103 protein-coding genes and 4 pseudogenes (2 of these 107 only partly in view) are annotated in these 113,978 nt (G+C 58.6%); 38 read left to right on the plus strand and 69 right to left on the minus strand.

Going from position 1 to position 113,978, the window contains the following annotated elements; translation table 11 throughout:
* Positions 1–475, plus strand: the 3' portion of a protein-coding gene (locus DFR26_RS02950; RefSeq protein WP_147300258.1) for a hypothetical protein. The gene continues 941 nt to the left of window position 1, outside the view; 475 of the gene's 1,416 nt are visible here — the last part of the coding sequence; its start codon lies off the left edge, out of view; it ends in the stop codon at positions 473–475.
* A gap of 52 nt (positions 476–527) precedes the next feature.
* On the opposite strand, the gene DFR26_RS02955 is transcribed toward DFR26_RS02950, so the two are convergent.
* The 5 genes from DFR26_RS02955 to serA all read right to left on the minus strand — a co-directional run bounded on the left by DFR26_RS02955 (position 528) and on the right by serA (position 5,911).
* Complete coding sequence (locus tag DFR26_RS02955) at positions 528–1,418, minus strand: LysR family transcriptional regulator (RefSeq protein ID WP_116207438.1); 891 nt, start codon at positions 1,416–1,418, stop codon at positions 528–530.
* Between the two features lie 126 nt (positions 1,419–1,544).
* Positions 1,545–2,891: a hypothetical protein gene (locus tag DFR26_RS02960; protein WP_116207439.1), complete on the minus strand. Its 1,347-nt coding sequence runs from the start codon at positions 2,889–2,891 to the stop codon at positions 1,545–1,547.
* Positions 2,892–3,048: 157 nt separating this feature from the next.
* Positions 3,049–3,912 carry an archaetidylserine decarboxylase gene (gene asd, locus DFR26_RS02965; RefSeq protein ID WP_116207641.1) on the minus strand — a complete coding sequence of 288 codons (864 nt, stop codon included), beginning with the start codon at positions 3,910–3,912 and terminating at the stop codon, positions 3,049–3,051.
* Positions 3,913–3,991: 79 nt separating this feature from the next.
* Positions 3,992–4,666, minus strand: a complete 675-nt coding sequence (locus tag DFR26_RS02970; protein ID WP_116207440.1) for a 4'-phosphopantetheinyl transferase family protein — start codon at positions 4,664–4,666, stop codon at positions 3,992–3,994.
* Positions 4,667–4,681: 15 nt separating this feature from the next.
* Entirely contained in the window at positions 4,682–5,911 is a 1,230-nt protein-coding gene (gene serA, locus DFR26_RS02975) for a phosphoglycerate dehydrogenase (protein WP_116207441.1), read from the minus strand.
* Positions 5,912–6,008: 97 nt separating this feature from the next.
* Here serA and DFR26_RS02980 point away from each other — a divergent pair, with 97 nt between their 5' ends.
* Together DFR26_RS02980 and DFR26_RS02985 are read left to right on the plus strand one after the other, a co-directional pair.
* Positions 6,009–7,409 carry an FAD-binding oxidoreductase gene (locus tag DFR26_RS02980; protein ID WP_116207442.1) on the plus strand — a complete coding sequence of 467 codons (1,401 nt, stop codon included), beginning with the start codon at positions 6,009–6,011 and terminating at the stop codon, positions 7,407–7,409.
* 37 nt (positions 7,410–7,446) lie between these two features.
* Positions 7,447–8,127 (plus strand): fumarylacetoacetate hydrolase family protein, encoded by a 681-nt coding sequence (locus DFR26_RS02985; protein WP_116207443.1) that lies wholly within the window; start codon positions 7,447–7,449, stop codon positions 8,125–8,127.
* 49 nt (positions 8,128–8,176) lie between these two features.
* Here DFR26_RS02985 and DFR26_RS02990 read toward each other — a convergent pair whose 3' ends face one another.
* Both DFR26_RS02990 and yrfG read right to left on the minus strand, forming a co-directional pair.
* Positions 8,177–8,584 (minus strand): RNA-binding S4 domain-containing protein, encoded by a 408-nt coding sequence (locus DFR26_RS02990; protein WP_116207444.1) that lies wholly within the window; start codon positions 8,582–8,584, stop codon positions 8,177–8,179.
* Between the two features lie 2 nt (positions 8,585–8,586).
* Positions 8,587–9,321 carry a GMP/IMP nucleotidase gene (gene yrfG / locus DFR26_RS02995; protein ID WP_116207445.1) on the minus strand — a complete coding sequence of 245 codons (735 nt, stop codon included), beginning with the start codon at positions 9,319–9,321 and terminating at the stop codon, positions 8,587–8,589.
* 53 nt (positions 9,322–9,374) lie between these two features.
* Here yrfG and cysQ point away from each other — a divergent pair, with 53 nt between their 5' ends.
* On the plus strand, positions 9,375–10,262 hold the full coding sequence (gene cysQ / locus DFR26_RS03000) for a 3'(2'),5'-bisphosphate nucleotidase CysQ (RefSeq protein WP_220375689.1): 888 nt from the start codon (positions 9,375–9,377) through the stop codon (positions 10,260–10,262).
* On the opposite strand, the gene DFR26_RS03005 is transcribed toward cysQ, so the two are convergent.
* Genes DFR26_RS03005 through DFR26_RS03015 form a run of 3 tightly spaced genes read right to left on the minus strand, consistent with a single transcriptional unit; the run spans position 10,259 to position 12,862 of the window.
* Positions 10,259–11,446 (minus strand): iron-containing alcohol dehydrogenase, encoded by a 1,188-nt coding sequence (locus tag DFR26_RS03005; protein WP_116207446.1) that lies wholly within the window; start codon positions 11,444–11,446, stop codon positions 10,259–10,261. The genes cysQ and DFR26_RS03005 overlap by 4 nt on opposite strands.
* Before the next feature lies 1 nt (position 11,447).
* Positions 11,448–11,972, minus strand: a complete 525-nt coding sequence (locus DFR26_RS03010; protein ID WP_116207447.1) for a hypothetical protein — start codon at positions 11,970–11,972, stop codon at positions 11,448–11,450.
* Positions 11,973–12,016: 44 nt separating this feature from the next.
* Positions 12,017–12,862 (minus strand): 23S rRNA (adenine(2030)-N(6))-methyltransferase RlmJ, encoded by an 846-nt coding sequence (locus tag DFR26_RS03015; RefSeq protein WP_116207448.1) that lies wholly within the window; start codon positions 12,860–12,862, stop codon positions 12,017–12,019.
* A 28-nt stretch (positions 12,863–12,890) separates the two neighbouring features.
* On the opposite strand from DFR26_RS03015, the gene DFR26_RS03020 reads away from it, so the two are divergent.
* The gene (locus tag DFR26_RS03020) at positions 12,891–13,550 is read left to right on the plus strand and encodes a 2OG-Fe(II) oxygenase (protein ID WP_181898967.1); all 660 of its coding nucleotides are present in this window, start codon (positions 12,891–12,893) and stop codon (positions 13,548–13,550) included.
* Here DFR26_RS03020 and DFR26_RS03025 read toward each other — a convergent pair.
* The 19 genes and pseudogenes from DFR26_RS03025 to rpmE form a co-directional block, all read right to left on the minus strand.
* Positions 13,547–13,918 carry a CoA-binding protein gene (locus tag DFR26_RS03025; RefSeq protein WP_116207450.1) on the minus strand — a complete coding sequence of 124 codons (372 nt, stop codon included), beginning with the start codon at positions 13,916–13,918 and terminating at the stop codon, positions 13,547–13,549. The two genes, DFR26_RS03020 and DFR26_RS03025, sit on opposite strands and share 4 nt — an antisense overlap.
* Positions 13,919–13,920: 2 nt before the next feature.
* A complete protein-coding gene (locus tag DFR26_RS03030; RefSeq protein ID WP_116207451.1) occupies positions 13,921–15,258 on the minus strand; it encodes a DsbA family protein in 1,338 nt (445 codons plus the stop codon).
* Positions 15,259–15,304: 46 nt separating this feature from the next.
* Positions 15,305–16,984 carry a dihydroxy-acid dehydratase gene (gene ilvD / locus DFR26_RS03035; RefSeq protein WP_116207452.1) on the minus strand — a complete coding sequence of 560 codons (1,680 nt, stop codon included), beginning with the start codon at positions 16,982–16,984 and terminating at the stop codon, positions 15,305–15,307.
* Between the two features lie 11 nt (positions 16,985–16,995).
* Entirely contained in the window at positions 16,996–18,315 is a 1,320-nt protein-coding gene (gene argA, locus DFR26_RS03040) for an amino-acid N-acetyltransferase (RefSeq protein WP_116207453.1), read from the minus strand.
* Positions 18,316–18,392: 77 nt separating this feature from the next.
* Complete coding sequence (gene argE, locus DFR26_RS03045) at positions 18,393–19,553, minus strand: acetylornithine deacetylase (RefSeq protein ID WP_116207454.1); 1,161 nt, start codon at positions 19,551–19,553, stop codon at positions 18,393–18,395.
* Between the two features lie 80 nt (positions 19,554–19,633).
* Positions 19,634–21,280: a cryptochrome/deoxyribodipyrimidine photo-lyase family protein gene (locus DFR26_RS03050; RefSeq protein WP_116207455.1), complete on the minus strand. Its 1,647-nt coding sequence runs from the start codon at positions 21,278–21,280 to the stop codon at positions 19,634–19,636.
* A 111-nt stretch (positions 21,281–21,391) separates the two neighbouring features.
* Positions 21,392–22,135, minus strand: coding sequence for a twin-arginine translocase subunit TatC (tatC, locus tag DFR26_RS03055; RefSeq protein ID WP_116207456.1), 744 nt, complete (start codon positions 22,133–22,135; stop codon positions 21,392–21,394).
* Entirely contained in the window at positions 22,128–22,454 is a 327-nt protein-coding gene (tatB, locus tag DFR26_RS03060) for a Sec-independent protein translocase protein TatB (RefSeq protein ID WP_116207457.1), read from the minus strand. Before tatB ends, tatC begins: the two co-directional genes overlap by 8 nt.
* 10 nt (positions 22,455–22,464) lie before the next feature.
* On the minus strand, positions 22,465–22,716 hold the full coding sequence (gene tatA, locus DFR26_RS11305) for a twin-arginine translocase TatA/TatE family subunit (protein ID WP_116207458.1): 252 nt from the start codon (positions 22,714–22,716) through the stop codon (positions 22,465–22,467).
* 17 nt (positions 22,717–22,733) lie between these two features.
* A pseudogene (gene hisIE, locus DFR26_RS11310) lies at positions 22,734–23,458 on the minus strand (bifunctional phosphoribosyl-AMP cyclohydrolase/phosphoribosyl-ATP diphosphatase HisIE).
* 51 nt (positions 23,459–23,509) lie between these two features.
* Positions 23,510–25,153, minus strand: coding sequence for an AarF/UbiB family protein (locus DFR26_RS03080; RefSeq protein WP_116207461.1), 1,644 nt, complete (start codon positions 25,151–25,153; stop codon positions 23,510–23,512).
* The gene (locus DFR26_RS03085; RefSeq protein WP_116207462.1) at positions 25,150–25,779 is read right to left on the minus strand and encodes a ubiquinone biosynthesis accessory factor UbiJ; all 630 of its coding nucleotides are present in this window, start codon (positions 25,777–25,779) and stop codon (positions 25,150–25,152) included. Before DFR26_RS03085 ends, DFR26_RS03080 begins: the two co-directional genes overlap by 4 nt.
* Before the next feature lie 20 nt (positions 25,780–25,799).
* A pseudogene (gene ubiE, locus DFR26_RS03090) lies at positions 25,800–26,540 on the minus strand (bifunctional demethylmenaquinone methyltransferase/2-methoxy-6-polyprenyl-1,4-benzoquinol methylase UbiE); the annotation flags it as partial.
* 53 nt (positions 26,541–26,593) lie between these two features.
* On the minus strand, positions 26,594–27,340 hold the full coding sequence (locus DFR26_RS03095) for a DUF8198 family protein (protein ID WP_116207464.1): 747 nt from the start codon (positions 27,338–27,340) through the stop codon (positions 26,594–26,596).
* Between the two features lie 52 nt (positions 27,341–27,392).
* Positions 27,393–28,739 (minus strand): ATP-dependent protease ATPase subunit HslU, encoded by a 1,347-nt coding sequence (hslU, locus tag DFR26_RS03100; protein WP_245952993.1) that lies wholly within the window; start codon positions 28,737–28,739, stop codon positions 27,393–27,395.
* A gap of 2 nt (positions 28,740–28,741) precedes the next feature.
* The gene (gene hslV, locus DFR26_RS03105) at positions 28,742–29,266 is read right to left on the minus strand and encodes an ATP-dependent protease subunit HslV (protein ID WP_116207465.1); all 525 of its coding nucleotides are present in this window, start codon (positions 29,264–29,266) and stop codon (positions 28,742–28,744) included.
* Positions 29,263–29,916, minus strand: a complete 654-nt coding sequence (locus DFR26_RS03110; protein WP_116207466.1) for an SPOR domain-containing protein — start codon at positions 29,914–29,916, stop codon at positions 29,263–29,265. Before DFR26_RS03110 ends, hslV begins: the two co-directional genes overlap by 4 nt.
* A gap of 2 nt (positions 29,917–29,918) precedes the next feature.
* Positions 29,919–31,679 (minus strand): arginine--tRNA ligase, encoded by a 1,761-nt coding sequence (gene argS, locus DFR26_RS03115; protein ID WP_116207467.1) that lies wholly within the window; start codon positions 31,677–31,679, stop codon positions 29,919–29,921.
* A 106-nt stretch (positions 31,680–31,785) separates the two neighbouring features.
* A complete protein-coding gene (gene rpmE / locus DFR26_RS03120; protein WP_116207644.1) occupies positions 31,786–32,004 on the minus strand; it encodes a 50S ribosomal protein L31 in 219 nt (72 codons plus the stop codon).
* Between the two features lie 271 nt (positions 32,005–32,275).
* Between rpmE and DFR26_RS03125 the strand changes: the two genes are divergently transcribed.
* A complete protein-coding gene (locus DFR26_RS03125; RefSeq protein ID WP_116207645.1) occupies positions 32,276–34,483 on the plus strand; it encodes a primosomal protein N' in 2,208 nt (735 codons plus the stop codon).
* Here DFR26_RS03125 and DFR26_RS03130 read toward each other — a convergent pair whose 3' ends face one another.
* A complete protein-coding gene (locus DFR26_RS03130) occupies positions 34,484–36,934 on the minus strand; it encodes a penicillin-binding protein 1A (RefSeq protein WP_116207468.1) in 2,451 nt (816 codons plus the stop codon).
* A 161-nt stretch (positions 36,935–37,095) separates the two neighbouring features.
* Here DFR26_RS03130 and DFR26_RS03135 point away from each other — a divergent pair, with 161 nt between their 5' ends.
* From DFR26_RS03135 to DFR26_RS03160, 6 genes are all read left to right on the plus strand, one after another.
* Complete coding sequence (locus DFR26_RS03135) at positions 37,096–38,415, plus strand: secretin N-terminal domain-containing protein (protein WP_181898968.1); 1,320 nt, start codon at positions 37,096–37,098, stop codon at positions 38,413–38,415.
* Positions 38,360–38,884, plus strand: a complete 525-nt coding sequence (aroK, locus tag DFR26_RS03140; protein WP_116207470.1) for a shikimate kinase AroK — start codon at positions 38,360–38,362, stop codon at positions 38,882–38,884. Before DFR26_RS03135 ends, aroK begins: the two co-directional genes overlap by 56 nt.
* Before the next feature lie 29 nt (positions 38,885–38,913).
* The gene (gene aroB / locus DFR26_RS03145) at positions 38,914–40,005 is read left to right on the plus strand and encodes a 3-dehydroquinate synthase (RefSeq protein ID WP_116207471.1); all 1,092 of its coding nucleotides are present in this window, start codon (positions 38,914–38,916) and stop codon (positions 40,003–40,005) included.
* Entirely contained in the window at positions 40,002–40,706 is a 705-nt protein-coding gene (locus DFR26_RS03150; protein ID WP_116207472.1) for a hypothetical protein, read from the plus strand. Before aroB ends, DFR26_RS03150 begins: the two co-directional genes overlap by 4 nt.
* 164 nt (positions 40,707–40,870) lie before the next feature.
* Complete coding sequence (gene gltB, locus DFR26_RS03155) at positions 40,871–45,337, plus strand: glutamate synthase large subunit (protein WP_116207473.1); 4,467 nt, start codon at positions 40,871–40,873, stop codon at positions 45,335–45,337.
* A gap of 27 nt (positions 45,338–45,364) precedes the next feature.
* Entirely contained in the window at positions 45,365–46,786 is a 1,422-nt protein-coding gene (locus tag DFR26_RS03160) for an FAD-dependent oxidoreductase (protein ID WP_116207474.1), read from the plus strand.
* 61 nt (positions 46,787–46,847) lie between these two features.
* Here DFR26_RS03160 and DFR26_RS03165 read toward each other — a convergent pair whose 3' ends face one another.
* Positions 46,848–47,222: a hypothetical protein gene (locus DFR26_RS03165; protein WP_116207475.1), complete on the minus strand. Its 375-nt coding sequence runs from the start codon at positions 47,220–47,222 to the stop codon at positions 46,848–46,850.
* Between the two features lie 85 nt (positions 47,223–47,307).
* Between DFR26_RS03165 and hemE the strand changes: the two genes are divergently transcribed.
* The gene (hemE, locus tag DFR26_RS03170; RefSeq protein WP_116207476.1) at positions 47,308–48,408 is read left to right on the plus strand and encodes a uroporphyrinogen decarboxylase; all 1,101 of its coding nucleotides are present in this window, start codon (positions 47,308–47,310) and stop codon (positions 48,406–48,408) included.
* Positions 48,409–48,441: 33 nt separating this feature from the next.
* On the opposite strand, the gene DFR26_RS03175 is transcribed toward hemE, so the two are convergent.
* Both DFR26_RS03175 and DFR26_RS03180 read right to left on the minus strand, forming a co-directional pair.
* Positions 48,442–49,125 carry a hypothetical protein gene (locus DFR26_RS03175; RefSeq protein ID WP_116207477.1) on the minus strand — a complete coding sequence of 228 codons (684 nt, stop codon included), beginning with the start codon at positions 49,123–49,125 and terminating at the stop codon, positions 48,442–48,444.
* A 3-nt stretch (positions 49,126–49,128) separates the two neighbouring features.
* Positions 49,129–50,922: an ATP-binding cassette domain-containing protein gene (locus DFR26_RS03180; RefSeq protein WP_116207478.1), complete on the minus strand. Its 1,794-nt coding sequence runs from the start codon at positions 50,920–50,922 to the stop codon at positions 49,129–49,131.
* Positions 50,923–51,025: 103 nt separating this feature from the next.
* Between DFR26_RS03180 and DFR26_RS03185 the strand changes: the two genes are divergently transcribed.
* A complete protein-coding gene (locus DFR26_RS03185; protein ID WP_116207479.1) occupies positions 51,026–51,226 on the plus strand; it encodes a SlyX family protein in 201 nt (66 codons plus the stop codon).
* Positions 51,227–51,269: 43 nt separating this feature from the next.
* On the opposite strand, the gene DFR26_RS03190 is transcribed toward DFR26_RS03185, so the two are convergent.
* Positions 51,270–51,764: a DUF4442 domain-containing protein gene (locus tag DFR26_RS03190; RefSeq protein ID WP_116207480.1), complete on the minus strand. Its 495-nt coding sequence runs from the start codon at positions 51,762–51,764 to the stop codon at positions 51,270–51,272.
* A 5-nt stretch (positions 51,765–51,769) separates the two neighbouring features.
* Positions 51,770–52,258: a YajQ family cyclic di-GMP-binding protein gene (locus DFR26_RS03195; protein WP_116207481.1), complete on the minus strand. Its 489-nt coding sequence runs from the start codon at positions 52,256–52,258 to the stop codon at positions 51,770–51,772.
* Between the two features lie 70 nt (positions 52,259–52,328).
* Between DFR26_RS03195 and DFR26_RS03200 the strand changes: the two genes are divergently transcribed.
* Both DFR26_RS03200 and DFR26_RS03205 read left to right on the plus strand, forming a co-directional pair.
* Positions 52,329–52,826 carry a DUF4442 domain-containing protein gene (locus tag DFR26_RS03200; protein ID WP_116207646.1) on the plus strand — a complete coding sequence of 166 codons (498 nt, stop codon included), beginning with the start codon at positions 52,329–52,331 and terminating at the stop codon, positions 52,824–52,826.
* Positions 52,826–53,473 (plus strand): MBL fold metallo-hydrolase, encoded by a 648-nt coding sequence (locus DFR26_RS03205; RefSeq protein ID WP_116207482.1) that lies wholly within the window; start codon positions 52,826–52,828, stop codon positions 53,471–53,473. Before DFR26_RS03200 ends, DFR26_RS03205 begins: the two co-directional genes overlap by 1 nt.
* Here the strand turns inward: DFR26_RS03205 and DFR26_RS03210 are convergent.
* Both DFR26_RS03210 and lipA read right to left on the minus strand, forming a co-directional pair.
* Positions 53,470–53,961 carry a hypothetical protein gene (locus DFR26_RS03210; RefSeq protein ID WP_116207483.1) on the minus strand — a complete coding sequence of 164 codons (492 nt, stop codon included), beginning with the start codon at positions 53,959–53,961 and terminating at the stop codon, positions 53,470–53,472. The two genes, DFR26_RS03205 and DFR26_RS03210, sit on opposite strands and share 4 nt — an antisense overlap.
* Before the next feature lie 31 nt (positions 53,962–53,992).
* Positions 53,993–54,931, minus strand: coding sequence for a lipoyl synthase (lipA, locus tag DFR26_RS03215; protein WP_425453348.1), 939 nt, complete (start codon positions 54,929–54,931; stop codon positions 53,993–53,995).
* A 268-nt stretch (positions 54,932–55,199) separates the two neighbouring features.
* Here lipA and sthA point away from each other — a divergent pair, with 268 nt between their 5' ends.
* Complete coding sequence (sthA, locus tag DFR26_RS03220) at positions 55,200–56,585, plus strand: Si-specific NAD(P)(+) transhydrogenase (RefSeq protein ID WP_116207485.1); 1,386 nt, start codon at positions 55,200–55,202, stop codon at positions 56,583–56,585.
* A 75-nt stretch (positions 56,586–56,660) separates the two neighbouring features.
* Here sthA and DFR26_RS03225 read toward each other — a convergent pair whose 3' ends face one another.
* From DFR26_RS03225 to DFR26_RS03235, 3 genes are all read right to left on the minus strand, one after another.
* Positions 56,661–57,515, minus strand: a complete 855-nt coding sequence (locus DFR26_RS03225) for a bile acid:sodium symporter family protein (protein ID WP_116207486.1) — start codon at positions 57,513–57,515, stop codon at positions 56,661–56,663.
* A gap of 82 nt (positions 57,516–57,597) precedes the next feature.
* On the minus strand, positions 57,598–58,155 hold the full coding sequence (locus DFR26_RS03230) for a PH domain-containing protein (RefSeq protein WP_181898969.1): 558 nt from the start codon (positions 58,153–58,155) through the stop codon (positions 57,598–57,600).
* Positions 58,156–58,309: 154 nt separating this feature from the next.
* Complete coding sequence (locus DFR26_RS03235) at positions 58,310–59,611, minus strand: DcaP family trimeric outer membrane transporter (RefSeq protein WP_220375690.1); 1,302 nt, start codon at positions 59,609–59,611, stop codon at positions 58,310–58,312.
* Between the two features lie 208 nt (positions 59,612–59,819).
* On the opposite strand from DFR26_RS03235, the gene acs reads away from it, so the two are divergent.
* Positions 59,820–61,772 carry an acetate--CoA ligase gene (gene acs, locus DFR26_RS03240; RefSeq protein ID WP_116207488.1) on the plus strand — a complete coding sequence of 651 codons (1,953 nt, stop codon included), beginning with the start codon at positions 59,820–59,822 and terminating at the stop codon, positions 61,770–61,772.
* Between the two features lie 17 nt (positions 61,773–61,789).
* A complete protein-coding gene (locus DFR26_RS03245) occupies positions 61,790–62,461 on the plus strand; it encodes a response regulator (RefSeq protein WP_116207489.1) in 672 nt (223 codons plus the stop codon).
* A 22-nt stretch (positions 62,462–62,483) separates the two neighbouring features.
* On the opposite strand, the gene DFR26_RS03250 is transcribed toward DFR26_RS03245, so the two are convergent.
* From DFR26_RS03250 to DFR26_RS03275, 6 genes are all read right to left on the minus strand, one after another.
* On the minus strand, positions 62,484–63,263 hold the full coding sequence (locus tag DFR26_RS03250) for a class I SAM-dependent methyltransferase (protein ID WP_181898970.1): 780 nt from the start codon (positions 63,261–63,263) through the stop codon (positions 62,484–62,486).
* A gap of 2 nt (positions 63,264–63,265) precedes the next feature.
* Positions 63,266–64,498, minus strand: coding sequence for an FAD-dependent oxidoreductase (locus DFR26_RS03255; protein WP_116207491.1), 1,233 nt, complete (start codon positions 64,496–64,498; stop codon positions 63,266–63,268).
* A 75-nt stretch (positions 64,499–64,573) separates the two neighbouring features.
* Positions 64,574–68,047 carry a PAS domain-containing hybrid sensor histidine kinase/response regulator gene (locus tag DFR26_RS03260; RefSeq protein ID WP_116207492.1) on the minus strand — a complete coding sequence of 1,158 codons (3,474 nt, stop codon included), beginning with the start codon at positions 68,045–68,047 and terminating at the stop codon, positions 64,574–64,576.
* A 59-nt stretch (positions 68,048–68,106) separates the two neighbouring features.
* Positions 68,107–68,778, minus strand: a complete 672-nt coding sequence (gene lipB, locus DFR26_RS03265) for a lipoyl(octanoyl) transferase LipB (RefSeq protein WP_116207493.1) — start codon at positions 68,776–68,778, stop codon at positions 68,107–68,109.
* 3 nt (positions 68,779–68,781) lie between these two features.
* Complete coding sequence (locus DFR26_RS03270) at positions 68,782–69,066, minus strand: YbeD family protein (RefSeq protein WP_181898971.1); 285 nt, start codon at positions 69,064–69,066, stop codon at positions 68,782–68,784.
* A gap of 29 nt (positions 69,067–69,095) precedes the next feature.
* Positions 69,096–70,244, minus strand: coding sequence for a D-alanyl-D-alanine carboxypeptidase family protein (locus DFR26_RS03275; RefSeq protein ID WP_116207495.1), 1,149 nt, complete (start codon positions 70,242–70,244; stop codon positions 69,096–69,098).
* A gap of 148 nt (positions 70,245–70,392) precedes the next feature.
* Between DFR26_RS03275 and DFR26_RS03280 the strand changes: the two genes are divergently transcribed.
* Entirely contained in the window at positions 70,393–71,193 is an 801-nt protein-coding gene (locus DFR26_RS03280) for a crotonase/enoyl-CoA hydratase family protein (RefSeq protein ID WP_116207496.1), read from the plus strand.
* 46 nt (positions 71,194–71,239) lie between these two features.
* Here DFR26_RS03280 and mltB read toward each other — a convergent pair whose 3' ends face one another.
* Genes mltB through DFR26_RS03315 form a run of 7 tightly spaced genes read right to left on the minus strand, consistent with a single transcriptional unit; the run spans position 71,240 to position 78,134 of the window.
* The gene (gene mltB / locus DFR26_RS03285; protein ID WP_116207497.1) at positions 71,240–72,286 is read right to left on the minus strand and encodes a lytic murein transglycosylase B; all 1,047 of its coding nucleotides are present in this window, start codon (positions 72,284–72,286) and stop codon (positions 71,240–71,242) included.
* A 23-nt stretch (positions 72,287–72,309) separates the two neighbouring features.
* Complete coding sequence (gene rodA / locus DFR26_RS03290) at positions 72,310–73,455, minus strand: rod shape-determining protein RodA (protein ID WP_116207498.1); 1,146 nt, start codon at positions 73,453–73,455, stop codon at positions 72,310–72,312.
* The gene (mrdA, locus tag DFR26_RS03295; RefSeq protein WP_116207499.1) at positions 73,452–75,356 is read right to left on the minus strand and encodes a penicillin-binding protein 2; all 1,905 of its coding nucleotides are present in this window, start codon (positions 75,354–75,356) and stop codon (positions 73,452–73,454) included. Before mrdA ends, rodA begins: the two co-directional genes overlap by 4 nt.
* Positions 75,357–75,374: 18 nt before the next feature.
* Positions 75,375–75,842: a 23S rRNA (pseudouridine(1915)-N(3))-methyltransferase RlmH gene (gene rlmH, locus DFR26_RS03300; RefSeq protein ID WP_116207500.1), complete on the minus strand. Its 468-nt coding sequence runs from the start codon at positions 75,840–75,842 to the stop codon at positions 75,375–75,377.
* Between the two features lie 15 nt (positions 75,843–75,857).
* On the minus strand, positions 75,858–76,217 hold the full coding sequence (gene rsfS / locus DFR26_RS03305; RefSeq protein WP_116207501.1) for a ribosome silencing factor: 360 nt from the start codon (positions 76,215–76,217) through the stop codon (positions 75,858–75,860).
* Entirely contained in the window at positions 76,214–76,903 is a 690-nt protein-coding gene (gene nadD, locus DFR26_RS03310; protein WP_147300260.1) for a nicotinate-nucleotide adenylyltransferase, read from the minus strand. Before nadD ends, rsfS begins: the two co-directional genes overlap by 4 nt.
* Positions 76,878–78,134, minus strand: coding sequence for a glutamate-5-semialdehyde dehydrogenase (locus DFR26_RS03315; protein ID WP_116207503.1), 1,257 nt, complete (start codon positions 78,132–78,134; stop codon positions 76,878–76,880). The genes nadD and DFR26_RS03315 overlap by 26 nt, the downstream gene beginning before the upstream one ends.
* A 99-nt stretch (positions 78,135–78,233) precedes the next feature.
* Between DFR26_RS03315 and DFR26_RS03320 the strand changes: the two genes are divergently transcribed.
* Positions 78,234–79,346 carry an META domain-containing protein gene (locus DFR26_RS03320; protein ID WP_116207504.1) on the plus strand — a complete coding sequence of 371 codons (1,113 nt, stop codon included), beginning with the start codon at positions 78,234–78,236 and terminating at the stop codon, positions 79,344–79,346.
* A 10-nt stretch (positions 79,347–79,356) separates the two neighbouring features.
* On the opposite strand, the gene DFR26_RS03325 is transcribed toward DFR26_RS03320, so the two are convergent.
* The 4 genes from DFR26_RS03325 to leuS are packed head-to-tail and all read right to left on the minus strand — an operon-like array spanning position 79,357 to position 84,375.
* Positions 79,357–80,148, minus strand: a complete 792-nt coding sequence (locus DFR26_RS03325; RefSeq protein ID WP_116207505.1) for an acyl-CoA thioesterase — start codon at positions 80,146–80,148, stop codon at positions 79,357–79,359.
* A 34-nt stretch (positions 80,149–80,182) separates the two neighbouring features.
* Positions 80,183–81,211 (minus strand): DNA polymerase III subunit delta, encoded by a 1,029-nt coding sequence (gene holA / locus DFR26_RS03330; protein WP_116207506.1) that lies wholly within the window; start codon positions 81,209–81,211, stop codon positions 80,183–80,185.
* Positions 81,195–81,764, minus strand: coding sequence for an LPS-assembly lipoprotein LptE (locus DFR26_RS03335; protein ID WP_116207507.1), 570 nt, complete (start codon positions 81,762–81,764; stop codon positions 81,195–81,197). Before DFR26_RS03335 ends, holA begins: the two co-directional genes overlap by 17 nt.
* Before the next feature lie 19 nt (positions 81,765–81,783).
* Entirely contained in the window at positions 81,784–84,375 is a 2,592-nt protein-coding gene (gene leuS, locus DFR26_RS03340; protein WP_116207508.1) for a leucine--tRNA ligase, read from the minus strand.
* Positions 84,376–84,465: 90 nt separating this feature from the next.
* On the opposite strand from leuS, the gene DFR26_RS03345 reads away from it, so the two are divergent.
* Both DFR26_RS03345 and DFR26_RS03350 read left to right on the plus strand, forming a co-directional pair.
* Complete coding sequence (locus DFR26_RS03345; RefSeq protein WP_116207509.1) at positions 84,466–85,236, plus strand: YdcF family protein; 771 nt, start codon at positions 84,466–84,468, stop codon at positions 85,234–85,236.
* Between the two features lie 50 nt (positions 85,237–85,286).
* Complete coding sequence (locus tag DFR26_RS03350) at positions 85,287–85,595, plus strand: hypothetical protein (RefSeq protein WP_220375691.1); 309 nt, start codon at positions 85,287–85,289, stop codon at positions 85,593–85,595.
* Positions 85,596–85,607: 12 nt separating this feature from the next.
* Here DFR26_RS03350 and DFR26_RS03355 read toward each other — a convergent pair whose 3' ends face one another.
* The 5 genes from DFR26_RS03355 to DFR26_RS03375 are packed head-to-tail and all read right to left on the minus strand — an operon-like array spanning position 85,608 to position 91,057.
* Positions 85,608–86,828, minus strand: a complete 1,221-nt coding sequence (locus tag DFR26_RS03355; RefSeq protein WP_116207510.1) for an ABC transporter permease — start codon at positions 86,826–86,828, stop codon at positions 85,608–85,610.
* Complete coding sequence (locus DFR26_RS03360; RefSeq protein WP_116207511.1) at positions 86,816–87,568, minus strand: ABC transporter ATP-binding protein; 753 nt, start codon at positions 87,566–87,568, stop codon at positions 86,816–86,818. Before DFR26_RS03360 ends, DFR26_RS03355 begins: the two co-directional genes overlap by 13 nt.
* A complete protein-coding gene (locus DFR26_RS03365) occupies positions 87,568–88,758 on the minus strand; it encodes an efflux RND transporter periplasmic adaptor subunit (protein ID WP_116207512.1) in 1,191 nt (396 codons plus the stop codon). The genes DFR26_RS03360 and DFR26_RS03365 overlap by 1 nt, the downstream gene beginning before the upstream one ends.
* A complete protein-coding gene (locus tag DFR26_RS03370) occupies positions 88,755–90,116 on the minus strand; it encodes a TolC family protein (protein WP_116207513.1) in 1,362 nt (453 codons plus the stop codon). The genes DFR26_RS03365 and DFR26_RS03370 overlap by 4 nt, the downstream gene beginning before the upstream one ends.
* Positions 90,113–91,057 carry a TIGR01777 family oxidoreductase gene (locus DFR26_RS03375; protein WP_116207648.1) on the minus strand — a complete coding sequence of 315 codons (945 nt, stop codon included), beginning with the start codon at positions 91,055–91,057 and terminating at the stop codon, positions 90,113–90,115. Before DFR26_RS03375 ends, DFR26_RS03370 begins: the two co-directional genes overlap by 4 nt.
* Before the next feature lie 112 nt (positions 91,058–91,169).
* On the opposite strand from DFR26_RS03375, the gene DFR26_RS03380 reads away from it, so the two are divergent.
* Positions 91,170–92,276 carry a CobW family GTP-binding protein gene (locus tag DFR26_RS03380; protein ID WP_181898972.1) on the plus strand — a complete coding sequence of 369 codons (1,107 nt, stop codon included), beginning with the start codon at positions 91,170–91,172 and terminating at the stop codon, positions 92,274–92,276.
* On the opposite strand, the gene lnt is transcribed toward DFR26_RS03380, so the two are convergent.
* From lnt to DFR26_RS03400, 4 genes and pseudogenes are all read right to left on the minus strand, one after another.
* Complete coding sequence (lnt, locus tag DFR26_RS03385) at positions 92,217–93,743, minus strand: apolipoprotein N-acyltransferase (RefSeq protein ID WP_116207515.1); 1,527 nt, start codon at positions 93,741–93,743, stop codon at positions 92,217–92,219. The two genes, DFR26_RS03380 and lnt, sit on opposite strands and share 60 nt — an antisense overlap.
* A 3-nt stretch (positions 93,744–93,746) precedes the next feature.
* A complete protein-coding gene (locus DFR26_RS03390) occupies positions 93,747–94,592 on the minus strand; it encodes a CorC family transporter (protein WP_116207516.1) in 846 nt (281 codons plus the stop codon).
* On the minus strand, positions 94,589–95,095 hold the full coding sequence (gene ybeY / locus DFR26_RS03395; protein ID WP_116207517.1) for an rRNA maturation RNase YbeY: 507 nt from the start codon (positions 95,093–95,095) through the stop codon (positions 94,589–94,591). The genes DFR26_RS03390 and ybeY overlap by 4 nt, the downstream gene beginning before the upstream one ends.
* A gap of 19 nt (positions 95,096–95,114) precedes the next feature.
* A pseudogene (locus DFR26_RS03400) lies at positions 95,115–96,086 on the minus strand (PhoH family protein); the annotation flags it as partial.
* A 251-nt stretch (positions 96,087–96,337) separates the two neighbouring features.
* Between DFR26_RS03400 and DFR26_RS03405 the strand changes: the two are divergent.
* Genes DFR26_RS03405 through DFR26_RS03415 form a run of 3 tightly spaced genes read left to right on the plus strand, consistent with a single transcriptional unit; the run spans position 96,338 to position 99,162 of the window.
* On the plus strand, positions 96,338–97,309 hold the full coding sequence (locus DFR26_RS03405; protein WP_116207518.1) for an alpha/beta hydrolase: 972 nt from the start codon (positions 96,338–96,340) through the stop codon (positions 97,307–97,309).
* Positions 97,310–97,368: 59 nt separating this feature from the next.
* Entirely contained in the window at positions 97,369–98,190 is an 822-nt protein-coding gene (locus tag DFR26_RS03410) for a TrmH family RNA methyltransferase (RefSeq protein ID WP_116207519.1), read from the plus strand.
* A gap of 3 nt (positions 98,191–98,193) precedes the next feature.
* The gene (locus DFR26_RS03415; RefSeq protein ID WP_116207520.1) at positions 98,194–99,162 is read left to right on the plus strand and encodes a calcium/sodium antiporter; all 969 of its coding nucleotides are present in this window, start codon (positions 98,194–98,196) and stop codon (positions 99,160–99,162) included.
* Positions 99,163–99,283: 121 nt separating this feature from the next.
* Here DFR26_RS03415 and miaB read toward each other — a convergent pair.
* Positions 99,284–100,609: pseudogene (gene miaB / locus DFR26_RS03420) on the minus strand (tRNA (N6-isopentenyl adenosine(37)-C2)-methylthiotransferase MiaB); the annotation flags it as partial.
* A gap of 179 nt (positions 100,610–100,788) precedes the next feature.
* Here miaB and DFR26_RS03425 point away from each other — a divergent pair.
* Genes DFR26_RS03425 through DFR26_RS03435 form a run of 3 tightly spaced genes read left to right on the plus strand, consistent with a single transcriptional unit; the run spans position 100,789 to position 102,861 of the window.
* Positions 100,789–101,382 carry an SCO family protein gene (locus tag DFR26_RS03425; RefSeq protein WP_116207522.1) on the plus strand — a complete coding sequence of 198 codons (594 nt, stop codon included), beginning with the start codon at positions 100,789–100,791 and terminating at the stop codon, positions 101,380–101,382.
* Positions 101,379–101,831 carry a copper chaperone PCu(A)C gene (locus DFR26_RS03430; RefSeq protein ID WP_116207523.1) on the plus strand — a complete coding sequence of 151 codons (453 nt, stop codon included), beginning with the start codon at positions 101,379–101,381 and terminating at the stop codon, positions 101,829–101,831. Before DFR26_RS03425 ends, DFR26_RS03430 begins: the two co-directional genes overlap by 4 nt.
* A complete protein-coding gene (locus DFR26_RS03435; RefSeq protein ID WP_116207524.1) occupies positions 101,818–102,861 on the plus strand; it encodes an MBL fold metallo-hydrolase in 1,044 nt (347 codons plus the stop codon). Before DFR26_RS03430 ends, DFR26_RS03435 begins: the two co-directional genes overlap by 14 nt.
* A gap of 4 nt (positions 102,862–102,865) precedes the next feature.
* Here DFR26_RS03435 and corA read toward each other — a convergent pair whose 3' ends face one another.
* Positions 102,866–103,888 carry a magnesium/cobalt transporter CorA gene (corA, locus tag DFR26_RS03440; RefSeq protein WP_220375693.1) on the minus strand — a complete coding sequence of 341 codons (1,023 nt, stop codon included), beginning with the start codon at positions 103,886–103,888 and terminating at the stop codon, positions 102,866–102,868.
* A 16-nt stretch (positions 103,889–103,904) separates the two neighbouring features.
* Positions 103,905–104,690, minus strand: coding sequence for a ComF family protein (locus tag DFR26_RS03445; protein WP_116207525.1), 786 nt, complete (start codon positions 104,688–104,690; stop codon positions 103,905–103,907).
* On the opposite strand from DFR26_RS03445, the gene bioB reads away from it, so the two are divergent.
* The 8 genes from bioB to DFR26_RS03485 form a co-directional block, all read left to right on the plus strand.
* Positions 104,691–105,749: a biotin synthase BioB gene (gene bioB, locus DFR26_RS03450; RefSeq protein ID WP_116207526.1), complete on the plus strand. Its 1,059-nt coding sequence runs from the start codon at positions 104,691–104,693 to the stop codon at positions 105,747–105,749.
* Positions 105,750–105,767: 18 nt separating this feature from the next.
* The gene (locus DFR26_RS03455) at positions 105,768–106,973 is read left to right on the plus strand and encodes an aminotransferase class I/II-fold pyridoxal phosphate-dependent enzyme (protein WP_116207527.1); all 1,206 of its coding nucleotides are present in this window, start codon (positions 105,768–105,770) and stop codon (positions 106,971–106,973) included.
* Between the two features lie 38 nt (positions 106,974–107,011).
* Positions 107,012–107,818: a pimeloyl-ACP methyl ester esterase BioH gene (bioH, locus tag DFR26_RS03460; protein WP_116207528.1), complete on the plus strand. Its 807-nt coding sequence runs from the start codon at positions 107,012–107,014 to the stop codon at positions 107,816–107,818.
* On the plus strand, positions 107,815–108,606 hold the full coding sequence (locus tag DFR26_RS03465) for a methyltransferase domain-containing protein (RefSeq protein ID WP_116207529.1): 792 nt from the start codon (positions 107,815–107,817) through the stop codon (positions 108,604–108,606). The genes bioH and DFR26_RS03465 overlap by 4 nt, the downstream gene beginning before the upstream one ends.
* 16 nt (positions 108,607–108,622) lie before the next feature.
* Entirely contained in the window at positions 108,623–109,336 is a 714-nt protein-coding gene (bioD, locus tag DFR26_RS03470) for a dethiobiotin synthase (RefSeq protein WP_116207530.1), read from the plus strand.
* Between the two features lie 244 nt (positions 109,337–109,580).
* Positions 109,581–111,368, plus strand: a complete 1,788-nt coding sequence (locus tag DFR26_RS03475) for an acyl-CoA dehydrogenase C-terminal domain-containing protein (RefSeq protein ID WP_116207531.1) — start codon at positions 109,581–109,583, stop codon at positions 111,366–111,368.
* Between the two features lie 102 nt (positions 111,369–111,470).
* The gene (locus DFR26_RS03480) at positions 111,471–113,249 is read left to right on the plus strand and encodes an acyl-CoA dehydrogenase C-terminal domain-containing protein (protein WP_116207532.1); all 1,779 of its coding nucleotides are present in this window, start codon (positions 111,471–111,473) and stop codon (positions 113,247–113,249) included.
* Positions 113,250–113,363: 114 nt separating this feature from the next.
* Positions 113,364–113,978, plus strand: partial view of a hypothetical protein gene (locus DFR26_RS03485; protein ID WP_116207533.1) — the 5' portion only. It continues 375 nt past the right edge of the window; only the first 615 of its 990 coding nucleotides appear in the window; its start codon is at positions 113,364–113,366; its stop codon lies beyond the right edge, outside the window.

The following is a 113,978-nucleotide window of genomic DNA, read 5'->3' on the forward strand; positions in this document are numbered from 1 at the left end:
CACAACGCCTCCCGACAATGGCGATATGGGTGGCTTCGATCCAGCGGACTTCTTAAGCCCAACCGTGCTCTGCAATATCCCAGTGTTAGGTGAGATCTTAGTCGAGCAGGTCTTAGCCACATTATTTGGGCCACTGCCGCTACCCATCCCTGGTTTTGATAACTTAGTGTGCCCAGAGGCCGGTGATGGTGGCTTTGAGTTCCCAAGCATTCCTGGTCTGCCGGGTTTACCCGGCATGGGTGATGCCGGCGCTGGCGGCGACTCACCCCTGCCAAGCTTCCCCGGTCTGCCAGCGGGCGATGGTGGGGCATTACTCTCGGTACTGACTGACCCACTGAGCAGTGGTCTGTGCTTGGTGCCAGTGTTGGGTTCGGGACTTCTTGATGCGCTGAGCATGATTCCCAGCAATCCGCTTTTGGCGTTTGTGCCTTGCCCTGAAGCCGAAGGTGGCTTTGAGTTCCCAGGCTTTGGTTGATCGCTAAACTAAGCTCCGTTCACGAAAAACCACTACCTCGGTAGTGGTTTTTTTATTCCGGCAAGTTCACCCCGCAGGCGGCCAGAAAGCGTCGCAGCCCGCGCGTGGTGTATTTATTTTTGTGGCGCAACACAAACAGTGAGCGGCGCAAATCTAAAAAGGGCGTGTCTAAAATCACAATACGCCCGGCATCATGGACCTCTTGTAAGGTCATGCGCGAAGCGCAACCGAGACCAATATTAGCCTCCACTGCGCGACGAATCGCCTCGGTGTGACTGAGCTCCAGCCGCACATTGAGGCCCACGAGCTTGCCCGCCACCGCGTTATCAAAGACCTCGCGGGTGCCAGAGCCGGGCTCGCGCAAAATCCATTGCGCCAGTCCTAAATCCTCTGCCGACAATGATGGCTTCTGTGCCAATGGGTGTTCAGGGCTGGCAAATATCACCAGCTCATCATCGACCCAGGGCAGCACATCGATATCGGGGTCGTGGCAGAAGCCCTCAATAAAGCCAATATCGCAGGTGAACTGCCGCACCGACTCAATGACATGGCGCGTGTTGCCGACATCGAGGCTGATTTCTGCCTCAGGATGCAGCTGTAGGTAGTCGCCAATGCGCTGCGGCATGAGATAGTTGCCGACACTCAAGCTCGCACCAATGCGCAGCCGGCCACTGCCGGGCAAATCGCCTTTGCAAATATCCTCAATTTCACGCACGCGCGCTACGGCCTCGAGCGCTAATGGCAGGAGACGATGACCGAGGTCGTTGATTTGCAAGCGACGGCCCACGCGGTCGAAGACCTTCTCGCCCAGCTGATTTTCGAGGTCTGAGAGTGCCATGCTGGTCGCACTTTGTGTGAGGTTGAGCCATTCGGAGGCTCGGGTCACGCTACCTTCGCGGGCAACAGCGGCAAACACATCGAGTTGTTTTAGGGTAATACGCATGAGCGAGCCACTGCTAAAAAGAGGTCACTAGCTTAGCGTGATCTGTCAGCCAAAAACAAAACACCCCGCACGAAGGCGGGGTGTTTGTTGTTACTTATCGCGCTAAGGCGAATGGGTCACCGAGGCTTATAGGCCGAGTAGACCCAACAGGCCACCAATTGGTGCCAATGGTGTGCCGGCTAGGGCGCCCGAAATGGGGCCAGCGCCGCCAGCGCCACCAGTGGGCAGGCCGGGCAATGATGGCAAGCCACCAGCACCGCCGGTTGGCAGGCCGCCACCGATCAAATCACCTAAGAGCGGGATGCCGGCCAGTGGGTTGTCGCCACCAGTAGGCAGACCAGGCAAGCCTGCATTGGCGCCATCGCAGTTGCCGGTGAGCTGTAAGCCACAGGTTAGCGGGGCGAGCACGTCGGTCAGTGTTGGCACCAAGCCACCGTTGCCAGCGACTGGGTCAAGGATTGCGCCTAATGAGCCAACGAGTTGGTCAATGCCGCCTTGAATTTGTGGGCCAACAGTACCAGCCAATTGACCGGTAGGGTCGAGGCCAATCAGCGTGCCGGTTAAGTTGCTGAGCAGGTTGTTCAGTGTGTTTTGCACTTCTTGCGATGTGCTGGGGTTTTCCACCTGATTGAGCACGCCACCCAAGTCATTGAGGGTGTCGCCGAGCAGTGTTAGCACACCACCAACAATCGGTGCGGTAACAACTTGGTCAGGCAGGTTGCTGGTCAGCGTGGCGCCGAGCATTTGCACGCCCATGCCGAGTTGATCAACGAGCTCACCGCTGTTGTCGCCATTTTGGATGGCCAAGAGTGGGCCAAGAATGACGTCTAACGGAGTACCGGTTGGGCCGTTAGCTGGTGTACCGTCGCCACCTAAGGTGCCGAGTGCTTCTAATGGCGTGCCAGCAAATGGGTTATTGCCGCCGCTAAATAGGCCAAGCAGTGCGTCGAGTGGTGTGCCAGTTGGGCCGCTAGCGCCGCCGTTGCCACCAGCATTAGCTTGCGAGCCACAGTTAGCAGCAGCGGATGGGTCAGCTAATGCCATTAAGGCATTGGGCAGGTTTACAGTGAGTGACTGCAGTGCCGTGGCTAAGCTGTCGCCACTGGCGAGCAGGGCGGCCTGAAGCGCGGCTGGATCTTGTGTGCCGAGCGTGGTGTTGAGGCTGCCGAGCAGATTGGTTAGCAGGGCATCTGGGCCATCAACCAAGTCATTAACTGTGGGGTCTAAGCAAAAAACCAACGCACCCAGTGGGTTATCGGTGCCAATGGCATTACCTAAGCCGGTGAGCGTGCCGCTCAGTTGTGTTTGTGTGTCATCTAGGATGAGGCGTGGAGGTGTTGGGTTGCCACCACCGCCACCGCCACCTGCGCCGCCACCGCCAGTGCTGCCGCTATTGCCGTCGGCGCCACAAGCCGCCAGGCCTAGTGCAAGCGTGCAGCTCGCGGCCAGCCGTGTCAGTTTTGATACATTCATATAAACCTCTGCATTGCTGTGGTTGCTCAACGACACGCTGAACAACAAAAGTGTGTCTGTGTATTAACGGAGCGGATTGTAAACGCAGCTTGCACAGTAATTTGTAGATCTTTTGTAAAAAACCGTACAAGACTGCTCAGTCACATACAAAAAAACACTATTTTTTGTCGTGGAGATGGCCTAAACGCTGGCCCATGCGCGTTGGAGAGCCACTTACAAAACTCGCCTCCCACGCCATCACGTCGGGTCCAAACAGCACAATGGCTGTTGAGCCTAGGCGAAAGCGACCCAGCTCATCACCACTGTTGAGCGTGATGGCTTGGTCGGCGGTAAAGTCGGTGGTGCGAATGCGTGAGCCAATAGCCTCCACGCCGCCCCACACGGTTTCGATGCTGGCAACGATCATGGCGCCCACTAAAATCACCACCATGGGGCCGGCCTCGGTGTCGAAGTGCGCCACGAGACGCTCATTGCGAGCGAATAAATTCGGCACGGTTTGCGCGGTCAGGGTGTTGACCGAAAACAGGTCGCCGGGCACGTATACACTGCGTGTGAGGCGGCCAGAGAGTGGCATGTGTACGCGATGGTAGTCGCGCGGTGACAAATACACGGTGGCGAATTGGCCGCCAACAAAGGCCTTGGCAGCCTGCTCATCGGCCAGTAAGTCGCCGAGGCTGTAGTCATGACCTTTGGCTTGAAATACGCGATCGGCGGTGATCGGACCGAGCTGTGAAATCGCACCATCGGCCGGGCATAAAATGCTGTCAGCTTCAGTGCATAGGCTGCGTGCGCCCGGTTTTAAGGCGCGTGTGAAAAAGTCGTTAAAGCAGGCGTATCGCGATAAATCCGGTTCCAGTGCCTCGCTCATGTCGACTTGGTAGCGCTCAGCAAAGCGTGAAATAAACGTGTCTTTAATCCACGGCGTGGTGCTGGCGGCGAGCTTGCCGACCACGCGCGACAACGCATGTTGTGGCAAGACATATTGAAACGCGGTGCGCAGACGGTCGACGGAAAAAGCCATGTCGATGAATTCCTTAAGTAAGCAATAAGGCGCGATGGTAATGCAGCGCGCGACTGGCATAAAGCTTTTGTGACGGCGATTAGCGTTGGGCCGGCCAGCTGAGGCTAACCACCAGTCCGGTCGCGTCAGGTGGCCCGTGCAGCGCGAAGCTGTGGCAATGCCAGTTGCCAATGACAGGGTGCGTTACCGGCGAGGCGGCACTGTTGAGACTTTTTAAGTCGATGCGCAAGCCGAGGCCATGGGCTTTTACGAGAGACTCTTTGCGCGTCCAGATGCGTAGAAAGCCGTTTTCATCGTCTGCGTGTGCATGTTCGTCGGGGTGAAAGTAGCGCTGCACGAGGGTCGGGCGCGCGCGTTGCCGGCCTAAGCATTCAATATCAATGCCGAGCGAGCCGGCCTCATCTAGGCGGTGTGGTGCAAACAGCGTGCGTGGCGCAATGGCCAGCGCCAGCATATGTTGGCTATGCGACCAATTGAATTGCCAGTGACTGCCTGGCCAGTAGGGCTTGCCGAGCGTCGTGGTCTGTAGGCTCGGTGAGCTCGCCGAATGGGCATCGCTGAGCCGATCATGCGCTTGCAACCACGCCAGGATTTGCTTGCGCTGTGGCACCGATTGCTGCGTCGATTGTGCCAGCGCGGCAACATAAATCGTGATGCCCTGCGGGTCAGCCCCGAGTGCCACCTGGTCATTGGGGCGGAGGCTAAAAACGACTTGGCCGCCAGACGCAGGAGCAGCGACGGCGGCCAAGGGCATCACGGCGAGAGCGGCTTAAAACAGCACGCGGGTGCGTATCGTGCCGTTGATTTGCTGGAGCTTCTCCAGCGCCACTTCGGAATAGGCCGCGTCAACATCCATCACCAAGTAGCCGATACTTTCGTTGGTCATCAGCGATTGCGCGCTAATGTTAATGCCATTTTCCGCAAACACTAAGTTGATGGCCGACAGCACGCCCGGCACATTGGCGTGGATGTGTAATAAGCGGTGCTTGCCGGGTGTCATCGGTAATGACACCTCGGGAAAGTTGACCGAGGTGGTGGTGGCGCCGGTGTCCGAATAACGCGCGAATTTTTCTGCCACTTCAAGACCAATATTGGCCTGCGCCTCAATGGTCGAGCCACCGATGTGCGGCGTTAAAATGACGTTGTGGTGACCACGCAACGGCGAGACAAATTCCTCATCGTTAGATTTTGGCTCTTTCGGGAACACGTCGATGGCCGCGCCGCTTAAGTATTTGCTGCTAATAGCGGCGGCCAGCGCATCGATATCGACACAGGTGCCACGCGCGGCATTAATAAAGATCGCGCCTTTTTTCATTTGCGCAAAATGCTCTGCGCGCATCATATTGCGCGTCGATGGCACATCAGGCACGTGCAGCGACACCACATCGGCGGTGTTTAATAACTCGTCCATGCTGGTGACTTGGCGTGCATTACCCAGCGGCAGTTTGGTGAGCGTGTCGAAATAAATCACGTGCATGCCCAGCGACTCAGCGAGCACCGAGAGTTGTGAGCCAATCGAACCATAGCCCACGATGCCCAGCGTTTTGCCGCGCGCTTCATAGGAGCCTTCAGCCGATTTTGACCAGCCGCCGGCGTGCACCATGGCATTTTTTTCAGGGATGCCGCGCAGCAATAAAATCAACTGACCGAGCACGAGCTCGGCGACTGAGCGGGTGTTGGAAAACGGTGCGTTAAACACCGGAATGCCGCGCTTTAATGCTGCCTGCAGGTCAACTTGGTTGGTGCCGATGCAGAAACAGCCAATGGCCACGAGCTTATCGGCGGCAGCAATGACTTTTTCCGTGAGTTGTGTGCGTGAGCGCAGGCCAACAAAATGCGCATCTTTAATTTTCTCGATCAGCGCGTCTTCGTCGAGTGCGCCGCGAATGTACTCGATGTTGGTGTAGCCATTATTGGCCAGCACATCGAGGGCATTTTTGTGCACGCCTTCTAATAACAAAAAACGGATTTTGGCTTTATCGAGGGAGAGCTGGCTCATGGCGTGGACTCACGGCAGGAAATTTAAGGCGCGCATAGTAGCACAGGCCCTGCATTAGGTAGAATGATCGTCTTCAAATCTGTGATAGGGCGCTGACATGGCACTGGCGGCAGCAACACTTCAATCCTTGATGGACATCGTGGGTGATTCGCGCGTGCGCGTGGACGAGCAAAGTTTGGCCACGTGGGGCGTGGACTGGACGAAAATGTATACGCCAGCACCCTCGGCGATTGTCTTTCCGTCGAGCATTGAGCAGGTGCAAGCGGTGGTGCGTTTGGCCAATGATGCCGGTTTTGCCATCGTGCCATCGGGCGGCCGCACGGGGCTGTCGGCAGGCGCTGTCGCGGCCAATGGCGAGGTGGTGGTGAGCTTTGACTACCTCAATAAAATCACCGAGTTCATTGCTGAAGATCGTGCCGTGCGCATTCAGGCTGGTGTAGTTACCGAGCAGCTGCAAAATTTTGCTGAAGAAAACGGCCTGTATTATCCCGTCGATTTTGCCTCGGCGGGTTCCTCGCAACTCGGCGGCAATATTGGCACCAATGCGGGCGGTATTAAGGTCATCAAATACGGCATGACGCGCAACTGGGTGCTGGGCCTGAAAGTGGTGACGGGCAAGGGCGATATCCTCGAGCTCAACAAAGACATGATCAAAAATGCCACCGGCTACGACCTGCGGCATTTGTTTATTGGCGCCGAAGGCACGCTGGGCTTGGTGGTGGAGGCGACCATGAAGCTCGATCGTGCGCCGCGTAATCTGCAGGTGATGGTCTTGGGCACGCCGGATTTTCCATCGGTTATGCATGTTCTGCGCGAGTTTCAAGCGCGGCTCGATCTCACCGCCTTTGAATTTTTCTCGGAGTTGTCGGTGCAATTGGTCACCGCGCATTCGGGTATCGCGCGGCCATTTGAGTCGGCCACGCCGTTCTATGCGCTGCTCGAGTTTGAGGCCTTGTCGGACGCCATGAGCGATGAGGCGATGGCGATTTTTGAGCAATGCGTGGAGCAGGGCTGGGTGGTCGATGGCGTGCTCGGTCAGTCGGAGACGCAGGCGAAAAATCTCTGGCGTTTGCGCGAAGATATTTCCGAGACCATCGCGCCGTACACGCCCTACAAAAATGATATCTCGGTGATGATCGCGCGCGTGCCGGCGTTTATTGCAGACATCGACGCCATTGTGGGCGCGCAATATCCGGACTTCCGCGTGGTCTGGTTTGGCCATATTGGCGATGGCAATTTGCACTTAAACATTCTCAAGCCCGATGCCATGGAGAAGGCCGATTTCTTCGCCAAATGCAAAGCCGTCAATGTGCAGGTTTTTGAGACCGTGCAGAAATACAATGGCTCGGTATCGGCAGAACATGGCGTTGGCATGACCAAAAAAGCCTATTTGACCTACACGCGCTCAGCCGTTGAGGTGGAGTATTTGCGCGCCATTAAGCAGGTATTTGACCCCAATGGCGTGATGAATCCGGGCAAGATTTTCGACCCGGCTTAAGGGCATTGGCGTTTTGCGCGTTTTTTAGGGAGATGACATGAGCTATCAATGGCAAGCCGGTGGCGCAGTCGATATGCCCGTGGGCAAGCTGGTCTGCGTGGGGCGCAATTACGCCGCGCATGCCCGTGAGCTCGGCAATGACGTGCCGGATGCACCGATTATTTTCCTCAAGCCGAGCACGGCGGCGGTGGCGTTGATGCCTGAGTTTGCGCTGCCAGTCGGGCGTGGCGAGTGCCATTACGAGACGGAAATTACGCTGCTGATGGGCCAGCGGTTATCGGCAACGGATGGTCATGACGCCTCGCCGGTGAGCGCTCTGCAAGCGCGCGAGGCCATTGCCGGCATCGGTTTGGGCTTAGATTTGACCTTGCGCGACCTGCAAAATCAGCTGAAGGCCAAGGGCCAGCCCTGGGAGTTGGCGAAAGCTTTCGATGGCGCCGCGCCGTTGAGTCCGTTTTTGCCTATCGCCGCCGATACCGATTTGGCAGCGCTGACGTTTAGTTTGGATATCAATGGCCAGCGCCGGCAAAGCGGCAACAGCGCCGATATGATCGCCGACATGATCGCGCTGCTGCAGTTCATCACGCGCTATATCACGCTGTTACCGGGTGATGTGGTGATGACCGGTACGCCGGCCGGCGTGGCGGCCTTGCACACAGGCGATGAACTCAACTTACAGCTGAGTGAGCAGGCGAGCTGGCACACGCGGGTACGCTAGCCGGCTTGAACAGATGAGCGCGAGGGAGCGAGTCGCTTCGTGAAGCGACCTATTCGCCAAAACCACGCTGAAATTTGTGAATCTGGCGGCGCTCTTTTTTATTCGGCTTATGCTCCGGATGCGCTAGATTTTGCGCCTTACGCTGCTCGCTAAGGGCGGCGCGTTTGGCCACACTTTCCTCGGTCTCATGATAAAGCTGCTGCGCCACCGGGGCCGGCCCGCGCACGCTGGAAAGCGCATCGACGATGACGGTTTTCTCATCGTTGCCCTGGCGCAAGGTCAGCGTCATATTGACCAAGACTTCACGGCTGACTTTCACACGCTGCCCCTCGCAATGCACATGGCCGCTGTCGATCGCGGCTTTTGCCAGCGAGCGCGTCTTGTAAAAGCGCGCCGCCCACAGCCATTTATCGATGCGGGTGCGTGTGTCCTCAGTGCTGTCTTTTTTCGTGGTCATTGCTAGGAATGCTCTGAATACGCGGCGGTCGCCGATAACATGCGCTGGCCCTGTGTTAAGGCCGGCACCTCGCCGAGTTCGGCAAACTGATCAATGGCCGAGTAGCGCAGGCGTTTACGCATCGGCTTTTCGCTATCGGGCGTGCTCACGCAAATACACGCGGCAATGCCAAACTCGGCGGCGCTGTCGAGCACGGCCTCGCTGTCATCGACAAAGACACTGCGCGCCGGATCAATGCGCTGCTGCGTGCATAGTTGCTGCCAAAATGCTTGCGCCTCTTTGGCATGGCCGTAGTCGTGCGAACTCACCATGGCATCGAAATAGTCGCCAAAGGCTTGCACGGCGAGCTTGAGCTCAAGACTTGAGCGATGCGCATTGGTGGCTAAAATCAGGCGACGACCACTGGCTTTTACCGCCGCCAAAAAGGCAAAGGCATCGGCGCGCTCGCGGATTAAATGCTTCAGCGTGTGCTTATGCGGCACGATGTCGAAGCCGACTTGCTCACTCCAAAAATCGGTGCAATACCAGTTGAGCTGGCCCTGGTGTTTTTGAAAGCGCATGAGCAATTCGCAGAGGCCTTGCTCGCGCGGCAGGCCATTGTGCTCAGCAAACAGCGCGGGCAGGTGTTGCATCCAAAAAATATTGTCGAAATGCAGGTCGAGCACGGTGCCATCCATGTCTAAAATCACGGTGTCGATGTGCGCCCAGTCCAGTGCGGTGTTGGGTGAAGCGGTCATTCGCGTATCCTGTGGCCTTGGCGCGGGGCGCCGTTTTGAATCTGAGGTCAAACATGTCGGGTGAAATGCAAGCGTCTGCCTCGGTGTTGAGCAGTGTAACGCGAGATGCGCTGGCGGCGGTGCTGACAGTGGCCGAACAAGCCGGCCGCGCCATTATGGCAATCTACAACGCGCCTGAGCGCTGGGCGGTGACGGAAAAGTCCGATGCCTCGCCGCTGACAGCGGCGGATGTGGCGGCGCATGAGTGTATCGTGCACGGCTTAAGTGCGCTCGCTGATACCACGCTGGCGCGCTTGCCGGTGCTGTCGGAGGAGTCGAGCGCCTTGGCGGTGCAGGCGCGTCGCGACTGGCCGGCGTATTGGTTGGTCGATCCGCTCGATGGCACCAAGGAGTTCATCGCGCGTAATGGCGAGTTCAGCGTCAATATCGCCTTGGTGGTGGACCAAGAGGCTGTGCTGGGCGTGGTCTATGGGCCGGCCAGCGGCGTTGGCTATGTGGCCGCGCGTGGGCTGGGGAGCTTTCGGGTGGATGACTCGATGCCATCTGACTGGCAGCGCTTACAGGCTGTGGCGCCCGACTGGCAGTTCGCGCCGAGCGCGCTGACATTGACCGTGAGTCGCCGACATGGCTTGGTACGACTAGCAACATTTGAGCAAAATTTAGTCGCGCAGGGTTGGCAGATCGACTCCATCGCGGCCGGTTCGGCATTCAAGATTTGCGCGGTAGCGGAAGGCCGTGCGCAGGCGTATCCGCGTTTTGGCCCGACTAGCGAATGGGACACGGCGGCTGCGCAAATTGTGCTCGAGGAGGCCGGCGGTGAGCTAGTCGACAGCCGTGGCCGCCGCTTTTGCTACAACGCCCGCAACACGCTGCTCAATGGCGATTTTATAGCCGTGGCCGGAACCAGTGCGCCGTGGTTAGCGCACTGGCCAAAGCCTTAGCCCCAAGCTTTCTCCAGCAGCGCCATCACCTGCTTACGATCAACCTCTTTCGGGTTGATGATGATCGCGCCGTCATCGAGCGTGAGGTCAGCAATGTGCTCAAACTGCTCGCGCGTGACCTTGCCGGTCTCTTGCAATGTGCGTGGCAGTTTGCAGCGCGCAAAGATGTCATCGCGCAGACGGCGGACTTCAGCGATGGCACGGTCGGCGCGTTGCGCCACCGGTGTGCTGGCGTAGACATCGGCGCCCGCGAGCGGCAGCAGCAGCTCGGCAATGCGATCGCCGTTGGTGTCTTTGTTGAACTCCAGCACATAGGGCAAAAATAAGTTCATGCACAGGCCATGCGGCAAGTGGCAGACCGCGCCGAGCGAATGGCCAAGCGCGTGTACGAGGCCGACCATGGCATTGGAAAATGCCACGCCCGCCATCGTTGACGCTTGCGCGAGCTCTAGGCGGCCATCACTGTCGCTGGGGTTGTCGAGCACGGCCAGCAGGTTGTCGCTGATCTTGCGGATAGCGGCGGTGGCGTAGGCGTCGCTGATCGGGTTATGCGCCATGCAGGTGTAGGCTTCGAGCGCGTGCGTCATCGCATCCATGCCGGTCATGGCGGTGATGTGTGGCGGCAAGGTTAGCGTCATGCGCGGGTCGAGCACGGCGGCATTGGGCATTAAAAAGTACGACACAAAGGGCATTTTCACGCCGGCTTGGTTGTCGGAAATCACCGCGATGGCGGTAGTCTCGGAGCCGGTGCCGGAGGTCGTGGGCACAACAAATAAGGGCTTTAATGGGCGCTTTAAGACATGTGCGCCGGAGTAGGCGCGCAGATCATCGCCGCCTTCTGAGACCAAGATGTTGACGGCTTTGCAGGTGTCGATGACCGAGCCACCGCCGACCGCGATGATGGCATCGCAGCCATTATCGTTATAGACCTTGGCGGCGGCGTGCACGGTTTCAATCGAGCTGTCGGGTGGCACGTCATCAAACACCGTGCTGATGTCAGCATCGGCGGCGGCAAAGGCGGCCTCGATGTGCTTTAGCAGGCCTACGCCACGCACGCCTTTATCAGTGATGATCATCGGGCGTTTGGCGCCAAGAATATCTAGCTCAAACGGGATGTGCTCGAGCGCGGCATTGCCGGCGATGACTTTAACGGGGCAAAAAAATTCGTAGTAAGACTTGCTCATATCAGTTTCCTGCAATCAGCGATTTGGCGACTAAGCCGTAAATGCGCGCGGCTTTGGTGAGTTTTTCGGTGAGCGGCACGGCGTCGTAGCGCTTCACGGCGCGTTCGGCGACTAAGCGCGGCAAAATCAATGTTTCCATTTTGTTTAAGCAGCGCACCAAACGGATGGCATGACTAACGCTGCCATCGGCAATCATGCGGTCGTTGGCAAAGGCTTGTGCTGTACCTTCTTGGAAAGAAAATACCAAAAACGCATGCGCTAGGTGCTTAAAACGAATGGTCAGTTCGGGCTTGCCGACTGGCGTGTCGATGACTTCGGAGACGCCATTTTTGCCAATGCGTAAAAAGAAGCTGGGACCATTGGGGTGCACGGTCATGCAGACCTGAAAGCCTTCGGGCAATGCCGCAAGCTCTTTTTGTACAGTGTCGTCGACGCGGCTAGCTGCCGCTAAGCCGCCGCCGACCACTTTCATCATGGTGGCGACATAGGCTTTTTGAGCCTGAACGCTTAAGGTTTCCTTGTTCATTCTGAGTCATCCGCGGAATTAGGCAGCCGACGAGTTTAGAGCAATTACTCTATATTGACTAGCCAGCGTACCTTGCTAGCGCGCTGCGGGTGATCCGACAAGCGATCGACCAGCCAGCTCAGCGTTTTCTGCGCCTCTTCGTAAAAGCCCCAGGGCGGATTGATGACGATTAAGCCGCTGCCATTGAGGCCGAGGGCGTTGTCATCGGGCTGCATGAGCAGTTCGCAAGCGAGCATTTTATTGATGCCGCTATTCATCAGTTCGCGATAAAACTTCACAATCGATGCGCGCTGCTTGATCGGGAACCAGATGCCATAGACGCCGGTGGGCCATTTTTTGTGGGCCGCAACAATCAGTTTGACCAGCTGTGGAAAGCTGTCGCGCTCCAACTCATACGGTGGATCAATGAGCACGAGGCCGCGTTTCTCTTTCGGCGGAATCAGCGCAATCAGGCCTTCATAGGCATTGCGCTGATGCACGGCGATCCGCGCATCGGCGTGAAAATAATGCCGTAAGCTGGCGACCTCGGCGTGCTGCACATCGATTAAAATGGCGCTATCTTGCGCGCGCAATTGGCGCTGGCCGAGCCATGGCGAGCCCGGATAATGACTGCGTGCACCGGCCGCTTGGCAAGCCAGCACGCCTTGCAGATAATCAGCCACCCAGACCGGTGCGCCACGATGATCGTCGAGCCGGTCGATGCCTTGTTGATATTCGCCAGTTTTTTGCGCCTGCGTGCCGTGCAAGTCATAGATGCCGGCGCCGGCATGGGTATCAATATAGCAAAATGCGCTGTCTTTCTTTTTCAAATACGCCATCAGGCCCATTTGCAGACTGTGCTTCATGACATCGGCAAAATTGCCGGCGTGAAAGTGGTGACGATAATTCATGGCAACAAGATCTGATGGTGAGCCAACAATGATACCTGCTAATGCGGCGCGGGTGGTGTGGCCCGAGCTGATTCGTGAGGCCTGTGAGCAGCTCTTTGCCAGCGGTTGGGTGTTGTTGCAGGCGGCGATTCCACCGTCATTGCTGGCGGCTTTGCAGCAGGAAATGCAGGCGCGCGATGGTGCCGGTGAGTTTTATCGCGCCGGCATTGGTCGCGGTGTCACGCATCAAATAACTCGGCAAGTGCGCGGCGATCGCATTGCTTGGCTAGAGCCGGATTGGCCAGCAGCGGCGGCGTATTTGGCATGGATGGCGCAGCTGCAAGCGCATCTCAATGAAGCCGGCTTTTTGGGCCTAGCCGACTTCGAGGCGCACTATGCGATCTACGATGCCGGCAGCTTTTATCGCGCGCATACCGATCAGCATATTGAAGTCGGCGTGCCCGGTGCGGGTCGGCGTATCGTTTCCACGGTGACGTATTTGAATGATGCCGATTGGCCCGATCAGGCCGGTGGTGAGCTCGTGTTATACCCGCCCGATCAGCCGGCGGTGCGCATTCGACCCGCCGGCGGCTCAGTGGTGATTTTTTGGAGCGACACCATTGTCCATGAGGTATTGCCGGCGCAGCAGGCGCGTCGCAGCATTGCGGGTTGGATGCGCACGCGCGGCAATGAGCTGCCGATGTCCTAGTCTTGGTCGTATTGGCCGGTGCGCAGCATCACCAATGTGCAGGCGGCCTCCACAGCAATGCCTTGGGCTGCTAATGCCCGCATGGCTTCCGGATGCTCAGCGCCGGGATTGAAAATCACTCGCCGGGGTTGCAGCGTTTTCAGCGCCCCGAGTTGGCTGTCGAGATGGGCAGGTGCGACATACACGGTGACGGTATCGACCGCTTCGCTAATCATCGAAAGGCTGCGCGCCACGGCAATGCCATCGATCATGTCGTGACCGGGGTTGACCGGAATCACACGATGGCCATGTTTTTGCAGCAGCATGATGGCCTGATGGCTATAGCGCTCGCGCTTGGGGCTGGCGCCTAAAACAGCAACGGTTTCCATGCTCAGACTCCGGTTGTGGCGAGCGCGTCATTGAGGGCGTCTTCTAAAACCCAGAGGCGATCTTGGCCCCAGGTGTGACACAGGCGCTGGCCGTTGAGGTGTAACACAAAGCTCGGCACGCCCCACAGATTTTGCGCAAATAAGTCCTCACGATTGGCCTCAATGGCGGCTCGCCAGTGCGCGTTGGCCAGTGCAGCATCGACAACATCGGCGGTGATGCCAGCGCGCAGCGCGCAGGCATAGATCTCGGGCAGCTGACTTAAATCGCGGCCCTCATGCCAAATCGCCGCGCAGGCTGACTCGGCAAAATCCATGGCCTGAGCAGGCGAAGCCAGCGTCTGCGTGACGGCGAGGCAGTGCTCCACGCCCAGCCCCACGGGGTCGCAAATGCGGCCAAAGGGCAGCTCAAGTACGTCGGCCTCGCGCTTGCTATCGAGCAAAATATACAGGCGCTTGATGGTCGGCACGGGCAGGCCGCGCATGACCATGGGCAGCACCGGCTTGAAGCGCAGCGCCAATCCGTAATGCTCGGCGAGCGCGCGCACACGGGCTAAGGCGAGGTAGGAGTAGGGGCTGCGATAGGAAAAATACACATCAAGCGTGGTGTCGAGGGCGCGCAAGTCGGCAAGGCGTTCGGGCTCGCCAACAAGGAAATGGCCATCGAGATGGGTGCTCCACTGCGCGCTGCTGGTGCCCAGCTGTAAGTTGCTCAAGCGCCGCGTGAGATGGTCGAGGCGGTCGAGGCCCCAATACCATTCGCCGGCGTAATGCAGCATGGCGCTGGCGTAGTGGCCGAGCTGGCGTTGCGCGTCGTTGTTGGCTTTGAGCTGTGCGGCATGGGCATCCAGGCTGGGCACGATGGCATTCGGGCTGGGCGCCGCATCGGTGGGCTGCCATAAAGCGCGCAAAATATCTCGCGCGGGCTCCATTACCGAGGTCTCAGTAGCTGCTAAGTCAAGCAGCTGGCGTTGTGCCTGCGCGATGGCTTGCGCGCTCGCTTGCCATTGCGGCGGTGCATCGAGGCCATGCCAACGCGCTAGGCGAGTGGCATCATCACAGGCAAATTGCTGCAGACGCTCGGGCTCAGGCGTGGTGTCGGCACCGCCGTCGCCAAGCACGCGCAGGCCAATGCGCACACCGAAATCGGCCTCGAGCGTGGGCAATGCTTGCAGCAGCAAATAGGCGTAGGGGTCATCGACGCGCAGCCACACGGTGAGCTGATGCGGGTAGCGCCCGAGCCGCCGCCACGCTTCCAGACCTGTGCGCCGCAAATCACGCAGCCGAGTGCTGGTGAGGGCGGCGCTGAGGCGCGGTTGAAGCAGGCGTTGCAATCGGCTCATGGCAGGCTCATCTCTGGCGTGGTCACACGTGCGTTTATCAGTGCTTTTAGGCGTCGGTCACCGCGCCTTCGGAGGCGCTCGACACCAGCTTGGCGTATTTCGCCAACACGCCACGGGTGTAGGCCGACTTCGGTGCGACCCAGCGCGCACGGCGCTCAGCCAGAACCGCATCGGTTACTGCCACGCTGATTTCGCGGGTTTCGGCATCGATGGTAATGGCGTCGCCATCTTCGAGCAGGGCAATCGGGCCGCCATCTTGCGCTTCGGGTGTGATGTGGCCGACCACGAAGCCGTGCGAGCCGCCGGAGAAGCGGCCATCGGTAATCAGCGCGACTTCTTTGCCAAGGCCTTTGCCCATCACGGCGGATGTGGGTGACAGCATTTCGCGCATGCCAGGACCACCTTTCGGGCCTTCGTAGCGAATCACGATGACATCACCGGCGACCACTTCGCCATTGAGAATGCCGGCGAGTGCGGCCTCTTCGCCATGATAAACACGGGCACGGCCCTCAAAGCGCAGGCCTTCTTTGCCGGTGATTTTCGCCACCGCGCCCGTTGGCGATAAGTTGCCGTGTAAAATCACCAAGTGCGAATCTTTTTTGATGGGGTGATCAAAGTCGCGAATGATGTCTTGATCGGCCGGATAGTCGGCGACGTATTCGAGGTTTTCTGCCAGCGTTTTGCCGGTCACGGTGAGCACATCGCCATGCAGCAAGCCGGCGTTGAGCAGGCGCTTCATCAGCGGCTGGATGCCACCGATGGCGACTAATTCGCTCATCATGTATTGGCCCGATGGCCGCAGGTCGGCCAGCACCGGCGTGGTTTTGCCGATCTCGGTGAAGTCATCGAGCGTGAGTGGCACGTTCACGGCGTGCGCCATGGCGAGCAAATGCAGCACGGCGTTGGTGGAGCCAGCGAGCGCGATGACCACGCGGATGGCGTTCTCAAACGCCTTGCGGGTCATGATGTCGGTGGGTTTGATGTCGCGCGCCAAGAGCTCCAGCACTTGCTCGCCGGCGCGGAAGCAGTCCAGCGCTTTGTCGGTGCCGGTGGCATCTTGCGCGCTTGAGCCGGGCAGCGACATACCCAGCGCCTCAATGGCCGAGGCCATGGTGTTGGCGGTGTACATGCCGCCACAGGAGCCCGCGCCGGGAATGGCGGTGTCTTCGATTTGCTTCACTTGAATGAGGTCGATATCGCCTTTGGCGTGCTGACCGACCGCTTCAAATACCGAGATGATGTCGGTATGGCCATAGCCGGGTTTGATGGTCCCGCCATAGACAAAAATCGCGGGGCGATTCAAACGCGCCAAGGCGATCAAGCAGCCAGGCATGTTTTTGTCACAACCACCGACGGCCACGACGCCATCGAAGCCTTCGCAACCGACCACGGTTTCAATGGAGTCGGCGATGACTTCGCGCGACACCAGCGAATATTTCATGCCCTCGGTGCCGTTAGCGATGCCATCGGAAATGGTGATGGTGTTGAAAATCACGCCTTTGCCACCGGCGGCGTTGGCGCCTTTTTCGGCCTCTTCAGCGAGCTTGTCGATGTGCATATTGCAGGGCGTGACATTGGCCCAGGTGGAAGCGATGCCGATCTGTGGTTTCTTGAAGTCTTCGTCGGTGAAGCCTACCGCGCGCAGCATGGCGCGGCCGGGTGCGGCCTCCACGCCATCAACCACTTGCGAGGAATACTTGCGCATATTGTCGGTGATTTTCGTCATGTTCGGCGTCCTTAAAGCGTTTTGCTAAAGACCAGCGAATTGCGCTGGAAGTTATAGAGAGAGAGGCGTTGTTTCGGTAGGGCATCGACCGTGGATGGCTTAAAGCCTTGCTCTTGGAACCACAGCGCGGTGCGCGTGGTGAGCACAAATAATTGCCGCAGGCCTTTGCTCATGGCACGGTTTTCTAAGAATGCCATGAGCTCGGAGCCGCGCGAACTTTTGCGGTAATTCGGGTGGATGGCGACACAGGCGATCTCGCCGGCTGGCACTTCGCCGGGGCTGGTGGGCAGCGGGTAGAGTGCCGCGCAGCCGATGATCATGCCGTCGCGTTCGACCACAGCAAAATGCGAGATTTCATTTTCCAATTTGCGCCGTGAGCGCCGCACCAAAATGCCTTGTTCTTCGAGCGGCTCAAGCATTTCGATGAGGCCGCCAACGTCTTCGATTTCGGCGGTGCGAATTTCTTCGTAGGGGTCGTGGGTGATCAGCGTGCCGGAGCCATCGCGCGTGAACAGCTCTTGCAGCATGGCACCGTCGCGCGCATAAGAAATGATGTGCACACGCTTGACGCCTTCGCGGCAGGCATCGCGCGCCGCATTCATGTGACGTAATAATTCGGAATCGATATCGCGATTGCGCAGGTACTGATCGACTTCATTGGGGATCATTTCGCGCAATAGGCGCTCGTCGTCATCGCCCAAAATGCCTTCGCGCTCGCCGAGGCAGATAAGCTTATTAGCTTGCAGCGCGGTGGCGACATTGACCGCGACATCTTCGGCGCGCAGGTTAAAGACCTCGCCGGTGGTCGAGTAGCCGGTGGGGCCAATAATCACAATATGATGATTGGCCAGGTTTTTATTAATGACATCGGTGTCGACCGAGCGCACCTCGCCGGTCAGCCCGAAGTCCACGCCATCACGCACGCCATAGGGTTTGGCGGTGATGAAGTTGCCGGAGACGGCATCGATTTTGGCGCCAAACATGGGCGAGTTGGCCAAGCCCATGGACAACAACGCTTCGATTTCTAGGCGAATGGCACCGACGGCGTCCATGACGCAGCGCAGGGCTTCGCGCGTGGTCACGCGCAGACCATTGTGATAGGGCGTGCTGAGGCCGTATTCGACGAGATTTTCATCGATTTGCGGACGCGCGCCATGCACCAACACCAGCTTGATGCCGAGCGAATGCAGCAGCGCGATGTCATGCACAATATTGCGGAAATTCTCGTGGTTGACCGCTTCGCCGCCAAACAACAGCACAAAAGTTTTGCCGCGATGGGCATTGATGTAGGGCGCAGAGTTGCGAAACCAATGCACATACTGGTCCGACATGGTGTCTTGAAAGGGCGCTGGGCTGCTCAAAGGATTGCCTATGAAATGTGAGTTTGACGAGTGATTGTATAAGCCGATTAGTCTGCGAGGCAAAAGCGTTTTACTAGCCCACGCAAAATGCTGATCGTTGGGTTCAAATTGGCCAGTTCCACATACTCATTAGGCTGATGCGCAACGTCAATATGGCCGGGGCCAAAGATCAGCGCATCCATGCCCAAGGCTTGCAAATACGGGCCTTCGGTACCAAATCCGGCGGCGCCGGCGGTATGTTCGGTGAGCTGCTCTAGAGCCTGCACTAAGGGCGAGTCGGCGGGCGTGTTGAGCGCGGGCGTGCCTTCAAACAGTGGCTCATTGCGAATACTCACGCGAAAGCGCTCGGCCAGTGGCAGCAAACGTGTGTTGATGTCGGCGCGCAATTCGGCCATCGACATGCCCGGAAGCGGGCGCAAATCGTATTGCAGCTCGCAGCGCGCGCAGATGCGATTGGGGTTATCGCCGCCATGAATGCAGCCTAGGTTGAGCGTCGGCGTGGGCACGGTAAATAGCGCATTGTGGTAGCGGCTGGCGAGCTGCTCGCGGTAGCTGATGAGCTCGCTGATGACCGCGTGCATGGCATCGAGGGCATTGCGGCCGAGGCTGGGGTCGCTCGAGTGCCCGCTTTGACCTTCAATGAAAATACGCTCCATCATCGCGCCCTTGTGCATGCGCAGCGGGCGCATGCTGGTGGGCTCGCCAATCACCGCATAACGCGCTTTCGGCTTGCCGGCATCGACTAAGGCGCGGGCGCCGGCCATGCTGGTTTCTTCATCGCAGGTGGCGAGGATGATCAGTGGCGCTTTCAAGGCTTTGCCGGCGCGCATCTGCGCCACGGCGTCATCGGCGGCGGCGAGGGCGAGCGGGAAAAAGCCTTTCATGTCGGCGCTGCCGAGGCCGTAGAGTCGGCCATCGCGCTCGGTGAGCGTGAACGGGTCGCTGTGCCAGCCAGTTAAGTCGTAAGGCACGGTGTCGGTGTGGCCGGAAAACACCAAGCCGCCGGGGCCTTCGCCGAGGGTCGCGAGCAAGTTGGCCTTACCCGGCGACACCGGCATGATCTCGCAGCGAAAGCCTAAGTCGGTGGCCCATTCGGCAATGTGATCGATCACCGAACGATTGCCTTGGTCTATCGAGGCGTCGGTGGAGCTCACACTAGGCGTGGCAATGAGCGTGTCGAGTTGTGAGCGTAGAGCAGCGGAAATCATAGCGGGCAACGCATTGGCTTAACGAAGCACCACACCATACACCGGAACGCAGCGGCGCTCTACTGGGCAAATGCCGCGCGCTACCAGTCGAAGCTGGCTTGTGCGCTAGGGGCGGAGGTGAGGCCATTGAGCTCGGTCTGCAGAGCGCTGAGCGGTTCGACTTTTTCGCGAGAGGCGCGTGGCGCGTGGACGGCCGTGCGCGTGGCGTTGCTGCGATGGTTTTTGCCGCCGGCACGGCTACCGTGGCGCTCAAAAACCACTTTAGCCGCCGCCCGCGCATCGGGTTGATTGCGCCAGCTGTGCAGACGAACTTTCGCCTCGCGCGCGGCCTGCACGGCATCGACGATGGGCATCGGATAATCCTCACCGAGCACGCAGCCAGCGCGTGCTTGCATAGAGGTCGGCATGCGCCACGGCTCCGCCAGAAAGCTCAACGGCACATCACGCAGTTCCGGTAGCCAGCGCCGCACATATGCACCGGTGGGGTCTTGGTCTTGCTGCTGCTTGATGGGGTTGTAGAGGCGCACGGTATTGATGCCGGTGACCCCGGCTTGCATGTGTAATTGCGGGTAATGAATGCCGGGCTCGTAATCGAGAAACAGTCGCGCCAAATGCAGGCCGGGCTCGCGCCAATGCAGCCACAGGTGGTGCGTGGCGAAACTCACGAGCATGGCGCGCATGCGAAAATTCAGCCAGCCGGTGTGAATAAGCTGGCGCATACAGGCATCGATCAATGGGTAGCCGGTGTGGCCATTGGCCCACGCCTGAAGCCGCTGCTGCTCATCGGGGCTGAGGGCGCCTTCGTTACGCAGGCCATCGAAGGCGGCATTGACATTGCGCCGCTCAATGGCCGGCTCCGACTCCAGCTTCTGAATAAAATGGCAGTGCCAATGCAGCCGCGACAATACAGCCGCCAGTGAGGCACGCCAGCGTGCCTGATGCTCAGGCGCGATGTCATTGAGCTGCTCGCGCCGCGTGCTGATGGCTTGCACGACTTCGCGCATCGACAAGCAGCCCCAGGTTAAATACGGACTCAGGCGCGAGCCTGCCTGCGCTGCGGTGAGCGGGCTGGAAATGCCGCCTCGAAAGCGATACGCCCGATGCAGCAGAAAGTCTTCGAGCACGGCGAGGCCAGCTTGACGACCGCCGCGTTGACGCTCGGGCGCATCATCGCGGGCGTCGAGGGGCCACAGTGCATCGACCTTGCGCATGAGCTCGGGCCAGCTTAAGCCCTGCGGCGCATGGGCTGGATAGCTAAGCGTGGCAGGTGTGTGATGCACACCTAAGGCCATGGTCATCTCCCAGGCACTGGCCCAGCGCCCGCGCTTTTTCAGGCCGCGCAACACGCCAAATTGCCGATGCTCGTGCCAGTGCACACGGTGCGCCAAGGCCCACTGCGCCACCGCTTGGTCGCGGGCAAAACTCAGGCCATTGCCGGTTTCTTCGTGGCTATGAATCTCGGCAAATGGCCAGCGCGCGTGCAGTTCGCTGAGCACATCGGTGACCTCGCCAAACGCCAAATGCAGTCGGCTGCCCTTAGCCCGTAGGGTGCGATCAAGGTCGGCCAGGCTTTCCAAATAAAAGCGCCGATGGCGCGCGCTGGCATCAGCCGCGCCTAACCAGCTCGGCTCAATAATCGCCAGTGGCAGAACATCGCCACGCGCGCTCATGAGCGGCGCGTGGTCGTGCAGGCGAAGATCGCGTTTGAACCAGACGATGGTTTTCATTTGCTAAGAATGAGCGTGGATGGCCCCTCAAGCCAGTCGACAGCATTGGGACGAAAATAGCGGCGGAAGTGGCTTTCAGTTGGCGGAGTTTTTAGGCGCCGCAATGGCGAACTACGTGCGGCGCTGGCGCTCAAGCATGGCGCCGAAAAACAGGCCGGCTTCAAACAGCAGCCACATGGGAATGGCGAGCATGCTCATCGATAGCGCATCGGGTGGGGTCAGAAACATCGACACGGCAAAACAGCCAACGATGATGTAGCGGCGTTTTTCGGCGAGCGAGGCGCTGCTGACCACGCCGGCAGCGATGAGCACGAGCACGGCGATTGGTATTTCAAAGGTCATGCCGAAGACTAAGAACAGCTTCAGGGCGAAGTCTAAATAGAGATTGATGTCGGTCATGATGGCGACGTCGGTGGGGCCGATGCGCGTGAAAAAGCCGAGGATGGCCGGCAGCGTGATGAAGTAGGCAAAGGCGATGCCGGCGTAAAATAGCAAGGCACTGGTAAACACCAGCGGGATGGCGATGCGGCGTTCGCGCTGGTAGAGCGCCGGCGCGATAAAGCCCCAGAGTTGAAACAAAATATAGGGCACGCTGGCAAATAGTGCGACGAAAAACGTCAGCTTAAACGGTGCCATAAACGGCGAGGTCACATCGGTGGCGATCATGGTGCTGCCAGCGGGAAGCAGCGCGCGCAATGGCGCGGAGAGGCCTGCGTAGAGGTCATTGGCAAAATACACGAGGCTGAAAAACACCACCACCAGCACGATCAAGACGCGCACCAAACGTGTGCGCAGTTCAAGCAAATGATTGACCAGTGGCATTTCCGCGGTGGGCGGCAACTCTGGCTCAGTCATGAGGTTTGCTCGCGTTGTGGCCTGCTGCGTTTTCAGCGCGCGGCGCATCGGGCGTGCTTGAGCTCACGCTCTGCATAATGTCAGCGCTCATTTGCTGTTTGGCGGCTTCGGCTTTTGCCATTTCTTTGCGAATGCGCTCGCGCATCTCGGCGCTGGCGACTTCGTTTTCAATGTCGGCTTGCACATTGATTAATGTGCGGCGGATGCGGCCTATCCAAGCCCCGGCCATGCGCGCGGCATGCGGCAGTTTTTCAGGCCCGAGCACCACCAAGGCGATGATGCCCAACACCAATAATTCGCTGAAGCCGACATCAAACATGGGTTAGACCTTAGCTGTCTTTGCGCTCGTGTGTGCTCGGCTCATTTGCTTTTATGTCGCTCGGCGGCACGTGATCCTGCGGTTTGTGCGTGACCTTTTGGGCCGGCGCTTGGCTGTCGTCATCATCGTTCATGGACTGTTTAAATCCCTTGATGGCGCCGCCTAAGTCTTTGCCTAAGTTCTTCAGCTTGCTGGTGCCAAACAACAGCACAATAACAACCAGCAGCAGCAAAATATGCGGTAGCGATAGTCCAGATAACATGGTGTTCTCCTGCTCTGTTAAGGGGTGTCTCGGCTGGCTTTTTCATCGTGGCCGGAGAGGCCAAAACGCCGTGCCAGCTCGGCTAAAATCTGGTCAGGATGGCCGCCTAAATGGCTGAGCATGACGAGTGAGTGAAACCACAAGTCCGCCGTTTCATTGACCACGTCGTTGAGTTCACCGCTGTGCTCGGCATCTTTCGCGGCAATGATGGTCTCAGTGCATTCTTCACCGACTTTTTCGAGGATTTTATTCAGGCCTTTGTGGTGCAAACTCGCCACATAGGAGGTCTCGGGACTGGCGGCTTTGCGTTTCGCCAGCACTACCGCGAGCTCGGCCAGCACCTGATTTTTCGGCAGATCAGTCATGAGTAAATCTCATCGGGTGATTTTAATACGGGGTCGACGGTTTGCCATTGACCATCGACTAGGCGCCGATAAAAGCACGACGCGCGGCCAGTGTGGCAGGCCATGCCGCCGACTTGCTCGACCTGTAGCGTGATGACATCGGCGTCGCAATCGAGGCGCAGTTCAATGAGTTTTTGCACATGGCCAGACTCTTCGCCTTTACGCCAGAGTTTGCCACGCGAGCGTGACCAATACGCCGCGCGCTGCTCGCTGACGGTGAGCGCCAGCGACTCGCGATTCATCCAAGCAACCATGAGAATGCGGCCGCTGAGATGGTCTTGGGCGATGGCAGGAATCAGGCCATCGCGGTCAAATTTGATGTCATCTAGCCAAGACATAATGGCCTCGTAGCAAGTTGGCGATATAGAGCATACGGCATACGCGTCAGTTTAACGCCGCGTGATGCGCCAAAACGCACTCACTGCCGCCAGCGCAATGCCCCAGCCCAGCAGTGCCGGTGGCGCATTCCACGGTAGCGCATGGGTGCTGGCTAGCGCCATCACGCCGCCACTTAGAATACCGAGCCAGGCGATAAAGTCGTGCTGGCGGCCACGGCGCAAATCGGCCTGCAGATGCACGAGGGCATCGAGCTGGCGGCGCTGCCATTGGCCTTGCAAGCGCTGCTGGCTGAGCGCATCGAAAATCAGCTGTGGCAATTCGGGCAGGCCGGCGAGCAAGATCGGTGTGTCTTCTTTGATGCGCTTGAGCAGGGCTTTGGGGCCAATGCGGTCGTTCATCCATTGCGTCAGTAATGGTTTGGCCAGCGACCAGATATCCAGCGCGGGGTAGAGCTCGCGACCCAAACCTTCAATGTGAATCAATGTCTTCAGCAGCAGCACCAATTGCGGCGGAATGTGCAGGCCATGCGTGCGCGACATATCGAGCAGGCCGGCCAAAATGGGCGCGAGCTGCACGTCATCGATGGATTTGCTCAGCACCGGCTCCACTAAACGCCGGACTTCACGGCTGATGACATCGAGCGGCGCGCCGGCGGGAATCCATCCGGCGGTGGCGGCGACGCGCACCAGTTGGCCAAAGTCGCGTTGAATCAAACTCAGCAAAATCTGCGCAATGGTGAGCTGATCTTCGCTCGGCAGCGTGCCAACAATGGCGCAATCAAGGCCAATAAAGCGCGGGTCGCTGGGGTTGCCGGTTTCCACATAAACATTGCCGGGATGCATGTCGGCATGAAAAAAGTTATCGCGAAAAACCTGCGTGAAGAAGATGGTCAGGCCTTTTTCGGCAAGGCGTTCGCGGTCGATGCCGAGTCGGTCAAAGGTGGCGTGATCATTGATTGGCACGCCTTCGATGCGTTCAGCGATCATCACCTCGCGGCTGCCTTGATAGACCTCGGGCACATAAAACAGCGGCGAGCCGACAAAGTTGGCGCGCAGCTGACGCGTGTTGTCGGCCTCGAGCGCCAAATCCGTCTCATCGAGCAGGGTGCGCTCATAATCGTTGACGATGCGCGTCAGCGGAATCACACGCAGATCGAGGCGCTGTTCAATGACTTCCGCCAAGGATTTCAGCAGTGCCATATCGGTGCGAATGCGCTCGGCCACGCCGGGGCGCAGCACTTTGATGATGACTTCGCGACCATCACGGAGTGCACCGGTATGCACTTGGGCAATGGAGGCGGCGGCCAGCGGTGCGTCATCGAAGCGTGAAAATGCCTCGCTGAGCGGCAGTTTCAGCTCGCGCTCAACAATAGCTTTAGCGTCGCTGACCGCAAATGGCGGCACATTTTCTTGCAGCTTCACCAGCTCATCGAGCATGGCCGGTGGCAATAAATCACGGCGCGTGGCAATGAGCTGGCCTAGTTTGATAAACAGCGGGCCGAGCTCCTCAAAGGCTAGGCGAATACGCTCAGGGCCGTGTGCATTGGCGCCGGCAAACCACCAGGCCGGATGCAGGCGAAACGCGAGCAACACCACGCGTGCTAGGGCATTGGGCGGCGGTGGCAGCAGCGTATCGAGACGGTAGCGCGCAAACACGCGCCAGAGCACCAGCAGGCGCGGGAGGTGTTGCATCATGTTGAGCTTTCCAGTTTATGCAGGCGTTGCGCGGCGCGTTTGAGGCGGGCCTCTAAGCGTTCGCTGTCGGCGCGTAAGTCATCGCAATCGCTAACAAATTCGTCGATTTCCCAGCGCACCGGCAGCACCTCACGCTCTTCTTGCAAATACTCGCGGCTATTGAGCAAAAAGGTTTTCGCGGCCTTTTGCGCAAAGCCAAATAAGCCACGCACTTGACGGCCAACTTCATGCGCGGCGCTATCGCCAAAAAGCAGGCTTAAGGGTTCTTCCCAGTCGATATCGAGCTGCTTAGCAATGCCGTGCAACTGCTCAATGAGCTGCACCTGACCATGCACGCGCAAGGGCCCGCCAATGAGTTGCAGTTCACGCGAGAGGGCGAGTTTTAGCAGTGCGCCGGTTTGCGCCTCGATGGTCGCGTGCGGGCGTTCGCTGCTCTCTGGCAGTAAGCGAATGCGCTCATCTTGAATGCGCAACATGACGCTAAAGCGCGGTGCCTCCGTCTCCACATAAATGGATTTGCCGCTCAGTTCGCGAAGGCGCAGGCGCGTCGCCGGATCGTATTGCAGGGCCTGATTGATCAGCGTTTCCACGCCGCGAATGGCTAAGACAAGGGGAAGCGAGGCCATGGGCAGTCCTGTGCGGGGTCTTAAAAGCGGAAGCCGCGATGCAGCGCGACGATGCCGCCGGTGAGGTTGTGATAATCGCAGCGCTCAAAACCGGCGTCGGTCATCATGTCTTTCAGCGTGTCTTGGTCGGGATGCATGCGGATGCTTTCGGCCAGGTAGCGGTAGCTGTCGGCGTCATTGGCGACAAGCTTGCCCATGGCCGGCAGCAGACTAAACGAATAGGCATCGTAGATTTTCGCCAAGGGCTCAAAAATTGGTTTGGAGAACTCCAAAATCAATAAGCGACCGCCGGGCTTTAAGCTCTGATACATCGAGCGTAAGGCGGCATTTTTATCGGTGACATTGCGCAGACCAAAGGCGATGGTGATGAGGTCAAAGCTACCCGGCTCAAACGGCAAGCATTCGGCGTTGGCTTGCACAAAGCCCATATTGCCGTGCACGCCTTGGTCGAGCAGGCGGTCACGACCAACCTGCAGCATAGAGGAGTTGATGTCGGCCAAAATCACATGGCCGCTGGGCCCGACTTCGCGCGAAAAGGCTTTCGCCAAATCGCCGGTGCCGCCGGCAATATCGAGCACGCGCTGGCCGGGGCGTACGCCCGAGAGCTCGATGGCAAAGCGCTTCCAGAGCCGATGAATGCCCAGCGACATGAGGTCATTCATGATGTCGTATTTGGCGGCGACCGAGTGAAATACCTCGGCGACTTTGCCGGCTTTTTCGCTGGCGGCCACGGTCTGATAGCCAAAGTGCGTTTGCTCGCCGGTGGCGGCGCCGCCAACGAGTGGGCCGTTGACCGGCGGTAAATTGGGTCGTGTCATGCCAAAGACTCATCATCGATTGCAAAGGGGTCGCTGGCGCCTTGCGCTAGCTGGTCGAGGATACGCTGTTCGCGGCCCAAGAACACATCTAAGAAGTCGGCCACGGATTTCATCGGTTTCATGACCGCAAAGCCGGTGGCCATGAAGTCGTAGAGACCGGCGAGGCCGGCCATATGTGCCGGGCCTTTGGACATCTTAAAGGTCGCGGTAATGAGTCGTGAGCGCACGTAGCGATCGAGCCCCAGCCCCAGCTCGCGCAGCAACTGCATTTGCGTATGGCGCGCGGGGTATTGGTCGAGGCGGCGATAGCTGGCAATCAAGTCGGCATCGCTTGGCGCGTCAATGCCGTGGGCGAATAGGTCGAGCGCCACGGCTTCATCGAGCTCGCCGGTTAAGGCATTGGCTTCCACGGCGATGGCGGCGGTGCGCATCACCGAATCGGGCAACAGACGCGTGGCCACCGGCAAGGCTTTTTCGATTTCGCGGGCGAGCTCATCGAGCTCAAGACCGGTGTAGATGTCGTTTAAGAAAAATTCGGTGATCGGCGCGTAGCGTTTGTCGGCCAATAAGCTCGCGTGGGTGCGGCGCAGGCGGGCTGTTTGCAGTGCTTGCACGACGAGCACGGCGCTCGCCAAGGAGACATCGGCGTGACGACCCCAGGCGCGATAACGGCTGAGTCCAGCACGAATGCGCGCGTTGGTGGTGGGCTCATCCTGAGTCGGTAATTTCACAACGGCATTCATGGCAAGTCTCTCGTCTCGGCCGCTTGATGCGGCGTGGGCGGCCTTCATGGCCTCACAAAATAAAGCGGCTTAAATCGTCATCTTCGACCAGCGCACCGAGGTGCTGTTGCACATCCGCCGCGCCAATGGTCAGTGTCGCACCGGCTTGTTTCAGCGCTAAGTCAGCGGCATCAAACGCGATGCTTTCAAGCAGGCGCTCAAGCACCGTGTGCAGACGACGCGCGCCGATATTCTCAGTGCGCTCATTGACCTGCCAAGCGACTGTCGCGAGCTCAGCAATGGCCTCGGGCGCAAAAGCCAAGGTCAGCCCTTCGGTGCCCAACAGCGCAACGTATTGCTCAGTTAGCGAGCAATGCGGCTCGGTCAAAATACGCTCGAAGTCCGCCGGTGTCAGCGCGCTAAGCTCAACACGCACGGGTAAACGACCTTGCAGCTCTGGAATCAAATCGGATGGTTTGGCGAGATGAAACGCGCCCGAGCAAATAAACAAAATATGGTCGGTTTTCACCATGCCGTATTTGGTGTTGACCGTGCAGCCTTCAATGAGCGGCAGCAGATCGCGCTGCACGCCATCACGCGAGACATCGGCACCTTGAGCGTCACCGCGGCGGCAGACCTTGTCTATTTCATCAATAAAAACAATGCCTTGCTGCTCGACGGCGTGCAGGGCCTTGGCCTTTAGATCGTCTTCGTTGACAAGCTTGCCGGCTTCTTCTTCACGCACGCGCTTATAGGCTTGGGCAATGCTCAAGCGCTGGGTTTTCTTTTTGCCGCCGCTCAGGCCGGAGAACATTTTCTGCAGCTGATTGCCCATCTCTTCCATGCCCGGCGGCGTCATCATGTCGACACTGGGCGCGGCTTGGCTGAGCTCGAGCTCAATAGTCTGCTCATCGAGCTCGCCGGCGCGCAGGCGGCGGCGAAACAGTTGGCGGGTGGCGCTGTCGGGTGCTGGCGTGGCGTCTTTTTGCCAATCATTGCCGCGTGGTGCGGGCAGCAGCGCATCGAGAATACGCTCTTCAGCGGCCTCGTCGGCGCGCTGGCCAACCGCCTCAATGGCGATCTCGCGTTGCAGCTTCAGTGCCATATCGGCGAGGTCACGAATAATCGTTTCGACATCGCGGCCAACATAGCCAACTTCGGTAAATTTCGTGGCCTCAACTTTAATGAACGGTGCCTGCGCCAAGCGCGCCAAACGTCGTGCAATTTCAGTTTTACCAACGCCGGTCGGGCCAATCATCAGGATGTTTTTTGGCGTCACTTCAGCGCGCATGGTCTCGGGCAGCTGTAGGCGTCGCCAGCGATTGCGCAAGGCCAGTGCCACGGCGCGTTTAGCAGCTTGCTGGCCAACAATATGCTGGTCGAGTTCGTGAACAATCTCACGCGGAGTCATTGATGTCATGATCAGTAATCCAGGCGTTCGAGCGTGTGCGAATGGTTGGTGAACACGCAGATATCACCGGCGGTTTGCAGGCCATAACGCACGATAGCCTCGGCGTCGAGTTCGCTGTGATCCATCAAAGCGCGTGCGGCAGCGAAGGCAAAGTTGCCGCCGGAACCAATGCTGATGATGCCGTGCTCGGGCTCCAGCACATCGCCATTGCCGGTGATGATGAGTGAGGCGCTGTGGTCGGCCACCGCGAGCAGGGCCTCCAGGCGTCGCAGCGTACGGTCAGTGCGCCAGTCTTTGGCCATCTCCACGGCGGCACGCACCAAATGGCCACTGTGTTTTTCCAGCTTCGCCTCGAAGTACTCAAACAATGTAAAGGCATCAGCGGTGCCGCCGGCGAAACCGGCTAGCACTTGGTCTTTATAGAGCCGGCGAACTTTGCGGGCGTTGCCTTTCATCACGGTGTTACCGAGTGACACTTGGCCGTCGCCACCGAGCACCACGGTATTGCCGCGGCGCACACATAAAATCGTTGTCATTGACTATCTCCCAGACTGCTTAGGGGAATGGCATCGAGGCCAGCACCGGCTAAACGCGTACGCGCCTCGGCAAGATGACGCGCGCTATCAAATGGGCCGGCAACGATGCGAAATAAAGGCTGACCTTGCGCATCAAAACCGCTTTGGCGCTGTGCTGGCACGCTCAAGCGGCGAAGTGCTTGGAGGCGCTGCTCGGCTTGTTCAGCTTGACGAAAAGCGCCCACCTGCAGCCAGCGTGTGGCGGCCGGCTGGTCAGTATTGTTGATGGATGGTGCCGTGCGAGCGGGTCGCGGCGAGCTGCGTGCATCAGGCGTGCGCGAAGGCAATACGCGCTGATTCGGCAAAATGTCATAGAACTCAAAACGCTCAGCCGGCTTGACTGGCGGTGTCGGCTCATTGGTGTCGACGCTCAGTGCTGCAGGTACGCGCTCAATGGGCGTGTCAGGGCGCCCGCTGAGCCACCACACAGCAAAAGCCAGGAGGCTGGCGAGCGCCGCAAATACTGCCAGGCGCACAATGGGCAGGGGCGCTTTTTGCGTGGGTTTTTTCGCGCGCGAGGCGCCTTGCTGGCGCTTTTTTGGCGCGGCTTTCGGCTTTGCTGCCGGCTTGCGGCTAGCGCTACCGGCTGGCCGTTTGCTCGAACTGGCCACGCTTACATGCGCTCCGGTGCGGCCACGCCGAGCAGACCAAGGCCATGCGCCAAGACTTTTTGCACGGCCAAGCTCACGGTCAGGCGGCCATGGCGCTGAGTGGCATCATCGACGAGCATTTTGTGGGTGTTGTAATAACTGTGGAACTCTTGCGCCAGCTCACGCAGCGCGAAGGCGAGCAAATGCGGCGCGTGCTGGCGAGCGGCATTGGCCACGGCATCGGGCCAAGCATCGAGGCGTTTGACCAGCTCGGTGAGGCCGGCATCCTCGAGTGATGGCAGTGCCTGCATGCCCGCGCTGGCATCGAAACTTAAGCTTCGTGTGTCGCACTCACGGAAAATACTGGCGATGCGGGCGTGCGCGTATTGCAAGTAATACACGGGGTTTTCCGCCGACTGCGAGCGCGCCAAATCGATATCGAATTCCAAGTGCTGTTCAGGCGCGCGCGAGAGGTAAAAAAACCGCGTCGCGTCGTTGCCGGCTTCATCGATGAGCTGCGCGAGCGTGACAAAATTACCTGAGCGTTTGCCCATGCGGCCCGATGACAGCGTAACGAACTGAATCAACGCCACCACGAATTTATCGCCCTCGCCAGTCAGCGCCTCAATGGCCGCGCGCACGCGAGCAATATAGCCGTGATGGTCAGCGCCCCATACATCAATGAGCTGGTCGTAGCCACGATCGAGTTTGTTTAAGTGGTAGGCGACATCGGCGGCGAAATAGGTATGCACGCCGTTATCACGCACCATGCAGCGGTCTTTTTCATCACCTAGGGCGCTGGTGCGCAACCACAGCGCGCCATTTTTATCGTAGACATGGCCGCGTTCGCGCAGGCGCTCAATGGCCCGCTCAATGGCGCCGCTCTCAGACAAGCTGCGCTCGGAAAACCAGGCATCAAACGACACATTAAACGCCGCCAAGGTGTGCTGGATGGTGGCCAGCTGTGTGTCCAGCGCAAAATCTTGCAGCGTGCGATAGTCGTCGCCTAAAACGCTTTGCACACGCGCAATCAGCGAGTCGATATGTGCTTCTTTGATGGCTTTTGCGGCATCGCCCTCATCGAAGCTGTCGGGCAAGACGCCGGCCATGAGCTCGACATACGGTGTGAAATACGCACGGTCATCGCGGGCGACTAAGGCCTTCGCGCAGTCGATGATGTAGTCGGCCGGATACGCCCGCGACGGGATCGCCACGGTCTCGCCCAATGCTTCGAGGTAGCGCAAATACACCGACACCGCGAGCACATCGGTTTGCCGGCCGGCATCATTGATGTAGTACTCGGTGTCCACGGCATAGCCGGTGGCGCGCAGCAGGCTGGCGAGTGCCGAGCCATAGGCGGCGCCGCGACCATGACCCACGTGCATGGGGCCGGTGGGGTTGGCAGAGACGTATTCGAGCAAGACGCGTTGGCCATTGCCGATGTTGGGCGAGCCGAACGCCTGTGCATCATTGAGAATTTGCTGGATGGCTTGGAAGCGGCTGCCGGCATTGAGGAAGAAATTAATGAAGCCGGGGCCGGCCAGCTCGACACGACTAATGACTTCGCTGGCGGGCAGCGCATCAATGATGGCCTGCGCAATGACGCGCGGTGGCTTAGCCGCGGCCTTCGCCGACATCAGCGCGATGTTACTGGCCCAATCGCCATGGGCGGGGTCGCGGGTGCGTTCAAATTGCAGCGTCGGTTGAAAATCAGCCGGCAGCATGCCGTCCTGGCGAAGTTGGTCGAGGGCGGTAGCAAGTAGCGTATCGAGCGCGTGCTTCATTGAGGCATCCGAGTCTTAAAATCGTGGCGATTGTAGCAATAAAAAAGGCGAGCCCTGGAAAGGTGCCCGCCTTTTTCTGGTCCACGCGGGGCGTGGTGGCCTGCGCTTACTTCTTGAAGCTGCGAGCGCCGCCAAAGCGTTGCTTGAACTTATCGATACGACCGCCGGTTTCGATGTTTTTCTGTTTGCCGGTGTAGAACGGATGGCAAGCCGAGCAAACGTCGATGAGGATGTCTTTGCACAGGGTGGAGCGGGTTTCAAAGACATTGCCGCAAGAGCAAGTGGCTTTGATCATTTCATATTTTGGATGGATATCAGCACGCATGGTGTTCACCTAAATCAAGGAACGGGGTAAGGATGTGTCGCGCTCCTGGCGGGCTTTTTCTCTGCCATAACAAGCAGGTAAGCAAACGCACAGGTACGACTACAGGCCATTCTCTTGGCTCACCGCACACATCACTTCGATGCGGCCAAGCTCAACAAGGACGCGCATTCTAGGCGATGATCAGGATTTCGCCAAGTGCTGTCTGCCAAAAGGCTGGCATGGCAACGCGCGCGCTAGCGGCAAATGCAGCCGCAGTGCTAGTCTGCGCGCCATGTCCATTGCTCATCTTGCCCTGCCATCGCCATTGCGTCATGGCTTCGATTACCGACTACCCGAGGGCGGCGGCGAGCTGCCGGCGGGCGTACGCGTGCGGGCGCCATTTGGCCGGCGTGAGGTGATTGGCTGGTTATTGCATGAGTCAGCGCAAACCACGGTGCCGGTAGCGAAGCTGCGCGCGGTATTGGCGGTGCTCGACGAGCAGCCAGCGCTTAATCCGGCGCTCTGGCAGCTGGCGTTATGGACCGCGCGTTATTATCAGCACGCCCTTGGTGATGCCCTCACGCAAATGGTGCCGGCGCTGATTCGTCAGGGTGAGCCCTTGCGTGCCGCGCCCGAGCCGCTTTGGCAGCTGACTGCGCGTGGCATAGCCTTGGCGGCGGATGGCTTGAGCCGAGCGCCCAAGCAACTGGCGGCGTGGCAGGTACTGAAAGCGCATGAGCAGGGCCTGACGGAGACCACATGCCGCGCCTTAGCAATCACGCGCGACGCCTTAAAGGCGCTCAATGACAAAGGTCTCGCGCACTGCCTGCAGCCCACCACGCGCGATGAGATGACAGCGCCGAGTTGGCCGAACTTGGGCTTGGCGCAGCCAGAATTATCCCTCAATGACGAACAAGCCGTGGCGCTTCAGGCCTTAACGCAGGCGCCGGCAGGCTTTTGCGTCTGGTTGCTGCAAGGGGTCACGGGCAGCGGTAAAACCGAAGTGTATTTGCAGCATATAGCCCATGTGCTGCGCAGCGGCCGGCAAGTCTTGGTGCTGGTGCCTGAGATTGGTCTAACGCCGCAAACCGTGGCGCGCTTTCAGGCGCGTTTTCGTTGCCCCGTGTTGGCGCTGCATTCGGGTCTCAGTGACCGCGAGCGACTGAATGCTTGGCGGCAAGCGCGCGAAGGGCGCGCGGGCATTGTCATTGGCACGCGTTCTGCGGTGTTTACGCCGCTGGCTCGGCCAGGGCTGATGGTAATTGACGAAGAGCATGACTTGTCGTTTAAGCAGCAGGAAGGCTTTCGTTACCACGGCCGTGATGTGGCCGTGCGGCGCGCGCAGCTGGAAAATATTCCCATCGTCTTGGGCTCGGCAACGCCGTCATTAGAGACCTTGGCCAATGCGCAGGCTGGGCGTTATCGGCGCTTAGAATTGAAGCAGCGTGCCGGTGGCGCGAGGGCGCCGCGCGTGCGCTGTGTCGATTTGCGTGGTCAGGTATTGCTCGATGGCCTGTGTGCAGCCGCCCGCGCAGCAATGACTGAAACGCTCGCGCGCGGTGAGCAAGTATTGGTGTTTCTCAATCGTCGCGGCTTTGCGCCGATCATGTTGTGCCACGCCTGCGGCTGGCAGGCCGGTTGCGCGCGCTGTGATGCCAAGCCAACGCTGCATCGTGCCCCCATGCGCTTGCAGTGCCATCATTGCGGCAGTGAGTCAGCGCCACCGCGTCATTGCCCGGACTGCGGGAGCAGCGATTTGCGACCCGCGGGGGTTGGTACCGAGCGCCTGGCTGATGCGCTCAGCCAGCATTTCGCCGACACACCGGTGCACCGTGTGGATCGTGATAGCACACGTCGTAAAGGCAGCTTTGATGCCTTGATGACCGCCATTGCGCAGCCGGGGCCGGCGATTTTGGTGGGCACACAGATGCTCGCCAAAGGTCATCATTTTCCCAATGTCACGCTGGTGGTGATTCCCGACAGCGATGGCGGCTTATTTAGCGCGGATTTTCGCGGCCCCGAGCGCTTGGCGCAGCAGTTGGTGCAGGTGTCGGGGCGCGCTGGACGAGCCGAGAAGCCGGGCACGGTATTGGTCCAAACGCATCAGCCCGAGCATCCGCTACTGCAGCAATTATTTAGCCAGGGCTATGACGCGTGCGCGCAGACTTTGTTGCATGAACGCCAGCTCATGGGTTTGCCGCCGGTGGCGAGCATGGCGCTGCTGCGTGCCGAGGCGCCACACACGGAAGCACCGCTGCGCCTGCTCAGCGATTTGGCACACTGGTTGCGCGAGGATGAGCCGCTGGTGCAAGCCTGGGGCCCCATGCCGGCGCCGATGGCGCGCAAGGCGGGCATGCATCGCTGGCACTTATTGCTGAAAAGCGCCGAGCGCAAACCACTGCATTTGGCCTTGGCGCGTGTGGTGGCGTGGCTTGAGGCCGAGCCCGAGGCGCGGCGGGTACGATGGTCTATCGACATCGACCCGCAGGAGCTGGGCTAGTTAGGGCACGCTATTGAGCAGGCGCTTAATGGCATCGGTAAAACCATTGGATTTTGGTGCGACGGGCTGGCCCTGCTCATCGAGCTCAGCCGGTGGCAGCAGATCCTCAACGGGCTCTGGAATTGGCTCGGCGGGTAGGCGCTCATCGGTAAACCATTCGGTCACCGCATTGGGGTCGTCGGCGAAGGTACGCTGACCCGTGAGGCGATCGACGGCGACCGACGTCATGCCCGGTGGCAATGGTGGCGTGGTGTCGGCAACGCCTTGCAGCGCGGCGGCCATGTATTGGCGCCAAATCGGTAGCGCCGCAATGCCGCCGTACTCGCGTCTGCCTAAGCTCGTGGGCTGATCGAAGCCGACCCAACTGACTGCAACCATTGCGCCATTAAAGCCGGCAAACCAGGCATCGCGGGCCTCATCGGTGGTGCCGGTTTTGCCAGCGAGGTCGCTACGGCCCAGGCTCAGCGCGCCGCGCCCCGTGCCGCGCACAATGACATCCTGCAAAATGTTGTACATCTGCCATGCCGCGCGCGGTCGCATGATGCGTAGCGCAGGATTGTCGGCGGGTATGGGTGGCGTGGCTAAGCCATCCATTGTCATGGCATCGGCGATGGCTGGGCTACTCTCGGGCGCAGCCAATTCAGGCATTTCGCAGGCGCGACAAACGCGGCGTGGCTTGGCCTGAAAAATCACCTTGCCGGAGCGGTCCAGTACTTTTTCAATGAAGTAGGGATTCACCCGCAAGCCGCCATTGGCAATGGCAGAGAACGCCGTCGCCATTTGAATTGGCAGCACATCGCCGGTGCCTAGGGCGAGTGTTAAGTTGTTGGGCATGCGTTTGGCATCCAAGCCAAACTGGCTCAAATAATTCCGCGCCGATGCCACGCCAACGCTTTGCAGTAGCCGAATCGACACCAAGTTGCGCGATAAATACAGCGCGCGCCGTAGCGTGATGGGGCCCATAAAGCGATTGTCAGAGTTGTTTGGATTCCAGCCGTCGAGATCGAGCGGCGCATCATCAATTAGGCTCGCCGGCGTGAAGCCGCGCTCCAGTGCTTTCGCATAAATAAATGGCTTAATGATTGAGCCCGCTTGCCGCCAACCTTGCACGGAGCGGTTGAATTTACTGCGCGAATAATCAAAGCCGCCAACCAGCGCCTCAATGGCGCCTGTGTTGGGATTGACCGCCACCAGCTGGCCCTGAACTTCCGGGATTTGCGCCAGCTGCCAGGTCTTGCCTTGGCGCTCTAGGCGAACAATATCGCCCACCTTAAGGATCTCGCTGGCGCGCTCAGGCAATGGGCCATAGCGGTTCACATCGATGTAGCGGCGCGCCCAGCGCATGCCTTCCCATGCCAGCGAAACGCGCTCACCAGAGCGCAGCGTGAGGGCGGCTGTGCGTTGTTCTACGTTGGTCACCACGGCGGGCTCAAGACCGCCGATGCGACCTAAGCTTTTCAGCGGCGTGGTGTCGCTGCGCGCTTCTGCGCCACGCCAGCCGTGGCGACGATCATAGGCCAGCAGGCCGGCGATGACGGCCTCGGTGGCGGCCTCTTGATTGGCGGCCGCGACCGTGGTGTAGACCGTGTAGCCGGAGCCATAGATGTCTTCGCCAAACCGGTTGAGCAGCTCTTCGCGCACCATTTCAGCTAAATACGGGCCACGAACATCTTCGATGGCAATGCTATGGCTGAGGCCGACCGGCGCTTTCAGGGCTTTCGCGTGCTGCGCGGCGGTGATGTAGCCGAGCTTGAGCATGCGACCGATAATCCAGTCGCGGCGAATCAAGGCGCGCTCGGGGTTGCTGACGGGGTTATAGCGCGATGGTGCTTTCGGCAAGCCGGCAATCATCGCCATTTCCGCCAGGGTCAGCTCATCGATACGTTTGCCATAATAAATTTTCGCCGCCGCACCAATGCCATAGGCACGTTGGCCGAGGTAGATTTTATTGAGGTAGAGCTCAAGGATTTGCTCTTTGCTGAGCGAGTCTTCGATGCGCTTGGCGAGCAAAATCTCGGTGAACTTACGGTCAAACGTGCGGGCATTGCTAAGAAAATAGTTTTTCGCCAACTGCATGGTAATGGTCGAGCCGCCAGAGCGAATGCTGCCACTGGTCACCAGCTCGCCGAGGGCGCGGCCGAGACCGGCATAGTCGATGCCATCGTGCTCAAAAAACTGATCATCTTCAGCCGCTAAAAAAGCCTGCACGAGCGGCTTGGGGATTTGCGCATAAGTCAGCGGAATGGTGTGCTTGACGCCAAACTCGGTGATGACTTTGCCATCTCGCGTGAGCACTTGCAGCGGCGTTTCATAGCGCACTTCTTTGAGCATGGAAATGTCGGGCAGGTCGGGCGTTAAGGTCAGCCAAGAGCCGCTCGCACTGAGCGTAATGCCCGCTAAGCCTAAGCCTATCCAGCGCAACCAGCGAAATGACACACCCTGCTCAGCCATAAACCACCCTACACACATGACGCCCAACGCGTTTGTGGCGCGCAGTATACGCCTGCAAAGCGGTGACGAACATCCACGCGCATTGGCATTGTCTCCGTGGCCTTGCTACACCTGAATAAATGCCTGGGCACGTGTTGCTCGCTGCTGCTATGGAGGGCTGTATGAAAACGTTTATTGGGCTGATGATGCTGTGCTGCGCGTGTCAGTCACCGCTGGCGATGGCGGCGAGTCTGCGTCTGGCCTTAAGCAATGCGGACAGTCGAGCGGTAATTGTCGACTTGGCGCGGGCAGCCGGCCTGAATGTCTTGCTCAGCGACCGTGTGCAGGGGCAACTAACTATAGAGGCGCGTGCGCAAGATCGCCAAGCCCTGCTCGATGCGGTCTTGCATGCGCGTGGGCTAGCACGTGAGCGTGTCGGTGAGGTTTACTGGGTAGCGCCATTGGAAGAGATCACCCAGCGCGATACGCAGGCGCGCGCTAAGGCCTTGGCGCAAGAGTCGCGCGAGCCACTCGTGACCGAGCTGATTGCGCTGCATCATGCCAAGGCGGCGGAGTTGGTGCGCTTGCTGGCGAGTGCAAATAAGGGCGAGCGCTTGATGGGGCCGCGTGGCCGCGCCGATGCCGATAGCCGCACAAACACCTTGTTATTGACCGATCATGCGGCGCGTTTGACGCAAATTAAACAGTGGTTGCGCGTGCTCGATCGGCCCAGTCGACAGGTCTTGATTGAGACGCGCCTGGCCTCTATGTCGCGCAACGAAGCCAGCGCATACGGTGCGCGTTGGGCTTATAACCGAATGGATGGCAGCGGCTTAATCCCATTAGCGGCAAACGGTGCCGATGTCTCGGCTATTACCTACGGCTTGCTGGGCATTGATGGCACCACGCTCGACCTCACGCTGTCGGCGCTAGAAAGTCAGGGCGATGGTAAAATCTTGGCGCGACCCAGTGTCATGACCGCTGAGCAACAAGCCGCGCGCATCGCCTCTGGCCAGCAAATTCCCTATCAAGAAACTACGCAAAGTGGCGCCAGCACCACACGTTTTATCAATGCCGAGCTGAGCTTGGATATTTTGCCGGCGATTGCGCCCAACGGCGATATTCAGCTCGATTTAAAGCTCAGTCACGATAGCCCTGGCGAGCTACAACCGAATGGTTCTCGGGCCATTGATACCAATCGCCTAGCCACTCAAGTGCGTTTACGGGATGGTCAGACCCTAGTGCTTGGCGGTATCTTTCGCCAGCAGGCCGTAAAAGCCACCAGTGCGGTGCCTTTTTTAGGCAAAATACCGGTATTGGGTGCGTTGTTTCGCCGGCAAACAACTCGCCAAGATGAGCAAGAGCTCCTTATTTTTGTCACCCCGCGATTGATAGACGACGGCGTTTATCCAGCGACAACCCCAGCCATTGGGATAGGAACACACGATGCCTCAGGTCAGGGTGAGCAATATTTTCTTAGTGGGGCCGATGGGCGCGGGTAAGACCACGATTGGCCGTCAGCTCGCAGAATTGCTGCGCTGGGAGTTTGTTGACTCAGACCATGAAATTGAAGCGCGCACCGGCGCCAATATTCCGTGGATTTTCGACATTGAAGGCGAGACCGGGTTTCGTCAGCGCGAAACGCTGGTTATTGAGGCGCTAACGCAACGCCAGCATATTGTTTTGGCGACCGGCGGCGGGGCGATCATGCGCGCTGAGAACCGGGCGGCACTGCATGCGCGCGGCACGGTGATTTATTTAGAGACGCCCGTGGAGCGACAGCTTGAGCGCACCGCGCGCGATCACAATCGGCCATTGCTGCAAACACCCGATCCTCGCGCTAAACTCACGTCGCTGCTGGCGGAGCGTGACCCGCTTTATCGTGAAGTGGCGCACCATATTATGCCCACCGAGCGCAGCAGCGCGCGTGATGTGGCGTTTCATATTTTGCAGGTCTTGGGCTTACGCTAGGGCCGTTTGTTTATTCGCACGAGAAGTCCATGCCAGTGTTAACTGTGGCGCTGGGGCAGCGCAGCTACCCCATTCACATCGATGAGCAGGTGTTTGCCAACGCCGACTTGCTGCTGCCGCATATTCATGGTCGGCAGGTCATGTTGGTTAGCAACACCACGGTAGCACCACTGTATTTAGCGCCTTTGCGTGGCGTTTTAGAGGCCGCCGGCCTAACAGTCGCCGAGGTGATTTTGCCCGATGGCGAACAGTTTAAAGACTGGCAGCATTTGCAGCATATTTTTGATGCGTTATTGCAGGCGCGCTTTGGTCGCAAAGCCACGCTGATTGCCTTGGGTGGCGGCGTGATCGGCGATATGACCGGCTTTGCGGCAGCGACCTATCAGCGCGGTGTGCATTTTATTCAAATTCCCACCACCTTGTTGGCGCAAGTCGACTCCTCGGTGGGCGGCAAAACCGGCATTAATCATACGCTCGGTAAAAATATGATTGGTGCATTTATGCAGCCGCAGGTGGTGTTGGCCGATACCGCCGTGCTGCGTACCTTGCCCGATCGGGAGCTATCGGCGGGGCTGGCGGAAATTATCAAATACGGTTTAATTCGTGATCCTGGCTTTTTGCACTGGTTACACGATCACATGCCCGGCCTGATGGCGCGTGACCCCGCGCTGCTAGCCGAGGCCGTTGCGCGCTCATGTCACCACAAAGCTGAGGTGGTGGCAGCCGATGAGCTAGAGCAGCACGATGTGCGTGCGCTACTGAATTTAGGCCACACCTTTGGCCATGCCATTGAGACCAATATGGGTTATGGGCAGTGGCTTCATGGCGAGGCGGTCGCTGTGGGCATGCTCATGGCGGCTGACCTTTCGCAGCGTTTCGGTTGGATCGACGCTGCTGCGGTAGCTGCGTTGCGCACTTTGCTGCTGGCTGCAGGCTTGCCTGTTGACGCGCCGGCCATCTCAGCGGCTGATTTTTTGGCGGCCATGGCAGTGGATAAAAAGAATGTCGATGGCCGACTACGCTTGGTGTTGTTGCGCGCAGTAGGGGATGCCGTGGTCGTTAATGTCGATGATCTGGCGCCAGTGCGTGACACCTTGGCGGCCTTTGGAGTGAGTGCATGAATGCATCAAGATTGCAGCTCGGTATAGGTCTGGCCTTGATCGCGATCTTTGTTGCGGTCATGGTCACAACAAACGCCAATGAGCCTGAGCGCGCCGCTATGACGGAGGCCTCGCTGGGCAATATCGTTCGCGCCAATGAGGGTGAGCAGTTTGAGGCGGGCTTTGGTGAGCTGCAGTATTTAGTTCCCGATAACGGCGGCGAAGAGCCGGTGGCGTTTGATGATGCCACGCCGCAGCGACTCGCACAGTTTCGCTCTGAGGCCTGGCTGCTGGAGCAGCCGCCCAGCCATTACACTATTCAGCTCGGTGTGTTTTCCAGCGAGCGCGCCGCCGCTGACTTTATTCGTAGCAATGGCAATAGCGCGGATTTACGCTATTTTGCCATTCCACAAATGCCTGACCCTGCCTTGGGCTATGTCACCTCGGCGCAGTCACGGTTTATCGTCAGCTTTGCCGAGTTTTTCACCAGCGAGCACGCCGCCGGTGTGGCAGGTATTTTGACCGGCTATGGTGACCAATATTTGGTGCGGCCATGGCAGAGTTATCAGCTATCAATTACGTCGGTGAAGGCGGTGCTGGCGCGCAACTTTATTGCCAAGCAAGAAGCGCAAGCGCGCATGACAGCATCCGACAAGTTACGTGATCAAGCCTTCCAAGGCGTCGATCCGGTTGAGTTATTGGCTGAGCCGTTAGATGAGTAGCGATTACGCGCTCATTGCATAACACCTGTTAGCGTCTGTAGAAGTGCCTGCGCATTGAGCTAAATGGGCTTTTAACGTACTATGCGCGTCCATTTTTTGCGTTCTGCGCCACTTATGCGTGCGCGAATGATTTTTAAACCTTTGTTTTACTTGGTGATTTATTGATGGAAAAACATTCGGTCGTGAACGCTGGTCTATACCATCCCGATGAGTTCCGCGATAACTGCGGTTTTGGCCTCATCGCTCACATGACAGGTGATGCCAGCCATCATCTGGTGCAAACCGCTATTGAATCACTGAGCTGTATGACGCACCGCGGCGCGATTGCGGCCGATGGCAAAACCGGCGATGGCTGCGGCCTCCTGCTGGCCATGCCGCGCGAATTCTTCAAGACGGTGGTGCAAGACGATCTGGGCGTCAGCCTCGATGAGCAATTCGCCGCCGGCTTGGTTTTTCTCAACACCGATCCAGCCAAAGCGCAGCACGCGCGCGATGTACTCACCGCTGAGATCGAATCAGAAGGTTTAAACGTTGCCGGCTGGCGCGTGGTGCCCACCGATAAAACCATTCTCGGTGAGATCGCCCTGCAGTCATTGCCGGTGTTTGAGCAGGTCTTTGTGCAGGCCGACAACGTCGATGAAGTCAGCGCCAATCGCAAACTGTTTTTAGCGCGCCGCCGCACCGAACAAGCGCTGCGTGATGACCCGCTGTTCTATATCACCACGCTATCAACGCAGGTTATTTCCTACAAAGGCTTGGTCATGCCGGCCGATTTACCGAGCTTCTTTACCGACCTCGATGACCCGCGCATGGCCACACATATCTGTGTGTTCCACCAACGCTTCTCGACCAATACCTTGCCACGTTGGCCGCTCGCGCAGCCGTTCCGTTACTTGGCGCACAACGGTGAAATCAATACCGTGAGCGGTAACCGTCAATGGGCATTGGCGCGCACGCCTAAGTTCACGCACCCCGACCTGCCTGGCCTGACCGAGCTCACACCGATCATTAACTTGACCGGTTCAGACTCATCAAGCCTCGACAATATGTTGGAGATTTTGCTGGCTGGCGGCATGAATTTGTTCCGTGCACTGCGCACGTTGGTGCCGCCCGCTTGGCAGAATGTCGAGTCCATGGACACCGATTTGCGCGCGTTTTACGAGTACAACGCTAAGCACATGGAAGCCTGGGACGGTCCTGCCGGTCTGGTCATCACCGACGGTCGTTATGCCGTGTGTATGCTCGACCGTAATGGCCTGCGTCCAGCGCGTTATGTCATCACCAAAAATGGTTACATCACCCTGGCGTCCGAGATCGGCGTGTGGAATTACGCACCGGAAGATGTCGTATCGAAAGGCCGCGTTGGTCCCGGCAAGCTGATTGCCGTGGACACCAAAACTGGCGAGTTGCTCGATACCAAAGCCATCGATGATCTGCTGAAAAGTGCCCAGCCCTACAAAAAATGGCTGCGTAATGAAGCGCGTCGCATCGAAAGTGATAGCAGCTTAGAGAAAGAGTTGTTGGGACAGGTCTCGCGTGAGCAACTCAACGTGTACCAAAAGCTATTTTTGGTGAGCTACGAAGAGCGCGATCAAATTATTCGGCCCCTCGCTGAGGCGGGCCAAGAGGCTGTTGGTTCGATGGGCGATGACACGCCCATGGCGGTGCTGTCGACACGTGTGCGCCATGTCGCTGATTATTTCCGTCAGCAGTTTGCACAGGTCACCAACCCGCCCATCGATCCGCTGCGCGAAGCGATTGTGATGTCGCTGGAAACCGCGTTTGGTCCTGAGCTAAATATGTTTGAGGAGACCCCTGAGCACGCACGCCGCGCCATTGTCTCCAGTCCTGTACTCTCGCACAGCAAATTCCGCCAGATGCAAAGCATTGACCTCAAAGGCTTTGAGGTCGCCACGCTGGATCTTAATTACGCCCAAGATGAAGGCCTGCAAACAGCGCTGCAGCGCATTTGTGCTGAGGCCGAAGCCGCTGTGCGTGATGGTCGCTCGCAGCTGATTCTGAGCGATCGCGCGATTCGCCAAGGCTACTTGCCTATCAGTGCTTTAATGGCCACTGGCGCCGTGCATCATCACCTGATCGCCGTTGGTTTGCGTTGCGAAGCCAACCTCATCATTGAAACTGGTATGGCGCGTGACCCGCATCATTTCGCCACGCTATTGGGTTTCGGTGCTACGGCGGTCTACCCGTATTTGGCCTACGACATCATTGCTGATATGGCGCGTAGCGGTGAGGTCTTGGGCGATCCGCTGGAAGCACAAAGTCATTTCCGCAAGGGCATCGACAAAGGCTTATTGAAAATCCTCTCGAAAATGGGCATCTCCACGGTCGCTTCTTACCGGGGTGCGCAGCTGTTTGAAGCAGTCGGTCTCAATGCTGAGGTCGTTGATTTGTGCTTTAAAGGCGTGCAAAGCCGTATTCAGGGTGCCGGTTTTGTTGAGCTGGAAATGGATCAGCGCCTGCTCAGCGAAGATGCTTGGCGTGCGCGTAAGCAAATTGACCAAGGCGGCTTGCTGAAGTTTGTTTATGGCAAGGAATATCACGCCTTCAATCCTGACGTTATTAATACCTTACACACCGCCGTGCGTTCTGGTCAGTTCAGCGATTATCAAGCCTATGCTGACTTGGTTAACTTGCGCCCCGTGGCCACCATTCGTGATTTGTTGCAGCTGAAAAAGGCGGCAACGCCACTGCCGATGGAGTCGGTTGAGCCACTGGAGGCGATTCTCAAGCGCTTTGACTCGGCGGGCATGTCATTGGGCGCACTGTCGCCTGAGGCGCATGAATCGATTGCCATTGCCATGAATACGCTCGGTGGCCGCTCCAACTCCGGTGAGGGTGGTGAGGATCAAGCACGTTTTGGCACACTGAAAAACTCGAAAATTAAGCAAATTGCTTCGGGTCGCTTTGGCGTTACGCCGGCGTATTTGGCCAGTGCTGAAGTGCTGCAAATTAAAGTGGCACAAGGTGCGAAGCCCGGTGAGGGCGGTCAGCTGCCCGGCGGTAAGGTCAATGCCTTGATCGCGCGTTTGCGTCACTCGGTGCCGGGCGTGACCTTGATTTCGCCGCCGCCCCATCACGACATTTATTCGATTGAAGATTTGTCGCAGTTGATTTATGACTTAAAGCAGGTCAACCCAAAGGCGTTGGTGTCAGTGAAACTGGTCTCCGAGCCGGGCGTGGGCACCATCGCGGCCGGTGTCGCCAAGGCCTATGCCGACCTCATCACCATTTCGGGTTATGACGGTGGCACAGCAGCCTCGCCATTGAGCTCGATCCATCACGCCGGTTCGCCGTGGGAGCTGGGCTTGGCCGAGGCTCAGCAAGCGCTGCGCGCCAATGATCTGCGCGGCAAAGTGCGTGTGCAAACCGACGGTGGCTTAAAAACCGGCCTCGACGTAGTGAAAGCCGCGATTTTGGGTGCTGAGAGTTTTGGTTTTGGCTCCACGCCAATGATCGCGTTGGGCTGCAAATACCTGCGCATTTGCCATTTGAACAACTGCGCCACGGGCGTTGCGACGCAGCAAGATAAGCTTCGTCAAGATCACTTTATTGGCGAGCCAGAAATGCTCATGAACTTCTTTAAGTTCATCGCAGAAGAAACTCGCCAATGGCTCTCTGTGCTCGGTGTGGCCTCATTAGCTGAGCTCATTGGCCGCACGGATTTGCTCGAATGCTTGCCCGGTACCACGCCGAAGCAAAAGCGTTTAGACCTAATGCCGCTGCTGAAAAACGACCATATTGCCGCTGATAAGCCGCAGTATTGCCTCGATAGTCGCAATGAGCCCTTCGATAAAGGCGTGCTTGCTGAGCAGATCGTTGCCGAGATTTTACCGGCCATTGAAGGCAAAACAGGTGGTGAGTTTAGCTATGCGATTGGTAACTGCGATCGCTCCATTGGCGCACGTGTGTCGGGTGAGATTGCTCAACGCCACGGCGACCAAGGCATGAGCGATGCGCCCATCACGCTGAAGTTCACCGGTACGGCCGGTCAGAGCTTTGGTGTGTGGAATGCTGGCGGCTTGAACCTGCACCTCGAAGGCGATGCCAACGACTATGTCGGCAAAGGCATGGCGGGCGGTCAGCTGGTGATTCGTCCACCGCAAGGTACTGCGTTTAGCTCGCAAGACACTGCCATTATTGGCAATACCTGCTTGTATGGCGCCACCGGTGGCACGCTGTATGCCGCTGGCACCGCGGGCGAGCGCTTCGCCGTGCGTAACTCTGGCTGCCATGCGGTCATTGAGGGCGCTGGCGACCATTGCTGCGAATACATGACCGGCGGTTTGGTCACTGTGCTCGGCCCGACCGGCCTGAACTTTGGTGCTGGCATGACCGGCGGCTTCGCCTATGTGCTGGATCAGGAGAATAACTTCTTCGATCGCTGCAACCATGAATTGATCGAGATCCATCGCATCAGTACTGAGCCCATGGGTCCGCATCGCTCGCACTTAAAATCGGTGTTACGCGACTACGTGAAAGCCACCGACAGTGCATGGGGCCGCACCGTATTGGAGGAGTTCGATGACTATCAGCGCAAGTTCTGGCTGGTGAAACCGAAGGCCGCCAATATTAAAGAATTGCTGAAAAGCACCGTGTCTAATCCGCAGTAAGCCCGTACGGCAATAAGAGGCAAGATCATGGCAGAACGCCTAAATAACGATTTTCAATTCTTGGATGTGGCGCGCCACGACCCGGCCAAGAAAGCCCTTGATGTCCGCCGCGCGGAGTTTGTCGAGATTTATAAGCCATTTACCAAGCCGGAAGTGGAAGGTCAGTCGCATCGCTGTTTGAGCTGCGGCAACCCTTATTGCGAATGGAAGTGCCCGGTGCACAATTACATTCCGAACTGGTTGCAGCTGATCTCCGACGGTCGTTTGTTTGAGGCTGCCGAGCTCTGTCATCAGACCAACACGCTGCCAGAAGTGTGTGGTCGTGTGTGTCCGCAGGATCGCCTGTGCGAGGGTGCTTGCACGCTCAACGATGGCTTCGGCGCGGTCACTATTGGCAATACGGAGAAATATATTGTCGATACCGCCTTTGCCATGGGCTGGCGTCCAGACCTGTCCGGCGTGGTCGCCACCGGCAAAAAAGTCGCGATTATTGGTGCAGGCCCTGCCGGCCTAGGCTGCGCCGATGTGCTCACGCGCGCCGGTGTGAAGGCGGTCGTTTTCGATAAAAATCCTGAAATTGGTGGCCTGCTGACCTTTGGCATCCCTGAGTTCAAGATGGAAAAGGCGGTGATGAGTCAGCGTCGTGAAATCTTCACTGACATGGGCATCGAGTTCCGCCTCAATACCGACGTGGGTACGGATATCAGCATTGATGAATTGATGCGCGACTACGATGCCGTGTTCATGGGCATGGGCACATACACCTATATGAAAGGTGGTTTCCCCGGCGAGGAGCTGCCCGGTGTGTTTGATGCACTGGACTTCTTGATTGCCAATGTCAATCGCAACCTAGGCTTTGAAAAAGACCCCGCCGATTACATCGACATGGCTGGCAAAAAAGTCGTTGTGCTCGGTGGTGGAGATACCGCCATGGATTGCAACCGTACCTCAGTGCGCCAAGGCGCGGCGAGTGTGACCTGTGCTTATCGTCGCGATGAAGAAAATATGCCCGGTTCGCGTCGTGAAGTGCGCAACGCCCGTGAAGAGGGCGTGCAGTTTATGTTTAATCGCCAGCCCGTGGAAATCGTGGGCGATGGCCACAAAGTCACCGGCGTGAAAGTTGTCGAAACTCAGCTCGGTGAGCCGGATGCGCGTGGTCGCCGGAGCCCAGAGCCAGTGCCGGGTTCGGAGCAAATTTTGCCCGCCGATGCGGTGATTTTGGCCTTTGGCTTCCGCCCCAGCCCGGCCGATTGGTTTGCGCCACAAAACATCGATACCGATAGCGCCGGTCGTGTCACCGCGCCCGAATCGGCCACCTATAAATTCCAAACCAGCAACCCGAAAGTGTTTGCCGGTGGCGATATGGTTCGCGGCTCAGACCTCGTGGTGACAGCGATTTGGGAAGGCCGTCAGGCTGCCGAGGGCATCATGGATTTCCTCGGTGTGTGAGATGCGCTAAACGAAAAGGCCAGCAATTGCTGGCCTTTTTTATGAGTGCGGCTCGGAGGTTTTACTCTCGACAATCATTGCCTTGGGTGCGCCAGCGTAAAATAGTTTTGGTCTTATCGACTTCAAAATAGGTCTGGCAGCGGCGTGTGACCGTGTCGCTACCAAAGCCGAAGCCAGTGAAAAAACCCCCACTGCCGGTGCCGGTAAAAATGCCAGTTTGCACGCTCGGTGCGCGGCTATAGCTCGATTGCTTGTCCCAGGTATAGACGGTGTTGCCATTCGGTGCTTCAAAGCTGCCAGTCGGGTAGCCCCAATCGTCCATTACCACGCTGATGGGTTTGCCGACATAAGTGGCGATGCGTGCCTCATAAGCCTCGCGGGTCGCGCAGGCCGATAGCCACAGGGCCGCTATCGTGACGAGCAATAATCGTGTCATAGCAAAGTCCTCGAAGATTCGCTGCTACAATACGCCGGCCTTGGCGCTGACTGCAACCGCGCCGCGAAACTGATGGAGAGAGTTGATGTCTGAGCTGCATAACGATCGCTACTTACGCGCGCTATTGCGCCAGCCCACCGACCGCACACCAATCTGGATGATGCGCCAAGCTGGCCGCTACCTGCCCGAGTATCGCGCCACGCGTGCGCAAGCTGGCGACTTTATTAAGCTCATGAAAAATCCCGAGTTGGCCTGCGAAGTCACCTTGCAGCCATTGCGCCGCTTCCCGCTCGATGCCGCGATTTTATTTTCCGACATTCTCACCATTCCCGATGCCATGGGCTTGGGGCTGTATTTTGAAACTGGCGAGGGCCCGCGCTTTCAGCGCACCGTGCGCACCATGGCCGATGTCGCCGCGCTGCCGATCCCAGACCCCGAGCAAGACACCGGCTATGTGATGGATGCGGTGCGGACCATTCGCCGTGAGCTCAAGGGCCAAGTCCCGCTAATCGGCTTTGCCGGCAGCCCGTGGACGCTGGCGACGTACATGATTCAGGGTGGTTCATCGCGCGATTTCCGCGAGTCAAAAACGCTGATGGCGACTAATCCTGACGTGCTGCACGCGCTGCTCGATAAGCTCGCGCAATCAGTGACGCTCTACTTAAACGCGCAAATTCGTGCCGGCGCGCAGGCGATTCAGATTTTTGACTCGTGGGGCGGGGCGCTCTCGCACGGCGCCTATCGCGAATTTTCCTTGCGCTATATGCAGCAAATTGTTGATGGCTTAATGCGTGAAAATGACGGTCGCCGTGTGCCCATCACGCTGTTTACCAAAGGCGGCGGGCAATGGTTAGAAGCCATGGCCGACACCGGCGCCGATGCGCTGGGGTTGGACTGGACCACTGACTTGGGTGAGGCGCGGGCGCGTGTCGGTCATCGTGTGGCGCTGCAGGGCAATATGGACCCATCGATGCTCTATGCGCCATTGCCGCGCATCGAGCAGGAAGTCGAGCAGCTGTTGGCGAGCTATGCCTCGGCGTGGACGCCTGAGCTCGGTGTCAGCGCCGGCAGCGGCCATGTCTTTAACCTAGGCCATGGCATTGAGCAGTTTGTTGACCCCGTGCATGCCGGTGCGTTTATTGAGGCGGTGGTGGCGAAGTCGGGCAAGTATCATCAGCCGAGCTAGGGGCATCACGCTGATCGGCTCGCTGGTCAGCGCTTAACCCACCGCGCTGCGCACGCGCGGCTCGGGAAAGACCATGGTGAAGTCGGTGATTTTCATCGCCGCGACTACACGGCCCTGCGCCAAATCCGGAAAGTAGTCGGCATTAAACTGCCAATCAATGACCTTAGCCCATTTGCCATGGCCGCGCGTCTCGGGCGTCAGCGTGTATTCGCGCCCCTCCCACTGCTGCGCCAATGTGCGTAGCGCTTTCGGTACCAATGACGTGGGCAGCGGCAGTGTCGGGCCTGACTGGCTCAGCAGCATCTCAGCAATCAGGTCGCCGTTGTCGGCGATTAAACGCGCGTGATCGACTCCGCTGTCATTAAAGTCCAGCGCGAAGTCGCAGCGATCTTTGGGGATGCCCCAATTGCGTCGGCCATTGACCACCGAGGCATTGGTAGACACATAAATGCGGCTGATGCTGGCGCGTCGCGCATCGGAGAAACGAAAGCTGCCGGGAATAAACAGTAGCTCGCCATAGGGCCCCGCTGGGCTTTGGTCATAGTTCACCAACATGGCGAAACTCATGGCGCTACGACGCGAGCGCTGCAGGGCAGTCGGCGTGAATGGGCAGTTGGCCAGCACCGACTCGGGCATGCGCAAGGCAATCACATAGCCTTGGCCGGTGAGCGTCCATGGCGCCGGCGCTAAGTCTTCGGGGTAGTCACGATCATTCATGGTTTAGTCCTCGCCGCCTAAGGCTTCCCAGCGCGTCAGTAGTTCCAGTAGTTCATCATCAATGAGCGGTAGGCGCTGCGCCATGGCGGTGGCTTTGTCGATATCGCTGACAAAGAGTTGGCCATCGGCGAGGGCGGCTTGCAACTCGGCCTGCTCTTTTTCGAGCGTCTCGATGGTTTTAGGGATGGCGTCGAGCTCGCGCTGCTCTTTAAAGCTGAGCTTGCGTTTCGCCGGCTTGGCCGCAGCTACGGGCTTGGCCGTTGGCACCTCGCTCACCGTGGCGATGGGCGCAGGCCGTTGCCGCAGCCAGTCGGCATAACCACCGACGTACTCATTGATTTGGCCATCGCCCTCGAAGACCCAGGTGCTGGTCACCACCGCGTCCAAAAAGGCGCGGTCGTGGCTGATGAGCAAGAGCGTGCCGGGGTAGCTCACCAGCAACTCCTCTAGCAGCTCTAGCGTTTCCACGTCGAGGTCGTTGGTGGGTTCGTCGAGGATGAGCACATTGCTTGGCCGCGTAAAAAGCTTAGCCAAAAGCAGGCGATTGCGCTCGCCTCCTGACAATGCCTTCACCGGTGTGCGTGCGCGTTGCGGTGAAAACAGGAAGTCTTGCAGATAGCCCAAAATATGTTTGCGTTGGCCATTGATCTCGATGTAATCCGAGCCTTGGCCAACGTTGTCGACCACGGTGGCCTCTAAATCCAAGGCGCTGCGCAGTTGGTCAAAGTAGTTCACCGAGAGCTGGGTGCCGTGCGTGACCTTGCCGGCATCGGGCGCTTGGTCGCCGAGCAGCAGGCGGATCAGTGTGGTTTTGCCGACGCCGTTATCGCCAATGAGGCCGATCTTATCGCCGCGCATGACCACGGTGGAAAAGTCTTGCACCAGATTCAGTCCGCCCAGCGTCAGCGAGAGGTTTTCGGCGGTGAGCACGAGCTTGCCGGAGCGCTCAGCCTCAGCCATCACCATGCGCGCGTTGCCTTGACGATTACGGCGTTCAGCACGCTCGCGGCGCAGCTGTTCAAGCTCGCGTACGCGGCCCTCGTTGCGGGTGCGACGGGCTTTAATGCCTTGGCGTATCCAGACTTCTTCTTGCGCGAGTTTTTTATCAAAGACGGCGTTTTGATGGCCTTCGGCACTGAGCTGCTCGGCTTTGCGCGCCAGATATTCGTCGTAATTACCGGGGTAGCTGCGCAGCTGGCCGCGATCAACCTCGACCAAGCGCGTGGCTAGATTGCCCAAAAAGCGGCGATCGTGGCTAATAAACAAGAGCGTGCCATTCCAGCCTAATAAGAAGTCCTCAATCCAGCTGATTGAGCGCACATCGAGGTGGTTGGTGGGCTCATCGAGCAGCAAAATATCGGGCTCGGTGACCAAGGCGCGGGCCAATAATACGCGGCGTTTGCGGCCGCCCGATAGCGAGTTGAAGTCGGCATAGGGGTCGAGGTTTAAGCGCGTCGTGATTTTATTCATGCGGATTTGGATTTCCCAATCCTCCAGCGCCGCGTCGCCCTCGGGCAGGTCATCAAAGCCGCCATTGACGATATCTTCTACCGTGCCCGTCCAGCCCTGCGGTACTTCCTGACGCATGGAAGCGATGCGCGAGCCTTGCGTGCGCATGATCTCGCCGCTGTCTTGTGTGAGCTCACCGGCAATGATTTTCAGCAGGGTGGATTTGCCCTCGCCATTGCGGCCAATGACGCAGACGCGCTCACCGCGATCTAGGCTAAAGGAGACTTTTGAGAGCAGCGCGGGGCCGCCAAAAGCAATGGATACATCACGCAGGGAAAGCAGGGCCATGGACTAACAACAGCAGTAGTTTGAATGCCGCGTAGTCTAACAGATGCGCGCTCGGGAGGCCTCTGCCATACTGCGCGCGACTGGGTTTTAGTAGGAAAGCGTGATGGAGTCGCGGCTCACCGACTTGGAAGTAAAAGTCGCTTATCAAGATGATTTGCTCGATGCGCTGAATCGCGTGGTGGCTACGCAGCAAGACCACATCGCGCGTTTGCAGGATGACCTGCGCCATTTATATGAGCAGATGAAAACCATGCAGCCACCGGGGCAGGGCAGCTCAGACAATGAGCCGCCCCCGCATTATTGACGTGGGCTTTGTGGCGCTACACGTTGGCCGCGCCTGAAAGAGCTTAGCTGCGTTTTTTGCTGGTCCAGGCCCAAAGCATTTCGCAATTCACCGGCTGTTCGCCGGTGGCATCGGTGAGCACCACCGGCACCAGCACCTCGCCCTTGGGCTCGTTGCGGATGCGATTAATGTCGTGCTGCGAGAGTGTCGCCACCGCGCGCAAATCGCCCGATGAGCGCCGCGTATAATCGACCTTCAGGGTTTTAATCAACGGCAGTTTGTCATCGGGCAGGTTCACGCCCACCACGAAGCCCGAGGCGGTCTCGGCCAGTAGCGCCATGGCGGCGGCATGCACGCTATGAATGTGGTTTTGCACCTTGCGACGATTTTTCACGCTGACCACCACGCGGGTCTCGGTGATCTCTTCGTAGAGCAGACCGGAGGTGCCCACATACGGCACAACACGGCCAAAAATCAACGACAACGCGCGTTGGCGCAAGCCCTTGGGCAGCGCCTGAAACGGCTTCATGGCACGCGTAATGTTATTGCTAAAGGCCATCGAGCTTAGTCCTTGAAGTTGTTAAATTGCAGCGGTAACCCGAGCTGTTGCTCGCGCAAAAAGGCCATCACGGCTTGCAGCGCATCGCGTTTTTTATCACTCACGCGGACTTTGTCGCCCTGAATGCTGGCCTGCACTTTATAGCCATTTTCTTTCAGCAATTTGACGATTTTTTTCGCGGTGTCGCTGTCTAAACCATCTTTGAGTTTGACGATTTGATGAATGAACTTGCCCGAGGCTTCCATTTTTTGCGGGTCGAGCACTTGCGGGTCGACTTTGCGCTTGAGCATATGCGCTTCGAGCATCGCCAAGACTTGTTCAACTTGAAAGTCTGACTCGGCGCTGAGTTTGATTTCTTTATTCTTCTCGTTGAAAGTCACGTCGACTTGCGAGCCGCGAAAATCGAAGCGCGTGGCGATCTCTTTGGTGGTGTTTTGTACGGCGTGATTGACCTCATAGACTTCGAGTTCTGAAACGACATCCATTGATGGCATGGTAAAGTGCTCCTTTCGCAAAATTCGCTCGAGTGTAGCCGAAAGCGATCATTTATCCGAGGATGTCTGTATGAAGGCGAGTCGCCTGCGCTGGTTGTTTAACTTCTATCCGCCGTATTTAGGGGCGGGTGTTCGCGTTGATCGCATCAGTGATGATTTCAGCGAAATCGATGTTTCCATGAAGCTCACGCGCTGGAATAAAAACTACGTTGGCACGCACTTTGGCGGCAGCCTCTACAGCATGGTCGACCCGTTTTACATGCTCATCCTTATGGAGACTTTGGGCTCGCGTTACATCGTCTGGGATCAAGCCGCGCGCATCGATTTCTTGAAACCCGGCCGTGGCAAAGTGCAGGCGCATTTTCGTTTGCCCGATGGCCTGTTGGCGGATATCAAAAGCCAGGCTGCCCTTGGCGATGCCGTGCGTCCTGAGCTAAATATCGACATAGTCGGCGGCACGGGCGAGATCATCGCACGCGCGCACAAGACGCTTTACGTGCGCCTGAAACCCGAGCATCGCCCACCGGCGGCGGCTGAGATTAGCCGCCCGAATCAGGAGCTGAACTAATGGCTTTACGCTTTCGCATCCACCCCGTGACACCGTTTGAGCAAAATTGCAGCCTGATCTGGTGTGACGCCACTAATGAAGCCGCGCTGATTGATGCCGGCGGTGATGCCGACCAGCTTTTGGCTTTGGTGAAAGCCGAAGGCGTGACGCTAACGAAGCTGCTCGTCACCCACGCGCACATCGATCATGCCGGCGCGGTAGCGGATTTGGCCGAGCATTTGCACCTGCCCATTGAGGGGCCGCACACCGGCGACCAGTTTTGGATAGACCGCCTCGATGACCAGTCGCGCATGTTTCAATTCCCCAGCGCGCGACCTTTTACGCCGTCGCGCTGGCTGGAGCAGGGCAATGAGGTCACCGTGGGCGCTGAGACGCTGCTGGTGCGTCATTGCCCCGGTCATACGCCCGGTCATGTGGTGTTTATTTCGGAAAGTGCTGGCGTGAGTTTTGTTGGCGATGTGCTATTTGCCGGCTCGATTGGCCGCACCGATTTCCCCATGGGCAATCATCAGGACTTGCTCGATGCCATCAAGCGTGAACTCTGGCCGCTGCCCGATGACATGCGTTTTGTGCCCGGCCATGGGCCGATGTCGACCATTGGCCATGAGCGCCGCACCAACCCCTTTGTCGCCGATCGGCGCGGCTAAGCTAGCGCTTTGTCGCCGCTATAGCGTGTGATGATCAGCGGCAAGCTCAGTGCGTATTCGCTATCGAGCAAAGCCTCGGGGCAATGCTTAAGCGCCGCGGGAATTAAGAGCGATGGCTGAGCCTGGCTGATGCGCACCGCGTTGCCAGCAAATTGCAGATGCAATGGGTTGCTGCGACGCCACAGCGCAAAGCGCAGAAAATGCCCAATGATGCCGGTGCGCTGCATCAACGCCACGCGAATGCGGCCATCATCATCGTTGCTAATGCTGACGCTGGTGGCCATGAGGTAGCGGTCGTCGACCTGTACGAGGTAACGCGGCTGGCCAAAAAAGCGCCAGAGTGCGCGCCAAAATAACCAGCGCTGCCAGCGTCCGGCGCGTGCTTGCGGTGCGCGCGATGCCCACGCGCGCCAGCCCACATCGATCCGTGCGCCCGGAATGTCGCCGTGCGGGTGGTTGATCGTTAAGCGGTGAAACAAGTCGGTCATGCGGTGACAGTCCGTAAGCGCGAAAGCCGCATTAGTTAGCCTGCGCCGCTGATGCGTTGGCACCGAGCGTTGTGACATCGACGCCGGCAAATTGCAGGTCGGCATGATAGCTTGAGCGCACCATGGGCCCACTGGCAATGTTGCGGAAACCGAGCTGTCGGCCATAGGCAGCGTAGCGTGCGAACTCGTCGGGATGCACAAAGCGATCGACCGGCGCGTGCGTTTTCGACGGCTGCAAATACTGGCCGATGGTCACCAAATCAACATCGTGCGCCTTCAGATCATCGAGCAATGTCAAGACTTCCTCTTCGGTCTCGCCAATGCCGACCATGAGGCCGCACTTGGTGGCGATGTCGGGGCGCTCCTGCTTGAAGCGCTTGAGCAGTTGCAGCGAGTGTTGGTAGTCGGAGCCGGGGCGAATGGCCTTGTACAGGCGCGGCACGGTTTCGATGTTGTGATTGAAAACATCAGGCGGGCATTCGCTAATCAGGCGCAGCGCAATGTCCATTCGGCCGCGAAAATCCGGCACGAGGATTTCCATTTTGGTGGCTGGGTTGAGCTCACGCACGGCGGTGATGCAGTCGACAAAATGTTGCGCGCCACCATCTTTTAAGTCGTCGCGATCGACCGAGGTCACCACCACGTATTTGAGTTTTAAGTTGGCCACTGTTTCGGCCAAATTGCGCGGCTCATCGGCATCGAGCTGGTTCGGGCGACCGTGCGCAACATCGCAAAATGGGCAGCGCCGTGTGCAGATATCGCCCATGATCATAAACGTCGCGGTGCCGCCACCAAAGCATTCCGCGAGATTCGGGCAGGCCGCTTCTTCGCAGACCGTGTGCAGCTTTTGTTCGCGCAGCAAGCCTTTGATGCGGCTAACCTCAGCGGGGTTTTTAATGCGCACACGAATCCAGTCGGGCTTGCGCGGCATCTCCTCGGTGGGGATGATTTTCACCGGAATACGCGCCATTTTTTCCGCGCCACGCAGCTTCACACCGGGCTCAATGCGCACCGGGTTGGGGCTAGGCACGGTGGTAGCGGATTGGGGCTGGCTGGTGTTGCTCATGACGGGCCATCGCGTAACAAAATGAGGGCTTGAGTGTAGCCTAAATTGCATGCGCTTGCGCTTTTTCAGCACGCCGCGAAAAGCCGTTCTTTGGTTGAATAAGCCAGACAAATGCTGCCAAAAACACTACTCTAAAGGTCAGATTAAAAGACAGCACATGAGGCAATAGAGCATGTTAGCGCGTTATGACGTGGTGGTTATTGGGGCGGGGCCTGCGGGTGAGGGCGCGGCCATGAAGCTAGTCAAAGAGGGCCAGCGGGTGGCGGTCATCGACCAGCTTGGCGAGGTCGGCGGCAACTGTGCGCATGTCGGCACCATCCCTTCAAAAGCGCTGCGCCAAACCGTCTATAACCTCATGCGTTTTCGCCGCGACCCGTTGCTCTCGCGCATGTCTGAAATCCGCACATTACCATTGTCGCAAGTGCTGGCGCGCGCGCACAAAGTCATCGACACGCAAGTCAGCACCCACCATCGATTTTTTGAGCGTAATGACGTCGATTTATATTTCGGCGAGGCGCGCTTTGAGGATGCCCACACGCTCAGCGTGCTGACTAGTGAGGGCGTTGTCGAGCGTATTGGCTTTGAGTCGGCGGTGATTGCCACGGGCAGTCGGCCGTATCAGCCGGCCGATATCGACTTCAATCATCCGCGCGTGTTCGATAGTGACAAGATTTTGAAGCTCGATTATCCAGTCAATAAGCTGATTATTTATGGTGCCGGCGTGATTGGCTGCGAATACGCATCGATCTTTGTCGGCTTGGGCTACAAGGTCGATTTGGTCAACACGCAGCCGCAGTTATTGTCATTTTTAGATGCCGAAATTGCCGATGCGCTGTCGCATTATTTGCGTGATTTAGGCGTGCTGATTCGCAATCAAGAAGAATATAGCCAAGTTGAAACGCAGGATGATTGCGTGGTCTTACACCTGAAATCGGGCAAGAAAATTAAGGCCGATGCCATCCTGTGGTGCAATGGTCGCGCCGGCAATACCGAGACGCTGAATTTGCAAGCCGTGGGCCTCAGTGCCAATAGCCGCGGGCAGATTGCCATTGATGAGCGCTACAACACTGCCGCAGCCAATATCTACGCGGCAGGCGATGTCATTGGCCCGCCGGCATTGGCATCAGCGGCTTATGATCAAGGCCGTTGCGCCGCAGCGCACATCACTGGCAGCCAAGATGTACCCTATGTGGAGGAGGTGCCGACCGGCATTTACACCATCCCGGAAATCTCCTGCATTGGTCGCACCGAGCGGCAGCTCACCGAAGACAAAGTGCCTTACGAAGTGGGCCAGTCGTTTTTCCGGCACTTGGCGCGCGCGCAAATCTCTGGCGATGTGGTGGGCATGTTGAAGGTCTTATTTCATCGCGACACACGCGAGATTTTGGGTATTCATTGCTTTGGCAATAACGCCGCCGAGATTGTCCACATTGGTCAGGCGGTGATGAATCAGCCAAATAACTCCATCGAGTACTTTGCCAATACCACGTTTAATTACCCGACCATGGCCGAGGCGTATCGCGTGGCCGCGCTCAATGGCATGAACCGGTTGTTCTAAGCAGCGGCGAGCAGCTGTTTACTAGTCCCGCCACGCTATATATAAAGCCGCCTCATTTGGGCGGCTTTTTAGTCGTTAGCTATTGCGCGCGTGCATCCATTTGGCAAACGCGCCCGCGGTGAAGAACATAAACACGCCATAGACCGCGGCCGGGATGATCATGGTCGCCGACACCATGGCGCCCACGGCCATCGCTAGCGTGGTGTTATGCACGCCCAGCTCAATGCTGATGGCGGTGGATTGCGGGCCATCGAGGCCGGCGAGCTTGGCAATGCCAAAGCTCACGCCCATCGCCAGCACATTGAGGCTGAGTACCGCGAGACCAACGCTGGCGAGATTGCCGAAGATGTGTTCGCGTTCGGCCCAGAGTGCGGCAAACACCACCAGCACAAAAAACACCATGGCGATCTTTTTCACCAAGGGCTCATTGCGCAGCGACCACGCCTGCGCGCGGCTGCGCACCCACATGCCGATGCTCAGCGGCAGCAAGGTGATGAGCAGGATTTTCACCACAATCGGGCCCATGGCCACGGTGTATTGCGCGTCGCCGGCCATAAACCATTGTGTGGCGAGATCGAGCAGCAGCGGCACAGTAAATACGGCAGCCACGCTGCTGATGGCGGTCATGGTCAGCGACAGCGCGGTATCGCCTTTAGCCAAATGCGTGAGCATATTGGCGGTGGTGCCACCGGGCGATGCGCCGAGCAAGACCATGCCGACCGCGAGTTCCGGTGGCAGTTTAAAGAGTAGCGCCAGGCCAACCGCGAGCAAGGGTGAGATGACCAATAAATTGGCCATGCCGATGGCAACGCCGCGCGGGTAGACCACCACGCGGCGAAAATCATCGAGCGTGAGGGCTAAGCCGAGGCTAAATAAAATCACGAAAAGTGAGATGGGCAGAAGCACTAAGATGAAAACGCTGTCGCTCATGGCATGAACCTAGATTATTGTTATGCCTCGATCATGCGTGAGGCCAGCGCTAGGCTCAAGCCTTAAATTTCAAATATGTAAACTAGCGAAATGCGCGCCGTCCCACGGCATTGGCAATGGCGCGTTTGGTTTGCGTGGGGTGGGCAATGACCGGGCCCCAGACCACTTCGCCAGTGGTCAGCTGCATGCCCACACGGCCAATATTTAGGCTGCGACCAAAGCGCCCCTGCTGCACCCACACGGCGCTGAGTTGCGTCAGTGCAATATGACGCTCGGCGCGTCCGGCTAAGCCTTCGCGCACCAAAATTCGGCGCGGATTGACGCGCACGACATTGCTGGTCTGGCGCAGCACGCCAAATAGGCCAATGGCCATCCACAGCAACCAGCCACCGCCGCCGCCGGCCAATACGCCAGCCATTGCTAAGGCACTGTGGGTGCCCCAAAACGCGGCAATTGGCCAGGCACCGGTGGCCACGTAGCTGTCGCCATCGGAGAGGGTGTTTGATGTGTTGGATGAGATTTCGTGAAGTCGTTCGGTGGGGCCGCGCGTATCAAAGCGCGGGGCTTTGCCGGCGGGTAGGCCATCGGTAATGGCCTCAAGAGCGCGCAAACTGCGACTAGCTATCTGCCAATGACTCATGAGCATGTACTCAGTGGGCTAGGACAACTTCACTATAGAATAGGGCGTTTCAGGGGGTCTGCAAGGCTTTCGTGCGAAATATGTTGTGGCTTTGTCACGCATAAAAAAGCCCCGACCGAAGCCGGGGCTTTGTGCATCACAGGTTGGCGATCGTTTAGAAGCTGTATTTGGCCATGCCTTGGACGCGATCTAAGCTACCTTTGTCGCCATTGTTGAGTTTGCGCTCGCTGCGCAGATACTCAAAGCCAATGTCGAACTTTGGTGCCACTGTGTAAATGACGTTCACAAGACCTGAGACATTGCTTTCAGTGTCGGTGGGTGATTCGAGCCCGTTTTCATAGTCGGCTGTGAGGCCAGAGACTTGAAGGTTCGAGCGCCATTTGTCATTCCACATGTGGTGGTAAGTCACATAGGCCGCTGTAACATCATTAGTCTCGATCTCACCATTGGCATCTAGTTTGGCGTCGCCAATGAGGCCAAGCGCGACATAGCGACCAATACCGGTGCCATGAGTTGCCATGAAGCGAATATCGTCATGGCTGCTGAGTTTGACTTTACCCGATACGCTTATGCCGCCACCGAAAGCTGTGTCAGCGCCACTTGCGGCATTTTTATCTTTTAATTGGCGCCCTAGAGCTGCCACCGACACATGACCGAAGTCGGCTTTATGGGTGTAGCGTGCAACGACATCAGGCAAGCTGCTGTCGTTGTTAGTGGCAGGGCCAGCGGCACCTAAGAACGATTGTGGGTTTTCCAGAGCTACTTGGAAGCTACCGTTGGTGTAGCGTACTTGAGGTTGGCGACCAAACACAGTGCCATCGGTTGCTCCCACAAACTCAACCGTATCTGGGAAGGCGCCCAAGTCTTGGAACGTAGTCCACGTTTGACCAATTAACCATTTGTCATAGGTAATGAAAGCATGACGCAAGGTTGGCTCATAGCGGTTGGTGGCAACTTCGGTGCCAGATCCGCCTGTTAAAAAATCGAACTCAATAAAACCACCGATCTTTTGGCCATTGCCGGCATCGGTACTAGTTTTGACATTAAAGCGCGTGGTTTTCGCATGTGCATCTAAAACGCTGCTACGTTTACCAGTGACATTGGCTGCATTGGTTGCACCTGCTGTGGTATTAAATACAGGTGTTTGTGATGGCAGGTGGATATCGCGTGCTACAACATTGGCCTGCTCACCATCTGAGTAACTCGAGTACAAGGCATCGATACGAATATAGCCACCAAAACTGAAGCTAGTATTGCCAATTTGTAGTGAGCTGGCTGAACCTGGCTTGGCTACCGCAGCGGGTGCAGCGGATTTTTGCTGAGCAACTTGCGCTTCAAGCTGTTCTAGGCGATCGCGCAGGGCGGAAATTTCGCTGCTGGCATCGGCGAATGCAACACCAGGAAGCAGGGCAGCGGCGAGTGGGGTGAGTAGAGCAAGTTTGGTCAAACGTTTCATGTTTTTTATTCTCCGACGCAAAGTGGTCAAATCTTGTATACCCGCCGGTTGACACAATCTGTATTAGCCCTTGGTCTGTAGTGCTTAGGTCTATGGCGATTTTTTAGGCGCTCACGGGGTCAGTGATACGAAAGGCTAATGCAGGCTTAGACATTGCCGAGGCATACTCGGTGTTGAGCAAATAATTCTAAACATAAGGAGTCGCACCATGAGCGAAGCCACCGTCATTCCCGTACCGGCCCACTACTTAGCCGCGGGTACGCGCAACACCGCCGATGAATACGCCACGCGTTATGCCGAGTCGATTGCCAATCCCGACGCGTTTTGGGCGAAAGAAGCGCAGGTTGTGGACTGGATGACGCCATTCACGCAAGTCAAAGATGTCTCCTTCAATGCCGATGACTTGCACATCAAATGGTTTGCCGATGGCGCGCTCAATGTCGCGGCCAACTGCCTCGATCGCCAGCTCGCTAAGCGCGGCGATAAAACCGCGATCATTTGGGAGGGCGATAACCCCGCCGAGTCGCGCCACATTAGCTATCGTGAGCTGCACAAAGAGGTTTGCCAATTCGCCAATGTGCTCACCGCCAAGGGCGTGAAAAAGGGCGATCGCATCACCATTTATATGCCGATGATCCCTGAAGCGGCGGTGGCCATGCTCGCTTGCACGCGCATCGGCGCGCCGCATTCGGTGGTGTTTGGCGGCTTCTCGCCCGATTCATTGGCCGGTCGTATTGAAGATTGCGGCTCCACCGTGGTCATCACCGCCGATGAAGGTCTGCGCGGCGGCAAAGCCATTCCGCTGAAAGCCAACGTCGACAACGCCATTCGCACACCGGCCGGTGCTGGCGTGGAGACTGTGATTGTTGTGCGTCGCACCGGCGGCTCGGTGAACTGGGATAACAACCGTGACTTCTGGTATCACGACCTGATGACCGGTGCCTCCGCTGAGCACACCGCCGAAGCCATGAACGCCGAAGATCCGCTGTTTATCCTCTACACCTCCGGCTCGACCGGCAAGCCTAAGGGTGTGCTGCACACCACCGGCGGCTATTTGGTCTATGTCACCAGCACCTTCGCCAATATGTTTGATCTGCGCGAAGACGACGTGTTTTGGTGCACCGCTGATGTCGGCTGGGTCACCGGCCACAGCTATCTGCTCTATGGCCCATTGGCCAATGGCGCCACCACCATCATGTTTGAAGGTGTGCCGCAGTATCCCGACTGGAGCCGCATTGGCCAGGTCGTCGATAAGCATTCGGCGACCATTCTCTACACCGCGCCCACGGCCATTCGTGCGCTGATGCGCGAAGGCGATGGCCCAACGCTCGCCAGCAGCCGCAAATCGCTGCGCTTGCTAGGTTCGGTGGGCGAGCCCATCAATCCGGAAGCATGGAATTGGTACCACCGCGTGGTTGGCGATTCGCGCTGCCCGGTCATCGATACCTGGTGGCAAACCGAGACCGGCGGCGTGCTGATTACGCCATTGCCCGGTGCGGTGGACATGAAGCCGGGTTCGGCGAGCCGTCCGTATTTCGGTATTAAGCCGGCCATTTTGGACAATGAAGGCGTGGAGTTGACCGGCGCTTGCGAAGGCAACTTGGTCATCACCGATTCGTGGCCGGGTCAGATGCGCTCGGTTTACGGCGACCATCAGCGCTTTGTTGACACCTATTTCAAAACCTTCAATGGCGTCTACACTACCGGCGATGGCGCTCGCCGCGATGCCGATGACTACTACTGGATCACCGGTCGCGTCGATGACGTGCTCAATGTGTCCGGTCATCGCATGGGCACCGCCGAAGTCGAAAGCGCGCTGGTCTCTCACAAAGCCGTGGCCGAAGCCGCGGTGGTAGGTTTTCCGCACGACATTAAAGGCCAAGGTATTTTTGCCTATGTAACGCTGCAAGAAGGCCATGAGCCTAGCGATGAACTGTGCAAAGCCTTGGTCACGCATGTGCGTGCTGAGATCGGTCCGATTGCCGCGCCCGATCAAATCCAATGGGCGCCGGGCTTGCCGAAAACGCGTTCGGGTAAGATCATGCGTCGTATTCTGCGTAAGATCGCTGCCAACGAATTCGATGGCCTAGGCGATACGTCCACGCTCGCCGACCCAAGTGTGGTCGACAGCTTGGTGCGCGGCCGACAAGCCGGTTCTTAAAACTCACGAGGTGTGCCATGTATTTTGTCATTGCTGATGATCATCCGCTGTTTCGAGATGCCCTCAAAGGTGCGGTGGCACGCCTATACCCCGACGCAACGATCGCCGAGGCCGATACCACGGCGTCGTTGCAAACCTTGTTGGAGCGCGGCGAAGAGCCCGATTTGCTGCTCTTGGATTTGCACATGCCCGGTGCCTCAGGATTCTCAGGCCTGATTCACGTGCGTGCGCGCTTTCCTGCGTTGCCGGTGATTGTGGTCTCTGGCAACGAAGAGCCGGGTGTCATGCGCCGTGCGGTGGCGCATGGTGCCAGTGGTTATATTCCGAAATCGACCAGCCTCGATGACATGGCGAAAGCCATCGCGCAAGTGCTCGATGGCGATGTCTGGTTGCCGGCCAGCGCCGCCACGTCGCAACCCACGCATCTCGCCCCCGATGAAGCCGATATTGCCAAGCGCTTGCGTGACCTCACGCCGCAGCAATTTCGCGTGCTGATGATGCTCGCCGACGGCCTACTCAATAAGCAAATTGCCTATGAGCTGGGTGTTTCTGAGGCGACCATTAAGGCGCACATGACCGCTATCTTGAAAAAGCTCGGTGCCTCGAACCGCACACAAGCAGTGGTAGCCGCAGCAAAACTGCAGCTCGACCCGAGCATGCGGCTGGCGCAGGTGGTGGAAGAGGACTGAGCCCTGTGGGCGCAGGTGCTGCTTAGCGCCGCGCTGCGTTCCCCGATATCAATACATAGCGCACCTTGCCGCTGTTGACCAAGTGCCGACACAGGCGCGCCGTCAGGCTGAGTTTCACCCAGGCCGGATGGCATGTGTCGATCCAACGCACAGCTTTAGCGCGATGGCCAATGGCCTCGGCAAAGCCGCTCAGCACCGCTTCGCTGAGGTCCTCAACGCCCGATATTTGCAGCCCTGCGGCGTGAAAAATATCGGTCGATCCGTGCCAAACGCCTGCCCAGGCAATACGGCAGGCCCGCAGCTGCAGCGCTAAGGCGCGTTTTTCCGTGCCTGAGAGTGCCGGGTTGATCTCCAGCGTCGTCATCGCCCAACGCCCTGATGGCATCAGGTGTTGGCCAATGCGTTGCAGCACAGCGGCGAAGTCGCGGGCATGATAGAGCGCATCGACCGCAATCACCGCATCGACTAATGGCAGTGCTGGCCACGGTGCATCAAACGCACAAGCGATATGGCGAGACCCTGCGTGGCGGGCGCGTTGGCGATCCATCGTGATGACCGAGTCAATGCCGAGCTCCGCCCAAAGCGCCAAGCTGGCCCCTTGGCCGGCACCCAGTTCGAGTAACTGGTCAGGCGCCGCCAAGTCGATTGCCCGCGCATGCTGATAGGCCAAGCGACGGGCGGCCTCTGCATACGCTTGTGTGACGTCGAGCTGTGGCGTATCAAACGATGCGCGCCAGTCGCCTAAATTACCCCAATACGGCCCAGGGCCCTGCGCACCCAATAGACGACTTTGGGTGTCCATCGTTAGTGTGCCGTGCGGGCAATATGTGCCGCCACCGCCTGCGCTGAGCGCACCGCAGACTCGAGCAATGGCACGCCGGAGTACGCCCATGAACCGGCAAAAAATACGCGTCGCTGGGGCTCGGCATGCAGTGCTTGCAGCTTGGCCTGAATACTTTGCGTGCCGCTATGTACCACCGCGCGCGCCAAGGGCACACGGGCAATGACATGCTCGCTGGCGGGCTCAAAGAGCGGATTCCAGGTTTGTAAAATGGGCTCGGCCTGCGCCAGGCTGGGCTCCACGGCATTGACCCAAACGCTAAACATAGCCTGCGATAAATCCCGTGATATGCGGTAGTTGAGCGCCGACCAGTCACGCCGCTGCGCGGGCAAGAAACGCTGATCTCGGTGCACCCAAAGCTCACCATGATCGAAGCGGATACCGTCTAGTAGGGCGCGTTCGCGCTGCCACGGCGCATCAAGGAAGCTCAGCTGATTGGCTTGCGTGGCCACCACCACCCGGTCAAAGACACCGCCTTCACCGCGCGCATTACGCACCTCAATGCCACCGGCGATTTCGCGAACCGATTGCACCGGACTGCCACTGATGCGCACTACGTCTCGCGCTAAAGCCGCCACCAAGGCTGGCGTGCCGCCATGCAGGCGCACGAGGGTGTCGCCGTGAATAATCGTATTGAGCAATGTCAGCAATTGCTGCGCGGGCCAGGCCATCAGATGCTGTTCATCGCAGGTGCAAATTGTGGTTAGCAAGGGCAGCACCAGTCCTCGCCAAAACAGCGGATCAAACGGTTGCTCGGCCAAGAACTCAGCTAAGCGGCGTGGGTCATCGGCGCTTAGTGCATGGGTGCGCTGCTTGAGTTGCCAGAGGCCACGCGCCAGGCGTGCGCTGCTGAGGCCGAGGTGATGCCATGAGCCCACGCTGGGCAAGCCGAGCAGGCGGCTGCTGCGAAACCACGTATCACCATCATCGAGCCAGCTGCAGGCGGCGAATGTATCGACCGGAAAGGTGGAGATGCCCACCGCGGCAGCTAAATCGATGACGCTGCCCCAGACCTGTGGACTCATGACGCGCAAAGGCACATCCACGAGACCACCTTGCCAATGCAGGCTGTGCGCATCCATGCCATGACCTGATTGCGCTTCGAAAATACTGATGCGATGGCCTGCGCGCGCCAAATAATGCGCGCTCGCCAAGCCGGCCATGCCGCTGCCAATAATCGCAATGTGTTGCTGCATAAACGCTTCGCCTTGTGCAGGCCGCCAGCTCAGGCCTGAGTCGTTGATTTCGCAGAAAATACGCCGCGCATGCTGTTATAGCGCTTGGACGCTGGCCGCCAAAAATGCCCGTAACGCAGCCGGTTTCAGTGGCTTACGCAGCAGCCCCAGTCCCGCCGCACGCACGGCATTGGCCGTCTCGTCGCTATGATCGGCGGTGACTAGCGCCCCCACGCGGCCAGGTACCAACGTAAGCAGCAAGTCTAAACCATCTTCGCCATCGGCTAGATGGTAGTCCGCTAAAATCACCTGCGGCTGATGTTGCAGCAGCTGCGCGTGCGCGTCGATGCCGTTGCTCGCCACCACCACGGTGCAACCCCAGCGTCCGAGCAATGCTTGCATACCCGCTAAAATATCAGGCTCGTTATCGATACAGAGTACGACGAGCTGCTCTAGGCTGCCGGCACTGGTGGTGGGGAGTTGTGTCGGCGTTGAGGCGCGCTGCTTCGGATCGCAGCGGCTCATCCAAACGCTAAAGCAGGCGCCGCGGCCATCTTTGGAGCGCAGGCCAATGCGGTGACCCAGCAGACGCACCATGCGGTCGACAATCGCGAGACCCAGGCCGAGGCCTTTTTCGCCCCACGGTGAGGCTTCGCCACCGCGTTGGAACTCCTCAAAAATGCTCGCCTGCTTGCCAATCGGCACGCCGGGGCCGGTATCGCGCACATCGAGTCGCCAGCCGCTGCCGTCATCGCACGAACGAAGGCCGACCAGCACGCCACCGTTGCGGGTGTAGCGCAAGGCATTGCTGAGTAAGTTTTGAATGATGCGTCGCAGCCACTGCCGATCGCTGCTGACCCAAACGGCCTGCTGCGGCAATCGCAATCGCAGATTCAAGCCGCGCTGCGCCGCCAATGGTTGCACCTGCTCCACGAGTTCGCGCAGCAGCGTATCGAGGGCAATCGCCTCAGGATGGGGTAGCAGGGCGCCGGCATCTAGGCGAGAAATATCTAGTAATGCCGAGAGTAGCTCTTCGGCACCGCGCAAGGAGCTATCGAGCTGCTGCGCCAATGTGCCGACTTCGCCGGTCAGCGCGGGGTGTTGGTTGAGCGCCGAAGAAAATAGCCGGGCGGCGTTCATGGGCTGCAAAATGTCGTGGCTGGCGGCGGCCAAAAAGCGTGTTTTTGATTGATTCGCCTCGATGGCCAAGCGCTTCGCCTGCTCTTGTGCGGCGAGCGCCGTTTGCAACTCGGCTGTGCGCAGCGCAACGCGCGCCTCCAACTCAATTTTGGCATCGGCCAAGGTGCGCTCGGCTCGCTTGAAATGGGTGATGTCGGCGAAGGTGGTCACAAAACCACCGCCGGGCACTGGACGTCCACGCATTTCAAGCACTTGACCATCGGCGCGCACGCGTTCAAAGACATGTGGGCTGCCTTCGCGCATGTGGCGTATGCGCCGCTCAACGTGCGCATCAACCACGCCCGGCCCGCACTCGCCTTGCTCGGCGTTATAGCGAATGAGATTGGCCACTGGGCAGCCGGCATAAACCATGCCTTCGGGGTAATCAAAGAGCTCCAGGTAGCGCCGGTTCCACGCCATTAAGCGCATATCGGCATCGACCACGCTAATGCCCTGCTCAATATGCTCCATCATGGTGGTGAGCACGCCGCGGTTGAAACGCTGCAGCTGCGAGCTTTGATCGAGGAGTGCCACCACCTGGCCAATTTCCAAGCCACTGCCGCGCAGCGCTGTGGTCAAAATAGCGCGAGATGATGCCGCGCCCATAGCGCCGGCGAGCAGGCGCTCAGTAAATTGCACCCAGGCGCGACTGGCCGAACGCCGCAAATCCAACACTTGGCCGCGACCTCGGGCAAATTGCTCAAAGGCTTGGTTGGTGCTGTCTTCGCCCATGATGCGTGAGGCCAGCGCGTGCAGCTCGCGCAGCGGCAGGCGCTGCCATTCTTCGGTAGGGAGCTGTTGGCTGGGCGAGGTAAAAGGATCCAGGAAATAGCTGCTTTCAAGCTGTTCACTGATGCCCGGGCGAAAGCGCAACGACACCACCACAAAGCAGCTGATATTGACCAGCAGCGACCAAAACACACCATGGGTGAGCGGATCCCATCCTGCCAAATAAAATAATGCTTGCGGCTGTAGCCAGCTCAGGCCAAAAGGACCGTCACTGAGCCAGCTAGAGTCGAAGCCCATGGCCGGCAAGAGTGCTGGAATCATTAAGGTGTAGGCCCACACGCCGGTGCCGGCAATCAGACCTACCATCACGCCTTGACGGCTGCCGCCGCGCCAAAACAGTCCGGCCAATAACGCCGGTGCAAATTGCGCCACGGCGGAAAACGCCAATAAGCCCACTGCGGCGAGCTGCGAGAATTCCTCGATGACACGGTAGTAGCCATAGCCCAATAGGCTTAAGCCAACAATCGATAGGCGTCGAATCAGTAGCAGGCGCAAGGCCAAGCGTTGGCCGAAGCGCCGCGAGCGCAGCAACAGCGGCACGATCAGGTCATTGGTGACCATGGTTGAGAGCGCAACACTGGCGACAATGACCATGCCAGCCGCCGCCGAGAAGCCGCCCAAAAACGCCAGTACCGCGAGTGCTTCGTTGTTACTTGCCAGCGGTAAAGCCAGCACGGCAATGTCGGGATGAATCGCGGCTAAGCCAGGGTCGAGCATGGCCATCGCGGCAATGGGCAGCACCGCCACCGAGATCAGCAGTAAGTAGCCGCCAAACCAGCCGTGCGACTGGCGCACGTGACTGACATCATTACATTCGACCACGCCGACATGAAATTGCCGCGGCAGGCAGACCATGGCCAAAAATGCCAATAGCACTTGCGCTAAAAAGCCTTGTGGTAACGCGCTTGGCCGGGCCAGTTGATCGAGTGCGGGGTCGTTGAGCCAACCGCTCGGCAGGGCATCGAGCTGAACGAGTGCGAATACGCCGACCGCTAGCAGGGCAAATAACTTCACCACCGACTCCAGCGCTACGGCGAGCATTAAGCCTTGATGATGCTCGGTGGCATCGATCTGGCGGGTGCCAAATAAAATCGCTAGCGCGGCGAGCACAAAGCTAATCCATAGCGCCGTGTCGCTGGTGGGGAAGGGGCTGCTGAGGCCGGCGTCGCTGAGCACATTGACGCTCATGGCCACGGCTTTCAGTTGCAGGGCGATATAGGGCAGCGCGCCAATAACGGCGATGAGCGCGACAGCGGCGGCGAGATGCTGGGCCTTGCCATAGCGTGCAGAAATAAAGTCGGCGATGCTGGTGATGGACTGGGCTTTGCTAATCAGCACCAAGCGTTCCATCAAGCCGCGGGCAAAGACAATAAACAGCAGCGGGCCGAGATAAATGGGCAGATAGCCCCAGCCGCTGGTCACCGTAGCGCCAACCGCACCATAAAATGTCCATGAGGTGCAGTACACCGCCAGCGTGAGGCTGTAGATGATGCCTTGTTGGCGTGGGCTCAGGCGTGGGCTGTGATGGTCACCCCAATACGCGACCGCAAACAGCAGGGAGACATAGAGCACCGACACCAGGGGCAAAAGCCATTGAGGCATGGCGCCATTCCGTCAGAAAAAAGTCGATCTGAGACTATGGTATATGTGCGCAGGACTGTCTAGCGCTGCTCGCTACGACTAAGGTCGAGCTCGGGGAAGTATTGGCTCAAGGCGGTGAGGCAGGCCGCTTCTACGGCGCTCATTAAGTCGGCATCGCTGAGCGCGCGTGCGGGATGATCGGGGCCGAGCTCATCGCGCAGTTGACACATTTCTAGGCCGACATAGCCGCAGGGGTTGATGCCCAAAAACGGCTGCATATCCATGGCGACATTGAGCGAGAAGCCGTGATAGCTGCGGCCACGGCGAATGCGCAGGCCCAGCGAGGCCATTTTGCGACCGTGCACATAGACGCCATGAGCTTCGCGGTTTGCTTCGGCGGCAATGCCAAAGTGCTGAATGGCAGCGGCTAAGGCATCCTCAACGCGCTCGACAAAGGCGCGCGTGGAGAGTGTCAAGCGATCAATATCGAGCAATAAATAGCCCACAAGCTGGCCTGGCCCGTGATAGGTGACTTGCCCGCCTCGATCGCTTTGCACCAGCGGAATACTGCCGGGTAGTAGTACGTGCTCCGGCTTGCCCGCTTGCCCCTGGGTGTAGACCGGCGTGTGCTGGAGTAGCCAGAGCTGATCGTTGCAGGTTTCGGTGCGGGCCTCGGTAAACGCCTTCATGTCGCGGTAGCAGTCGGCGTAATCACGCACGCCTAAATGCCAGACCGTGCAGGCGCGTGTCATTGCTTAGAGCACCAAACGAATAGCTGGCTCCGCGGCGAGCGCCGCGTAAATATCGTTTATCTGCTCTTTGCGCTCGGCATGAAAGGTGGCGCGAATCGACACGTATTTACCTTTCGATGAGGTTTGCATGTCGATCGTTGAGGGGTCAAAGCTCGGCACATAAGTGCAAATTAAGTCAGCAACAATTTGCGCCATGGGGTGGCGCGCCTCACCCATCACTTTCAACGGGTAGTCCATGGGAAATTCCCAAAGTTCTTCGTTTTTAATGTCGGTGGGGCGCTCAGTCATGGCCATCCTCGCGTGTGGGTTCAGTGGGCTTAAAACAGCTGCGACAAAAAGCGCTTGAGGTAATGCCATAGGCGCACCACCACATTGGCCTCTTCTACATCGGTCAAGGCAACCAATGGCTGCGTAGAAAGCACTTTATCGCCAATGCTCACCACCACCTCGCCAACCACTTGGCCCTTGGCGATCGGCGCTTCGAGCTCAGGTTGCAGGCGAGTTTTCGCCTCCACGTCATCTTTTTTGCCGCGCGGAATGGTCAGCGACAGGTCATTGGCCAGGCCGACCGAGATCGTGTCATTGACGCCGAACCATACCGGGGCATTGGCCAGCTCGGTGCCGGCTTTCATGGGGGTCACATTTTCGTAGCTGCTAAAACCCCAGTTCAACAAGGCACGGACTTGGTCAGCGCGTGCTTGCATGCTGTTGGTGCCCATGACCGCAGCAATCAGACGCATATTACGGCGCTCGCTGGAGGCCACCAAGCAATAGCCCGCGGCGTTTGTGTGGCCGGTTTTTAGGCCATCAACGGTGGGGTCGGTGTACAGCAGGGCGTTGCGATTACCTTGCTTGATGTTGTTGTAGGTGAAGGATTTTTCAGCATAAATCGGGTAGTACTTATTGCTGTCTTTAATGATGGCACGCGCCAAAATGGCCATGTCATAAGCGGTGGTGATGTGGCCGGGGCTGGGCAGGCCGGTGGCATTTTTAAACTGAGTGTCTTTCATGCCTAAGCGCTTGGCTTCGGCATTCATGATTTCGGCAAAGGCGGGCTCTGAGCCGGCCATGTGCTCGGCCAAGGCTTTCGAGGCGTCATTGCCGGACTGAATGATCACACCGCGCAACATGTCGATGACCGTGGCTTGGCCATTGAGCGGCAAAAACATGCAGGACTCATTGCTTGAGCCGCGACACCACGCGTGTTCGCTGACGCCAACGAGATCGGTTTCTTTGAGGCGGCCAGATTCGAGGGCGCGCTCAACAATGTAGCTGGTCATCATTTTCGTTAATGACGCAGGCTCAACCGGCATGTGTGGGTTGTTGTCGGTGAGCACTTGGCCGGAGGCAAAGTCGATCAAAATCGATGATCGGTTGTCGAGAGTTGGCGCCGAGGGCACGACAAACGCCAGCGCGGGGGCGGAGATCAAGCTCAACGCCAAGGTCAGGGCAAAACGCAAATTCATAACAAATCCTAAATCGGTATAAGGCATGTTCGAGCCAGTGCCGTGCACGGGCTGAACGTGAGCGCGCCTAGTTTACTTCAGGATGCCCGCTCGGTGGCAGCCATCTGCTAATCTTGTCTGCTAAACACAACCCGTTGAGGTAATGCGCATGGCAGCTATTCGAGTCGAACGACACGGTGACATTGCGGAAGTGATTTTAACGCGCGCAGAAAAGCACAACGCCGTGAGCGTCGATACGCTGACAGCGCTGATTGCTGCAGGTCGCGATTTGGCCAACGACCGTAGCTTGCGCGCAGTAATTATTCACGGCGAAGGGCCGAGCTTTTGCAGCGGTTTAAACATTCCCAGCTTCATGGCTAAACCAAGCAATATGGCGCGGCATTTTTGGCGGCCATTGTGGCGCCAAACCAATAACTTTCAGGAAGTGGCTTGGGTCTGGCGGCGCTTGGCGGTGCCGGTGATTGCCGTGCTACATGGGCGCTGCTATGGCGCAGGCATGCAGATCGCCCTAGCCGCAGATTTTCGTCTGGCCACACCAGACTGCGAGTTATCGATCATGGAAGCAAAATGGGGCTTGGTGCCGGATATGTCGGGCACGGTCAGCTTGCGTGAACTCGTGCCAATGGACATTGCCAAGCGCTTGTCGATGACGGCCGAAGTGTTCACCGCCGAGCAAGGCCAGCAGTGGGGCTTAGTGACTTCAACGCACGATGAGCCATTGGCGGCGGCGCGGGCACTAGCGGCGAGCATTGCTACACGCTCACCAGACGCGGTGGCATCGACCAAGTTTCTGTTTCAACGGGCTTGGCCGGCATCGCCGGGGAAAGCTTTTTGGCTAGAGCGTTGGTATCAGCTGCGCTTATTGTTTGGCAAAAATCAGCGGGTGGCGGTGAAGACCGTGCAGACTGGCGAAGCCCAAGCGTATTTGCCGCGTCGTATTAAGCGCTAAGTCCCCGCCCATCGCGACAGGCGACAGGCGGGGTCGAGGGCGCCGCCTAGGGCTGCACGCTCACAGCACGCGCGCGGGCAGTAGTACCGGCGAGTTGGCTGTCGTGTGCGGCTTGGATTTCTTCCGCGAGTTGATGCGCTGCCATGGCATAGAGAATGCTGCGGTTGTAGCGCGTGATGACGAAGAAGTTGTGGAATGCGATCCAGAACTCACCGCCGTTATCGCCCTGTAAGCGCAGGCCGGAGACTGGTAGGTTGTCTGGGAAGCGCATTTTGACGCGTGGGGTGATGCCTGCCTTCGCTAAGGCTGCGATGGTGCTGGTGGTTTTCAGGTCATCGCTGGTGGCATCGTCGTAGTCATCTCCATGGATGCTCGCACGCACAGTCACGGGCTCGCCGGGCTTCCAGCCATTGGCCTTGAAGTAGTTGGCGATGGAGCCGATGGCATCCACGGGGTTGTTGATTAAGTCGATACGGTTATCACCGTCGAAGTCGATGGCGAGGCGGCGCCAGCTCGATGGCATGAACTGCGGAAAGCCCATGGCGCCGGCATACGAGCCTTTGGCCTCTAAGGGGTCAATGCCATTTTGCTTGGATAAAATTAAGAACTCACGCAACTCTTTGCGGAAAAACTTCGCGCGGCGCGGGTAGTCAAAGCCCAACGTGGCGAGTGCATCAATAACGCGGTAGCCGCCTTTATTGCCGCCAAATTTGGTTTCTACACCCAAGATCGCCAAAATCATGCTGGCGGGCACGCCGTATTCTGCTTCGGCGCGGGCCAGTGGCTCTTGATATTGCTGCCAAAAATCGAGGCCAGCCTGCACGCGCGAGTCTTGAATGAAGATGGGACGATAGTCTTTCCATTCGCGGCTTTTTTCTGCGGGGCGCGCAATCAGCTCCAAGATGCGGTCTTTGCGTTCAACCTGCTGAAAAATTTTCGCGAGCTCGCCCGGCGCATAAATATTTTGAGCTTCGAGCTGCTCAATCATGTCATTGAGCTCGTCGTAGTTGGAAAAGTCGCCGGCAGCTGCTTGGCCGCCGGTGGCGAGGGCAACGGCAGCCACTATTGCGCGCCATGAAAATCCTAAAGTCATACTGCTTGCTCCATGTGCATGGTTTAGCCCATCAGTTTGCGATGAGCTTGAATGGACATCAGCACGCCAAAGCCCGACATCAAGGTGATGATGGCCGTGCCGCCGTAGCTGATGAAAGGCAGAGGTACGCCCACCACAGGTAAAATGCCGCTGACCATGCCAACGTTGACAAAGACATAAACAAAAAACGACATGGTGATCGCGCCAGCCAGCAGCCGACCATACGAAGTTTGGGCGTTGCTGGCAATTTGAATCGCGCGGGTGAGGATGGCCAAATACAGCGTGATCAAAATCATCACGCCAATAAAGCCAAACTCTTCCGAGTAGGCGGCAATGATGAAGTCGGTGTGGCCCTCGGGCAAAAAGTGCAAATGCGACTGCGTGCCATCGAGCCAGCCTTTACCGACCAGACCACCGGAGCCAATGGCGGTTTTCGATTGGATGATATTCCAGCCATTACCGAGCGGGTCCGACTCGGGATCAAAGAGTGTCAGTACGCGGCGGCGCTGGTAGTCGTGCAAGAAGTTCCAGGCAATCGGTGCAATGGCGCAGGCGATCGCCAGCATCGAGCCCATCAGGCGCCACGACAGTCCAGCGAAAAACAGCACAAAAAAACCGCTCATAAACACCAAAATAGACGTGCCTAAATCGGGCTGCTCAGCGACTAGCGCGACCGGCGTGAGGATCATCACGATGCAGACGCAGAGGTCGCGAAAGCGCAACGGCATAGGGCGCGATGACAGATACCAAGCGGTCATCATTGGCATGGCTAACTTGAGAAACTCGGAGGGCTGCACACTGGTAATGCCGGGGATGGTCAGCCAGCGTTGCGCGCCCATACGAATTTCACCAAACACGGCCACGGCCACCAGCATGATGACGCCGGCGCCGTAAAACCACGGCGAAATATAGGCGTAGCTGCTGGGTGTGATGCGTGCAAAAACGAGCATGACGACAAAGCCGAGCGCGAAGCTAGTGCCTTGCTTAAAGGTCATGGCAGCATCGGCACCGCTGGCGCTGTAGAGCGCAATCAAGCCCAAAATAGCTGCGGCAATAAGCAACGAGGTGAGCGTGGGGTCAAGCCGCAGCATGCTCCAGGTGTCGGTTTTACGCTGAAAGTCAGCGCCGGTATTGGGTGCGTTGCGGGCGTAGCGTTGTTGATTATTCATTCGCCGCTGTCCTCGTCGGTGTCAAGCACTGGCGGCGCGGCCATCACGCGATTGATCTCATAGTCAAAAAGCGAGCGCGCAATCGGTGCGGCGGTACTGCTGCCGTGTTTGCCATTTTCCACCAGCACGGCGACGGCAATCACCGGGTCATCGACCGGCGCAAAGCCCATAAACCAGGCGTGGTCATAATGGCGTTCATCGAGCTTGGATTCATCGTATGTTTCCCCTTGCTTGATGCCTTTGACCTGCGCTGTACCGGTTTTGCCTGCAATGTCATAGCCCTCAAGGCCAATGCGCAAGCGCCCAGCGGTGCCGTGCGCTCCGTGCACAACCTCACGCATAGCAAAATGCATTTTGTCCCAATCCTCGGGCGTGCCATTAAAGGCAATGGGTTCCGGCGCTGGCAGCTCAGCCTTGACCAATGGATCGCTGCTACTGAGCAGCAGGTGCGGGCGAATTTTATGGCCACGATTGGCGACAATGGCCGTGGCCAATGCGATTTGCAATGGCGTGGCGGTGAAGTAGCCCTGACCAATGCCCACCGACATCATTTCGCCGCGATACCACGGCGCGTTGAGGCGCTGACGTTTCCACGCCACGGACGGTAGCGTGCCGGTTTTCTCATTGACTAAATCAATGCCGGTGTCTTTGCCGAAGCCAAACTCGGCCATCCAGTCGTGGAAGCGGTCAACGCCCATGCGGTCGGAGAGCTGATAAAAGTAGGTGTCGCAAGACTCTTCGATGGCGCTGGTGAGATTGACGATGCCATGGCCTTGCTTTTTCCAGTCACGAAAGCGGTGGTTGACGCCCGGCAGCATGAAATACCCCGGGTCGCTGATGCGGTAGTCCCAGTCCACCAAACCGTAATGAATGCCGCCCAGCCCCTCAAAGGGCTTGATGGTTGAGCCGGGTGGGTAGACGCCCTGTAAGGCACGGTTATAGAGCGGCCGGTCGAGGTGGTCGCGCAGGCCATTGTAGAGTGAAGAGGGAATGCCGCCGACAAACAGGTTGGGATCGAAGCCGGGGTTGCTGACAAAGGCCAGCACGGCACCATCGCGCGGATCCAGGGCGACAATCGCGCCGCGTCGGCCAGCAAGTTGCTCGTGGGCAATTTGTTGGAGCTGAATATCGAGGCTTAAGGTGAGGTCAGTGCCGCGCTCAGGCGGGGTCCGTTTCAGTACCCGAATTTGCCGGCCAAAGGCATTGGTCTCTACGTGCTGATAGCCGACTCGGCCATGCAGTGCCGATTCGTAGTAGCGCTCAATGCCGAGCTTGCCAATCAGGTTGGTGCCGGCATACGCCGCGCTATCGAGGCTTTTTTGCTCTTTTTCTGAGATCCGTGCGACATAGCCGAGCACGTGAGCAAAGAGCTCGCCTTGCGGGTAGTACCGAGAAATATCATTTTCCGCACTGACACCGGGGAATAAATAGCGGCGCTCCGAAAAACTCGCCAAATCCTCTTCGCTCATGCGCGAGCGGATGGGCACTGACTCATAGCGGCGTGACACGCGTAGACGCTTTTTGAAGCGCTCCACTTCTTCCGGCATGAGGTTAATGATCGGTGTTAATTGCCTGATCATCTCGTCGAGGTCGCCGGCTTGCTGGCGGTTGACGACCAAGGCAAACGTTGGGCGGTTGTCGGCGAGTAAGACGCCATTGCGATCGTATATAAATCCGCGCGGTGGGGCGATGGCTTCGAGGTGGATGCGATTGTTTTCCGACTGCGTGGCGTAGACCTCATGCTGCATCAGTTGCAGCCAGCCATAACGTATGATCAGCAAGGAAAACGCAAAGACAATAAAGCCCCCTGCAAATGCTGCGCGCTGCTTAAATAAGCTCACTTCGGAGAGCTTATTTTTCATGGTCATGCGATCGCGCGGGGCATTTTGGTCAGGCTTCATGGGCACAACGTAATTTGTCTAGCGGTGATAAGGATGGCCTTTGAGCAGCGTCCAGGCACGGTAGATCTGTTCGGCCAACAAGACGCGCACCAAGGGGTGCGGCAACGTTAATGGCGATAACGACCAGTGTTCGTCGGCGCGCGCGGAAGCCTCACTCGACAAGCCTTCGGGGCCGCCAATAAGCAAACTGATATTACGACCTTCGGCTAACCATTGCCGGAGTTTTTGCGATAAATCCTCGGTGCGCCAGGGTTTGCCGAGGACTTCGAGGGCAACCACACGATCTTGACTGCCAATGGCCGCCAACTGCGCTTCGCCTTCTTTTTGAGTCAGACGGGCAATGTCGGCGGCTTTGCCGCGCTTGCCGGCGGCGATCTCGACGAGCTCCAAACGCACATCGTCGTTGAGGCGTTTGGCAAACTCGTGGTAGCCGGCGGTGACCCAGTCGGGCATGCGCGTGCCGATTGCGATGAGACGAATTTTCATCGCAGCAGGCGCGCCTTAAGCGCTAGGCGTGGTGGCGCCTTGAGCCGTCCATAGACGCTCAAGGTCATAGAATACGCGGGTGGCCGGCAGCATCACGTGAACAATGACGCCCGCCAGATCGATCAGCACCCATTCGCCTTCGCGCTCACCTTCCACGCCAATGGGCGGGAAGCCGGCGGCTTTCGATTTCACTTGCACCTCTTCGGCGAGGGCACGCACATGGCGCGTGGAGGTACCGCTGGCAATGATCATGACATCGGTCATGCTGGTCAGCTCGCGCACATCGAGCGTGGTCACTTGCTGAGCTTTCATGTCGGCCAGCGCGTTGAGGGCGGCGTCTTTTAAGCGTTGGGTATCGTCGTCAAGAACATTCATGAGCTTGCTGCTGTCTCCGTGGCACGGTAAAGGCCGTGGCTGTCAATATAGTCGCGAACCGGCGTGGCAAGCCAGTTGTCTAACGGTATGTGTTGTCTGATGCGCTGGCGAAGCTCAGTGCTTGAGATATCCCGGGCGGGCGTGTTGAGTTCAAGCACAGCGCCGAAGGGGCGCGATTGTAACAGCTTGGCCTCGCCAATACGGCGACTTTTTAGCCATATTTTCACAGCATCGGGCCAGTCATCGGTGACACCAGGGCGCGTTGCAATGATCAGGTGGGCGATATCGGTCAGCTGCTGCCAATCATGCCATTTCGGCAAGCTATGCAGGCTATCGGCGCCGATCAAAAAGGCCAGTGGGCGATCGGCGCCGCCGTGTGCACGCCAGCGCCTCAATGTATCGATGGTATAGACCGGCGGCGGCAGACTGAGCTCATCATCGCTAAGCCGCCAGCTGCTCTCGCGGCAGTGCGCGAGCTGCAGGCTGAGCATGTCGGCGCGTTGTGCGGCGCTCGCGTGCGAGGCCGACTTCAGCGGCGAGCCCGGCGTTGGCAGCCAATGCACTGTGTCAGCGCCGAGCAGCGCTTGTGCCGCGCGGGCGGTATCAACATGGCCGCGATGCACCGGGTCAAACGAGCCGCCAAAGAGCAAGTCCATGCGCTTATTGACGGATTTGGCCGTCGCCAAACACCACCCATTTCTGCGAGGTCAGGCCATTTAAGCCAACCGGGCCGCGGGCATGAATTTTATCCGTGGAGATGCCAATTTCAGCGCCTAAGCCATACTCAAAGCCATCAGCAAAGCGCGTCGAGGCATTGACCATGACCGAGCTCGAGTCGACCTCGGCGAGGAAACGCCGCGCGCGTGCGTAATGTTCGGTGACAATGGCGTCGGTGTGGTGCGAGCCGTATTGGTTGATGTGCTCGATGGCTTCATCGAGGCCGCTCACCACTTTAATGGCCAGCACCGGCGCTAAGTATTCGGTGTACCAATCGGCCTCGCTGGCCTCCAGGGCATCGGGCAAGATCGCGCAAGTCTGCTCGCAGCCGCGCAATTCGACGCCCTTAGCGCGATAAGCCTCAGCCAAAATCGGCAGCAATTTCGCGGCAATTGGCGCGTCAACCAGCAGCGACTCCATAGCATTACAAACGCCATAGCGATGGGTTTTCGCATTCAGCGCAATGCGCCCGGCTTTCGCTTGATCGGCATCGCGATCAATGAACACGTGGCAGTTGCCATCGAGGTGCTTGATCACCGGCACCCGCGCTTCACGCATGATGCGCTCGATGAGGCCTTTGCCGCCGCGTGGCACGATGACATCGATGTGTTCGCTGTCGGTAATCAACGCACCCACGGCGGCACGATCGGCGGTCTCTACCACCTGCACGACGCTGGCGGGCAGGCCGGCATTGACCAAGCCCACACTGATGGCCATGGCGATGGCCTGATTGCTGTGCAGGGCTTCGCTGCCGCCGCGCAAAATCACGGCATTGCCCGACTTTAGGCACAGCGAGGCGGCCTCCAGCGTGACATTCGGGCGCGACTCATAAATGATGCCAATGACGCCCAGCGGCACGCGCATTTTGCCGAGCTGAATGCCCGAGGGCCTATAGGTGAAATCGCTCATCTCGCCGATAGGATCAGGCAGCGCGATGACTTGGCGCAAGCCTTCGAGCATGCCGTCGAAGCGCGCGTCATCGAGCTGTAGGCGATCGAGCAAGGCGGGGTCTAGGTCATTGGCGCGGCCAGCATCGACATCGGTGGTGTTGGCGGCAATGATTTTGCTGCGATGCGCGAGCAGGGCATCGTGAATGGCTTGCAGCGCGGCATTTTTCGCGTGCGTGTTGGCGCGGGCAATCACACGCGAGGCGCTGCGGGCTTGCGCGCCGAGTTGCAGCATATAAGCGGAAATATCCATCGAGTTGTTGTCTCCTGTAATGCCGCGAGTATAGCGAAGTTAGTCGGCGACCGGCATTCGGGCTTTACAATAGCGCAGGCGCGTGGGATTTTCACAGCCATGATACGTCCTGCTCACCTACGCGGCTGGTCGCGCTCAGGATTGCTCGCGCTGTCAATGACCTTAGGCGCTTGCAGCCTGTGGCCGTTTTATCCAGCGCCGCCTCCGATTGCCAATCTACCAGCCACGTGGTCTGGCGATGTGACGTGCCCGGGTTGCGTGCCACACCAACAGGCGCTCACGCTTTTTGCCGACGGCAGTTTTCATTTGCGTGATGAGTACCCGGCGTCTAAGCGTCGCCGTGGTAGCGAGGTATTTTTCGATGTTGGCCGCTGGTCGCGCTTAAGTGGTGATGAGTCACGCCTGATTTTGCGCGGCGGCAGTGAGGCGGTGCGGCAGTTTCGCCTCCAGGCCGATGGCCATTTGCGCCAGCTCGACCCATCGGGCAGCGACATTCGCTCCATTCGCGATTATGTGTTGAACCGTGAGACGGGTCTTGACCCCATAGCGGGGCCCATGCGGCTGCTTGGCCAGCTCAGCATCCATGCTGATGCCGTGCGCTTTCAAGAGTGCCTAACAGGCCGCGACATGCAGGTCATTGAGGCGCTACCCGTGAGCGTGAGCAAGCAGTACCGCGTAGCGCAGAAGTTGCTAGATGCAGACGCCGAGACGCCGGTATTGACCAGTGTGCTGGGTAGTTTTAGCGCGCGTCTGGCCTCGGCCAATGAGTCAGCAGCAGGCCCGGTGTGGCAGTTAGATATTCAGCGTGTGAAACGCTTTTGGCCGGGCGAGACATGCGCCATTGGCGCTGGGGCGGCGAGCCTGCCATTGCGCGATACGCCGTGGCGCGTATTGGCCATTGGCAATGAGCCTATTCCCGCCGACCCGTTAGCGCCGCCCTTAGCGCTGCGCTTGCACGATGACGGTCACGTCAGCGGCCACAGCGGTTGCAATACCTTGCGTAGCGCGTATCGGGCCGATGACAACGCGCTCAGTTTCGATGCCGTGAGCACGACCCGACGCGCTTGCATAGGCCCGTCGCAGCAAGCACTTGAGCGCGCCTGGCTACAGGTTTTGCAGCAAACCGCTGCCTACCGAGTGGTGGGCAGCTATTTGGAATTGCTCGCCGGCGATCGCGTGCTGGCGCGGCTAATCGCCAACGAAATGCACTAGTGCTTGCGGCTTATAAAAAGCCGGCCACATGCTGCTGCGAGCTCGCCACGAGTTGCCCAGATGCCGACCACAGCTGTGAGCGCGCCACCGTGTAGCCATCACCCGAGCTGAGCGTTTGCGCCTCATATTGCCACCAACCATCCGCCGTGATGGGCTCTGCTAACACCTCGCAATCGAGTGTCCACGTCATGGTGCTGACCGGCGCTGGGCGGCTAAACATTTGCAGCGTGGTTGGCGGCCACGCATCGACATACGCCATGATGATGGCGGGTGTCAGCAAGGTGTTGGCAGGCATCGCCTCGCGCAGTCGCACCCAGCCACTGATATCGGCACTCGCCGCACCGGTAAATGGCAGGCCTCCGACGCCCCAGCGGATATCAAAGCGCTGCATAAAGTCTGGCACTAAGCCGGGCAGGTCGGGCATCGCCTGGCCTTCATCGGGGCCAATGCTGGTGGGTGCTAGCGAGGCCGGCACGATGATTTCCGAGGCGCGTGACTCGCCACAGGTGGCCGTCAGCATGGCCAGCGTTTTGCCGCCTTGCAGCAAACGGCACTGCGCCTGCAATGACGACTTGCCGCTACGAATAAGCTCGCTACTAAACTGCACCTCGCCGGGCGCGACGGGCCCAATAAAATGAATGCTAGCGCTGCGCAAAGGCCGACCTTGCAGCGTGCTGCGTTCAAGGTGCGTTTGCATGAGCGCGGCGACCAGCCCGCCGTAGGTCGCACGACCTTGGCCCCAGCCCTCGGGTACGTGCGCGCTGGCATCGTCAACGGTGGCTAAAATATCAACTAATTTCATGGCGTTATCCTATTGTACGCAGATGATGATCGGCTTATTGGCCGGTAAATAATGGCCGACCGGCCATGGCCATGGCGAGTCGCAAGAGGCCATCCCAAGCGCGCTCAGCAGATTGGCCTTTGATGGCGCGATCAATGTCGATGACGCCGCTGCTCATGCGTTGCAAGCGGGGCAGCTTGAGTCGCCGTAGGGCCGCTTGCGCTGGGCCTTGGCGGCGCGACCAGAAGCCATGCTGCGAGAGTAGTTGTGGCGAGGCTTGGCGCTGGCCGCTGCTATGCAGTTGTTCGGCAATGATCGTTAGGGCGCGTAAATCTTTTTGTAAGGCCCACAGCACGATGGACTCCGCCACGCCTTCGGCTTGCAGGCCCAGCACGAGACGTGCCGTGCGCGCAGCGTCGCCATTGAGTACGGCATCGGCTAAATCAAACACCGAGTAGCGCGCGCTGTCGCTGACCACGGCCGCCACATCTTCAACGCTGGGCGGCGCATCGGGGTGTAACAGCTTGAGTTTTTCGATGGTTTGCGCGGCGGCCAGCAAATTGCCTTCGGTCCGGTCAACGATGAGCTGCAGGGCATCGGCGGGCAGGCTAAGAGCGAGTCGGCTGGCGCGGGCTGTGAGCCATTTCGGCAACTCATGGGCATCAACGCTGTAAATCGAGACACCGACACCGGCGCTCTCGACCTGGCTAAACCATTTGGCTTTTTGGCTTTTGGCGTCGATTTTTGGCAGCACAATAAGCACAACGGTGTCTTCCGGCGGCTGTGCGGCGAGGGCGCAGAGTGCTTGCTGTGCGGCGCTATCGGGCTTGTTGTTGAAGCGGATTTCCATGAGCCGGCGCTGGGCAAACAGCGATAGCGCTTGCGCATCGGCGAGGACATGATCCCAGCTAAAGCTGCGCTCAACATCGTGGCGCACACGCTCATCAAAGCCTTGTTTGAGGGCGGCGGCGCGAATGGCGTCGGTAGCCTCTTGCACCAGCAAGGGCTCATCGCCATTGATTAAATACAGCGCTGCTAGCGGTGCTTCAAGCGCCCGCGCGAGCTGCTCAGCGCGGAGTTGCATCGGCAGCTGAGCGGGTGCTTGGCGCGGCGCTGGGAGCGTCGGTTGGCGTATCGAGCTCGGGTGTTAGATCATCGGCGTTGAGGCGTGTGAGCTGGGTCATGATTTGCGCCACAGCTTGCTGGCGCAGATCATCGATGAGGGTATTTTCTTCCTCAAATTTACCGACAATGCGGGTGTTATCGAACTGATAGGTGCGGCGCAGACGAATGATGCGCTCGGGCGTGGCGGGTAGGCCGCTGGGGTAGCGCAATTGGTATTCGAGTTCGAAAAAGAGCGTGTATTCGGCAGCTTTCGCGCGCGAGTCGATGCTCGTGGTTTGCCGCGTGATGCGTTCGGCGGTGAGGTGGAGGCGCAGCGGTGCGGCGTCGCTAATCACCCCGCCGGCGCGAATAATACTGGCGCTTAAGTCTTTGCGGGTGGCGCTATCGTCGCCAATCACGGCAATGGGGTTGAGGACGCCAGGCAGCGTGTAGCTGCCGCGCAAGGCGAAGCCGCAGGCGCTGAGGCCAAGTGCAATAAATGCCACAACGGCGATTTGTGCCAAACGGGGCATGGCGAAACTCCTGCGTAATTTAGACAACGATATTGACCAATTTTTGCTTCACCACAATGACTTTTTTCACCGCCGCGCCAGCCATGGCGCGTTGCGCTTCGTCATTGGCGAGGGCGGCGGCTTCAATATCGGCGTTGCTGGCATCGGGCGCGACCTCAATCTGACCGCGCAATTTGCCATTGACCTGAATCATCAGCGTCAGACTATCACGCGTTAGTGCGCTGGCATCGACTGCCGGCCATTGGGCATCAGCGAGGCCGCCAGGCAAGCCCAGGGCTTGCAACAGCGCGTGGCCAATGTGCGGGGCAATCGGTGAGAGCAAGGTCACGGCGGCGAGCAAGGCTTCGCGCACCAGCGCCTGTGTGGTTGGCGTGCTGATGGTTTTCGGTAGCGCGTTGAGCAGCTCCATAATCGCCGCGATGGCGGTATTGAAGGTCTGCCGGCGCTCGTAGTCATCACTAACTTTGGCGATGGTCTCGTGCAGTTTGCGGCGCAGGGCTTTGTCATCGCGGCTTAAGCTGGCGAGGTCGAGCGTTGCCGTTGGGCCTTGCGCAACATGCTCATGGACGATGCGCCAGAGGCGTTTGAGGAAGCGATTAGCGCCCTCCACGCCGGTATCGGACCATTCCAGCGACTGATCGGGCGGCGCCGCAAACATCATAAACACGCGCGAGGTATCGGCGCCAAAGCGCTCAATCATGGCCTGCGGGTCGACGCCGTTATTTTTCGACTTCGACATTTTTTCCATGCCACCGTGAATCACCGGCTGGCCATCGGCGGTGAGTATGGCGCCGGTGATGCGGCCTTTGTCGTCGCGCGTGAGCTGCACATCGGCCGGGTTGATCCACTGTTTTTTGCCGCCCTCGGCCTCGCGATAAAACGTCTCGGCAATGACCATGCCTTGCGTGAGCAAGCGCTTGAATGGCTCATCGCCGCTGAGCAGACCTTCATCGCGCATGAGCTTGTGGAAAAAGCGCGCATAGAGCAGATGCAAAATCGCGTGTTCGATGCCGCCGATGTATTGATCGACCGGCAGCCAATGCTGGGCGGCCGCGGGCTCGACCATGGCGCGTGTGCTTTGCGGCGAGGCATAGCGCGCGTAGTACCACGATGACTCCACGAAGGTGTCCATGGTGTCGGTTTCGCGCTTGGCATGACCGCCGCAGGTGGGGCAGTTGGTCTCGTAGAATTCGGGCATGCGCGCCAGCGGCGAGCCAGCGCCATCGGGCACGACATGCTCGGGCAGCACCACCGGCAGCTGATCTTCGGGCACCGGCACATCGCCGCAGGCAGGGCAATGAATGATGGGAATGGGGCAGCCCCAATAGCGTTGCCGCGAGATGCCCCAGTCGCGCAGGCGGAACTGGGTTTTGCGCGCGCCGTGGCCATTGGCCTCCAAGGCGGCGATGATGGCATCGAAGTGCTCATTGAAGTCGCGGCCATCGGCGATAGCGCTCAGGCCAGTTTTTTGGCCATACCAGTCCTGCCATTCGAGGGCGTTAAAGGCGTCGGGGCCGACGTAGACCGGCTCAATAGGCAGTGCGTATTTCGTGGCAAAGGCAAAGTCGCGCTCGTCGTGCGCGGGCACGGCCATCACCGCGCCTTCGCCATAGCCCCAGAGCACGTAGTTGGCCACGTACACGGGCAGCTGGCGGCCATTGAGCGGATGGATGACGAACTGGCCGGTGGCCATGCCCTTTTTCTCCATTGTGGCCATGTCGGCTTCGGCCACCGAGCCGGCTTTGCATTCAGCAATAAACGCGGCAAGCTTTGGATTGTTGGCGGCTGCGCGTTGGGCTAAGGGGTGTTCGCCGGCCACAGCCACATAAGTCGCGCCCATTAGGGTGTCGGGGCGGGTGGTGTAGACCGTGAGCTGGCCATTAATGCCAGTGCTTGCAAGGTCATAATCGAAGCTAATGTCGGCACCAAAGCTTTTGCCGATCCAGTTGCGCTGCATGGTTTTGACTTGCTCAGGCCAGCCATCGAGCTGATCAAGGTCGGCAAGCAACTGCTCGGCGTATTGCGTAATGCCGAAGTAATACATGGGGATATCGCGCTTTTCCACGACCGCGCCGGAGCGCCAGCCACGACCATCAATGACCTGCTCGTTGGCGAGCACGGTTTGATCGACCGGATCCCAATTCACGCTGCCAGTCTTTTTATAAATCACGCCTTTCTCGAACAGGCGAGTAAACAGCCATTGTTCCCAGCGGTAATAATCGGGCTTGCAGGTGGCGATTTCGCGCGTCCAATCGATGGCCAGCCCCAGCGATTTCAGCTGAGTTTTCATGTACTCAATATTGGCGTACGTCCATTCGGCTGGTGCCACTTGGTTGTTCATCGCAGCATTTTCAGCGGGCAGGCCAAAGGCATCCCAGCCCATCGGTTGCAGAACATTGAAGCCGTTTAAGCGCTTGTAGCGGCTAAGCACATCGCCAATGGTGTAGTTACGCACATGACCCATGTGCAGCTTGCCGCTGGGGTAGGGAAACATCGATAAGCAGTAGTATTTCGGGCGCGCATCGGCGTCATTGGCGAGATGGGCATTGCTGGCGTGCCACTCGCTTTGGGCGGCGGCTTCAACGGTCTGCGGCACATACTGTTCTTGCATAAAATACTAGCTCATCGAATTACGCGAAATGCGCCATAGGATACGCTATGCGCCGAGGTCGCGGTATAGTGGCGCGCACGGAGAGGCTCAATGCCATTGACGCAAATTATTCATCTGCTGCTACTGCCGCCGGCGCTGCTGTGCTGGCTGGGCTTGATGGCGCTATTGCTGGCCTGGCGTGGTTGGCGCATCACGGCCACGCTGCTGGCGCTAGTGGCGATCATCGGCAATTACGCGCTGATGACGCCGGTGGGCGCCTATGCCATCAGCGCGCCGCTGGAGCGCCGGGTCACCGCGCTCAATGACTTGGCGCAAATTCCCAGCGCCGGCTATCAAGCCATTATCGTGCTCGGTGGCGGCCGCTACGACGCCGCGCCGGAGTTTGCTGGGCAAGACACCATGAACGCCGAAATGCTCATGCGTCTGCGCTACGCCGCACGCGTGCAGCGCGCCACCCAGCTGCCGCTGCTGGTCACCGGCGGCTCGCCATTGGGCAAAACACGCGATGAAGCCAGCCTGATGGCGCAGACCTTGCGCGAGGATTTTCAGGTGCCGGTGCGCTGGCAGGAACGGCTCTCGCGCACCACGGAGGAAAATGCCGAGCTGAGTTGGGCCATGCTGGCGCCGTTGGGCATCAAACGCATTGTTTTGGTCAGTCATGCCTCGCATTTGCTGCGCGCGCAGGCGCTGTTTGAGGCGGCGGGCTTTCAGGTAGTAGCGGCGCCCACCGGCTTTACCACCGAGGGCGTGCATTGCCGGCCTATCATCTGCTACACGCCGCAGCATGGCGCATTGCTCGAGTCGCGTCGGGCGCTGCACGAGTGGCTGGGGCTGGCGCGTGATGCCTTGGTGTGGCCATAAACCGGCGCTGCTATACTGCCGGCGAATTGATCAACGATAGGATAACGATGATGGCGTTTACGCAATTGCTCATGGAAAACCCGCACACCGGCGCCCGCAAATCCGCGCCGGTGGGGCTGTCATGGACGGTATTGATCTTTGGTTTTCTGCCGCCGCTATTTCGCGGTGACATCAAATGGGGCGTGATTATCCTGCTGTTTTGGCTGTTTAGCGCGGGCCTGACCAACATCGTTTTTATGTTTATTTACAATAAGCTATATATCAAAGAGCTGATGCTCGAAGGCTATAAATTGCGCGAGATGCCCGAGGGCATGGAGGCGCGGGTGCGCGATACATTGAATATGACCTTGCCGCACTAAACGCGACGCAGCTCATTGGAAGCGTAGGGCCTCAATGGGCTTGAGCTTGGCGGCGCGATTGGCGGGGTAATAGCCGAAAAAAATGCCAATGGCGCCGGCCACGCCCAGCGCCAGCAGCAGCGAGCTCAGCGTGACGATCACCAGCAAATCAAAGATCAGCGCCACCGCCAGTGCGATGCCCATGCCGACACCGACCCCAATGATGCAGCCGACAATCGAGATCATCATGGCCTCCAGCAAAAACTGCAGGCGGATGGCATTGGGCCGCGCGCCAATCGCCATGCGAATACCGATTTCCCGGGTACGCTCAGTAACCGACACCAACATAATGTTCATGATGCCAATGCCGCCGACCAGCAGTGATATGCCGGCAATGGCACCGAGCAGTAGCGATAAAATCGCCGTGGTTTCTGCCGCGGTATTGGCCAGCGCGGTGAGATTTTGCAGCGTGAAATCATCCTCGGCCTCGTCGCTTAAGCGGTGACGTTGGCGCAGGCTGATGCGCAGGTCACGCTCGACTTGCGGCATGGCCTGTTCGCTGGCGGCCTGCACCATAATCAGCCGCACCGAGTTGCGAAAGCGATTACCAAATAGTTTGCGCTGCGCCGTTGTGATGGGGATCACGATTGTGTCATCTTGGTCGCGGCCATCGAGACTTTGGCCCTTGCTGCCGAGCACACCAATGACTTGGAAGGGCAGATTACGAATGCGGATGGTCTGGCCCAAGGGGTCATCATTGCCAAATAAATTGCCGGCGACTTTTTTGCCGATCACGGCGACTTGCGCGGCCGATTGAATTTCCGGGCGATCAAAGGCATAGCCGGCGGCGATGGTCCAGTCGCGCAAACCAAAATAGTCGGCGTTGGAGCCCACAGTATAGGTGTTCCAATTTTGCGCGCCGTAAATAACCTGCGCACTTGATTGCACCACCGGCGCGGCGGCGACAACGCCGGCAATGTCGCGCAGCGCGGTGGCGTCATCGACCGTTAGGTTGGGCGCGCTGCCATAGCCGCTGCGCACGCCATTGGCACTGGTGGCGCCGGGCAAAATAATAAACAGGTTGGAGCCCATGGACTTGATCGAATCATTGACTCGCGTTTGCACGCCCTGGCCAATGGCGAGCATGGCAATCACCGCGCCTACCCCAATGATCATGCCGAGCATGGTCAGAAAGCTGCGCAGCCGATTGGCCTTTAGCGCCAGCAAGGCTTCGCGCAGCATTAGCCACCACATGACGAAGCTCCGGCTGAGCTGAGGCCTTCATGCGCTTCGCTGGCAAGGCCTTCACGCGCGGGGCCGTCATAGGCTTTATGGCCATCGACCAAACGCACCAAGCGCTGCGCATGAGCGGCAATATCGGGTTCGTGAGTGACCAGCACCAAGGTGATGCCGGCATCGCGATTGAGCTCGCCAAACAGCGCCATGATCTCGGCGCTGGTGTGCGTGTCGAGGTTGCCGGTGGGCTCATCGGCCAAAATCAGCGCGGGCCGGTTGACTAAGGCGCGCGCAATGGCCACGCGCTGCTGCTGACCACCGGAGATCTCACTCGGTAGCGCATCGGTTCGCGCCCCCAGGCCGACGCGTGTGAGCATGTCTTTGGCGCGCTGTTCACGTTCGGCTTTGGCAACGCCGGCATAGGTCAGCGGTAGCGCGACGTTATCGAGCAGGCTTGAACGCGGCAGCAAATTAAAGCCTTGAAAGACAAAACCGATGGTGCGGTTGCGCAGATCGGCCAGCTGATTTTCGTTTAAGTCATTGACGCGCTCGCCGGCCAGCACATAGTCGCCGCCGCTGGCGCTATCGAGTGCGCCCAAGAGGTTCATTAGGGTGGATTTGCCTGAGCCTGAAGGGCCCATAATGGCTACAAACTCACCGCGCTCAATAAGCAAATCGATGCCATGCAAAATGCGCACGGGGCCAACACCGCTGGGGTAGTCCTTGACGATTTGGCTAAGCGCAATGACGGCTGGCATTAGTCGCGCATCCGAAATTTCATGCCTTTTTGAGCGACTTCCTCGGCACTTAATATGTGCTCGGTAATGACCTCATCATTGACCGTGAGACCGTTGCCGACGAGCACCTCGGTGAAGCGTCGATCGGTAATGCCCAGCGCGACACTGACGGGTTTTAGACCGTCGGGTGTTTGCTGCCAGAGCATGCCTTTTTGGCCGTTGCGCTTGCCGGCGGCAGTCTTTTTGCTGGTGCTCGAGCTGCCATCGAGGCGAATGCCGGGAGCCAGCTGGGCATCCTCGGGTGGTCGAAAGCGCAGCGCGGCGGTGGGCACGCGCAGCACGTCTTGGCGCTTTTCGGTGTCGATGCTGACATAGGCGGTCATGCCCGGGAGCAATAAGCCATCGGCGTTATCAACGCGAATAATCACCGCATAAGTCACCACATTTTGCTCGGTCAACGGGTTTAAGCGGACTTGCTCAACCTCGCCTTGAAAGCGTTGATTGGGGTAGGCATCGACACGAAATGAGGCGGCCTGACCAACACGTATGCCGCCAATATCGGACTCGGTGAAGTAGGCGTTGATGTCCATTTGGCGAAGATCTTGGGCGATTTTATAAAGCTCGGGCGTTTGAAAACTCGCGGTCACGGTTTGGCCAACATCGACCGCGCGCGAGACCACTACGCCGGAGACCGGCGAGCGAATCACGGCGTAGCTCAAATTGACCTCGTCGCGTTGCACTTGGGCGTTGGCTTGCGCCAAGCGTGCCTTGGCATCGGCTAGGGCTTGGCGCGCCTGGTCGACCTCTTGGGTGGAGGCGAAGCCTTCGCTGGCGAGTGGCCCGATGCGCCGCCAATTCGCCTGCGCCAGCGTCAGTGTCGCCTGTGCGCTTGAGCGGTTGGCGCGCGACTGCGTGAGCTGGGCTTGCAGCAAGGAGTCATCGAGGCGCATGAGGACTTGGCCGGCGCTGACTTTGTCGTTGAAGTCGGCGGTATAGCTGGTCACGATCCCCGAGACCTGCGTGCCCACGGAGACCAGCGTGACGGGGCTGAGCTGGCCATTGGCGGAGACGGTTTGGGCGATGTCGCCGCGGTCCACGCGGGCGATGGCATAGCGCGGCGCATCGCTGGTGCTAAAGCAGCTGCGCAAAACCAGCGCGATGAGAATGACAAGGCCGAAGCCGGCGAGCCAGCGAAGACGGGAGGCGGTCATTGAGTGATTTCCTGAAAGGCGGCATCGGGAGCGGCGGCGAGTAAGCCAGCGGCGCGCGCCAATTGCACGCGTGCACTGGCCCAGTCGAAGCGCGCACGCGCCTGCTGTTGGCGGGCATCGGCGAGGGTGCTTTGTGCATTTAAGACATTGAGCACATTGCCTAATCCTGCGCGATAACGCGCCAGCGCGGCGCGACTGGATTCACTGGCCGAGGCCAGCAGGGTGTCGGTGGCGTCGATGCGCTGGCGGGCGGTAGTGAGCTGTTGCCAAGCCAGCCAGACATCGAGGCCGACTTGCTGACGTATGCGCGCGAGCTCAAGTGTTTGTTGGTCAATTTGGCTATTAGCGGCGCGCTCTTGGTAGCGCTGCTGGAAACCCGTAAACAGCGGCACGGTAGCGCTCAGGGCGATCTGGCCAGCATCGCGTTGGCCGAGGCTATTGCGGCTATCTCCGGCGTTGGCATTGAGGCTGATGCGCGGGAGTCGTTGAGCGGCGAGTTGGTCGAGCGTGGACTCTGCCGCTGCCAGTTGTTGCTGCTGCGCGATACGCTCGGGCCGGCGTTGATCGGCGATGTGCATGAGCTGAGCGAGTGCTGGCGGCGCGCTGAGCTGCTGCGGATCAGGCAATGTGCTGAGCGGCGCTAACGCGGTATTGGCTGGATAGTTGGCGATGACGGCGAGCTGACCATTGCTACTGGCAAGTTCACCTTCGCGTTGAATGAGCAGCAGTTGCGCCTGCGCTAGGGCTGTTTGCGCCTGCAAAGTGTCTTCACGCGTACCAACACCCACGCTAATGCGCTTTTGCGCGGCCTCGGCGGTTTCGCGGGCGGCAGCCAATGAGGCTTTGGCGCTATCGACACTGGCGCTATTGGCGAGCTGGTTAAACCACGCGGCCACGGCCTGCGCCGCGAGGTCGTGAAGGCTGGCATCGGCGCTGGCTTGTAAGCTGGCGAGAGTGTTTTTGGCCTGGGCAACACCGGCCTCTCGGCCACCAAAGTCATAGAGTAGCCAGCTGGCATTGGCGGAAAAATTGCGATTGTCGGGGTCGCTACCGGGCAGCCGGTCGCCAAAGTCGCGACTGCTCGTGGCGCTTGCCGAGAGACTCGGGTAGTAGCCTGCTTGAGATACGCCGACCTGCGCCTGCTGTATTTGTACGCGCTGCCACGCCGCGCGCGTACTGAGGTTGGCGCATAGGCTACGGTCAATATAACGCGCCAAGCTGAGTGTGGCATCTGTGCGGATATCGGGGCAGGTCGCTTCAGCCGCTGGCTTTTGATGAACGGCATGGTCCATGGCGAAGGCGTTGGCGTTAATTAGCGCCAAGCAGCCGATGATGCATCGCCAAGGACCTGATCTCATGCCGCCGACTCGCGGTTGAGGGCGGCGCGAATGGCCTCTTCGAGGCTGGCGTGCACAAAGCGATAGTCGGCGCCGAGCAGACGGCTGGGCATCACGCGTTGGCCATCGAGTAAGAGGGTAGACATCTCGCCGAGGCCAAGCTTTAAGATGCTGGCGGGCACGCGGAAAAAGGCGGGCCGACGCAATAGCCGCGCCAGCGTACGGGTAAATTCGGCATTGGTCACAGGCGCCGGCGCGGTGAGGTTAAACACGCCGTTCATGGCGCGATCGGTGAGCAGGCGCAAGATTACCTGCACCACGTCGCTGCGCGAGACCCATGATAAATACTGCTGACCATTGCCCAATTCGCCCCCGAGGCCTAAGCCAAAGACTGGTAATAAACGCCGCAGCATGCCGCCGCCTGGGCCGATAACGACGCCCAAGCGCAAAATGCATACGCGCGTGCTGGGCGGCGCAGCAGCGAGTGCGGCGGCCTCCCAGTCGCGACACAGCTGATGCGTGTAGTCGCCGGTTTCAGCGGGCGCATCCTCTTCTAAAATGCGCTCGCCTTGATTGCCATACCAACCCACGGCTGAGCCTGAAATCAACACCTGTGGTGCGTGCTTAGCGCGTCGCAGCCAGTCGCCCAATGACTCGGTGAGTAGCGCGCGGCTGGCGTGTAATTCGCGGCGGCGCTGACTAGTCCAGGGTTTATCGGCAATGCCTTCACCGGCGAGGTTGATGACCGCATCAAAGGCTTCATCACGGCTTAATTCATCGAGTGAGGCAATAAAGCGTAGGCGGCCGGTCTCCGCCCATGCGTTGTAGTGCTCGCGCATTTTTTCCGGGCGGCGAGTGAGCAGTGTTAGGTGGTCGCCTTGGGCTTGGTCGGCAGCGCCGGCGAGTACCGGCACCAACTGTGCGCCAATAAATCCAGTGCCGCCGGTAATCAGAATATTCATTGCAGGCATCCCTGTGTCATCATCGATTTTTCAGTCTAGTGCGGCAGCAGGCATTGTGCCTATGGCGTCTGCTGAACAGAAGCGCCACCCCGCAACAGTGAGTGAACTTTACATGACTTTACCGAGCGATAGCGCCGCGCCATCACGCGTATTTGGGATAACGCCCAGCGCCGAGAAGCGCGTGAGCGTGCATGTCATTACGGGCTTTTTAGGCGCAGGCAAAACCACGGTGATCTCGCGCTGGCTGGCGGAGAAGCCGCGCCACGAGCGCTGGGCTATCGTGGTGAATGAGTTTGGCCAGATCGGCATTGACCACGCCGCGTGGGCGGGTAGCGAGGTGATGATTCAGGAGGTGGCTGGTGGCTGCATTTGTTGCCTGCAAAATATGCCCCTGCAACTGGCGTTGGGCGCGATCACCAGCCGTGGCGATATCGACCGGCTGATAATTGAGCCCACCGGCTTGGGGCATCCCACGCAAATTATCGAGACGCTGCAAGCACCGCATTGGCAGGCGTATTTGGCATTGGCGGCCACGGTGTGTGTGCTCGATGCGCGCATGCTGAGCGATGCGCGGGTGCGCGCGCATGAGACTTTTATGGCGCAGGTGGCGGTGGCTGATGCGCTGTTGTTTAGCAAGGCCGATGTGTTGACGGCGAGCGAACGGGCGACGGCCGAGGCGTATGCCTCTGGGCTGGTTGAGCCGAAAGCGATGGTGGCGTTTGTCGGGCCGGAGCACAGTGGTATTGAGGCGCTGAAGATGGCGCCGCGAGCGCCGCGCCAGCAGCGCCGGAGTTTATTGCACCGGCCATTGGCAGCGCTTTCGGTAGCGGATAGCGAGTCGGCGGCAGAGACTCGTGCGCAAGCCGCTGCGCACGCAAAAGTCCCGCCCTATCATTATCATGAAGCAGCGCAAGGGCACTTCATTGGCGGCTGGATACTGCCGGCCGATTGGCTATTTCGCCACGATGATCTACTCACCGAGCTGATGAGCTGGCGCGATGCCGAGCGCGTGAAAGGCGTGTTTCATACCGACAAAGGCTGGGTGTTTTTCAACGCCACCGCCGTGGATTTGGCGGTGCGCTCGAGTGAGTACCGGAGCGACAATCGTGTCGAGGTGATTAGCGCGGCCGATACCGACTGGGCCGCGCGTGAGCAGTGTTTATTGGCCTGCCTTGCCGAGGCGTCGACTGCGCAGCCCGCTCATCACCACGAGCAATAAACTCAGCAATAACACCGGCCAGACGCCGGTACGCTGCCACGGCGTAAGGCCTTGCGCGGGATATATCTCACCGCGCAAGACAGTGCGCGTAAACGATGGCGCGCGGTCGATCACCTGACCTTGCGGATCAATGATCGCCGTCACGCCGTTATTGGTGGCGCGGACAATATAGCGGCCCGTCTCTTTCGCGCGCATGCGCACCATTTGAAAATGCTGGGCCGGGCCAATGGAGTGGCCAAACCAGCCGTCATTGCTAACGGTGACAAGAAAGTCGACCTTCGATAAGCGCGCGACTAGCGACGGGTAGGCAATTTCATAGCAAATAAATGGTGCCAGCGTGCGGCCTTTCACCAGCAATGGGCCCTGCACTGCGGGTCCCCAGCTAAAGCTCGACATCGGTAAATTGAAAAATGGGATCGCGCCGCGCAGCCATTGCTCGTAGGGAATGTATTCGCCAATCGGCACCAGCTGCTGCTTGTGATAAATGCCCAAGCCATCACCCGAGGCCATGATGCTGTTGTAGAACAGCACGCTGCTGCGGTCGCCATTCCAGGTGGCATAGGGGATGCCCGTGACAAAGGCGCTGCCACTTTTCAGGGCCTGATAATCCAGCTCGGTGAGCAGATCGCGGGCCTCATGAGCAAATTGTGGAATCGCCGCTTCCGGCCAAATGACCAGATCGCGACCCCATTCGCTAGCTGATAACTCCTGATAAATCGCCGTGGTTTTGTCGCGCCATTCCAGCGCCCATTTCGACTCTTGCGGGATGTCGCCTTGCACCAAACTCACGCTCATGGGCGCGTCACGGTTGATCTGTGTCCACTGAATGGGCGCCAGCAGGCCACCCACCAACCACGTCAGCGCCAGCGCGATAATTGCGCCCGGTGCGGCTTTGCCGTGGCGCAAAATAGCCAGCAAGGCCACCGCGCTGATGCCGGCGGCCAAGCTCACGCCATAGATGCCGAGCAGCGGTGCCCAGCCGGCCAGCGGCGTGTCGATGAAGCCGTAGCCGGTCATCAGCCATGGAAAGCCGGTGAGCACCCACGAGCGCAGCCATTCGCCAATGACCAGCAGCGCCGGTAGCGCCAGCCAGCTCAAGCGCCAGAGTTTTAGGCGGCCATAGAGCCAGCCGCCGGGCACAAACAGCAGCGCCATGACGAGCGCCACCACGCCGAGCATGAGCAGTGAGACGGGCCAGCTGGTGTTGCCGTAATCGTGCATGGAGACCAAGAGCCAGCTGCCGCCATGCAGCCAGAGGCCAACGCCAAATAGGTAGTTGAGCTTTGCGCTGTGGCGCGCGCTGCTGCCGTCGAGTAGATGGGCAAATAGCGCTAAGGCCAGCAGTGCCACCGGCCACGCGTTGTAAGGCGCTAGACCAAGGGGCATCAAGGCGCCAAGCAGCAGCGCGATGACTGGCCGGGCGGGGCTGTCGCGCAGCCCATCGAGGAGCTTAAAAAAACGGCTCATGACCTAACGCGCTTCGACTTTTAACAGGCGGATGGTGCGGTTGTCGGCTTGCAGCACGGTGAAGCGCCAGCGATCGAGCTCAATGACTTCACCTTGTTCGGGCAGGCGCTCAAAGGCATTGAGAATGATGCCGGCCATGGTGTCGAAATCGTCGTTGCTGAAATTGCTGTCGAAGTATTCGTTGAACTCAGCGATCGGCGTGAAGGCCTGCACCAGCCATTCGCCGGGATGCATCTCGCGGATATCTAAATCTTCGTCGCTTTCGGCTTCGTCGTGCTCGTCGTCAATTTCGCCGACGATTTGCTCCAGCGCATCTTCGAGCGTGACGAGACCAGCAATACCGCCGTATTCATTGACGACAATGGCCATATGGCTTTTTTTGCTACGAAACTCGCGAATCAGTTTGTCCAAGTGCGTGGACTCGGGCACGAAAAACGCCGGTCGCAAAAAGTCCATGACGGTGACATCAGCGCGATGGTCATTGACCAGTTTCAGCAAGTCTTTGGCAAATAAAATGCCGACGACTTCATCGGGATTGTCGGTGGCGATGACAGGGAAACGTGAGTGCGCGGACTCAATGAGGCCGGCCATGGACTCGCTAACGGTGTCGTCGGCGCGCAATGCCACCATTTGCGCGCGCGGAATCATAATCTCGCGGACTTGGCGTTCAGAGACTTTTAGTGTCGACTCAATAATGCGCTGCGCCTCAACGTCCATCAGGCCGCGCTTGGCAGACTCGCGGATAATCTCCAGCAATTCCTCGCGCGTATTGATCTCACCACTCCAGGCATCAGCCAGGCGGCTTAACCACGATTTCGATGTGTCTGTCGACGATCGACCCTCGCTCATGGCGCTATATTCCCCTCTTCCAAAGTCTCGTCATCATACGGGTTATCGACGCCCAGCGCCGATAATATCTCGCGCTCCAAGGGCTCCATGCGCGCCGCATCTTCAGGCGCAATATGGTCATAACCGAGCAGATGCAAGGCCCCGTGCACAATCATATGGGTCCAATGTGCCGCCAACGCTTTGCCCTGCTCATCCGCCTCGCGCGTCACCACTTCGGCACAAATCGCTAAATCGCCCAATGGTCGTTCATCAAGCTCGGCGAGCAATGCCTCGGGCAATTCGGCGGCAAACGACAGCACATTGGTGGCGTAATCTTTGTCGCGATACTGGGCATTGAGCGCGCGGCCCTCATTGATGCCGACCACGCGGATGTCTACCGAGCAAGGCTGCGTGATGCTCAGTGCCGCTAATACGGCGTCGATAGAGCGCTGGCAGTCGGCCTGCGTGGGCAGGCCAGCGGCGCTGACATCGTCATCGATATCCAGCCAAACATTAGCGGCCATGATTACCTCGTGGGGCCGGTTGTTTGGCATCCCAGGCCTCATACGCGTCGACAATGCGCATCACCAGCGGATGGCGCACGACATCGCGCGAGGCAAAGCGGGTGACATGAATGCCTTTGACATCCTGCAAAATCGTCAGCGCTTGCGCCAAGCCGGAGTCGGTGCCGCGCGGCAAGTCGACTTGACTGCCATCGCCGGTGATTACCGCGCGAGAGCCATAGCCGAGGCGGGTTAGAAACATCTTCATCTGTTCCGGCGTGGTGTTTTGCGCTTCATCTAAAATGATAAAGGCGTGATTAAGTGTGCGCCCGCGCATATAGGCGAGGGGCGCGACCTCAATGACTTGGCGCTCAATGAGTTTGGCCACGCGATCAACACCGAGCATTTCGTAGAGCGCGTCGTAGAGCGGGCGCAAATACGGATTGATTTTTTCCGATAAGTCGCCGGGTAAAAAGCCCAGCTTCTCGCCGGCTTCCACCGCTGGGCGCACCAATAAAATCCGTTTAATTTGATCTTTTTCGAGCTGATCGACCGCGCACGCCACTGCCAAATACGTTTTGCCGGTGCCCGCCGGCCCGACACCAAAGCTGATGTCATGGCTCAAAATTTGCTCAACATAGCGCTGCTGATTTTGCCCGCGTGGGCGGATCGTGCCTTTCTTGGTCATCAGCACCGGGCCATCGCCGCTGGCCACGGGGTTGCTGGAGAGCTCGCCCAGGGCAATTTGCAGCACCAAATGCACGGTCTCTGGCGCCAGCAGTTCGCTGTCTTCGGTCTCGGCATAAAGCCGAGCAAGTACATCGAGCGCGAGTGTGCGCATGGCCATGTCGCCATCGACTTCAAGGTCATAGCCGCGATGCAAGATACGCACGCCCAAACGCTGCTCAATGAGCTTGATGTGTTCGTTAAATTGACCACAGAGAAGAGCGAGACGGCGCGGGTCTTGCGGGTTTAAGGCGAGTGCGCTGGCGGCGCGGGTGTGCGTATTCAAAAGGGCAGTGGCCTCAGTATAAATGTGGCTTGAGAATACCTGAAATAGTTGCTGGCGTGCACTGACCATGAGCCGGCGCTGCGCGCTAGTCAGGCGTCGACTAAAGCCTGTATTGACCGACATGAAATACCTTGGCGAGTCAGACTTCTGTCTGATATGGTCGAAGCCGTGGTCAACAACTAAACACGCCGCGACTCAAGAGTTTTGAGCTGCAGCCGATAATAATAATGACTGCCTAAAAGGCCCACACCATGACCCATCACGCTGCTTATCAACCCTACGCATCGGCCAGTAAACGCGCGCATGCCCTTGGCTGGCTGATGGCGGCGACCGTTCGGCCGATTGCCACCACTTGTTTGCGTTCGCCCGAGGGCTTATTAGCGCTGCGTAAAGGCTTTCGTGTATTGGGCTCGGTGCTTGAGCACACGCCGAAGTCGGTCAGCATTCGCGCAGTCCATCAGCCTGACGTGCGTGGCGAATGGGTGCAGGCGGTGCCAGCCAAAAGCGCAAAATCGGTGGTCTTGTATTTGCACGGCGGCGGCTATTTTTTTGGTGCCGGCTCGCTGCATCGGCAAGTCACGTGGCGGCTCTCGCACGCGCTCGCGCGGCCGGTGTTGGCTATTGATTATCGGTTAGCGCCACGGCACAGTTTTGAAGCTTGGCGCGATGATGCGGTGTCGGCGTATCAGTACTTATTGAAGCAAGGCTATCGGGGCGCAGACATCACAGTGGCCGGCGACTCGGCGGGTGGGCATCTCACCTTAGTGCTGTTGCAAACCTTGCGCGATCGCGGCATCAGTCGGCCACGTGCGGCCATATGCATTTCACCATGGACCGATCTCAGTGCCGACTCGCTGGCCTTGAAAGCGCATCCGCGCCGTGATCCGTTTATTCCATCTGCGAGGTTGGGTTTTATTAGTCGCTTTCTGACGCGCAACCGCAGCCCATTTGATGCCTTGGTGTCGCCCGTGCATGGTGATTTCCGCGGCCTGCCCCCACTTTATGTCATGGTCGGCTCCACCGAAGTGTTGCGTGATGATGCGCGCTGCATGGTCGCCCGAGCTCGCGCTGCCGGTGTCGATGTGGCCTACGAAGAATGGCACCGCATGCCGCATGTCTTTCCGATCATGGCCGCGGTACTGCCGGAAGGCCGCTTAGCGTTTCGCCATATGCGCGAATTTTTAGCGCGTGTTGAGGCATCAGCATTGTCGTTAGTTGCCTAAGGCAGGTAGCATCGCCCCCGTAGACGACGGATCTCTCGTCGTCGTCACGGTAGCTTGTCATGACTTCACCTTCGCGCCCCCGCGCAGACGATAAATCCAGTCCAGAAATCACCAAGGCCGAGCACAAGCGTGTGCGCGCTTTGCAGCAAAAAGCGGGGCGCCGTGAACAATCCGCATTTTTGGTCGAAGGCGCAAAAAGCGTGCAGGAGCTGCTCGCCTCCGACTGGCCAGTGGTGGCGGTTTACGCCAGCCATGAACAGGCCGATGACTTTCGTGAGGCCACCAGTCGTCGCGGCTTGCGTTTGATTGAGGTGAGCGCGAGCCTGCTCAGCAGCTTAGGTAACTACGCGCACAATGACGCCGCGCTGGCGGTTGCCGGTGTGCGTGCCTGGCGCGCCATGCCATTGCGCGATGGTCAGCTAACGCTAGCGCTCGATGACCTGCGCGATCCAGGCAATTTAGGCACCATTTTGCGCCTCGCCGATTGGTATGGTGTCAGTCAAATCGTCGCCTCGAAAACCACTGCCGAAATCTTTAATCCGAAAGTCATTGCCGCGAGTATGGGTTCATTTTTGCGGGTGCCATTTCACGTGGTGGATTTGCCTGAATGGCTGGCCGCCGCGCGTCAGCAAGCCGTGGTCTGTGGTGCGGTAATGAATGGCGACAGCACACACGCGCTACGTGGGCCGCTATTTTCAGCGCAGCAGCCGGGTGTGTTGGTGATTGGCAACGAGTCCAATGGCTTGAGCGCGGCCACGGCGGAGCACGTGAGCCAGCGCATTAGCATTCCGCGTTTTGGTGGTGCCGAATCGCTCAATGTGGGTGTGGCGACTGGTATTTTATTGGATCAATGGCGCCGTGATGCGCCAACAGAGGGTTAAGTCATGCTGATGGCGCTGATCTTGGTGGCCTTGGGTATTGCCGTGCTAGTGGCCGGCGGTGAAGTGATGTTGCGCGGTGCCGTGCGTTTGGCCACCCTCTGGCGTTTGTCGCCGGCAGTGATTGGCCTCACCGTGGTTGCCGCCGGCACGTCTATCCCCGAGTTGGCGGTCAGCGGCATGGCCGTGGCACGCGGCAATGTCGATATCGCCATGGCCAATGTCGTTGGCTCGAATCTGTTTAACATCACCGTGATTTTGGGCTTATGTGCCTTGGTGCGGCCATTTGCCGTGACCGGCAACACCCTGCGGCTCGAATACCCTGTGCTCGTGCTGATGACGTTATTTGGTCTGGTGATTGCCCAAGATTTGATGATCAGCCGCTTAGATGCGCTGCTGTGTGTGGCGTTTTATTGCGGCTTTACAGCCTACGTTGTGCATCTGGTGCGCGGCCAGGCCACCAGCAATGAGCTGGAACATTTAGATGAAGAAACCCGCGAGCTGCTGGCCTTGGAGTCGCCGCCCACACTGCTGCCGAGTTTGGCATTGGTTGGTGCGGGCGCGGCACTATTGGCGGTGGGCGCGCAGCTCACGGTGCAGGGTGCTTCCGATTTGGCGCGCTTATGGGGCTGGTCGGAGCGATTGATTGGCCTGACCATTGTTTCTATGGGTACGGGTTTGCCGGAGGTGGTGGCCTCACTGGTGTCGAGCTTGCGTGGACGCAGCGACATGGCCATTGGCAATGTCATCGGCTCGAACTTGTTTAACACACTGATGGTCGTTGGTATCACCGCCGGCATTGCGCCGCTGCCGGTTGCCGCCGACCTCTTTACCAGCGATATGCTCTGGATGTTAGCCGCCACTCTGCTGCTTTTCCCGCTGATGCGCACCGGCTGGCGCGTCAACCGCGTCGAGGGGGCGATCTTGCTGGCGGTCTATGGCGTCTACTTAGGCCTGCTTTTACAGCAGGCTTAAGTCGCGCGATGAGGTAAGCGCTGGGGTCCAGCTATAGCGCGGCATGCCAGAGCGGAATACGCCCTGGGATGGGCATGATGCCAACGCTCGCCGCCTCAGGGCTCTCCACCCACAGTGGCGCCTCAGCGCGCAAGGCATTGATCGATTCAATACCGCTGATTTTCAGCGTGGCAAAACGGCCGATCAAACTGGCATCACCGGGGAAATGGATCCAGCGCGTATTCTCGGCAATGCCCACCAAGTAGCCCGGGTAACGCTTCGATTCGCGATCAATCAGCACGCGCTGCTCGGTGCCCATCATGGCATCGGTTTTATGGCCGGTGTTGCGCGCAATCAGCGTTTGTACACGTTGCAGGCGCTGCTTTTTCTCGGCGTGCGAGACGCTATCGGGCAGCTCTGCCGCTGGCGTGCCGGGGCGCTTTGAGTAAATAAAACTATACGAGTGGTCGTAGTTAACAAACTCAATCAAATCGAGCGTGTCTTGGAAATCTCGCTCGGTCTCATTGGGGAAACCGATGATGAAATCCGACGCAATCTCGATGCCGGGTTTGGCGGCTTTTAAGCGCGTGATGATGTCTTTGTAGGTGGCGATTTCGTGGTTGCGTTTCATCGCCGCCAAGATCGCATTGGAGCCACTTTGCACGGGCAAATGCACATGCGCGGCCAACTCAGGCACCTCAGCATGGGCCTGAATTAAGGCGTCGTTGAATTCCAGCGGATGCGAGGTGGTGTAGCGAATGCGGCCGATGCCAGGGATCGCTGCCACGGCGCGCAAGAGCTCAGCGAAACCGCAAATATGGCCATCATGATGCTCGCCATAATAGCCATTGACGTTTTGCCCGAGCAGCGTGACTTCGCGTACGCCTTGGCGCGCGACATGAGCGACTTCGGCAATCACATCATCGAAGGGTCGTGAGACTTCTTCGCCGCGCGTGTAGGGCACCACGCAGAAGCTGCAGTATTTCGAGCAGCCTTCCATGATCGAGACAAAGGCTTTGTGGCCGTCAATTTTTGGCTCGGGCAGAAAGTCGAATTTTTCATTCTCGGGAAAACTCACGTCGACCTGCGCGATGCGCTCGCGATCGACTGGCTGCACCGATAAGTCGGTGAGCATTTGAGGCAGACGATGCAGGGTTTGCGGACCGAATACCATGTCGACATAGGGCGCGCGCTGCAAAATGCCTTCGCCTTCTTGCGAGGCCACACAGCCACCGACCCCAATAATGACATTGGGCCGCTCAAGCTTCAGGCGCTGCCAGCGGCCAAGCTGCGAAAACACCTTCTCCTGCGCCTTTTCGCGGATCGAGCAGGTATTCAGCAGCAGCACATCGGCCTCTTCGGCGATGTCAGTGCGCACCAGCTGATGCGAGTCGCTGAGCAAGTCGAGCATCCGCGAGGAGTCGTACTCGTTCATTTGGCAACCTTGGGTTTCGATGTAAAGCTTGCGAGCCATGAGCGCGTTATTCCGTCCTATTAAACGCGCGCAGTATACAGCTATGCTGTGCGCTCGCGAAAACGGCTTTATGCAGGTGTCCATGTCGCGCATAAGCGTGCGGGTTTGGGCTTAACTGAGTGGGCGTATAGGCGCGCTGCCTATGGGCCATGACGATTGAGGGGTCTTAACAGATGTCGCGACGACAAAAATTGCGAATAAGTTTAGTCACTGCGCTGATGGTCAGTGTCGGCCTGGCGGCGTGGGCGTGGCTGCAGCGCCCGCAGTACTCGGGCTTGCCGGTGCTGAAATTGGGCGGTGATTTTGCGCTCGTGAATGCCACTGGCACGCCATTTTCATTGGCCGACAGCACCGGCCGCGTGCGCTTGCTGAGTTTTGGCTTCACACACTGCCCAGACATCTGCCCGATGACATTAGCGCGCTACCGTGCTGTCTTGGAGGCATTGGGCAATGACGCGGCGCAGCTGCAGCCGATCATGATTAGTGTCGACCCGGCACGCGATACGCCCGCGGTATTGGCCGACTACGTGGCTTATTTTAGCCCCAATATCATTGGCCTGACGGGCTCAACGGAGGCGATTGCGCAGGTCGCCAAACAATACGGCGCCTATGTCTCGGTTTCAGGCGACGACGTGAGTCATTCAGATTATTTATATTTGATCGATCGCGATGGTCGTGTGCGGCGACTATTTGATCAGCAGGCGGGCGTGCAAGCCATTGTGCAAGAGGCACGCGCGCTGATGATTGAACCTCGGGAGGGCGTATGAAGCGGATCGTTGGCGTGTTGGCGGGCCTGCTCAGTGTTTGCGCAACGTCGGCTTTAGCCGCGGTCCATGTGCACGATGCATGGATCCGTGAAGTGCCGCCGGCGTCACGCGTGGCGGCATTGTTTGTGGCATTGGAAAATACTGGCAGCGAGGCGGTTGCTATTCGTCAGATGCGAAGTGCAGTGGCGGAGCGCGTGGAATGGCATGACATGATCATGAATGAGGGTCATATGAGCATGCGCGCGCGCGAGCAACTGCTGCTGATGCCCGGCGCAACAGTATTGGCACCCGGTGGCAGTCATTTGATGCTATTGGGTCTGCGCGAGCCGTTGCATATTGGTGATCAGGTGCCAGTTGAGATCACGCTAGATACAGGGCGCGTGCTTTCAGTTAACGCCACGGTGCGCGCCACACAGCCAGCATCTGGTCACGCCCATGACCACCACTGAGCGCCATTCAGCCGAGTCGCTGCTCTCGCGTTTTCGCGCGAAGTTGCAGCTCTTTAGCAAGCCCGAGATTGTTCGCGCGCCAGCACGGCATTGGGATGGGCAGCGTTTTCGTAACCTCGGTACGGACACCAAACACAGCTCGTGGGCAGCGCTGCGCTGGCTGAAGTCGCGCCAGCCGGCGGCATGGCCAACGTGGGTAGACTCGGCGCCGAGCCCTGAAAAGCCTGCCGCCTGCCATAGCGAGCAATTAGCCGACTGGCGCGTGACCTATGTCAATCACGCCACAGTGCTCGTGCAAATAGGGCCGTGGAATGTGCTCACCGATCCGGTCTGGTCTGACCGCGTGAGTCCGGTGACGTTTGCCGGCCCGCAGCGCGTGCGCAGTGTCGGTATTGCGCTCGATGACTTGCCGCCGATTCATGCGGTATTGCTCAGTCACGATCATTACGACCACCTCGATATTCGCACGCTGATGTGGCTGCATGCGCGTGATCGGCCATTGATCGTGACAGGTTTGGGCGTTGATGCGGTGCTGCATGCCCACGGTATCGACAATGTCGCCGCCATGGATTGGTGGCAGTCGCTAGCACTGGGCCCGCTAACGGTGTTTTTTTTGCCGGCACAGCATTTTTCCGGTCGTGGGGTGCGTGACCGCAATCGCACGTTGTGGGGCAGTTTGCTGGTGCAGTCATCGGCGGGTTGCTTGTATTTTGCCGGCGACACCGGCTATGGACCACATTTTCAGGCGATTGCTGAGCAGTTTGGTGCGCCACGTTTGGCGCTATTGCCGATCGGTGCTTATGCGCCACGCTGGTTTATGGGGCCGGTGCACATGGACCCCGCCGATGCCGTACGTGCGCATCAAGATTTGCAAGCGGTGTACTCGCTGGGCATTCATTTCAATACGTTTCAGCTCACCGATGAGGCCATGGAGGCGCCGGTTGAGCGCTTGACTGAGGCGCTTCAGGCGGCCGGTGTTGATGCCGCTCATTTTGGCGTTTTAGGTGAGGGTGAAAGCCGCCCTGCCTAATGACCTAGAGCCAGTTGCGGCGCTTGAAGTAGAAGTAGGGCGCCACCGCGGAGAGGATCATCATGCCGATACCAAAAGGGTAGCCGAAGTCCCAGCCAAGCTCGGGCATGACGCGGAAGTTCATGCCGTAGACGCTGGCGATCATGGTCGGTGGTAGAAACACCACGGAGGCCACCGAGAAGATTTTGATGATTTTGTTCTGATTAACGTTGATAAAGCCGAGCGTGGTGTCGAGCAAGAACTTAATTTTATCGAACAAAAATGAGGTGTGCGCGATCAGTGACTCCGAGTCACGGATGATATCGCGCAGGCGCTCGCTGAGCTCGGCGTTGAGCATGCCGGAGCGCAATAGCAAGTACAGCATGCGCTGCAAATCGACCATGGAAATCCGCACTTTGCCAATGATGTCTTCTTGCTGCGCGATCTCGGTGAGCAGCGATTCCATGTCATCGGTTTCGGCATTGCCAAGCACTTGCGAGCCGGTGACTTCAAGATCGGCGGCGATGCGCTCGATCATATCGGCGAGGTTTTCCACTTTGGTTTCAAACAAGCCAATCAAGATCGATTTGGGGTTGTTGATATTGACCAGGCCTTTGCGTGCGCGCAGGCGGAACAGGCGAAATGCCGCGAGCTCTTCTTCACGCAGCGTAAATAGTCGATCGCCATTAAACACAAAGGCGGCGGAAATATTGGTCGATGACTGGTCGGCGTAATTGAGGAAATACGAGCTGATGTGCAGGCCGTCATCGTTTTCGTAAAAGCGCGAGGTGGCCTCGATTTCGTAGAGATCATCGATGCTCGGCAGCTCTTGGCTATAGGCCGTGCGCACCCATTCGCGCTCTTCATCGGTGGGGTTGATTAGGTCAACCCACAGGATGTCAGCGATCAGATCTTCGGCCGCATTAATGGCGACTGGTTCGAGCAAACCCTTATTCAGGGTGAAGGCCATCAGCATGCGTGGCATCTCCCAATTTTCCAGCATTCTAACAATGCCGAGCGCTTGGCAGCTAGCATTTCGCCGGCTCATTTCGCCGCTGGCGTGTTTAGGCCAGTGTGCGTGCGATGACCACCAGATCGACGCGCTGCGCACCGGCGGCGAGCAGGCACTGGCTAATCGCCTCGGCGGTGGCGCCGCTGGTCAGCACATCATCGACCAATAGCACATGCTGATGATGCAGCGGCGGGCCATGCCAGATAAACGCGCCGACTAAATTCGCGCGGCGCTCATCGGCATGCAGCGACTTTTGCATGCGTGTGTCGCGCACGCGCACAAGATCATGCACCGCCACTGGCCGCTGCAGACGCTTGGCCATGATGCGAGCTAATAGAAGCGTTTGGTTGTAGCCGCGCTGGCGCAAACGTTTGCCATGAATGGGCACAGGCACAATGACATCCGGTAGCGCATCGGGATCGATGCAGTCGGCCAAACGCTGACCAAAGTAATCGGCGAGCACCAGGCGGCTGTGGTATTTCAGCGCTGCCACTAGCCGATCGATGGGAAAGCGAAACGTAAATAAAGCCTGCGCACGCTGCCACGGTGGCGGTGCATCGGCGCAGTCTGAGCACTGCTCAGCGGGTGTACTTAATGGCCGTGCGCAACGCTGACAGGCGCTGGTCAGCCACGGCAGATCGGCCGAGCAGGCCACACACAAGCAGTCGTGATGCCCTCGGCCATGGCAGAGCACGCAACGATTGGCGCGCACTACGTCAACCATTCGACTCAAGATAAGTTGACGATGACTGCTCAGTCTCGCCACAATAGCCGCCAACACGCCCGCTAGCTGGCGACACATGCCCTGTGCGACCCTGAACTGACTGTCGAGATTCATATGCACTCCTTTGCCGATTCAACTGCGCCGCGCCACGACTGGACGCGCGCCGACGTTGCTGCCTTATTTGACTTACCTTTTAATGACCTGCTGTTTCGCGCGCAGACCGTGCATCGTCAGCACTTCGATGCCAATGCCGTGCAAGTCAGCACGCTGTTGTCGATCAAAACCGGCGCCTGCCCGGAAGACTGCAAATACTGTTCGCAGTCGGGGCATTACGACACCGGCCTCGACAAAGAAAAACTGCTGGCTATAGAAAAGGTAGTCGAGGAGGCGCGAAATGCTAGGGACAAAGGCGCCTCGCGGTTTTGCATGGGTGCGGCCTGGCGCAGTCCGCGCGAAAAAGACATGCCCTATGTGGTGGAGATGGTCAAACGCGTGAAGGCCTTGGGGCTTGAGACCTGCATGACCTTAGGCATGCTCGACGGCGCACAGGCCTCGGAATTGGCCACCGCCGGCTTGGATTATTACAACCACAACCTCGACACCAGCCCCGAGCATTACGCGCAAATCATCACCACGCGTAGCTACCAAGATCGCCTCGATACGCTCTCGCATGTGCGCGATGCCGGCATGAAAGTCTGCGCGGGTGGCATTGTTGGCTTGGGCGAGCGCCGCGAAGACCGCATTGGTTTATTGACGCAGCTGGCTACGTTGCCGGCGCATCCGGAGTCGGTGCCGATTAACCAGCTGGTGAAAATCCCCGGCACGCCTTTGGGCGATGTTGATGACCTCGACCCGTTCGAGTTTATTCGCACCATCGCGGTGGCGCGTATCATCATGCCGAAAAGCATGGTGCGCTTGTCGGCTGGCCGCGAGGAGATGCCCGAGTCGCAGCAGGCGCTGTGCTTTTTGGCCGGCGCCAACTCGATTTTTTATGGCGATAAATTGCTCACCACTGCTAACCCGGAAGCCGAGTCAGACATGCTGCTATTTAAGCGTTTGGGTTTGAAGCCCATGGTCGAGTCGGAAATTGCGCGCGATGCGGTCATTGAGCCAACGCTTTATGCGCCAGCCGCCGCGCCACTCTGGCACGATGCCATGGCGACCCGTGTTTAAACGACGACGCATGCGCTGATGTCTGCCGTCCCGACTAGCTGGCAGGCCTGGCTGAGCGACACGCTTGCCGCGCGAGATCGCGATGGTCTGCGCCGTCAGCCCGTGCATCTGGACTCGCCTCAGGCGGTGCGCGTGCAGCGCGACGGGCGCTGGCTCGATAATTTTTGCAGCAATGACTACTTAGGCCTCGCTGCTGAACCCGCGTTGCAAGCGGCGCTCATCGATGCGGTGCGCCGCGTTGGTGTCGGTGCTGGCTCGGCAAGCTTGGTTTGCGGTCATCACCACGAGCACGCTGCGTTAGCTGAGGCGCTGGCCGACTGGCTGGGCGTGGAGACGGTGCTGCTCTTTGGCAATGGTTATTTGGCCAATCTCGGCGTGCTCGCCGGCCTCGCGGGGCGCGGGGATGCCATTGTGCAAGATCGCCTAAACCACGCCTCGCTGATCGATGGTGCCATCGCCTCGGGCGCCAAGCATCTGCGCTATGCCCACGCCGAGGCGCTAGCCGCTGAGCAGCGCCTGATGAGCTTGCCCGAGAACATTCATAAGCGCCTGCTGGTCAGCGATGGCGTGTTTAGCATGGATGGCGATATCGCCCCGGTGGCCGAACTGGTCGCCGTCGCCGAGCGTCAGCAGGCCTTGTTGGTGCTCGATGAAGCCCATGCCTTTGGCGTTATTGGCGAGGCCGGGCGCGGCAGCGTCAGTCATGCCGGCCTGCGCGATGACGCCGTGGCGCTGCGCATCGGCACGCTCGGCAAGGCCTTTGGTGTGTATGGCGCGTTTGCCGCCGGCCCGAAGGTGCTCATCGATACCTTGCAGCAGCTCGCGCGCCCAGCCATTTACACCACCGCCTTGCCACCGGCGCTAGCGGCGGTCACCCGTGTGGCGCTCACGCATGTTCGCGATGATCATTGGCGGCGCGCTAATTTGCAGGCCAATATCATTCAGTTTCGCGCCGGCGCATTGGCGCAGGGCTGGGACGTGATGGCCAGCGACACCGCCATCCAGCCGCTGCTTATTGGCGATACGGCGCGCACCAATGCGTTGAGCGCGGCGCTGCTGGCGCGCGGCTTTTGGGTCAGCAGCATCCGTCCGCCGACCGTGCCCAATGGCAGCGCGCGCCTGCGCGTAACGCTCAGCAGTGCGCACACGCCGGAGGCCATCGCGCGCTTGCTTGATGCGCTGGCGGACTTAGCGATGGATTATGCCTGCGTGAGTTCGCCGTGATTTTCTTTTCAATGACCGCACCGAGAGCTTGAGTTTTTATGCCTGCGTTAATGCTCTATCACGACACCTATCACAGCACCGGCCCACTCGGCAGCGCCGCTCCCGATCTAGTCTTGCTGCATGGCTGGGGCCTGCATTCGATCGTCTTCGATCCCATCGTGCCATTTTTGCTGGAGCGCTATTGCGTCACCGTGATTGACTTACCGGGCATGGGCCGCAGCCCTCTGCCAAATGCGCCGCTGAGCGTCGAGTCTGTCGTGGCGCAACTTGCTGAAGTGGCCCCCGAGCGCGCCCTGTGGCTGGGCTGGTCGCTCGGCGGTGAGCTTGCCTTGGCCTATGCGCAAGCTCATCCGGCCCGCGTCTCCGCGCTGATGCTGATTGCCAGTAATCCCTGCTTTGTGCAGCGCCCAGACTGGTCGCACGCCATGCCGGAGGCGACCTTCACCGGTTTTAGCGAGTTCTTCGATGAAGACCCCGAAGCCACGCTGATTCGCTTTTTATCGCTGCAATGCATGGGCTCGGCGCGCGCGAAAGCCGACATCCGCTTTTTGCAAGAGATCATGTATTTCCACGGCTTGCCGGCGCCGCGGGCCTTACGCGAAAGCCTGCAGCTGCTGCAGGACATGGACCAGCGTGAGGCCTTTGCTCAGCTGCCGATACCCATCGCGATGATCTTGGGGCGTCACGATCAGCTCGTGCCGGCGCTACTGGCAGAGGACTTGCTCGCGCTGCGCTCAACCCTCGCCATTCGCCTCATTGACGGGGCCGGCCATGCGCCATTTCTCGCGCAACCGGAGGCCTTTCAGCAGGCGCTGGCTGAGCTCTTGGGCGAGATGAATCGGTGAGCGGCGCTGCAGCGCTGGAGGCTCACGTGGTGTGCGCTACCGAGCAGCCGGCCACTGGCCCCTGGCAAGCGAATGTGGCGCGCCACTTTCAGCGCGCCGCCATGAGCTATGCCGATACTTCCGCGCTACAGCAGGCCTCGGCGCAGGATTTTTTCGCGTGCACGCAGGCGCGAGGGCTGGTGCTTGAACTCGGTGCCGGTCATGGCGCCATCGCGCAATTGATCAGTGAATGCACTGCGGTGAGTACGGTGCTGGCGCTGGATATCAGCGAGGCCATGTTGCGTCAGGCACCGATCGGCCCGAAGGTGCAGCGCGTGGTCGGCTCGGCCTTGGCCATTCCGCTACGCGATCAGTGTGTCGATACGGTCATGAGTCATTTTGCCCTGCATTGGTGCTTGTCGCCGCGAGCGGTAGCGGCAGAGTTGCGGCGGGTGGTGCGCGCTCAAGGCCATGCGCAGCTGGCCATCCCGCTGGCGGGCAGTCTCGCCCCGCTGCATGGTGACGGTGGCGATGGCGCGCTGTTATTGCCACTGGCGCAATGGCAGGCAGCTTTTGCGCAGGACTGGCAACTGGAAGCCAGTGACGTGAAAACCTACACGCGGCACTTCACGAGCGCGAGAGACTGGCTGGCATATTTGCGCGCCATGGGCGTGACCGCCACGCCACAAGCCGCGCCAGCGAGCCGGCGCCATGTGCGCGAACTACTCGCAGGCATTGAGCAGGCAGCAGAGCCTGCCGGCATTCCTTTTACATTTCAGGTTTGGCACGCTCGCCTTCGAGCGGTCTGAGCAATAGGCATTCCTCATGGCGGCATTTTTCATCACCGGCACCGACACCGATATTGGCAAAACCTATGTGGCGGTGGCGCTTTTACAGGCCGCACAAAATGCCGGTTATAGCTCGCTCGGGCTGAAGCCCATTGCCGCCGGTTGCGAGCGCACGGCAGATGGCCTGCGCAATAGCGACGCCTTAGCGCTGATGCAGGCCAGCAGCGTTAAGCTCAGCTACGAGGAGGTCAATGCCGTGGCCTTGCCCGCACCCTGCTCGCCGCACTTGGCCGCGAGCGAGGCCGGTCGGCGCATTACCATCAATCAGCTCGCGGGCTACTGCCGCGGCAGCTTGAGTCGGCGCGTCGACTTCGCCCTAATAGAAGGTGCCGGTGGCTGGCGCGTGCCGCTCAATGACCGCGAGATGCTCAGCGCCCTGCCAAAAGCCTTGGGCACGCCGGTGATTTTGGTGGTGGGCATGCGGCTAGGTGCGCTCAACGCGGCGTTTCTCAGCACCGAGGCGATTTTGAAAGATGGCCTGCGCTTGGTCGGCTGGGTTGCTAATGTCATCGACCCCGACATGCTCAAGCTCGAGGAGAATATCGACACGCTGAAACGCTGGCTGCCGGCACCGTGTTTGGGCGTATTGCCGTGGGCGCCGGAGGGCGATGCGTTAGATGCCGCGAGTCATCTGGATCTCAGTGCGTTGAGCCTAAAAGCGCGACCAAGCAGTCAGATATCGTCGAAATGACCGCAGTTTGTCCTAGCGAAAGCGGGACAAGCTAATGGCTACACTCAACATTCAATTACTACAGTGAATGACATAACCGTGAATGGTCGGTCACATTTCGCACTGTGTCATTGTCGGTTTCTTCACTACACTGTGGCTATCACAGATCCGAGCCAGCGTGGTTTTATGCGCGATACATCGCTCCAGTGTCTGTCTACGAACCCAACGCTGCGCATGGTGTGCAGCATTTAGCGAGGATTTACTCATGGCATTTCAATATAAAGCGCCGCTGCGCGACATGCAGTTTGTCATGCACGATGTGCTGGGCTTAGAACAATTCTATGCCGGCCTGCCGAAATTCAGCGACACCAATCGCGAACTCATCGACAGCATCGTTGAAGCGGGTGCACAGTTCTGCGAAGGCGAGCTGGCCCCCATCAACCGCTCGGGCGACGAAGAAGGCTGTCATTTCGACAATGGCGTGGTGACCACACCAAAAGGCTTCAAAGAAGCTTATGCCAAATACGTCGAGCTTGGCTTTGGTTCGTTGGCGGCCGAAGAAGGCCACGGTGGTCAAGGCTTGCCGCCCACCATCGGTATCGCCATGAGCGAGATGATGGGTACCGCGAACTGGTCGTTTGGCATGTATCCGGGCTTATCACACGGTGCTATCAATACCGTGGAAGCGCACGGCACACCCGAGCAAAAAGAGACGTATCTGACCAAGCTAGTATCGGGCGAATGGACGGGCACCATGTGCTTGACTGAATCGCACGCTGGTTCCGACTTGGGCACTATCCGTACTAAAGCTGAACCCAATGCTGATGGCAGCTACAGCGTGACCGGCACGAAGATTTTTATCTCCGCGGGTGAACACGACTTGTCGGAAAATATCGTACACATTGTGCTCGCACGTCTCCCCGATGCCCCGAAAGGCACCAAAGGTATTTCGCTGTTCATCGTGCCGAAATTCATGCCCGATGGCTCGCGCAACACCGTGGCTTGCGGCTCGATCGAGCACAAAATGGGTATCAAAGCGTCAGCTACCTGCGTGATGAATTTTGATGGCGCTAAAGGTTTCTTGATTGGTCCACCCAACCGTGGTCTAAACTGCATGTTCACCTTCATGAACGTGGCGCGTATCGGCACCGCGGTGCAAGGTTTGGCGGCTGCTGAAGGCTCATTCCAAGGCGCTTTAGAGTACGCTCGAGATCGTCTGGCCATGCGTGCGTTGACCGGCCCGGTGGCTCCTGAGAAAGAAGCCGATCCCATCATCGTGCATCCTGCCGTGCGCCAAATGCTGCTGACGCAAAAAGCGTTTGCCGAAGGCGGTCGTCTGCTTTGCTACTGGCTGTCGACACAAACCGATTTGCTCAATGGCTCCGATGATGAAGCGGCGAAAAAGCAAGCCGACGAACTCATGTCGTTCTTGACGCCAATCGCCAAAGCCTTCTTGACCGAGACCGGCTATGAAGCCGCTAACCACGGTGTGCAGGTTTATGGCGGCCATGGTTTCGTACGCGAATGGGGTATGGAGCAAATTGTTCGCGATACGCGCATTGCCTTGCTCTATGAGGGCACCACCGAAATCCAAGCGTTGGATTTATTGGGCCGTAAAGTGCTACAAACTCAAGGCGCCATGCTGCGTAACTTCACGAAGATCGTGCACAAGTTTTGCGAAGCCAACAAAGATAACGCCGACATGGCGCAGTTCATTGAACCATTGGCCGCAGTAAATAAAGAGTGGGGCGATCTGACCATGAAGATCGGCATGAAAGCTATGCAAAATCCCAACGAAGCCGGTGCAGCTGCCGTCGATTACATGATGTATTCGGGCTATGCCACCTTGGCTTATCTGTGGGCTTGGATGGCTCAGGTCGCGCAGGCGAAAATCGCTTCAGGCGAGGGTGATGCGGCTTTCTACCAAGCCAAAATCAAAACCGCGCAGTTCTATTTCCAAAAGTTGTTGCCACGCACCAAATCGCATGCCGCAGTGATTGAAAATGGTGGCGATGTGCTGATGCAAATGGAAGCTGAAGCCTTTGCTTTCTAAAGCGTCTGTGCTGTTGTAAGTGAACGAGAGCCCGCGCATGCGGGCTTTTGTCCCTGTGTTGATGCGCGTTTTGCATCACTGACATGATTGAAGGAATACCTCATGCCTGTATTTAAAGCCCCCCTGCGCGATATGCGTTTTGTTCTCGATGATGTGTTTCAAGCCACCGATTTGTGGGCGCGCCTGCCAGCCTTGGCCGATGTTGTTGACCGCGATACCGTCGATGCCATTCTAGAAGAAGCCGCTAAGTTCAATGAAAACGTGGTGTTCCCGCTCAATCGCAGTGGCGATGAAGAGGGCGCCGTGTTTAACGCGGGTGAGGTCACCACACCGGCCGGCTTCAAAGATGCTTTCACGCAATACGGCGAGGGCGGTTGGATCGGTCTCGGTGCTGACCCGCGCTGGGGCGGCCAAGGCATGCCGAAAATGGTCACGGTAATGACCGAAGAAATTCTCTTTGGCGCCAACCCATCTTTTGCGCTTTACCCTTTGCTGGGCATTGGTGCGGCACTATCGATGTCGCAACACGCCAGCGATGAGCTCAACGAACGCTATTTGCCGAAAATCTATAGCGGCGAATGGTCCGGCACCATGTGCTTGACCGAGCCACATGCCGGTACCGATTTGGGCATCATCAAAACCAAAGCGGTGCCACAGGCCGATGGCTCCTATGAGCTGACCGGCACGAAGATTTTCATCACCGGCGGCGAGCACGACCTCGCCAGCAATATCATCCACTTGGTGCTTGCTAAGCTGCCTGATGCACCAGCTGGCTCAAAAGGTATTTCGCTGTTTGTGGTACCGAAATTTTTGGTCAATGAAGACGGCAGCGTTGGTGCGCGCAACCCGGTATCGGCCGGCAATATCGAGCACAAAATGGGCATCAAAGGCTCGGCCACCTGCGTGATGAACTTCGACGCCGCCAAAGGCTGGCTCGTGGGTGAGATCAACCAAGGCCTGGCCGCCATGTTTGTCATGATGAACTACGAGCGTTTGTCGATGGGCTTGCAGGGCATTGGCGCTTCGGAAGTGGCCTACCAAAATGCCGCCGCTTACGCCAAAGACCGTTTGCAAGGCCGCTCGGCCAAAGGCGCGGCGCAGCCCGAAAAAGCCGCCGATAGCTTACTGGTGCATCCTGATGTGCGTCGTATGTTGCTCAATGTGCGCGCGCACAACGAAGCCGGCCGTTGCTTCGCCATGTACGTCTCGAAATACCTAGACCTTGCCAAATACAGCGATGACGCCGATGAGCGCGCGCAAGCCGCCGACCGCGTGGCCTTGATGACGCCGGTGGCGAAAGCCTTCCTCACCGACAAAGCCTTTGAAGCCTGTGTGGAAGCCCAGCAAGTCTTTGGCGGTCACGGTTATGTGCGCGAATGGGGCATGGAGCAGCTGGTCCGCGACACTCGCATTGCGCAAATCTATGAAGGCACCAATGGCGTGCAAGCCCAGGATTTGGTTGGCCGCAAACTCGTGAAAAATCGCGGCGCCTATGTGCACAACTATGTCACTGAAGTGCGTGAGCTCATTGCTCGCGTGCAGGGTGACAGCGCGCTGGCCAGTGCTGCGCAAGCCACCGCCGCTGCCGCCGATGCCATTGCTCAAGCTACCGATGATTTGGTTGCCGCGAGCGCGCAAGATGCCGATGAAATCAATGCCGCCGCAGTCGACTTCCTGCATGCCTTTGGCCTGTTTACTTACGCCCACATGTGGCTGCTGATGCTGCAAGCGGCGCAAGGGAAAGACGGTGATTTCTACGCCGACAAACGTCGCGTGGCCGGCTTTTTCTTTAGCCGAATGTTACCGGAGCTCGACATGCGCCTCGCATTTATTCGCGGTGGCGCCGCACCATTGATGGCGTTGAGTGCTGAGGGCTTCTAAACGGCTGGCTACTTTTTAGCCACTGTTTCGCCACAAAACAGCCATGCTTGGCGCTAGCTAAGCCTTCCTCGTTGTGCCAGCCTGAGACTAGGTCGGCCTCGGGGAGGGGCAGTCATGTGTCGCAAATACCTAGCCGTCGTGCTGCTTGCCCTATGCACGCCACTCATGGCATCAGATTTCTCACCAACTGCTGAGCCGTGTATTGCCCGCGATAATGCTGGCGATTTACTCGGCTGGGCAGACTATCCGCATTGTTTAATCGAGTTGCGCGCGCAATCCAGCGTGCGTTGGTTCGATGAATGGCTCGGCCATCCTGAACTCGATGACAACGCCTCGGTTGCCCTGCGTGCGGTGTCTGAGTTTATTATCGATGACCATGGCGACCTCACCGCGTCCTTGCGTCTGCGCGCTCAAGTAGCCCTGCCGCGCATCAATAAACGCCTATCGCTGATTCTGGAAGATGAAAGCCGTGAGTCTGGCACGCTGCGCAGCATTCCCAGCGTTAATGAGTCTGCACTAGCCCTGCGCTGGTTGGTGCTAAATCTAGAGCGTATGCGCATTGAGACTGATGCCGGCGTGCGCTCAGGCCCAGACCTGTTTGTGCGCGGGCGCTTTGCCAACTCGGTGGCGCTCAGTGCCGATGATCAGCTGCGCGTTGCGCAAAGCCTACGGTATGGCGCGAAAGAAAGACTGCGCGCCATCAATACCATTGACTACAGTCATGCCTTG

The organism is Paraperlucidibaca baekdonensis (assembly GCF_003387535.1).
GTDB classification, from domain to species: domain Bacteria; phylum Pseudomonadota; class Gammaproteobacteria; order Pseudomonadales; family Moraxellaceae; genus Perlucidibaca; species Perlucidibaca baekdonensis.

Bases quoted from the DNA above. Each gene is read 5' to 3' on its own strand.
- DFR26_RS02955 (WP_116207438.1), bottom strand. From the start codon at position 1,418: ATGCGTATTACCCTAAAACAACTCGATGTGTTTGCCGCTGTTGCCCGC.
- DFR26_RS02960 (WP_116207439.1), bottom strand. From the start codon at position 2,891: ATGAATGTATCAAAACTGACACGGCTGGCCGCGAGCTGCACGCTTGCA.
- asd (WP_116207641.1), bottom strand. From the start codon at position 3,912: ATGGCTTTTTCCGTCGACCGTCTGCGCACCGCGTTTCAATATGTCTTG.
- DFR26_RS02970 (WP_116207440.1), bottom strand. From the start codon at position 4,666: ATGCCCTTGGCCGCCGTCGCTGCTCCTGCGTCTGGCGGCCAAGTCGTT.
- serA (WP_116207441.1), bottom strand. From the start codon at position 5,911: ATGAGCCAGCTCTCCCTCGATAAAGCCAAAATCCGTTTTTTGTTATTA.
- DFR26_RS02980 (WP_116207442.1), top strand. From the start codon at position 6,009: ATGGCACTGGCGGCAGCAACACTTCAATCCTTGATGGACATCGTGGGT.
- DFR26_RS02985 (WP_116207443.1), top strand. From the start codon at position 7,447: ATGAGCTATCAATGGCAAGCCGGTGGCGCAGTCGATATGCCCGTGGGC.
- DFR26_RS02990 (WP_116207444.1), bottom strand. From the start codon at position 8,584: ATGACCACGAAAAAAGACAGCACTGAGGACACACGCACCCGCATCGAT.
- yrfG (WP_116207445.1), bottom strand. From the start codon at position 9,321: ATGACCGCTTCACCCAACACCGCACTGGACTGGGCGCACATCGACACC.
- cysQ (WP_220375689.1), top strand. From the start codon at position 9,375: ATGTCGGGTGAAATGCAAGCGTCTGCCTCGGTGTTGAGCAGTGTAACG.
- DFR26_RS03005 (WP_116207446.1), bottom strand. From the start codon at position 11,446: ATGAGCAAGTCTTACTACGAATTTTTTTGCCCCGTTAAAGTCATCGCC.
- DFR26_RS03010 (WP_116207447.1), bottom strand. From the start codon at position 11,972: ATGAACAAGGAAACCTTAAGCGTTCAGGCTCAAAAAGCCTATGTCGCC.
- DFR26_RS03015 (WP_116207448.1), bottom strand. From the start codon at position 12,862: ATGAATTATCGTCACCACTTTCACGCCGGCAATTTTGCCGATGTCATG.
- DFR26_RS03020 (WP_181898967.1), top strand. From the start codon at position 12,891: ATGATACCTGCTAATGCGGCGCGGGTGGTGTGGCCCGAGCTGATTCGT.
- DFR26_RS03025 (WP_116207450.1), bottom strand. From the start codon at position 13,918: ATGGAAACCGTTGCTGTTTTAGGCGCCAGCCCCAAGCGCGAGCGCTAT.
- DFR26_RS03030 (WP_116207451.1), bottom strand. From the start codon at position 15,258: ATGAGCCGATTGCAACGCCTGCTTCAACCGCGCCTCAGCGCCGCCCTC.
- ilvD (WP_116207452.1), bottom strand. From the start codon at position 16,984: ATGACGAAAATCACCGACAATATGCGCAAGTATTCCTCGCAAGTGGTT.
- argA (WP_116207453.1), bottom strand. From the start codon at position 18,315: ATGTCGGACCAGTATGTGCATTGGTTTCGCAACTCTGCGCCCTACATC.
- argE (WP_116207454.1), bottom strand. From the start codon at position 19,553: ATGATTTCCGCTGCTCTACGCTCACAACTCGACACGCTCATTGCCACG.
- DFR26_RS03050 (WP_116207455.1), bottom strand. From the start codon at position 21,280: ATGAAAACCATCGTCTGGTTCAAACGCGATCTTCGCCTGCACGACCAC.
- tatC (WP_116207456.1), bottom strand. From the start codon at position 22,135: ATGACTGAGCCAGAGTTGCCGCCCACCGCGGAAATGCCACTGGTCAAT.
- tatB (WP_116207457.1), bottom strand. From the start codon at position 22,454: ATGTTTGATGTCGGCTTCAGCGAATTATTGGTGTTGGGCATCATCGCC.
- tatA (WP_116207458.1), bottom strand. From the start codon at position 22,716: ATGTTATCTGGACTATCGCTACCGCATATTTTGCTGCTGCTGGTTGTT.
- DFR26_RS03080 (WP_116207461.1), bottom strand. From the start codon at position 25,153: ATGATGCAACACCTCCCGCGCCTGCTGGTGCTCTGGCGCGTGTTTGCG.
- DFR26_RS03085 (WP_116207462.1), bottom strand. From the start codon at position 25,779: ATGGCCTCGCTTCCCCTTGTCTTAGCCATTCGCGGCGTGGAAACGCTG.
- DFR26_RS03095 (WP_116207464.1), bottom strand. From the start codon at position 27,340: ATGAATGCCGTTGTGAAATTACCGACTCAGGATGAGCCCACCACCAAC.
- hslU (WP_245952993.1), bottom strand. From the start codon at position 28,739: ATGACATCAATGACTCCGCGTGAGATTGTTCACGAACTCGACCAGCAT.
- hslV (WP_116207465.1), bottom strand. From the start codon at position 29,266: ATGACAACGATTTTATGTGTGCGCCGCGGCAATACCGTGGTGCTCGGT.
- argS (WP_116207467.1), bottom strand. From the start codon at position 31,679: ATGAAGCACGCGCTCGATACGCTACTTGCTACCGCCCTCGACCAACTT.
- rpmE (WP_116207644.1), bottom strand. From the start codon at position 32,004: ATGCGTGCTGATATCCATCCAAAATATGAAATGATCAAAGCCACTTGC.
- DFR26_RS03125 (WP_116207645.1), top strand. From the start codon at position 32,276: ATGTCCATTGCTCATCTTGCCCTGCCATCGCCATTGCGTCATGGCTTC.
- DFR26_RS03130 (WP_116207468.1), bottom strand. From the start codon at position 36,934: ATGGCTGAGCAGGGTGTGTCATTTCGCTGGTTGCGCTGGATAGGCTTA.
- DFR26_RS03135 (WP_181898968.1), top strand. From the start codon at position 37,096: ATGAAAACGTTTATTGGGCTGATGATGCTGTGCTGCGCGTGTCAGTCA.
- aroK (WP_116207470.1), top strand. From the start codon at position 38,360: ATGCCTCAGGTCAGGGTGAGCAATATTTTCTTAGTGGGGCCGATGGGC.
- aroB (WP_116207471.1), top strand. From the start codon at position 38,914: ATGCCAGTGTTAACTGTGGCGCTGGGGCAGCGCAGCTACCCCATTCAC.
- DFR26_RS03150 (WP_116207472.1), top strand. From the start codon at position 40,002: ATGAATGCATCAAGATTGCAGCTCGGTATAGGTCTGGCCTTGATCGCG.
- gltB (WP_116207473.1), top strand. From the start codon at position 40,871: ATGGAAAAACATTCGGTCGTGAACGCTGGTCTATACCATCCCGATGAG.
- DFR26_RS03160 (WP_116207474.1), top strand. From the start codon at position 45,365: ATGGCAGAACGCCTAAATAACGATTTTCAATTCTTGGATGTGGCGCGC.
- DFR26_RS03165 (WP_116207475.1), bottom strand. From the start codon at position 47,222: ATGACACGATTATTGCTCGTCACGATAGCGGCCCTGTGGCTATCGGCC.
- hemE (WP_116207476.1), top strand. From the start codon at position 47,308: ATGTCTGAGCTGCATAACGATCGCTACTTACGCGCGCTATTGCGCCAG.
- DFR26_RS03175 (WP_116207477.1), bottom strand. From the start codon at position 49,125: ATGAATGATCGTGACTACCCCGAAGACTTAGCGCCGGCGCCATGGACG.
- DFR26_RS03180 (WP_116207478.1), bottom strand. From the start codon at position 50,922: ATGGCCCTGCTTTCCCTGCGTGATGTATCCATTGCTTTTGGCGGCCCC.
- DFR26_RS03185 (WP_116207479.1), top strand. From the start codon at position 51,026: ATGGAGTCGCGGCTCACCGACTTGGAAGTAAAAGTCGCTTATCAAGAT.
- DFR26_RS03190 (WP_116207480.1), bottom strand. From the start codon at position 51,764: ATGGCCTTTAGCAATAACATTACGCGTGCCATGAAGCCGTTTCAGGCG.
- DFR26_RS03195 (WP_116207481.1), bottom strand. From the start codon at position 52,258: ATGCCATCAATGGATGTCGTTTCAGAACTCGAAGTCTATGAGGTCAAT.
- DFR26_RS03200 (WP_116207646.1), top strand. From the start codon at position 52,329: ATGAAGGCGAGTCGCCTGCGCTGGTTGTTTAACTTCTATCCGCCGTAT.
- DFR26_RS03205 (WP_116207482.1), top strand. From the start codon at position 52,826: ATGGCTTTACGCTTTCGCATCCACCCCGTGACACCGTTTGAGCAAAAT.
- DFR26_RS03210 (WP_116207483.1), bottom strand. From the start codon at position 53,961: ATGACCGACTTGTTTCACCGCTTAACGATCAACCACCCGCACGGCGAC.
- lipA (WP_425453348.1), bottom strand. From the start codon at position 54,931: ATGGCGCGTATTCCGGTGAAAATCATCCCCACCGAGGAGATGCCGCGC.
- sthA (WP_116207485.1), top strand. From the start codon at position 55,200: ATGTTAGCGCGTTATGACGTGGTGGTTATTGGGGCGGGGCCTGCGGGT.
- DFR26_RS03225 (WP_116207486.1), bottom strand. From the start codon at position 57,515: ATGAGCGACAGCGTTTTCATCTTAGTGCTTCTGCCCATCTCACTTTTC.
- DFR26_RS03230 (WP_181898969.1), bottom strand. From the start codon at position 58,155: ATGAGTCATTGGCAGATAGCTAGTCGCAGTTTGCGCGCTCTTGAGGCC.
- DFR26_RS03235 (WP_220375690.1), bottom strand. From the start codon at position 59,611: ATGAAACGTTTGACCAAACTTGCTCTACTCACCCCACTCGCCGCTGCC.
- acs (WP_116207488.1), top strand. From the start codon at position 59,820: ATGAGCGAAGCCACCGTCATTCCCGTACCGGCCCACTACTTAGCCGCG.
- DFR26_RS03245 (WP_116207489.1), top strand. From the start codon at position 61,790: ATGTATTTTGTCATTGCTGATGATCATCCGCTGTTTCGAGATGCCCTC.
- DFR26_RS03250 (WP_181898970.1), bottom strand. From the start codon at position 63,263: ATGGACACCCAAAGTCGTCTATTGGGTGCGCAGGGCCCTGGGCCGTAT.
- DFR26_RS03255 (WP_116207491.1), bottom strand. From the start codon at position 64,498: ATGCAGCAACACATTGCGATTATTGGCAGCGGCATGGCCGGCTTGGCG.
- DFR26_RS03260 (WP_116207492.1), bottom strand. From the start codon at position 68,047: ATGCCTCAATGGCTTTTGCCCCTGGTGTCGGTGCTCTATGTCTCCCTG.
- lipB (WP_116207493.1), bottom strand. From the start codon at position 68,778: ATGACACGCGCCTGCACGGTCTGGCATTTAGGCGTGCGTGATTACGCC.
- DFR26_RS03270 (WP_181898971.1), bottom strand. From the start codon at position 69,066: ATGACTGAGCGCCCCACCGACATTAAAAACGAAGAACTTTGGGAATTT.
- DFR26_RS03275 (WP_116207495.1), bottom strand. From the start codon at position 70,244: ATGAATTTGCGTTTTGCCCTGACCTTGGCGTTGAGCTTGATCTCCGCC.
- DFR26_RS03280 (WP_116207496.1), top strand. From the start codon at position 70,393: ATGGCAGCTATTCGAGTCGAACGACACGGTGACATTGCGGAAGTGATT.
- mltB (WP_116207497.1), bottom strand. From the start codon at position 72,286: ATGACTTTAGGATTTTCATGGCGCGCAATAGTGGCTGCCGTTGCCCTC.
- rodA (WP_116207498.1), bottom strand. From the start codon at position 73,455: ATGAATAATCAACAACGCTACGCCCGCAACGCACCCAATACCGGCGCT.
- mrdA (WP_116207499.1), bottom strand. From the start codon at position 75,356: ATGAAGCCTGACCAAAATGCCCCGCGCGATCGCATGACCATGAAAAAT.
- rlmH (WP_116207500.1), bottom strand. From the start codon at position 75,842: ATGAAAATTCGTCTCATCGCAATCGGCACGCGCATGCCCGACTGGGTC.
- rsfS (WP_116207501.1), bottom strand. From the start codon at position 76,217: ATGAATGTTCTTGACGACGATACCCAACGCTTAAAAGACGCCGCCCTC.
- DFR26_RS03315 (WP_116207503.1), bottom strand. From the start codon at position 78,134: ATGGATATTTCCGCTTATATGCTGCAACTCGGCGCGCAAGCCCGCAGC.
- DFR26_RS03320 (WP_116207504.1), top strand. From the start codon at position 78,234: ATGATACGTCCTGCTCACCTACGCGGCTGGTCGCGCTCAGGATTGCTC.
- DFR26_RS03325 (WP_116207505.1), bottom strand. From the start codon at position 80,148: ATGAAATTAGTTGATATTTTAGCCACCGTTGACGATGCCAGCGCGCAC.
- holA (WP_116207506.1), bottom strand. From the start codon at position 81,211: ATGCAACTCCGCGCTGAGCAGCTCGCGCGGGCGCTTGAAGCACCGCTA.
- DFR26_RS03335 (WP_116207507.1), bottom strand. From the start codon at position 81,764: ATGCCCCGTTTGGCACAAATCGCCGTTGTGGCATTTATTGCACTTGGC.
- leuS (WP_116207508.1), bottom strand. From the start codon at position 84,375: ATGCAAGAACAGTATGTGCCGCAGACCGTTGAAGCCGCCGCCCAAAGC.
- DFR26_RS03345 (WP_116207509.1), top strand. From the start codon at position 84,466: ATGCCATTGACGCAAATTATTCATCTGCTGCTACTGCCGCCGGCGCTG.
- DFR26_RS03350 (WP_220375691.1), top strand. From the start codon at position 85,287: ATGGCGTTTACGCAATTGCTCATGGAAAACCCGCACACCGGCGCCCGC.
- DFR26_RS03355 (WP_116207510.1), bottom strand. From the start codon at position 86,828: ATGTGGTGGCTAATGCTGCGCGAAGCCTTGCTGGCGCTAAAGGCCAAT.
- DFR26_RS03360 (WP_116207511.1), bottom strand. From the start codon at position 87,568: ATGCCAGCCGTCATTGCGCTTAGCCAAATCGTCAAGGACTACCCCAGC.
- DFR26_RS03365 (WP_116207512.1), bottom strand. From the start codon at position 88,758: ATGACCGCCTCCCGTCTTCGCTGGCTCGCCGGCTTCGGCCTTGTCATT.
- DFR26_RS03370 (WP_116207513.1), bottom strand. From the start codon at position 90,116: ATGAGATCAGGTCCTTGGCGATGCATCATCGGCTGCTTGGCGCTAATT.
- DFR26_RS03375 (WP_116207648.1), bottom strand. From the start codon at position 91,057: ATGAATATTCTGATTACCGGCGGCACTGGATTTATTGGCGCACAGTTG.
- DFR26_RS03380 (WP_181898972.1), top strand. From the start codon at position 91,170: ATGACTTTACCGAGCGATAGCGCCGCGCCATCACGCGTATTTGGGATA.
- lnt (WP_116207515.1), bottom strand. From the start codon at position 93,743: ATGAGCCGTTTTTTTAAGCTCCTCGATGGGCTGCGCGACAGCCCCGCC.
- DFR26_RS03390 (WP_116207516.1), bottom strand. From the start codon at position 94,592: ATGAGCGAGGGTCGATCGTCGACAGACACATCGAAATCGTGGTTAAGC.
- ybeY (WP_116207517.1), bottom strand. From the start codon at position 95,095: ATGGCCGCTAATGTTTGGCTGGATATCGATGACGATGTCAGCGCCGCT.
- DFR26_RS03405 (WP_116207518.1), top strand. From the start codon at position 96,338: ATGACCCATCACGCTGCTTATCAACCCTACGCATCGGCCAGTAAACGC.
- DFR26_RS03410 (WP_116207519.1), top strand. From the start codon at position 97,369: ATGACTTCACCTTCGCGCCCCCGCGCAGACGATAAATCCAGTCCAGAA.
- DFR26_RS03415 (WP_116207520.1), top strand. From the start codon at position 98,194: ATGCTGATGGCGCTGATCTTGGTGGCCTTGGGTATTGCCGTGCTAGTG.
- DFR26_RS03425 (WP_116207522.1), top strand. From the start codon at position 100,789: ATGTCGCGACGACAAAAATTGCGAATAAGTTTAGTCACTGCGCTGATG.
- DFR26_RS03430 (WP_116207523.1), top strand. From the start codon at position 101,379: ATGAAGCGGATCGTTGGCGTGTTGGCGGGCCTGCTCAGTGTTTGCGCA.
- DFR26_RS03435 (WP_116207524.1), top strand. From the start codon at position 101,818: ATGACCACCACTGAGCGCCATTCAGCCGAGTCGCTGCTCTCGCGTTTT.
- corA (WP_220375693.1), bottom strand. From the start codon at position 103,888: ATGAGCCGGCGAAATGCTAGCTGCCAAGCGCTCGGCATTGTTAGAATG.
- DFR26_RS03445 (WP_116207525.1), bottom strand. From the start codon at position 104,690: ATGAATCTCGACAGTCAGTTCAGGGTCGCACAGGGCATGTGTCGCCAG.
- bioB (WP_116207526.1), top strand. From the start codon at position 104,691: ATGCACTCCTTTGCCGATTCAACTGCGCCGCGCCACGACTGGACGCGC.
- DFR26_RS03455 (WP_116207527.1), top strand. From the start codon at position 105,768: ATGTCTGCCGTCCCGACTAGCTGGCAGGCCTGGCTGAGCGACACGCTT.
- bioH (WP_116207528.1), top strand. From the start codon at position 107,012: ATGCCTGCGTTAATGCTCTATCACGACACCTATCACAGCACCGGCCCA.
- bioD (WP_116207530.1), top strand. From the start codon at position 108,623: ATGGCGGCATTTTTCATCACCGGCACCGACACCGATATTGGCAAAACC.
- DFR26_RS03475 (WP_116207531.1), top strand. From the start codon at position 109,581: ATGGCATTTCAATATAAAGCGCCGCTGCGCGACATGCAGTTTGTCATG.
- DFR26_RS03480 (WP_116207532.1), top strand. From the start codon at position 111,471: ATGCCTGTATTTAAAGCCCCCCTGCGCGATATGCGTTTTGTTCTCGAT.